Genomic DNA, 114590 nt, shown 5'->3' with positions numbered 1-114590 from the left:
GCTGACCGAGCTGCTCGGCGAGGCGGTGCCGGCCCTGCACCGCCTGCAGGAGCAGGGGAAGTGCCGCTTCCTCGGCATCACCGCCCTCGGCTCCACCCCGGCGCTGCGCCAGCTGCTCGAGACGGGGATCTTCGATACCGCCCAGATCCCCTTCAACCCGCTGAACCCCTCCTGGCTCGCCCCCCGGCCGGCGCGCCTGCCGGGACAGGATTTCGAGCGGCTGGGCGATCTGGCGGCGGCGCAGGGGGTGGGGCTGATCGGCATCCGCATCCTGGCCGCCGGCGCCCTCTCCGGCGAGGCAGGGCGCCATCCCGTGGCGATGCCCGAGGTCGCGCCCATCGCCTCCGCGGCCGATTACGCGACGGACCTGGCCCATGCCAGGGCCCTGCGGCCGCTGGTCGAGGAGGACCTGGCCACCTCGCTTGCCGAGCTCGCCATCCGCTATGCCATCACCCCCGCCGCCATGGGCACCGCCCTGATCGGCACCGCCTCGCAGGAGCAACTGGAGGTGGCCATCGCGGCGGCCGAGAAAGGTCCGTTGCCACCCCCCGTCCTGGAGCGGATCGCGGCCCTGCTGGCGTGAGCGGGCGTGGCGCCCCGGCCGCGGGGCAGCTGGCCGGCTTCGGCTACCTCACCGTGACCGCCACGGCCTGGGGCCTCAACTGGCCGGTCATGAAGCTGCTGATGCTCGACTGGCCGCCCTTCACCTTCCGGGTGCTGGCCGCGTCCGGCTCCGTGCTGCTGCTCTCGACCATCGCCCTGCTGCAGCGCGACGCGTTGCTGCCCCGCGCTGACCAATGGGGACGCCTCGTCGTGGCGGCGCTGCTGAACGTCACCTCCTGGCTGTTCTTCGCGCCGGTGGCGATCTTCTGGCTGGATGCCTCGGAGGCGGCGATCATCGCCTATACCATGCCGGTCTGGGCCACGATCCTCGCCTGGCCCTTCCTGGGCGAGCGCCCCGGCTGGCGGCGCCTGATGGGCCTTGCCCTTGGCCTGTCCGGCGTGACCCTGCTGATGGCCGGCCGCCTCGATCTCGGCGCCGGCCTGATGGCGGGCAAGCTGCCCGGCGTGCTGGCCATCCTGGCGACAGCGCTGCTCTTTGCCTGCGGCACGATCTGGACCAAGCGCTTCCCGCTCGCCATGGCGCCGGTCCCGCTCGTCGCCTGGCAATTGGCGATCGGCGTGCTGCCCGTGGCCGCGGTGGCGCTGGCTTTCGAGCAGGCGCATCCCGCACGGGTCGGTCCGCTCGGCTGGGCCTGCCTCGCCTATGCCTCGGTCATCGGCCAGTGCCTTGCCTATCTCGCCTGGTTCCGCGCCCTGAAGCGCCTGCCGGCCGGCACGGCGGCCATCGGCTCGCTCCTCGTCCCCGTGGTCGGCGTGCTCGGCAGCGCCGCCCTGCTCGGCGAGCCCTTCGGCCTGCGCCAGGTCGGTGCCCTGGCCCTGACGCTCGGTGGCGTAGCGCTCGCCTCGCGCGGCTAATAACGTACGAGATCGTACACAGCGAATATTGCAAGGATTGAAGACGTTGCCGTCACGCAGGCAACTCCGGACCCCGCCAGCCATTCCTTTCCACAGTCACGCCACCAAGGAGAGAACCGGATGGAAAACGAAATCCGCGAGATGCTGGTCGCCCAGCTGAAGGATATCTACAGCGCCGAGAAGCAGGGCGTCCGCAACATGCAGCGCATTGTCCGCAAGGTCACCGCGCCCGAGCTGCGCGAAGCGCTGACCATGCATGTCGAGCAGACCCAGTCCCAGATCGAGCGCGTCGAGCAGGCGCTCGATGAGATGGGTGCCCGTCCTGGCCGCAAGGTCTGCGAGGCGATGCGTGGCCTGGTCGAGGAGGCGCAGCACGAGCTCGAGGAGTACGAGAAGGGGCCGATCCTCGACATCGTCATCGTCGCCGCGACGCAGAAAATCGAGCACTACGAGATCGCCTCCTACGGCACCACGGCCTCGTTGGCCAAGGCGCTCGGCGAGCAGAAGATCGGCGACCTGCTCGGCCAGATCCTCGAGGAGGAGAAGCAGACCGACCTCAAGCTCACCGAGCTGACCCAGTCCGTGCTGATGGGCCAAGTGATGAGCGGCGAGGCGGCGGCGAACGACGCCAAGGCTGCGCCGAAGCGCAAGGCCTCCTGAACGGCCGGGGGGTAGCCGTGGCCCGGGGGTGATGTTATCTCATAACATCATGTCCTGGCCCGATCCCCTCGATCTGTCATCCGGTGCCGCCGCCCGCCTCGTGCTGGCGGCGGTTGTCGCGACCGGGCTCTGGCTGGCTGTCGCCTGGGCCATGGCCGCATGAGCCCCGCCGAGATCCGGATCGCCGACCTCACCGTCAGCCACCAGCGGCGCGCGGCGGTGCATCACCTGACCGGCCGCTTCGCCCCCGGCAGCCTCACCGCCATCGTCGGGCCGAACGGCGCCGGCAAGACCACGCTGCTGCGGGCGCTGGCCGGGTTGCACCGCCCCGATGAGGGCCGCATCGAGGGCGCCGCCGGCCAGGTCGCCCTGCTGCCGCAGCAATCCAGCCTCGACCGTGCCTTCCCGCTGACCTGCCTCGATGCCGTGCTCTTTGGCCTCTGGGCCGAGACGGGCGCCTTCCGCGCCATCGGCCGCGCAGGCCGGGCCCGTGCCGAGGCTGCGCTCGCCGCGGTCGGCCTGCAGGGCTTCGAGCGCCGCCCGGCGGGCAGCCTCTCCGCCGGCCAGTTCCAGCGCGTGCTCTTCGCCCGCCTGCTGCTGCAGGACGCGCCGGTGATCCTGCTCGACGAGCCTTTCAATGCCCTCGATGCCCGCACCTCGGCCGAGCTGCTGGCCGTGGTGAAGCGCTGGCATGGCGAGGGCCGCACCGTCATCGCCGTGCTGCACGATCTCGATCTGGTGCGCCGCGACTTCCCCGAGACGCTGCTGCTGGCGCGCGATTGCCTCGGCTGGGGCCCGACCGGCGAGGTGCTGACCGCCGCCAACCGCCTCCGCGCCCGCATGATGGCCGAGGCCTGGGCCGAGCAGGCGGAGGCCTGCGCCGCCTGATCCTGCAGCCCTTCCTCGATTACGGCTTTCTGCGCCGCGCCCTGGTCGGCTGCCTCGCCCTCTCGGTCGCGGCGCCGCCGCTCGGCCTGTTCCTCATGCTGCGGCGGATGAGCCTCACCGCCGATGTGCTGGCGCACGGCATCCTGCCCGGCGTTGCCGCCGGCTTCCTCATCGCCGGCCTGTCGCTGCCCGCCATGGCGACGGGCGGCCTCGTCGCCGGGCTGCTGGTTGCGGTCGGCGCCGGTGCCCTGTCGCGGATGACGGGCGGGCGGGAGGATGCCTCGCTCGCCGCCCTCTATCTCGTGGCGCTGGCCGCCGGCGTCGCCATGGTCTCGATGCGGGGCGGGGCGGTGGAACTCACCAACCTTCTCTTCGGCAGCGTGCTCGGCGTCGATGACGGGGCGCTGCTGCTGATGGCCGGCGCCGCGACGCTGACCCTCGCCGCCCTGGCCCTCGCCTGGCGCCCGCTGGTGCTGGAATGCTTCGACCCGGGCTTCGCCGCGGCCGTCGGTGCGCGCGGCGCCATCTGGCATCTCGGCTTCCTCAGCCTTGTCGTGCTGAACCTGCTGGCCGCCTTCCAGGCGCTCGGGACGCTGATGGCGGTCGGGCTGATGATGCTGCCGGCCATCGCCGCCCGGCACTGGTCACGGCGCCTCGGCGGGATGGCCTATGCCTCGGTGGCCATCGCCATGGCGGCGAGCGTCGCAGGTCTGTTGCTGTCCTACCACGCCGACCTCCCGGCCGGCCCCGCCGTGGTGCTCAGCGCCGGCCTCTTCTGGGCCGTCTCCGTGCTGGTCGGCCCTGTCGACGGGCTGGCGGCGCGCCTGCTCCGCCGCCGCCATCTGGCCGGTTAGAACAGTTCCCCAACGGAAACCGCTCCGGCCCGCTCTACTCGATATTGAGGATCCGGGCGAAGAGCCCGCGGCTGCGTAGCCGCCGCAGCCCCTGCTGCGCGGATTGCGCCTCCTTCTCGGCCCGCTCCGCCCGCTTCACCGCCTCGGCAAGCCGGTCTTCCAGCGCCGCCAGCTCGCCCTCGCGCTGGGTGAGGCGTGCCTGCACCTCCCGCAGCGCCGCCTCCGCCACCGCCACCTGAGCCGGGCCGAAGGCCTCCGCCGCATCCGCCCGCTGCCGCTCGCGCAGCAGCTGCTCCCGTAGTAGGGTCAGGGATTCGAGGAAGGCGGAAACCGGGTTCGGCTCGCTCGGCCGGAACAGGAGGGTGGCGCTGCGCAGGCCGCCGGCCTGCCGCACATGCGCCTTCAGCTTTGCCGCCCAGCCCGGTTCGCCCGCTGCGGTGGAGAGGCCGGCGGCCTCCGTCCCCGTTGGCTCGGCCTGCCCGGCCCAGGCAGTCAGCCTTCCGGCCCAGCCGGATGGTCCTCCGGCCGGGGTGGCCAGCCGGTCCGTCCCGCGTGCCAGTTCCAGCGCCTGATATCCGCCGTCCATGCTATCCCTCGGGCACGACTGATTGACACTTTCGTGATCAGTGTCGGGAAAGCAAGGATTTTTATCGGGCAGCCAGGGTGATGGGCCGCGGGGATGCACCTTGCTCGGCCAGAAGCCGCCCCACCCCGGCATGGACCTCGGCGAGGCTCAGCATCCGCCCCGTGCCGCGCTCGAAGAAGACGCCGCGATTGGCGGCGATGCTGTCGGAGCCCACGGCCTCCAGCGCCGGTCGCGCGGGTGCACGGTTGAGCTCCGCCAGGAAGCGCCGCGCTCCGGCGGGGCCCAGCAGATGGGTCACGTAGAGTTCGGCCGGACCAGCCGGGCGGCCGAGCATCGCCTGCAGCCCCGCCTGCTCCGCCGCCAGCCGCTCCGCCGCCATGATGGCCGAGAGGCGCGGGTCGAAGCGCCGGGCGAGGATGGCCCGTAGGTCGCGCGGGTGCCGCGTGGTGATCGCACCGGTCCGCGGGTTGGTTGACAGCAACGCTGCCTCGCGCGCCATCCCATGCCGCGGCCCGAAATCCCGCACCACTTCCAGCCAGGTCGCCTCGGTGAACTGCATCAGGCCACGGGCCGTGCTCTGCCGGTTGCCGGCACGATGGCTGAAGCGGCTCTCCTGCCAAGCGATTGCCCGCAGGAGCACTGGGTCGGTGCCGGTCGAGCGCGTGGCGGCAGCCAGCGCCGCGGCCACGCTTGGGCTGGGCTCGCCCTCCGCTACGGCCCGGGCTGCAGGCGCGGCCGCTGGGCGCGGCTTTGCCGCGGCGACGGTCCGCGGACGCGACCGCGCCGGGACCGAGGCCTGGCGGCGCGGGGCCTGGCGCAGCACGGGGGCTGCCTTTGCGGCGCTCCGTGCGGCGCTCGGCCGGTTGGGCTTCGCCTCGGCTGGGGCAGGGGCGGCGAAGGCAGCCGCCAGGGCGCAGGCGAGGGCGGCAAGGAATGGCCGCAGGCGGCGCTCGAGGGGGCGCCCAAGGGAACGCTCAGAGGGGCACGCAGAAGGGGACGGCGTGCCGCGGGGGGCGGCACGGGGGGCAGGGTCCAACAATTGATGATCTCCCCTGGGGGGTGGGAGCGATGCGGGTGTCGAGTGGGTCTTACGCTCGCGCCGCCGTTCCGTTGCATGGGCCGATGCCGTCCGGCTCCGCTTGTTGCCGCCGGAGCGCCCAGGGACGGGTAGGCGCGGCGTGGCACTCGCCCCTATGGTTCGCACCGCAAGAGGAGGCAGGCATGGCGATCCGGCGCTTGGCGGAGGAAGGGCGGCTCTCGGGCGCCGTGGTGCATGGGGGGCTGGTCTATCTGGCCGGGCAGGTCGCCGATGACCCGTCCCTTGATGCCGAGGGCCAGACCGCCGACATCCTGGCCCAGATCGACGCCCTGCTCGCCGAGGCCGGCACCGGCAAGTCCCGCCTGCTCAGCATCACCATCGTGCTGGCCGATATCCGCGATGCCGCGGCCATGAACCGCGCCTGGGACCGCTGGCTGGACCCGGCGGCCAAGCCGGCGCGGATGACCATCGAGGCCCCGCTGGTCGACCCCGCCTGGCGCGTCGAGATCACCGGCATCGCCGCCTTGCCTGATGCCTGAGCGGCAGCCGCGCGGCTATCTCGGCGCGATCGGCCTGTCGCTCGGGCTGATGCTGCTGGTGGCCGGCGGCGTGGCGGACCGGGGCGGCACCTTCCCGCTGGTGCTGCTCGGCACCTCGGCGCTCGCCATCGGTGCGCTCTACCGGCTCTTCCCGCATGGGCCGCATTTCGCCCTCGGCACCACCAATGCGCTGGCGATGTATGCCTGCCTCTATGTGGTGATCGGCCGCGCCGCCTTCCCCGATGCGCCGGACTGGGCCCGCGCCATCGGCTTCGTCCTGCCCATCGCCACCTTCGTCCTGGCCTGCTGGCTGCGCCGTGCCGATCTCAGCGCCTGGGCCCAGGAGGAGGAGGCGGCCGATCTCGCCCATCTCCCCAGCTTCGCCCGTTGGCTGGCGGTGATCGGGGTCGTTGGCGTCATCTCGCTCAGCCTGCCGGTGAACCGGCTGCCGGCAGCGGGGCAGGGCGCGGCGCTGATCGCCGCCATGGCCGCCATCGCCGCCGTGAGCGCCGTCACGGTCGGCGACGTGGTGCGCCTGCTGGTGGATATCGCGGTGATCTTCCGCGCCGTCACCCGGCGCCTTTCCCGCCTCGCCGTGCCGATCGCCGCCTATTCCAGCCTCTGGGCGCTGCTGACGGTGGTCTTCGGCTGCCTCTACCGTATCGCCGACGGGCTCTCCAAGGGCCCGCTCTTCACCAGCACGCATGGGTCCATCCGCATCGATTTCTCCGACGCCCTGCATTTCAGCGTGGTGACACTCTCGACCGTGGGCTATGGCGACATCATTCCGGCGGATGACGGCATCCGGCTGCTGGCCAGCATCCAGATGCTGCTGGCGCAACTGCTGCTGCTCTTCGGCTTCATCGAGATCATGCGCGGCAGCCGGGCCGGGATGCCGGAGGGCGCTCCGGCATCCAATCCCCCTTTGGCCCGCGAGGAGGCCACGCGCCGCGCCGTTGCCGGGGAGTAGGCATCGTTCCGCCGCAATCGGCTCCGCAATTGGGTATGTGGCCGGATGCGTCGACGGCGCGATCCGGGAAGGCCAGGGCCGAAACCGCCGCTCAGGGGAGCGGCGCTGCGGGCCAGGAAGGGAAGAGGACCGATGACAGAGGCCGAACGGGCCGCCTTCTGGCGCGGCAAGCGCGTGCTGGTGACCGGCGGGGCCGGCTTCCTCGGTAGCGCGCTCTGCCACGCGCTCTCGGCGCTCGGCGCGCGGGTGACCGCGCTCGACGCGATGTTTCCCGATGGCGGCGCCAACATGGCGAATCTCGAGGGCGCCGGCGTCCTGCTGGTGCGCGGCGACATCCGCGAGGTGGAACTCCATTCGCTCTGCCAGGATGTCGACGTGCTGTTCAACATGGCGGCGCAGACCAGCCATCTGGGCGGCCAGAAGGACCCCGTCGCCGACATCGCCATCAATGCCGTGGCCCAGGTGCGGCTGATCCAGGTGATGCGGGAGGCGGCGCCGAAGGCGACCGTCATCCATGCCTCCACCCGCCAATTCTACGGCCGCCCGCTGCACCTGCCGGTGGATGAGCTGCATCCGGTCAATCCGCCGGACGCCAATGGCGTCTCGAAATGGGCCGGCGAGCAGTACTGGCTGCTCGAGCAGCGCGTGCTCGGCCGCCCGGTCGTCTCGCTGCGCCTGACCAACTGCTACGGCCCGCGGCTGCGCATCCGCGACGCGCGCCAGACCTTCCTCGGCATCTGGATGCGCCAGGTGCTGAAGGATGAGGGGTTCGAGGTCTGGGGCGGCGAGCAGTTGCGCGACCTTACCTATGTCGACGACGTGGTGCGCGCCTTCCTGCTCTCGGCGGAATACGCGCCGCGGGAGGAGGTGGCGGGCCGGGTCTTCAATCTCGGCGGATCGCCCCCGGCCAGCCTGATCGAGCTGGCCGACCGGCTCATCGCCGCGAATGGCGGCCGTGGTCACTACGCCGTGAAATCCTTCCCGGCCGATCGCGCCCCCATCGACATCGGCAGCTACCACGCCGATGACCATGCCTTCCGCGCTGCTACCGGCTGGGCGCCGCTGATCGGGCTGGATGAGGGCCTGGCGCGTTCGCTCGACTGGTATCGCAGCCGGATGGCGGATTATAGCTGAGGACGCGGGCCGGTGCGGCCGTTGAGGCCGTGCCACGGGGCGCGGCTTCAGACAGTCTCCGAGGGTCCTAGGACGAGAACGAGATGAGCATGACCGTCATCCCGCAGGCCGATCCCGGCGCCGGCTACCGGGCCCAGCAGGCCGAGATCGATGCCGCGGTGGCACGGGCCCTCGCCTCCGGCTGGTATATCCTCGGCCGGGAGGGCGAGGCCTTCGAGCAGGAATTCGCCGCCTGGCTCGGCACCACCCGCGCGGTCGGCTGCGCCAATGGCACCGATGCCCTGGCGCTGATCCTGCGTGGCCTCGGCATCGGCGAGGGCTCGACCGTCGCCACCGTCTCGCATACTGCGGTGGCGACCGTGGCCGCGATCGAGATGGCCGGCGCCGTGCCGCTGCTGCTCGACATCGACCCCGACACCTACACCATGGACCCGGACGAGCTGGTCGCCGTGCTGGAGGACCCGCCGCCGGGCCTGCCGCCGATTCGCGCCGCCATTGCCGTGCATCTCTATGGCCAGGCCTGCGACCTCGACCCGATGCTGGCGGCCTGCCAGGCGGCGGGCGCCGCCCTGATCGAGGATTGCGCCCAGGCGCATGGCGCGATGCTGGGCGGCCGGAGGCTCGGCACGCTGGGCCAGGCCAGCGCCTTCTCGCTCTATCCCACCAAGAATCTCGGCGCGCTCGGCGACGGCGGCGTGCTGGCGACCGATGATTTCGAGCTGGCCGACCGTATCGCGGCGATCCGGCAATATGGCTGGAAGGAGCGCTACATCTCCTCGATGGTCGGCGTGAACAGCCGGCTCGACGAGGTGCAGGCCGCCATCCTGCGGGTGAAGCTGACCGCCCTCGATGCCGGCAACGAGCGCCGCCGCCAGATCGCCGCCGCCTATGACGCGGCGCTGGCCGGTGGCCCGCTGTCCCCGCCGGCGCGCCGGCCGGATGCCGAGCATGTCTTCCACCAGTATGTCCTTCGCGCCGGCGCCTGGGGCATGACGCGATCCGACGTTCAGGCGCGGCTGCGCAATGACGGCGTCGGCACGGGAATCCACTACCCCGTGCCGGTGCATCTGCAATCCGCCTATGCGGGCCGCGTCCCCCTCGGCCCCGCCGGCTGCGCCGAGACCGCCCGCGCCTCGCAGGAAGTGCTCAGCCTGCCGATGTACCCGGAGCTGACCGACGACCAGGTCGGCCATATCTGCTGGGCGCTGCGGAACCTGGCGGGGTAGGGGCCTCGGCCCCCGCCGATGGCAGCACCCCCGCGCCCTCGGGGGCGCTGCATTGGTGCCCCGGGGGTATTTGTTCGAAAACTGCACGGCCTTCCTGCGTTGCCGCCTCATCGGTAGCGAGTAGGGAGGCCCATGCAGCAGCGCTGGCCCGAGCGGCTCTGGATCGTCCGCCATGGCGAAAGCCGCGGCAATGTCGCGCGCGACGCCGCCCAGGCCGCGCGGTCGCATCGCATCGAGACCCTCGACCGAGATGTGGATGTCCCCCTCAGCGACCGCGGCGAGGCCCAGGCCCGGGCCCTTGGCCGCTGGTTCGCCGACCAGCCGGAGGCGGAGCGGCCCGAGGTGGTGCTGGCCTCACCCTATCGCCGCGCCCGGCAGACGGCCGTGCTGATGGGCACCCCGCCCGCCGACCTCATCTTCGATGAGCGGCTGCGGGAGAAGGAATTCGGCATCCTCGACCGGCTGACCCGCTATGGCATCGAGGCGGAGCATCCGCAGCAGGCCGAGCTGCGCCGGGCCCTCGGCAAATTCTACCACCGCCCGCCGGGTGGCGAGAGCTGGTGCGACGTCATCCTCCGCCTGCGCAGCGCCCTCGACACCATCTCGCTGCATTACGGCGGCGCGCGGGTCTTGATCGTCGCCCATCAGGTGGTGGTGCTCTGCCTCCGCTACCTGATCGAGGGCATGACGGAGGAGCAGATCCTCGCCATCGACCGTGAGGGCGACGTGGCGAATTGCAGCGTCACCGCCTATGCGCATGACCCCTCGGCCGGGCCGCGCGGCGGCCTCGTGCTGCAGCGCTACAATTTCGTCGCCCCCCTGCTGGAGGAAGGCGCCCCCGTCACCGCCGAACCCGACGCGCCGATGGCCGCTCGATGAGCGCGCCCATCCCGGTCACGCCGGAGCTGCTGCGCGAGCTGCCCCTGCCGAACCACCGCGAGGGCGAGGACAAGAACAGCCGCGGCCGCGTGCTGGTGATCGGCGGCAGCCGCGAGGTGCCGGGCGCGGCGCTGCTCGCCGGCATGGCGGCGCTGCGCGCGGGCGCGGGCAAGCTGCAGATCGCCGCCCCCGCCTCGCTCGCGGCGCATCTGGCGATCGCCATGCCGGAGGCCCGGGTCACCGGGTTGGACGAGACGGCGGAGGGTGGCCTCGCGCCGGAGGAGGCGGCCCGCCTCGCCGGCCGCTGCGCCGGCTGCGACGTCGTGGTGCTCGGCCCCGGCATGATGGACCCGCCCGCCACCGCCCAGCTCACCCGCCGGGTGCTGGAGGAAGCGGAGGGCAGCCCCGGCTTCGTCCTCGATGCCGGTGCATTGGCCGAACTGATGGACTGCCGCGCCGCGCTCCGCCGCCATGCCGGCCGGCTGGTGCTGACGCCGCATGCCGGCGAGATGGCCCGCATGCTCGGCCTTCCCGCCGAGCAGGTGGCGGCGGACCCGCTCGGCGTCGCGCGCCAGGCGGCGGCGGCGCTCGGCGCGGTGGTGGTGATGAAGGGCGGCCGGTCCTTCGTCGTTTCGCCCCAGGGCGAGGCCTGGTCCTGCGATCGGGGCAATATCGGCCTCGCCACTTCGGGCTCGGGCGACACGCTGGCCGGGATCATCGGCGCACTGGTCTCCCGCGGCGCGCCGCCGGTGACGGCGACGCTCTGGGGAGTCTTCCTGCATGCCGAGGCTGGCGACCGGCTCGCCCGCCGCATCGGCCCGCTCGGCTACCTGGCGCGGGAGATCCCGGGCGAGGTGCCCGCCATCATGGGCGAACTGGCCGGGTAGCCGGCGAAGGGCGCCCGCCTTTCGCCCCGTGGGGCGAGACGCGAGGGCGCCGTCGAAACTCGGGAAAGACTGGCCAGGGCCGCCTTCGCAGGTGCAACATCACGCCATGCCGGATATCGCCCCCGACCCCCTTCAGGAACTCCTCGCCCGCTTGCGGGACGGGAGGGCGGCGGCGGCGCAGGACCCCTTCGGCGACCCGGTGCTGCTGATCGCGCTCGCCATCAGCCGGCGGCTGGATGACGGGGCGCTCGACCTCGACCTGCTGTCCGACATGGTGCAGCGCCTGGCCGACATGGCGGCGAGCGAGCGGGCCGGGCGGATCGCCGCCTATCTCGGCCTGCCCGATGCGGTGCCCGACCTCGCGTCGCTCGCCGCCCGGCTGGTGCGGCCGGACCCGGATGACAGCCCGGTCCCCTTCGCCCAGTACCGGGCGCTGATGGAGACGCCGCGCTTCGCCGCCGTCTTCACCGCCCACCCCACCTTCTCCCTGCCGCCCGCGACCGGCGCGGCGCTGGCCGAGGCGGCGAGCGGCGCCAGCTTCCCCGCTGGCCTGCCGCACCGGCCGGGCGCGCCGACCCTGGCCGAGGAATTCCGCCAGGCCACGGCCGCCATCGCCCGTGGCCGCGACGCCATCGACGCGCTGACCGAGGTGCTGCTGCGCGCCGCCCAGGGCGTCTGGCCCGACCGCTGGGCAACGCTCGTCCCGCGCCCGATCCTGCTGGCGAGCTGGGTCGGCTACGACACCGACGGCCGCACCGATATCGGCTGGTGGGACACGCTGCGGCTGCGCCTCACCATGAAACGGCTGCAGCTCGAGCGACTGGCGAACCAGTTCGCCGCCCTCGGCGAATGCGCCGCCCCGCTCGCCGCCCGCACCGCGGAGGCGCTGGAGGCCGTCGGGGCGCAGCTTGCCGCCGTGCCCGAGCGGCCGGAGCCCGAGGCGGTGCAGGCCATGTCGCATCAGCTGATCGGGCGCCGTTCCGCGGCGATGACCGATCTCGCGCCGCTGATGGAGCTTTTCCCCGCCGCCCTCGCCGCCGCGCCGGATGATGCGGCGCGGCTCGGCCTCGCGGTCGCCCGCGCCGGCCTCGCGGCGCATGGGCTGGCCCTCGCCCATACCCATGTCCGGCTGAACGCGGCGCAGCTCCACAACGCGGTGCGCCAGCGCCTCGGCCTCGCCATCTCCTCCGAGGACATGGCGCAGCGCCGCGGCCTGCTCGCCGCCATCAACGAGGCGCTGGCGGAGGTCGCGCCGCTGCCGGTCGATTTCGGCGCGCTGCTGGCCGAGCAGGCCTCGGCCGCGCGGCTGATGCTGATCTGCGCCCAGATCGCCAAGCATGTCGACGGCTCGGCCCCGATCCGCTTCCTCATCGCCGAGACGGAGACGGGCTACACCCTGCTCGCCGCCCTCTGGCTGGCGCGGCGCTTCGGCGCCGACATGGCGGTCGAGCTCTCGCCCCTGTTCGAGACGGCGGAGGCGCTGGACCGTGGCGAGCGGGTGCTGGAGGAGGCGCTGCGCAGCCCGCACTACCGCGACTACCTGCGCGCCCATGGCCGGCTCTGCCTGCAATTCGGCTATTCGGACAGCGGCCGCTATGTCGGCCAGCTCGCCGGCAGCTACCTGGCCGAGCGCCTGAAGCTCCGCCTCGTCGAGCTGCTGCGCCGGCACAAGCTCGACGGCATCGAGGTGGTGCTGTTCGACACGCATGGCGAGAGCGTCGGCCGCGGCGGCCATCCGGGCAGCCTTGCCGACCGGCTCGCCTATCTCTCCCCGCCCCAGGCGCGCATGGCGCTCGACCGCGCCGGCCTCAAGCTGCGCGAGGAGACCGCCTTCCAGGGCGGCGACGGCTACCTGCTCTTCGGCACCCCGGCGCTCGCCCAGGCGACCATCGCCGGCATCGCCAGGCACGCCTTCGCCCCGCCCGGCAAGGTCTCCGACCCGGTCTATGCCGAGGCGGATTACGTCGCCGACTTCTTCGCCACCGTCCGGCGCGAGATGCAGGCGCTCGTCGCCGACCCCGGCTATGCCGCCCTGCTCGGCGCCTTCGGGCCGGGGCTGCTCGACCGCACCGGCTCCCGCCCCGCGGTGCGGCAGGCGGATGGCATGAGCGGGCCGGTCCGGATCAACCACCCCTCCCAGCTGCGCGCCATCCCGAACAACGCCATCCTCCAGCAGCTTGGCTGGATGGCGAATACGCTGCACGGGCTCGGCGCGGCCGCGACCGCCAACCCGGACGCCTTCACCGAGCTCCGCACGCACTCACCCCGCTTCGCACGCGCCCTGGCCATGGCGGCACGGGCGGCGGCCTGCTCGGATATCGGCGTGCTGCGCGCGGTGGTGGATACGCTCGACCCCGGCCCGTGGCTCGACCGCGCCGGTTTCACCCGCCGGCCGGGACGGCGGGAGGAGCTGCTCGGCGTCGCCACCGCCGTCGAGGCGCTCGATCTCGATGCCCCGGTCCGCCGGCTGTTCCGCCGGCTCCAGGCCGACCATCTGGCGCTCCGCCATGCCTGGCCGGACCTGCCACAGATGCCGGACCGGCTGGTGCTGCTGCATGCGCTGCGCCTGGCGCTCATCCACCGGATCTGGCTGCTGGCCGTGGTCGTGCCGGAATTCTCGCCGCGCCATGGCGCCACGCGCGAGGCGCTGGTGGCGCGCATCCTCCAGCTCGATGTCGAGCCGGCGCTGAAGCTGCTGGAGGAGGTCTTCCCCGCCGCGCCCGGCCCGGTGATCGGCCTCGAATTCGGCGAGCCGGCACCGCCGCGGGAGGGGCTGAGCTACGCCGCCGAGCACGCCGCCATCTTCGGACCCATGGCGAAGCTCTTCGCCCTGGTGCGCGAATGCGGCGCGGCCATCACCCATGAGGTCGGCGCCTTCGGGTGAGGGGACCCGGACGCTCTCCCTTCGCACGGGCCCACGGCAGCCGCTTCAGCATGTTGTTCGATCGGGCGAACACCTCCGATCCGGTGACGCCCCCTGCTCGGAGTTGGCTCTAACCCTGCGGGCCGTGCAGGGTCGCCAGCACCTCCAGCAGCCGGTCCGGGCCGATGGGCTTCTGCAGGATGGCCAGTGGCTGCATCGCCTCGCAGAGGGCGCGCGAGGTCGGGTCGCCCGAGCCGGCAGCCGCTCGGCAATGCCCTCGAATTCACCGCTCGGGCCAAGCCCCGCATGTCACCATCCGCTGCACCGATGGCGATGGCGGCACCGTCCGGCTCTGGGTCGAGGATCGCGGCATCGGCATCGCGTTGCAGGACCAGGACCGCATCTTCCGGCCCTTCGAGCGCCTGCATGGGCGGGAGGCCTGTCCCGGTAGCGGGGTGGCCTCGCCATCGTGCGCCGGGTGGCGGAGCGGCTGGGCGGGCGCTGCGGGGTGATCTCCACCCTCGGCGGGGGCAGCCGCTTCTGGCTGGAGCTGCCACGCCCGGCGGAGCCGGGCTGAGCGGCCTAGATCGGCGCGGCCTGCCGCAGCCGGGCGAGTGCCACCTCGATATCGCAGACCAGGCCCGTTTCCTTCCACTCGACGGCGATCCGGCCGCCCAGCTGGTCGCGCAGCGTGCCCGCCAGCACGCGCGAGCCGAAGCCGAGGCGGCGCGGCGGCCCCTCCAGCCTGGGGCCGCCCGTCTCCTGCCAGCGAAGCCGCAGCACGTCGCAACCCGTGTCCAACGACCAGGTGATGGCCAGCCGCCCCGTGGGTGCCGAGAGCGCCCCGTATTTGATGGCGTTGGTGGCCAATTCGTGGATGGCCATCGAGAAGGGCTGCGCCGCGCCGGGCGGGAGCACGAGGCGGGGCCCGTCCAGCCGGGCCTGCGGCCCGCTTGCCTCATGGCCGAGGAAGGCCGCCAACTCGCCCTCCAGCACCCGATGCAGGTCGGCGCCGGCCCAGCGATCGGCGGAGAGCAGGGTCTGGGCCCTGGCGAGGGCGGCGACGCGGCCCTCGATGGCACGGATGAAGCTTTCGGTATCCGGCGCCCGGGTCAGGCGCAGCGCCGCCTGCACCACCGCGAGCATGTTCTTGGCGCGGTGGTCCACCTCCCGCGTCAGCAGCGCCTGGCGCTCGGAGGCGAGCTTTTCCTGATGGACATCGACGATCACGATGAGGGCGGCCACCACCTCATTCGCCTCGCCATGGATCGGGATGCCGCTGACCCGGCGCCAATGCCCGCTCTGCCCGACTTCGCGGTGCAGGAAGTCGATATTGAGCGCGAGTTCACCCCGCAGGGCCCGCGCGCCGGGGAAATCCTCCGGTGCGATCATCCGCCCGTCGGGGTGCCAGCCAAGCCATTCGGTGCGCGCCAGAGGCTCGGTCGAGGGAATGCCGGCACGGGGCAGCAGGCGCTGGAATTCCGGGTTGCCGACGATGATGCGGCCGGACGGCGCGACGAGACCCGCCCCGATGGGCAGGTGGGCGACGACCGTCTCCATGCGGTGCGCCTGCTGCAGGGCGTATTGTACGCGCTCGCGCGCGGCCGCCTCGGCCTGCAGCCGTGCATTGGCCTCGGAGAGGGCGTGGGTGCGATCGGCCACGCGGGCCTCGAGCGCCTCGTTGACGCGGCGCAGCGCCGCCTCGGACTCCTTCAGCGCGGTGACGTCGACGGCCGTGCCGGTGTAGCAGATCGGCCGTCCCTCGGCCTGGGCGTAGCAATGGCCACGGACCATCACCCAGCGGATCGCGCCATCCGGATGGATGAGGCGGAATTCCTTCACATAGGAATCGACCGACTGCAGCGCCTTGGCGGTACCGGCCTCCACCGCCGCGCGATCCTCGGGGTGGATGTGCCGCATGATGGCCTCGAGCGGCATGCCCCCTGCCAGCGCGTCGGGATCGAGCCCGTAGAACCGGGCGAAACGCTTGTCCGCCGTGATGGTCCCGCTGGGCAGATCCCAGGTGAAGAAGCCGATGACCCCGGTCTCGAGCGCGGCCTCCTGCCGGTCGAGGCTGGCGCGCAGCCGTGCCTCGCTGCGGCGGATGCCTTCGAACATCCGCAGCCGTGCCACCGCCGAGGCAAGCAGGTTGGCGTAGCTGCGCAGGAAATCGACATCACCGCCGGTGAATTGGCGCGGCTCGCGGCTGTCGACCTGCAGCATGCCGAAGGGCGGGCTGCCACTGGCGCCGAGGATGGTGACATTGACGAGCGCCTTGACCCCATGATCGATCAGGAAAGCCGGGAGGCGGAAGCGGCGCTCCTTGGTGATGTCGGTGGAGATGACCGGCCCGGCGGCCTGGATGGAATAGGCCTCGGAGGTGCCGTCACGCAGGTGCAGCCGGCAATGGCCGACGACACCCGGCTGCCAGCCGATGCCGGCCCTGACCAGCAAGGTCTCGCCATCCGGCTGCAGCTCCACCACTTTCGCCAGTTCGGTGCCCATGGCCTCGCCGACCAGCCGGCAGGCCTCAGTGAGGATCTCATCCAGATCCTCCGACTTCAGGGCGAACTCCCCAAAGCGTGCGAGCACCGTCTGCTGCCGCAGCAGGGTCTGCTCCTGGGTATCCGGTACCATGCGGTTACTCAAGCGACACCCTCAAGCTTTCATCCCATCGCAGCAGCGCCAGCGTGCGGTCACATGCATGCATATCGCCGGAGCGCAGGATGCGTTCGCCTACAACAATCCTTCTCGCCGGAAGCTGAGATGCCGGCCCTTGCCGATGACCAGGTGATCATGGAGCTGGATGCCGAGCACGGCAGCGGCGGTCTTGACCTCCTGCGTCATCGCCAGGTCCTCTCGTGACGGGGTCGGGTCTCCCGATGGGTGGTTGTGGACGAGGATGAGCGCCGTGGCATGCAGGTCGAGTGCCCGCTTCACGACCTCGCGTGGATAGACCGGGGTATGGTTCACGGTGCCACGGGCCTGCGCCTCGTCGGCGATCAGCCGGTTGCGGGTATCGAGGAAGAGCACCCGGAACTGTTCGACCTTCTCATGCGCCAGCGCCGCCGTGAGGTACTCGATCAGCCGGTCCCACCGGTTGAGCACCGGCATGTCGATCACCTCGGCCCGGGCCAGGCGCAGCGCGGAAGCCTGCACCAGCTTCAGGGCGGCGACGCTGTGCGGTCCGAGGCCGCGCGTCGCCAGCAATTGGTCCTGCGGCGCCGCCAGCACGGCGCCGAAGCTGCCGAAGCGGTTGATCAGGGCCTTGGCCAGCGGCTTGGTGTCGCCCTTCGGCATCGCGAAGAAGAGCAGCATCTCCAGCAACTCGTAATCCGCCAGCGCATCGGCGCCGCGATCCAGCAGCTTGTCGCGCATCCGGGCGCGATGGCCATGCGGCCCGGTGCTCGGGAAAGGCAATTCGGCCGGGAGGCGGGCAGGCAGCGTGGGCGCCGCAGGCGGCTGGTCGAGCAGGCTGCCGGCCTCGGCGCCGCGGGCGAAGGCAGCCGGCGCCGTACTTTCACCGAAGCCTTGCGGCGACCGGGGGGCGGCCGCCATGGGCGCCGGCCCGGCCTGGCTTGCTTGTCGCTGCTTCCACCACCACACGGGCCCCGCCTCCTGCCGGACCCGCCGATCTTGCCCAAATTGATGCAAAAGTAAAACGATACCTCAGGCGGGATCGTGGCCGTGGCCGCTTCTGTCCTCGGCCTGGGCGAGGACGCGGGCGGCGGGCAACGTGACTTCGCAGGTGAGGCCGGGCTCGTCCCAGTGCTGGCGCACCGTGCCGCCCAGCTGGCGCGCAAGCGTTGCATTCAGCACCCGCGTGCCGAAGCCGCGCTCGAGCGGCGGCGCCTTCACCGGCGGGCCCCCGCGCTCCTGCCAGATAAGGCGGAACTGCCCGGCCGCGTCGTCGCCCGTGCCCGGCAGCACCTCCCAGCGGAGGGTGAGCCGGCCATCGGGCACCGACAGGGCGCCGTATTTGGTGGCGTTGGTCGCCAGCTCGTGCACCGCCATGGCCAGGGCCTGGACCGCATTCGCGCCGATCACCACGGACGGCCCCTCGAGCCGTGCCTGCGGCGTGCCGGTCCTGTCGAGGAAGGGGGACAGCTCCTCCCGCAGGAGGCTCGCCAGCTCCGCACCCTGCCACTGGGTCTGGGAGAGCAGGGCCAGGGCCTGGGCCAGGGCCGTGATCCGGCCCTCGACCAGGGTGATATAGGCGTCGAGGGTCGGGGCGCGGGTCAGGCGCAGGGCGGCGCGCGCCGTGGCGAGGGCGTTCTTGGCCCGGTGATCGACCTCGCGCATCAGCAGGTCGCGGCGCATCTCCGCCTCGCGCTGCTCGGAGATGTCCTGCACCAGCACGACCACCCGGCCGGGCTCGCCGGGCAGCGGGGCGGAGGAGATGCGCACGGGCAGGCGGGATCCGTCGGGGCGCAGGTAGTCCTTCTCGTAGGGCAGCCACCAGCCGCGCTCGCGGGCCTCGGCGATGGCGTCCTCGTCACGCTGCCGGAATTCCGCCGGCGTCGCCCGGCGCGGGTCCCATTGCCCGGCCTCGAACTGGACCCGGGTGCCGTTGGTCATCTCGAGGTGCCGGTCATTGGCGAGCAGCGTCTCGCCGGTCGCCAGGTCCAGCACCGACATGCCGACCGCGCGGCTTTCGAAGACGCCCCGGAACCGCGCCTCGGCCGCCTGGCGTGCCTCCGCCACCGCCCGGGCCGCGACCTCCCGCCGCAACGCCGCCTCCGCCGCCTGCGCCGCCCGGGCGCGGCGCAGCGCGAGCAGGGCAACGCCTGCGAGCGTCAGGGCCGCAGCCAGGGCGACCAGCCCATAGGCCCGGAGATTGGCGCGCCACCGGCCGAGCAGCGCCTCGGCATCGGCGCCGAAGCTGACATAGACGGGCCAGCGCCCGACCCGGCTGTAAGCGTAGATGCGCCGCCGCTCGTCGATGCTGGAGATCGCATCCACCAACCCCCGCTCCGGTTGGCGCTGGATGGCCTGGATGACCGGGCTTTCAGGGCCGAAACGGAGGGTCTGGCCGCTCGGCGGGTCGCGCGCGAGCAGCGCGCCATCGGCCCGGAACAGCCCGGCGGAATGACGGTAGGGTGGTGCTGCCTCGCGGAAGAAATGCTGGAAGTAATCGGGGCTGAGGGCGACATGCACCGTGCCGGCGAACCGCCCATCCGGCCCCTGGCGGCGGCGACTGATGGCGAAGGAGGCGATGGCCGTCGCCCGGCCGCTGAACGCGGTGCTGACATAGGTGCCGGCGCTGGCATTCTCCTTCTGGACCCGGAAGAAGTCGCGGTCGCGGATGGTGATCGAGCGGTCCCAGCCCTGGCTGCCGGCCAGGACATAGCCATCGGCATCCGCGACCCAGACCGAGACGAATTGCTCGAGCGGCCGCTTGATCGCCCGCAGGAAGTCGCTGGTCCCGGCGGCGGCGACCTGGGCGCCTTGCAGCCCCTCGATCCTGTCCTCCACGCGGTCGAGCAGCAGGTCCGCGGTGTCGAAGACCTTGGCGACATGCTCGTGCATGACGGCGGCGGTGCGCTCGACCGCCTCGGTCCCCTCGCGCAGCACCTCGCCCCGGTTCCACCAGGCGGCTGCCACGAAGACCATCGCCGGGACGATCACGGCGGCCGCGAGGATGACCTGCTGGAAGCGGGTGGCGGACAGCATCGTGCCGGGGTGGTCCTGCGGACGGTGGGTGCCGACGTGACGCGACCGATGGGCGCCGCCTTGCTCGCGAAATTGCGTGGAGAGCTGGTGTGCCGCAGCAGTTGGGGAGAAGGCAATGGGTGTTTCGCTGCGCGTATCCACCCCCGGCCTGTCTCAGGCCGCGGCCTCGGCCTCCGGATGGCCTGGCGCCGTCTCCCAGCCCGCTCCGGCGATGGTCACGATGCGGCGGCCGGTGAGGTCCGGCCGGGTGACGATGGCACCCTGCTCCTCGATGAATCCGAGCGCCCGCCGTGCCCGGCTGGCCGAGCGGGTCCCATAGGCGCGGGCGATGGCGGCATCCGACGGGCAGGGCGCACCGGTCAGCGCGGCCTGGGCCAGCAGCAGGAAGACGCCCTGGAGATCGTCCGGCAGCGTGGCGGCGCGGGCGGTGGCCTCGGCCCAGTCCGCGCTCTCCGCCACCTCGGCCGGCACGCCCGCCTTGGCGATGGCGAGCAGCCGGCGGAAGGCGACGAGGTCGGGCAGCTTGCTGCCGAGCTGCTCGATCCGGCAGCGCACGAGGAAGTCCTGGTAGAGCACCGGGACCGGGCGGTACCCGCTCTCGGGGTCGGCCAGCACCTGCCGCATCACCGCCTCCAGCCGGCGGCGCTGCGCGGCCTCGGCTTCCGGCGAGGGTGGCGGCAGGGCGGTGGGCGGCGGCGTGGGCCGCGCGGCGGCGAGCTGGGCGAGGATGTCGGGCGGCGGGGGCGGCGGGGTGCGGCGCGGCCGCGGGGCCTCCGGCGCGGGCGGCTGGAGGATGATGGCCCGTGCATCCTCGAGCGGCTGTGCCGGCAGCGGCGTCAGCTTCGGCGCCGCGCCACGCGACTCGGTCTGCACCGGGCCGATCCGCACCGGCAGCGGCCGGCGGGCCAGCGCCGGGCCGAGCGCCATGAAATGCCCCTGCCGCAGGTCGCGGAACATCTCCGCCTGGCGCTTCTCCATCCCCAGCAGGTCGGCGGCGCGGGCCATGTCGATATCGAGGAAGGTGCGGCCCATGAGGAAATTGCTGGCCTCGGCCGCGACGTTCTTGGCGAGCTTCGCCAGGCGCTGCGTCGCGATGATGCCGGCGAGGCCACGCTTCCGCCCACGGCACATCAGGTTGGTCATGGCCCCGAGCGAGACCTTGCGCGCCTCGTCCGCCACCTCGCCGGCGGCCATGGGGGCGAAGAGCTGCGCCTCGTCCACCACCACCAGCATCGGCGTCCAGTGGCTGCGGTCCACATCGAAGAGCCCGCCGAGGAAGGCGGCGGCGCGGCGCATCTGCCCCTCGGTATCGAGCCCCTCGAGGTCGAGCACGACGGAGACGCGGTGCTGGCGGATGCGCTCGGCGGCGAGCTGCAGCCCGGCCTCGGAATGGGCGGCCCCATCGATGACGAGATGGCCGTAGCGTTCGGCGAGGGTGACGAAATCCCCCTCCGGGTCGATCACCGCCTGCTGGACCCAGGCGGCGCTGCCCTCCAGCAGCCGCCGCAGCAAGTGGGACTTGCCGGAGCCGGAATTGCCCTGGACCAGCAGCCTTGTGGCCAGCAGTTCCTCGAGATCGAGCAGCGCAGGGGCGCCGCCATCCGTCTGGCCGAGATCGATGCTGACCGTCATGCCGGTGGTGGTAGCGCAGCGGCGCGGTTCCATAAACAGGGTCTTCATTCTTCCGGCCGCATGATCCGCCCGGGCCCGGCACCTCCCGGGCAGGAGAGGAAGGCGATGCAGGCAGGAACCGCCGAGGAGATGCTGGGGCTGCGCGCCGAAATGGGCGGGATGTTCGCCGAGCTTCGCGGCTTCATCGACCGGCGGATCGCCGAGCTGAGCGCCGAGGTGCATGCCACGGTGCAGCTGGTCGACTATTCCGAGGAGAACCTCTCGGGCCAGCTCACCCGGATCCATGAGCAGATCGCCGGCCTCGTTGCCATCCCGGCCGCCACCACGCGGAACAGCGGCGTCGAGCTGGAGGCCGTGGTGCAGGCGACCGAGGCGGCCGCCAACACCATCATGGAGGCGGCGGAGGCCATCCAGGCCTGGCTGGATGGCGACAAGCAGGATGCCGCCTCGCTCCGCCTCGTCTCCGAGAAGGTCAGTTCGATCTTCGAGGCCTGCAGCTTCCAGGACGTGACCGGCCAGCGCATCCGCCGGGCCATCCAGCACCTCCAGCAGGTCGAGCAGATGCTGGAGGGAATGATCCCGGGCGGGGCCGCGCCGGTCGAGACCGTCACGGTCACGGCGATGATGCATACCGTGGCGGCACCCGAGCAGGCCGGCCCCGACCTCGCCCAGGCCGAGATCGACCGGCTGCTGAACGGCTAGCGCCCCGCCACGCGCCCGGCCGCCCGTTCGGACAAGACCCGAACCTGCCGGTCATGCTCCATGGGAACCGCCTTCCGCATGACTGTAACGGGAGGCTGGGTTGCGCTGGATCAATTGGCTTTTTGCCGCGATGCGGACATATGGCGGGGGTATTCTCGAGATGCCGGACCTGATGGACACGCGCCGCGCCTTCCTCGCCCATTGCCAGGCGAACCTTGCTGCCCTCCGCCGTGAGGGCCGTTACCGCGAATTCGCCCATCTGGAGAAGCTCTCGGGCCGCTTCCCGCTCTACCGCTGGCACCGGCCGGACGGGGTGCGGGAGGTGACGGTCTGGTCCTCCAACGACTATCTCGGCATGGGCGCCCACCCGCAGGTGCTGGCCGCGGCGGCGCGGGCGGTCGAGGAGCACGGCGCCGGCGCCGGCGGCACCCGCAACATCTCCGGCACCTCGCCGCTGCATGTGGCGCTGGAGGCGGAGCTCGCCTCGCTGCACGGCAAGCCCGCCGCGCTGCTCTTCGGCAGCGGCTACATCGCCAACCAGGCCGGCATCGCCGCGGTGCTGGAGGCGCTGCCGGGCTTCATCGTCTTCTCGGATGCCAAGAACCACGCCTCGATGATCGCCGGCATGCGTGGCGCCAAGGGCGCCGGCCGGGTGATCTGGCGGCATAACGACCTCCAGGACCTGGAGGCGAAGCTGGCCGCCGCGCCCTCCGGGGCGCCCAAGCTGATCGCCTTCGAGAGCGTCTATTCCATGGATGGCGACATCGCCCCGATCGGCGCCATCTGCGACCTCGCCGAGCGCTACGGCGCCATGACCTATCTCGACGAGGTCCATGCCGTCGGCCTCTACGGCGCGACCGGCGGCGGCATCTCGGAGCGGGACGGCGTGGCCCACCGCGTCGACCTGATCGAGGGCACGCTCGCCAAGGGCTTCGGCGTCTTCGGCGGCTACATCGCCGGCGATGCCGACATGGTCGACTACATCCGCAGCACCGCGGGCGGGCTGATCTTCACCACCTCCCTGCCGCCCGCCGTGGCGGCAGCGGCGCTCGAGAGCGTGCGGGTGCTGAAGCGCCTGCCGGAGCGCCGCGTGGCGCTGGCCGAGCGGGCGGCGGCGCTGAAATCGGCGCTCGATGCCGCCGGCCTGCCGCGGCTCGACGGGCCGAGCCATATCGTCCCCGTCTGGGTCGGCGAGGCGGAGCTCTGCCGGCAGGTCGCCCGGCGCCTGCTCGAGGACCACGCCATCTACGCCACCCCGATCAACTACCCGACCGTCCCGCGCGGCACGGAACGGCTGCGCCTCTGCGCCACGCCCTTCCATACGGATGCGATGATCGCCGCCCTGGTCACCGCCCTGCAGGCCGTGCTGCCGACTGCCGCCATCCGCCAGGCGGCGGAATAGGCTCAGGCGGCCGGCGCCACGGCGCGGCCGGTGAAGGCGGGCCCTTCGATCTCTCGCGGGGCTATTCCGCGGTCGAGATCGAGGCCGGTCAGCCGCCAGTCATGCACGGGCAGGGGGAGGGGCCGCAGCAGCCGCTCGTGGAAGCGCCTCGGCCAGCGGACCCCGCCCAGGGTCACATGGTCCCAGGCATCCACCTCGGCCACCGCGCCGCGGGTCGAGCGGAGCCCTTCCAGCCCGAAGCGCACCCGCCGCATCAGCCGCTCCTCCCGGTCGATGAAGAGCAGCAGCCGCTCGGCGGGCGAGGCGCCGAGGCCGGGCACCATGCTGGCCCGCAGCAGGTCGCAGCGCCGGCGAATGCCGCCGACCTCCACCTCCTCCTCCCCGGCGAGTTCGAGGCGCGGCGCCTCCCGGCCCGGCCAGCCGCCGGCCAGCAGCATTGGGCCGAGCAGGAACAGCAGATAGCCGTCGGCGACCAGGGCGGCTGCCGCCTGGCGCTCGGCATCCTCCGACTCCACCCCGTTGAACCAGACGCGGACCGCGCCGGGCCGCCGCACCACCTGCTTGCTGCCCGCTGGCCCGGCATGGGCCTGCGCCACCAGCCCCTCCCGCGGCAGCAGCCTCTCCTCGGAGCCGCCACGGAAACCCTGATCGACCAGCACCGGCTGCAGCCGGCCGATGACCGGCGGCCATTCCCCCTCATAGCGAAGGGAGACATCCCGGATGCGCCGGAAGGTGCCCAGCCCATGCGCCTCGGCGCTCCCGGCCAGCAGCGCCGCCGCCCTGGATGGATGCCCCGGCGCGGCGGCCTCCGGCAACGGGTTGGCGCAGGCCGCCAGGGCAAGGGGCGCGAGAAGGGCGTGGCGACGGCTCGGCATCCTGGAATTCCCCTGGGCAATGGCCCTGCCGCGCAAAGGCTCAGGCCAGGAGCCGCCGCGCCCCGTCCCAGACCGCGCGGGCGATCTCCCCGGCCGGCTCGGCCCGGGCGAGGGCGGCCGACTGCCCGGCCCAGGCCTGGATACGGTCGATGTCGTTGCCCTTGGTGCCCAGCTCCCGCATCGGGCCGGTCAGGCCGCGCTGGACCGGGTAGGGGGCGGGCGGCGGCGCATCCGGCGCGGTGGCCGCCGCCACATAGGCGGTGGCGATGCTCCGCCCGGCGCGGCCGCTGAAGACGCGGCTCACCCGCGTCCCTTCGGGCGGCGTCGCGGCCAGGGCATCGGCCCAGGCCGGCGCGATCCTCGCCTCGGGCGCGCGGAGGAAGCCGGTGCCGATCTGCACCGCCGAGGCGCCGAGCGCGAGCGCCGCGGCCACGCCCCGCGCATCGGCGATGCCGCCCGTTGCCACCACGGGCAGGCGCACCGCATCCACCACGGCGGGCACCAGGGCGAGGAGGCCGACCATCCCTGCCTCGGCCGTCCCGGCATCGAAGCTGCCGCGATGGCCACCGGCCTCCGCCCCCTGCGCGACCAGGATGTCGGCCCCCGCCGCCTCGGCGGCCCGCGCTTCGGCCACGGTCGAGACCGTGGCCATCCAGGTGATGCCCCGCGCCTTCAGCCGCTCGACGAAGGGCGCGGGGAAAAGCCCCATGATGGAGGAGACCGCGGCCGGCGCCGCCTCGAGCAGCGCCTCGCATTGCGCGGCGAAGTCGGGCGGTGCGGCATCGGCGGCCTCGGGTGGCACCTCCGGCCCCCAGCCGCCGAGGAAGCGCCGGAGCGCCGCCTCGTGGGCCGGGTCGCGCCGCGGCGGCGGGTCGGGGATCCAGAGGTTCAGGTTGAAGGGGCCGTTCGTGGCGGCGCGCAGCTCCGCCGCCCAGGCGAGGATGGCGGCCGGCTGCATCAGCAGCGCGCCACAGGCCCCCATGCCCCCCGCATTGGCCACTGCGATGGAGAGCGCGGGCGGGCAGGCCCCGGCCATGGGGGCGAGCAGGATCGGCAGGCGCAGGCCGAAGCGGCTGCAAAAACCTGCGCTGCGGGCCAGGGCCGAGGTCATGGGGCGCCGCCCGGGACTATCCGCCCGCAAGGCTCCGCCGTTCCCGGCACCGCCAGGGTGGAGCCGACCATCATCGAGGCCTTGACCAAGGCCCGGCACGGCGGGCGCCCGAACGACGCCTGCATGGTCAGCTCTCCGCGACGGTGTTGGTGAGCGTGCCGATGCCGTCGATCTCGCAGCGGATCACGTCACCCGGCTTCAGCGTGCGCGGCGGCTGCATGGCATAGCCGACACCCTCCGGCGTGCCGGTGATGATCACGTCGCCCGGGCGCAGGGTGAAGCCGAGCGAGAGCTGGTGGATGATCTCGCGCACATCGAAGATCATCTTGGAGGTATGGCTGTCCTGCCGCTTCTCGCCGTTGACGAAGCAGCGGATGCCGGTGTTCAGCGCATCCAGCTCGTCGGCCGGGACGATCCAGGGCCCGAGCGGGCAGGAGCGGTCGAGCGACTTGCCCTTGAACCACTGGCCGTAGCGGCGCTGCAATTCGCGCCCCGTCACGTCATTGCCGATCGTCCAGCCGAAGACATGGGAGAGCGCATCCTCCCGGCTGATATTGGTGCCCTCGCGGCCGATGACGCAGGCGAGTTCCACCTCATAGTCCAGCCATTCGGTGACGCCGGTATGGGGCGGGATCGGTGCCTCGGGCGCGATCACCGTCTCCGGCGCCTTGGTGAAGAATTGCGGGAATTTCGGCAGCTCGGACTGGGTGATGCCGCGGGTGCGGTCGCCCTCGGCCACATGGTCCATGTAGTTGCGGCCGACGCAGAAGACATTGCGGCGCGGCCGGGGGACCGGCGCGAGCAGGGTATAGCTGCCGGCGGGCAGCACCCCGGCCGCGGGCGGGGCGGCGGCGAGGGCCCGTGCGGCGGCGAGCGCGCCGGGGCCGGCATCGATGAGCGACAGCATGTCGGCCGGCAGGCCGCCGGTCGCGGCCAGGTCGAGGATGCGGCCATCCTCCAGCACGGCGCCGAGGCGCGGACCCTTGGCATCGGAGAAGGTGGCAAGCCTGGTCATGGAGCGATTCCCCCGCATCATTGGCGCACCGGCAGGGGACCGCGAGACCGGTGCCGTGGCAAGCCCCTGCCATGCCACAAAAATTGTGCATTCGCAGAGATTTCAGCAACCTGAAGTTGGCAGGCTGTGGGCGCCACGATAGTGTCGTGGCCTGTGTAACCCCTGACCGAGAGCGGGCCGGTGCCGATGACGACCCTGCCCTCCCTGTTGCGAGCCAGCCTCCCGCGCCGCAAGGCGCTGGCCGGCCTGGTGGCCCTTGCCGCCACGCGCCCGGCCTGGGCCTCGGATCCTGGCCTGGCCTATCGTGCCGAATGGCAGGCCTTCCAGGACCGCTTCCTGATGCCGGAAGGCCGGGTGGCCGATAGCGGCAATGGCGGCGTCTCCCATTCCGAAGGGCAGGGCTGGGCGCTGCTCTTCGCGCTGCAGGCCGAGGACCGCCCCGCCTTCGAGCGCATCCTGGCCTGGACACGGCGCGTACTGCGCCGCCCGGGTGACAACCTGCATGCCTGGCGCTACCGGCCTGACGCGGCCTTGCCCGTGGATGACCCGAACAACGCGACGGATGGCGACATCTGCATCGCCTGGGCGCTGCTGGACGCCGGCGAGCGCTGGGGCGTGCCGGACTATACCGCGCTCGGCACTGCCATCACGCGGGACATCCTGCGCCTCCTGGTTCGCCGGGCCGGGCCCTTCAGCGTGCTGCTGCCCGGCGCACGGGGTTTCGAACAGGCCGACAGCACCGTTATCAACCCCTCCTATTACGTCTTTCCCGCATTCGCATCCCTGGCCCGGGCCGTGCCGGACCCGGCCTGGGTACGCGTGGCGGCGGATGGGCTCATGCTCCTCAGGGCCTGCCGCTTCGGGCGCTGGGGGCTGCCGCCGGACTGGCTGGTGCTGAGGAAGGCCGATGGCGGGCTGAGCCTCTCCAGCAATTGGCCGCCTCGCTTCTCCTTCGATGCCGTGCGGGTGCCGCTCTACCTCGCCTGGGCAGGCCTGCATGGCGAGCCGGCCCTGGCGCGTGTCCGCAATTTCTGGACCGATCCCGCGCATCTGTACGTGCCGGCCTGGACGGATCTCACCAATGACAGCCTGGCAAGCTACCCGGCCTCGCCGGGCGTGATGGCCATTGCCCGCCTCGTGGCCGGGCAGCGGATCGCCTCACCAATTTCCCATCCCCTGCTGCCCTCGGTGGCGCAATCACCGGATTATTACTCGGCGGCGCTCAGCCTCCTGGTGCGGGCCGCCTGGCGCTAAGCCGGGGTAATTCTGCATCAATCCTGACGAACCGTATAAAAACCTGTTCCGTTTTGCGTCACTTCACGGCATCTTGTTCTCAATGTGGGGAACCGGTTTGTGATGGGGCAGGATTCCGATGTGGTGCGCGTGGCGGCAGCCCTGAAGTCGCCCGGAATTCGCTATAGGAGCTTCGGTAATGAGCCGGTGCGCGGCACCGCTCACCCGCAAGCGGATGTCTCAAATTCATTCCCGCTGCTCGGCGCCGCGATAGAGGCTGCCGCGACCGAGGCACGATCCGTCCCAATGCCGGCCGAACCCTCGGCGCCCTTGGCGGGTGGCCCGCCGGCAAGCTTCATCCCGTTGCCCGCCGATTATGCCAGCCGCCCATCCCCCGGCCCGGTCGATCTGAGCTACCCCGTGCCCGCCCCCGCCCCCGCGCCGAGGCAGGCGGAGGCGGCGCCACGCCCCGCGCCCCCGCAGCCCGACCCATCCATCGCCGAGGCGGCGCCGCGGCCGGTGGCCTCCACGCCCCAACCGGTGCCGCCCCGCCTGCCAGCCGGATCGGCGGAGGCACACCAGCATCTCCTGCAGGCTCTCGCCCCCCCGGCTGTCCTGCCCGTGCCTGCCTTCCCGCCAGGCGCCCCGCCCCAGGCCACGGGCGGGACGCTGGCGGCCCTGCTTGGCGCCGCCGCCCAGGGTGTGCCGCAAGCGCCATGGCCAAGCCCCCTCCCGGATTCGGGCCTGTTGCCGGCCGCGCAGGTGACACTGCCGCTATCCGAGGTGATGCGGCTGGTCGCTACTGGCTCCCCGTCCGGCAAATCGCCCTTCGCCGCCTTCCGCATTGCGGGCGGGCGGGCGGGCCCGCAATAGCCCCGGGGAAACTCCCATGCCTCTGATCTGCGTCGCCGCGCCGAAGGGAGGCGTCGGCAAGACCACGCTCGCAGCCAACCTTGCCGAGGCGCTCCACCGGGCCGGGCGGTGCGTGCTGGCGATCGACTTCGATCCCCAGAATGCGCTCCGCCTGCATTTCGGCCTGCCGGTGCGCGATGGCGCGGGCTTCGTGACGGAATTGCCGCAGCGGCCGGACTGGCAGGAATTGGTGCGGCACACCGCCTGCGGCGTCGGGCTGCTGCCTCACGGGACGAACGACATCCACGCTGCGCTGCGCCTCAACGCCGCCCTCGAGCGGGAGCCGGAGCTGCTGCTCGCGCCGCTCCGCGCCATGCTGGCCGATCCGGCGCTGGTGGTGGTCGCCGATCTGCCACCGGGACCCTCTCACCCGCTGCACCTGCTGGCGCCGATCGCCGACCTCGTGGTGGCCGTGCTGCTGGCCGATGCGACCAGCGCCGCCCTGGTACCCGAGATCGATAGCGGCCGTTTCCTCGGCACCGGCACCATGGCCGCGCTCCATACTGGCCGGGTGCGGGTGGTGCTGAACCAGGTGGACCCGCAGTCCCGCCTCTCCCGCGCCGTGGCGGAGGCGCTGGCGCGGCATCTCGGCCCGCGCCTGCTCGGCGCCGTCTGCCGGGACGAGGCGGTGGCGGAGGCGCTGGCGGCGCAGCACCTGCTGCACGAGCTGGCGCCGGAAAGTGCTGCCGCGCTCGATATCGAGGAGATCGCGCAGGGGATCGCGGCGCTGCTGCCGGCCCCGGCAGAGGCGGCGGTGCCATGAGCGGGGCGCGCCAGGAGGGCCTGGCCCGGCTGCCCTTCATGCGCAGCCGCATCGGCGGATGGCTGGCCACGCTGCTCGGCCTCCTGGCGGCGGTGACGGTGATCGTCTCGCCGCTCGAGCCGGAGGACCAGGCCTATCTGGCGATCGGCGGCCTCGTGCTCTTTCTCGTCGCCAATGTCTTCCGCGGGCGGACGGTGACGCTGGCCCTCTCGGCGCTCTCCGCCATCGTCTCGCTGCGCTACATCTTCTGGCGGCTGAGCGACACGCTCGACTACACCAGCTTCTGGCAGACCTTCCTCGGCACCGGGCTGATACTGGCCGAGATCTATGCCGTGGCCGCGCTGATCCTCTCCTACTTCCAGACGCTCTGGCCGCTCGACCGGAAGCCGGTGCCGCTGCCGGAGGATGTCGCGCTCTGGCCCGTCGTCGATGTCTTCATCCCGACCTACAACGAGTCGCTGGAGGTGGTGAAGCCGACCATCTTCGCCGCCCTGGCGCTGGACTGGCCGCCCGAGAAGCTGCGTGTGCATGTGCTGGATGACGGGCGGCGCGACGAGTTCCGCCGCTTCGCCGCCGAGGTCGGGGCCAATTACATCACCCGCGCCGACAACGAGGGCGCCAAGGCAGGCAACATCAACCACGCGATGGGCGTCACCGATGGCGAGTACATCACCATCTTCGACTGCGACCACGTGCCGACGCGCGCCTTCCTGCAGCTGACGCTCGGCTGGCTGCTGCGCGACCGGGACCTCTGCATGGTGCAGACGCCGCACCACTTCTATTCGCCGGACCCCTTCGAGCGGAACCTCGTCACCGGCTCGCATGTGCCGAACGAGAACCTGCTCTTCTACGGCCTCATCCAGCAGGGCAACGACTTCTGGGGCGGCACCTTCTTCTGCGGCTCCTGCGCCGTGATCCGGCGCGAGGCGCTGGAGGAGATCGGCGGCGTCCCGACCGAGACGGTGACGGAGGACTGCCACGCCTCGCTGCGCATGCAGCGCCGCGGCTGGCGCACCGCCTATCTGCGCGTGCCCCTGGCCGCCGGCCTCGCGACCGAGCGGCTGATGCTGCATATCGGCCAGCGCATGCGCTGGGGGCGGGGGATGATCCAGATCCTCCGCCTCGAGAACCCGCTGACGGCGAGCGGCCTCGGGTGGTCGGAACGGCTTTGCTACTTCATGGCGATGTTCCACTTCCTCTTCCCGTTGCCGCGCTTCGTCTTCCTCACCGCGCCGCTGGCCTACCTGCTCGGCGGGCAGACCATCATCGCCGCCTCGCCGCTGGCGATCGTCGCCTATGCCGGGCCGCACATCATCCACTCCATCGTGACGGCGAGCCGCATCCAGGGCCGCGTCCGGCACTCCTTCTGGTCGGAGATCTACGAGGCGGTGCTCTCGGTCTATCTGCTGCCCGTCACCCTGGCGACGCTGCTCGATCCGCGGCGCGGGAAGTTCAACGTGACGGACAAGGGCGGCACGCTGGCCGACGGCTATTTCGACCTGCGCGCCGTCGGGCCGAACATGGTGCTGGCCTGCTTCCTCGCCACCGGCCTGGCGTTCGGCGTCTACGGGCTGCTGACCAATCCGCGACAGAGCCTCGAATTCCAGGCCTATACGCTGAACATCGTCTGGGCCTCGCTCTGCTTCATCACGGTGATGACCGGCCTCGCGGTGGGCCGGGAGCGGCGGCAGATGCGCGAGCGGGCGCGCATCAGCGCCGACATCGCGGCCACGATCCTGCTGCCCGACGGCCGGAGCGTGGAGGGCGACACGCGTGACCTCTCGCTCGGCGGCGCGGCCATCTATGCCGACCGGCCCGAGGGGATGCTGGACGATGCCGTCGTGACACTCGAGCTCAATTGCGGCGGTGAGGTCATCCCCTTGCCGGCCGAGGTGCTGCGCTGGTCCGCGGGTCGGCTGCAGGTGCGCTTCGTCCCGCAGGACCTGCGCGACGAGGGGCAGATCGTGCGCGCCGTGCTCGGCCGCGCCGATGCCTGGGTCGGCTGGGACGACACCCGCATCGACCGCCCGCTGCGCTCGCTGCGCGAGGTGCTGGTCAGCATCACCGGCCTGGTGCGCGGCGGCTCGCAATTCTCGCTGCGCCGGCGCCCTGCCGCACAGGTGGTGCGCCTCGCCCCTGCCATCGCCGAGCCGCAACGGCCGCCGGCACCGGGCCGGGCTGCGGCTCGCCAGATGCCACCACGCCGGGCCGCGGCCTGGCTGCTCGTCGCTCTCGGCCTCGGCGCGGCCGGCGCCGCCACGGCGCAGCCGCGCAGCCCGGGGCAGCCCGGTCCCGCCTTCGGCGCACCGCCCGCCTTCGCCCCGGCCCAGGCAGTGCCTGCCTTCGCCGCGCCCGGCGCCACGGACCCGACGCTCGGCACCCGCCGCATCAGCTACACGCTGCGCCAACTCGGCCTCCGCGCGCCGATGCAGCTGCGCGGCACCTCGGACCTGCAGGGCGTGCTCTTCGGCGTCCGCGGCGACGAGGTGGTGACGGATGCGAGGCTGGTGATGCAGGGCTCCACCTCGCCCGCGCTGATCCCCGAGCTGAGCCAGATCTCCGTCGCGCTGAACGAGCAGTTCGTCGGCGCCATCCAGCCGGACCGCAACCGGCCTTCCTACGGGCCACTCGAATTCCCGGTGAATCCGGTTTTCTTCGCCGACAACAACCGGCTGAATTTCCGCTTCTCCGGCCGCTACGCGGTGGAGTGCAACGACCCGCTCTCCGGCCTTCTCTGGGCGGTGGTCTCCGACACCTCGACCCTCAACCTCACCCTCGAGAAGCTGCCGCTGACGCGCGACCTGGCGCGCTTGCCCGAACCCTTCTTCGACCCCCGCCTGCTGCGCGAACAGCTGGTGCTGCCTGTGGTGCTGGCCGATGGCGCGGGCAATGACGCGCTGCGGGCGGCGGCCATCGCCTCCTCCTGGTTCGCGGTGCAGGCGGATTACCGGGGCGCGAAATTCCCGGTCTCCCCGGCGCCGCCGCCGCGCGGCCATGCGGTGGTGGTGGCGACCAGCGGCGATGTCATCCAGGGCCTGCCCCTGCCGCGCTTCGACGGCCCGACCGTCACGCTCATGCCCAACCCCAACGACCCCTTCGGCCTGCTGCTGGTGCTCGGCGGCCGGACCGGGGCGGAAGTCGTGGCCGCCGCTTCGGTGGTCGCGGTGGGGCGGGAGGCGCTCTCGGGCGAGCAGGCGATCGTGCAGCTGCCCGATGTGCCCGCGCGCCAGCCCTATGACGCGCCGCGCTGGATCCGCAGCAACCGCCCGGTGAAGCTCGGCGAGCTGGTGGACCCGACGGAGCTGCAGGTCTCGGGCTATTCACCCGGCGCCATCTCCATCCCCTTCCGCACCGCGCCGGACCTCTTCACCTGGCGCAACCAGCCGCTGCGGGCGGATATCCGCTTCCGTGCGCCGCCCGGCCCGATCGTGGACGTCGCCGTCTCCCGCATCGATGCCACGGTCAACGACCTCTACCTGAAGAGCTTCCCGCTGCGCGCCGCCGAGCCGGCCTGGCCGCTGTCGGCCATCGCGCGCCTGTTCGGCCAGGGGGGCGAGCGGTCCGAGGCGCGGGTCGGCATCCCGCCCTGGATCGTCTTCGGCCAGAACGAGCTGCAGCTGCGCTTCGACATGCGGCCGCTGTCGCGCGGCGATTGCGTCGCCGTCCCCGGCGATATCCGTGCCGGCATCGACCCCGACAGCACCATCGACCTCTCCTCGGCCTACCGCTTCACGCGGCTGCCGAACCTCGCCTATTTCGCCAGCTCCGGCTTCCCCTTCACCCGGCTCGCCGATCTCTCGACCACGGCGGCGGTGCTGCCGGACCGGCCGAGCACGGCGGAGCTCTCGGCCTTCCTCGGCCTGATCGGGCGGATCGCGGCACTGGTCGGCTACCCGGCGACCGGGCTGCAGATCGTCCGTCCCCAGGCGCTGGCCCAGGCGATGGAGAAGGACCTGATCGTCGTCGGCGCGCTCGGGCGCCAGCCGGCGCTCCAGCAGCTGCTGCAGGACGGGCCGCTGCATATCGAGGGCAACCGCCTTACCGTGGCCCTGCCGGACATGCTGGGCGGCTTCCGCCATATCTTCGGCGGCAGCCCGGGCGGGGCGGCGGAGCGTGCCTCGGCCCAGCTCTCGGCGCCGGGCGACGGGCTCGGTGCCGTCTTCGGCTTCGAATCCCCGCTGCGGGCGGGGCGCTCCGTCCTGGCGCTCACCGGCACCACGCCGGCCGCGCTCGAGGACATGGTGGCGGCCCTGCAGGACCCCGAGCAATTGCCGCGGGTCCAGGGCGACCTCGCGCTGCTGACCGCCGGCAAGGTGCAGGGCTACAGCCTCGGCCGGCGCTACACCCATGGCGTGCTGCCGCCCTGGCTCTGGCCGCAGATCTATCTCTCGACCAGTCCGGCGGCGCTGCTCGGCCTGCTCGCCATCGCCATGCTGCTGCTGGCCGCGCCGGTCTACTGGGTGCTGCGGCGGCGCGCGATCCGCCGCCTGCGCATGAGGACAAGCTGATGCTCCGCCGCGCGCATGTGATGGCCGCCGCGCTTGCCCTGCCGCAAGCGGCCTTGGCCCAGAATGGTGCGACGGTGCCGTCGCCCAGCACCGCCCAACCCGCGGCCGCTTCGGCCCAGGGCGGCCAGGACGGCGCCATCCACGCCCTGCTCGACCAGGCCAATTACTGGCGCCTGCAGAACCGGCCTGAGCTGGTGATACGCACGCTGGAGCGGCTGCTGGTAGTCGATCCGCGCAATGTCGAGGCGCTGGCCGGCGCCGCCCAGGCGCATGCCCAACTCGGCAACCGCCAGCCGGCCGAATCCTACCTCGCCCGGCTGCGCCAGGTGGCGCCGTCCGACCCGCGGCTCAGCGAAACCGACATCACGGTGCGCGCCGCGACCGTCGATATGGGAGCATTGACCGAGGCGCGGCGCCTTGCCCAGGCCGGGCGCACCGCCGAGGCGGTGCAGCGCTACCGCGAGCTGTTCCGCGGCGCCGCGCCGCCTGATGGCTATGCGCAGGAATACTACGCGACCCTCGCCGGCACCGAGCAGGGCTATGCCGAAGCCCGGGACGGGCTCGCCCGCCTTGCCGCCCGCGCGCCGAACGACACGCGGCTGCAGCTCGCCTATGCGCAGGTGCTGACCTACCGCGATGCGACGCGCAATGACGGCATCGGCCGGCTGCGCCAGCTCTCGGCCAACCCGGAAGTCGCCAATACCGCCACGGCCGCCTGGCGGCAGGCGCTGCTCTGGCAGGGGCCGAGCCGCGACATGGTGCCGGCGCTGCAGACCTTCCTCGAGCGCTTCCCGAATGACACGCAGATCGCCCAGAAGCTCACCGAGGCGCAGAACCCCCCGGTCGGCACGCCGGACGAGACCAGCCTCGCCCGCATCCGCGGCTTCGAGCTGCTGAATGCCGGCAAGCTGCGCGACGCACAGCGGGATTTCGAGGCGGCCGTTGCCCGCAACCCTGAGGATGCGGATGCCACCGGCGGGCTCGGCCTCGTGCGGCTGCGCGAGGGCCGCTACGGCGAGGCGCGCAGCCTGCTGGAACGCGCCATCCGCCTCGCCCCGGAGCGGCGGGACCAATGGCAGCGCGCATTGGACGGTGCGGGCTATGCGGCCGACCTCGCCACAGCGCGCAGCCAGTTGCAGGCAGGCAATCTCGATGCCGCGGAGCAGACGCTGCGCCGCGCCACCAGCCGCGGCGCCGGCGACCGCGCCGATGCCGATGCGCTGCTCGGCGACCTCGCCCTGCGCCGTGGCGACCTGGCGGGGGCGGAGGCGCGCTACCGCGCCGCGCTCGGCCGCCGCCCCAATCTCGGCGCCGCCGCCAGTGGGCTCTACGAGGTGCTGCAGCAGGGAGGCCGCTTCGCCGAAGCGGAGGAGCTGCAACGCCGTGCCAGCGGGCCGCTGGCCGGCGGCGACGCCATGGCCAGCCGGGCCAATGCCATCCGCACCGAGGCGCAGCGCAACCCGGACCCGGCCGCCGCCATCGCCATGCTGCGGCAGGCGCTCCAGGCCGACCCTTCCAGCCCCTGGATCCGGCTCGACCTCGCCCGCCTGCTGGCCCGGCAGGGCAGGGGGGCCGAAGCCCGCCAGCTCATCGATGGTGCCGTGGCCAGCGGCAATCCGGACGCCCTGCATGCCGCCTCGCTCTTCGCCGAGGAGGATGGCCGGCCGGGCGATGCGGCCGGCTATCTCAACCGCATCCCGGTGCGGCTGCGCAGCCCGGACATGAACCAGCTCCTCGCCCGCGCCCGGGTGGCGGAGGAGGTGCAGCGGGCGGCCAATCTCTGGCGCGGCGGCCAGCAGGCGCAGGGCCGTGCCCTGCTGCTCGGCATCGCCCGGCGGACCGACCCGGCAGGCAATAGCGGCCAGCTCGCCATCCGCAAGCTCGGCCAGCTCAACGATCCGGCCGGGGCGGCCGAGGCGGGGCGCGTGGCGCTCGCCGCCAATCCGCGCGCGGGCGCCACGGCACGGCTCGGCATCGCCGCGGCGCTGCTGGCCGCGGGGGCGGAGGCGGATGCCATCGCCCTGGCCCGCGCGGTCGAGGCGCTGCCCAACCTCACCGGCGAGGAACGGCGGCAGGCCGTGGCGTTGCAGGCCGGCCTCGCCATCCGCACCGCGGACCGGCTGAACGAACAGGGCGACCAGGCCGCCGCCTATGACGCGCTCTCGCCGATCCTGGCGCGGGACCCGACGAGCCCCTCGGCCAACCTGGCGCTCGCCCGCCTCTACCAGAACGCCAACCAGCCGCAGACGGCAGGACGCATCGCCGAGGGGGTCCTGCAGGCCGACCCGAGCAGCCTCGATGCGCGCTTCACCGCCATGGATGCCGCCGTCGGCGCCCGCGACTGGGCCCGGGCCGAGGCCCTGCTCGTCGAGGCGCGGGCGCTGAGCCCGGCCGATCCGCGCGTGCCGCTGATGGAAGCCCGGCTGGCCCGCGCCCTCGGGCAGAATGGCCGGGCGCTCCGGGCGCTGGAGATGGCGGCGGCGCAGCGCCAGGCGCAGCGCAACGCCCAGGGCGGCGATCCGGGTGCCGGCGGCGGCCCGCTGCTGGCCGAGGCCGGGCGCGACAACCCCTTCCGCCGCGGCGGCCTGCCGGGGACCGTCTCGCCGCTCTCCCCGGCCACCGACCCGCTCGATGCCGAGATCCAGCGGGAGCTCGGCGTGGTGCGCGAGGAGACTGCGGCGCGGCTGCAAGGCGGCGTCTCCTACCGTACCCGCTCCGGCACCAGCGGCCGCGACCGGCTGGAGGAGATCTCGGCCCCGCTCGAGGCCTCCATCGCCCCGAATGGCCGCATCACCGCGACGGTGACGCCGGTCAGCATCGCCAGCGGCAAGCTCAATGCCGACAATGTCGAGGGGCTGCGTGCCTATGGCACCAATGCCCTGGCGCCCGCCCTGCAGGGCACCACCCCCTCGGCGAGCCCGGCGGACCGGCAGCGGCTGACCGCGCGGGACACCACGGCGACCGGTGTCGGCCTCGGTCTCGGTTATGCACGCGAGAGCTTCCGGGCGGATGTCGGCACCTCGCCCATCGGCTTCCAGCAGCAGAACATCCTCGGCGGCGTCGAGATCGCCCCGGCGCTCAGCCCGACATTGCGGCTGCGGCTCACCGCCGAGCGGCGCTCGGTGACGGACAGCCTGCTGTCCTGGTCCGGCGCGCGGGACCCGGTCTCGGGCCGCAATTGGGGCGGCGTCGTGCGCACCGGCGGCCGGGCGCAGCTGGAATACGCCTCGGGGCCCATCGGCCTCTATGCGGGCGGCGGCTACTCGACCTTCACCGGCACGCAGGTGGCGCATAACAGCCGCATCGAGGCAGGGGCGGGGGCGTCCTACACCATCTGGCGGCGCCCGGGCGACGAGCTGCAGACCGGGCTCGACCTAGTCTACTTCTCCTATGACAACAACCAGCGCCTCTTCACCTATGGCAATGGCGGCTATTTCAGCCCGCAGAGCTATTTCGCGGCGAATGTCCCGGTCGATTGGCGCGGGCGCAATGGCGACCTGTCCTGGCGGCTCGGCGGCACCATCGGCTACCAGAGCTACCGCGAGGATGCCGCCCGCTACTTCCCGACCGATGCGGGGGCGCAGGCCCAGCTCGAATCGACCCTCGGGGGCGACCCGAGCGCCAAGGCCGCACAGGGGGCGCGCAACGCCTCCGGCATCATCGGCGGGGTGCGGGCCGATCTGGATTACGCGGTAACGCCGAATCTTCGCATCGGCGCCCTGCTGCGCTACGACCGTACCGCCAACTGGAACGAAGCGCGGGGCATGTTCTTCGCGCGCTACCGGTTCGACCAATAATGGACACACCCATCCCCAACCCGCCCACCGCCTTCCCGGAGGGGCCCCGCATGACAGCAGCCGAGCCGAACGCCCTCAGCTATCTCGCCCGCCGCGGCGTCGCGGCGCAATGGCGCGGCTTCCTGCGCGCCCTGGTCGAGACACTCGACGCCAATCTCGACGCCGCCTCGCGCGATGCGCTGCTGCGGGCGATCGGCGCCCGGTTCGGCACGTTGATGCCGCTGCCGGCTTGCGCCGGGCTCGCCGAGCTGGAAGCGCGGATCAACGAGGCGCTGGCCACGGCGGATTGGGGCTGGGCCGAGATCGCCCTCGACCCCAATGACCGCTCGCTGATGGTGACGCATTGCGCCGCGCCCGCCGTGGCGACCGGGGCAGACCCGTCGGGTGGCTGGGTCGGCGCGGTGCTGGAAGGGCTCTATGGCAGCTGGTTCGGCGCCCAGCCGGGGGCCGAGCCGAGCCTCGTGCCGCGGTGTACCGGCACGAAGCCCGGCATGATCACCCTGCGCTACGGGCGCGGCTAGAGCGGTTTCCGTTCGCACTGGCTCACGGACCCCGCTCTAGCTTGTTGTTCTGGCGAGCAAATTCTTCCGATCAGATGACTTCATCTGATCGGAATTTGCTCTAACCAACCGCGATATCCAGCCAGCCCCGCCCATCCATCCGGGCCGCATCGCCCGGGCGCAGCAGCACCGTCGTCGTCGCGCTCTCGACGATGGCGGGGCCGTCGATGCGCTGGTCCGGCGCCAGGGCGGCGAAATCCCAGACCGGCGCCTCCACCGCGCCACCCTCCAGCAGGATGCGGCGGCGGCCGATCGGCACGGCCGGCTGCGCGGCTTCGCGCCGGGCCGGCGGGTGGCCCGGCAGGCTGCCCACCACGGCGATGCGGGCATTCACCAGCACCACCTCCTCCTCCGGCAGGTCATAGGTGAAGAGCGCCCGGTGCCGCGCATGGAAGGCAGCACGCAGCTGCCCCGCGAGATCCGGCCCCGTCCAGTCGATGCCATCGAGCGGCACGGCGATCTCGAAGACCTGCTCGCCATAGCGCATATCGGCGCTGCGCCGCGCCGCGACCTCGCCCGCATACCAGCCGGCCATGCGGGCGCGGCCGTCGCGCTCCAGCGCATCGAACAGCGCCCGCGTCTCGGCATCGGCGGGGATCCCGCCCGCGCCGATGGCACTCTGCGCCAGCTCGTAGCGGAGGTCGGTGTGCAGCATGCCCCAGGCCGAGAGCCCGGCGGCAAACAGCGGCACCGTCGCGCGGGTGAGCCCAAGCTCCCGCGCCACCGCCGTTGCATGCAGGCCGGCGGCGCCGCCGAAGGCGAGCAGGGCGGAGCCGCGCGGATCGACGCCGCGCCGCACCGTCGCCACGCGGACGCCATCCGCCATGCGGGCATTCACCAGCGCATGGATGCCGGTGGCGCAGGCCTCCGGCGCGATGCCGAGCCGCGCGGCCAGCCGCGCCATCGCCGCCTCCGCCGCCGCCCGGTCGAGCCGGCTGGCGCCGCCGAGGAAGGCATCCGGGTCGAGATAGCCGAGCAGCAGGTTGGCATCCGTCACCGTGGGCTCGGTGCCGCCGCGGCCGTAGCAGGCGGGGCCCGGCATGGCGCCGGCCGATTGCGGCCCGACCTGCAGCGTGCCCCCCGCGCCGAGATGGGCGATGGATCCGCCGCCGGCGCCGAGCGTCACGATGTCGAGGCTCTCGAGTGCGATCCGCTCGCCACCCACCACGCGGCCCCGGCCGAGCGCCGCCTCGCCGCCGACGACGAGGGCGATGTCGGTCGAGGTGCCGCCCATGTCGAAGGTGACGAGGTCCTGCCCCATCCCCTGTCGCGCCAGGGCGACGGCCGCCGCGACACCGCCCGCCGGGCCCGACAGCGCCGTGCCGACCGCGAGCCGCGCCGCCTCCGCCACCGGCGCCACGCCGCCATGCGAGAGGATGACGAAGAGCGGCCCGCCGAACCCGGCCTCCGCCAGCCGCTCCTCCAGCCGCGCCAGGTAGCGGGAGACGACGGGGCCGACATAGGCATTCACCGCCGTCGTGCTGAAGCGCTCGAACTCCTTGATCTGCGGCAGCACATCGGCCGAGCAGGTGACGGTCGCGCCGGGCAGGGCGGCGACGAGGGCGGCGGCCGCCGCATGCTCATGCACCGGGTCGCGCCAGGCATGCAGGAAGCCGATCGCCACCGCCTCCGCCCCGGCTGCCTTCAGCCTGCCGATCGCGGCATCGAGCGAGGCACGGTCGAGCGGCACGGCGACGCTGCCATCCGCCCGCAGCCGCTCGCGGATGGGCAGGCGCCGGTGCCGCGGCACCAGCGGCGGGGGCGGCGGCAGGCGGAGGTCGTAGCGCTCCGGCTTCAGCCCCTCGCGCATCTCGATGACGTCGCGATGGCCCTCGGTCGTCAGCAGCCAGACCTCGGCGCCCTTCCGCTCCAGCAGGGCATTGGTGGCGACGGTGGTGCCGTGGACGATGCGCTCCGCCCCCGCCAGCAGCGCGCCGAGCGGCAGGCCGAGCGCCGTGGCAAGGTTGCGCAGCCCCTGGACGACGCCGAGGCTCTGGTCCTCCGGCGTGCTCGCGGCCTTGGCCAGCGTCTCCGTCCCGTCGGCGGCGATGCCCACCACATCGGTGAAGGTGCCGCCGACATCGATGCCGATGCGATAGCCGCTCATGGCACCAGCCCTTCCTGCTCGTCGCGTGCCCGCGCCGCCGGGTCCCGCCGGGCAGGGTCGCCCCAGCCGCCGCCGCCCCCGGCCTGCACCAGCAGCCGGTCGCCAGGCTCGATGCCGATGCCGACCTCCTTCGTCTTCAGGACCCGCTCCGTCCCATCGGCGCGGCGGAGGCGGTAGTGGTGCGGCGCCCCATCCCGGCCGCCGCACATCCCGGCCGCGCCATGCCGCGCCCCGTCGCCCGCCGTATTGGCGCGGCAGGGCCCGTCGCTCTCGACCAGCAGCGACAGCTCGCCACCGAGGCCGCCGCGATGCTGCCCCTCGCCGGCCGAGCCGGGGAGGAATTCATGCCGCTCGAACAGCAGCGGGAAGCGCGCCTCGGCCATCTCGACGCTGCCGAATTTGAGGCCGCCGGCGCTGTGCCACTCGCCGCTGGTGGACCAGCCATCGCCCCCGGCGCTGGCCCCGCCGCCCGGCCGGGCATGGAACAGGTGCCAGACGAAGCGCCGCTGCGGCCGCCGCGCATCCTGCCCGGTGATCGCCACGCGGAAGCGCCGCCCCCAGCCGCCCATCGCCCGTTCCGGGCAGCAATGCTGGAGGGCCCGGACGATCGACTCGACGATCTCGTTCGAGCAGTGCGAGGTGCAGAGCGTCACCGGCGCCCCCTCCCGCGCCCAGACCACCGTGCCCTCGCGGGCGATGACCTCGACGGGGCGGAAGGCACCGTCATTCTTCGCCACCTCGGGGTCGAGCAGGAAGGCAAACGCCATCGCGACGGCGCTGCGCATGTTGGGGTAGCTGGAATTGACGAAGCCGGTGGCCTGCTCGTCGCTCTCCGAGAGGTCCACGACCAGGCTCTCGCCGCGCTTGGTGACGCGGGCACGGATGGCGATGTCCTCCCGGCCGAAGCCGTCATCGTCGAGGAAGGCCTCGCCCAGCCAGCTCCCATCCGGCCAGGTGGCGAGGATGCGCCGCGCATGCGCCTCCGACAGGTCGAGGATGGCGCCGACCGCCGCCTCCATCCGCCCCGCGCCATGCGTCGCCAGCAGGGGCAGCAGACGCTGCTCGCCAAGCCGGGCGGCGCCGATCATCGCCATCAGGTCGCCGGTGAAGTCGCGCGGCAGGCGGGTATTGGTCGCCAGCATGCGGATGAGGTCATCCCGCAACCCGCCATCCTCGCCGAGGCGGATGGGCGGAATGCGGACACCCTCCTGCCAGATTTCCGTCGCCCCCGGGTTGTAACCACCATGGGTGGCCCCGCCGATATCGCTCTGATGTGCCCGCACCACGGACCAGAAACGAAGTGCGCCTTCAGCGAAGATGGGGATGATGATGGTCAGGTCGGGAAGGTGGCTGCCGCCGTGATAGGGGTCGTTCAGCAGGTAGGTGTCGCCCTCGCGCGGCGCCGGGAAGGCCTCGGCCACCGCACGGGCGGCCCAGGGCATGGCGCCGACATGGACGGGGATGTGGTCCGCCTGCGCCACCAGCCGGCACTGCGCGTCACACAGCGCGATCGAGAAGTCGCGCGAGGAGTTGAGGATCTGCGAGTAGGAGGTGCGCAGCATCGCCTCCCCCATCTCCTCGACGATGGCGCGCAGCCGGTTGTCGAGCACGGCGAGGGTAACGGGATCGAGCATGGGGGCGGGTTCGGCCATGCAGGGACGGTCCCCTGCCGGGGCAGGGCCCGTCAAGACGGGGTTCCCCGCCGGACAGTCCGTGATATGCCGGGCGCCCGATGAGCCTCTCGCCGCGCCTGCGGGCCCCCTTCGCCGCCATCGACCATGTCTTCGGCATCCTCGTCGTTCCGCTGGCGATGCTGCTGGCGGCCTTGCTGCTGCGGGCCCTCGGCTTCACCGTCGCGGTGATCGACACCGATGAGGGCCTGTACCTCGTGCAGGCCCAGTCCTGGCTGCGCGGGCACTGGCCGCTGGTCGAGGTCTGGGACATGCACCCGGTCGGCGCCCCGGCGATGTTCGCCGCGGCCATGGCGGTATTCGGCGAGAGCATCGCCACCATCCGCCTCCTCGGCTGCATCTGCGTCGCGCTGGCGGGGTGGGCCATCTATGGCGCCATGCGGGTCGCGGGCGGGCCGCGCGGCATCGGCCTCGCCGCAGGCTTCATCTATGTGGCGCACAGCCTGCGGATGGGCGGCCTCGCCACCAATACCGAGATCCTCTTCGCGCCCATGGTGACAGGCGCCATGGCGCTCGGCATCCGCGGCACGGCTGAGGCGCTGCGGCGTGGCCAGGGTCCCGGCTGGCCCTCGCTCATCGCCATGGGCCTGGCGATCGGCGCGGCCCTGTCGATCAAGCCGGTGATGGTGGTGGAGGGCTGCCTCGCCTTCGCCCTGCTGGTCTTTCCGGCCCTCTGGCGCCGCGTGCTGCCATGGGGGCGCGCGCTGGCGATGGCGGCCGCCTATGCCGGGCTCTGCGCGCTGCCCACCATTCTCTTCGGCCTGCTTTATTGGTCGAGGGGCGAGTTGCCGGCCTTCCTCGACGGCACCTTCCTCGCACCGCTGCGCTATGCCGGCGGGCGGCTCGGGCCGGTGGAATCCTTCCATCGCGTGCTGGTCGAGATCCTGACGTTGCTCTGGCCCTTCCTGCTCGCCGGCATCGCCCTGCTGCGCTGGCTGCCGCGGCCGGGCATCGCCGGCACGCTGGCGCGGATCGGGCTGATCTGGTTCCTCGCCGCCAGCCTCGGCGTCGCCTCGCCGGGCTACTTCTATCCGCACTACTTCCTGCTCTGGCTGCCCCCGCTCGCCATCCTGGCGACGCTCGGCTGCTGGTGGCTGGCGCGCTGGCTGCCGCCCCACCGGCGGGCCGCCGGCTTCGCCCTGCTGGTCGCGGTGGTGATGGTCGGCTCCTGGCGGGCCGATGCCACGGCGCGGGTCGATCGCGGCATCGGCTTGTTCGAGGCCGATCCGGTGATCGAGATCAGCCGCATGATCCGCGCCGAGCTGAAGCCGGGCGAGACCATCTTCGTCGCCAACTACCACCCCGTCATCTACGCACTGACTGACGCGGCGCTGCCGACCCGCTTCATCTTCCCCGCCCAGCTCACCGGCGAGTTCACCGAGGTCGCCGGCATCAACACCGATGACGAGGTGGCGCGCATCATGGCGAGCAGGCCGCGCTTCGTCGTCGTCGACCGCGGCTGGTGGCCGCGCCTGCGCGAGAGCGCCGCCGCCATCATCGCCGAGACGCTGGAAAGCGACTACCACCAGGTCGGCGAGGTGCCGGAGGAGCGCGGCCCGATCGAGCTCTGGGCGCCGAAATAGGGCCGGTGGGGTTGCAACCATCGCCTTCTGGCGCATGATCCCCGGCAAATCGACGGGGGAGAGAAGCATGGCCGAGTTGCGCATCCTGGCGGAGGGGCTGCGGTTCCCCGAAGGTCCGGTCGCCATGCCGGATGGCAGCATCATCCTGGTCGAGATCGCCTCCGGCCTCCTCACCCGCGTCGCCCCGGACGGGACGAAGAGCACCGTCGCCCGCCCCGGCGCCGGCCCTAACGGCATCGCCCTCGGCCCTGAGGGCAAGATCTACTGCTGCAACAACGGCGGCTTCGTCTGGCACGAGGAGCCGGGGTTCATCCGTCCCATCGGCCAGGCGCCCGACTACAGCGGCGGGCGGATCGAGGTGATCGACCCGGCCAGCGGCGAGGTGCGCATGCTCTATGACCGCTGCGGCGAGCACAGGCTCAAGGGCCCGAACGACATCGTCTTCGCCCCCGATGGCAGCCCCGGCGAGGGTGGCTTCTGGTTCAGCGACCTCGGCAAGGTCCGCGCCCGCGACCGCGACCATGGCGGCGTCTACTGGGCCGCCACGGATGGCTCGCGCATTGTCGAGGCCGCCTTCCCGATCTTCGGCGGCGCCAACGGCATCGCCCTCTCGCCCGATGGCCGCACCCTCTATGCCGCCGAGACCGAGACGGGCCGCCTCTGGGCCTGGGATGTCGAAGGCCCCGGCATCCTGCGGAAGGACCCCTGGCCCTCCTCCAATGGCGGCCGCGTGCTCTGCCAGTTCCCCGGCTACCGGCGCCTCGACAGCGTCGCCGCGACGGCGGCCGGCAATATCTGCGTCGCCACCCTGGTGAGCGGCGAGATCACCACCGTCTCGCCCAGCGGCGAGATCCTGCGCGTGGTGACGATGCCCGAGCCGATGCCGACCAATATCTGCTTCGGCGGCCCCGATCTCCGCACCGCCTACATCACCCTCTCGACGACGGGCAAGCTGGCGGCCATGGAGTGGGACGAGCCTGGCCTCAGGCTGACCCATAACTGAAGGATCGCAGGATGACGCTCTGGGTGCGCTACGCCCATGACGGCGTGGAGGGGTTCGGCACGCTGGAAGGCGAGGAGATCGCCGTCCATGCCGGCGAGTTCTTCGCCACGCCGGGCCCGACGGGCGAGCGGCTGCCGCGTGCCGCGGTGCGGCTGCTGCCGCCGGTGCGGCCCGGCGCCTTCATAGGGCTGTGGAACAACTTCCACGCGGCGGCGGCAAAGCAGGGCAATGCCATCCCGGAATTCCCGCTCTACTTCCTGAAGAACCCACGCTGCGTCATCGGCCCCGGCGAGGCGATCCGCCCGCCCGCCGCCTATGACGGCAAGGTGCTCTACGAGGGCGAACTCGGCATCGTCATCGGCCAGCGCGTCACCGCGGTGGACGAGGCGGCGGCCGAGGCGGCGATCTTCGGCTACACGGCGGTGAACGACGTGACGGCGCTCGACCTGCTGACCGCCGATGCCTCCTTCCCGCAATGGGCGCGGGCCAAGGGCTGCGACAGCTTCGGCCCCATCGGCCCGGCCATCGCCACCGGCTTCGACTGGCGCGCGGCGCGCGTCACCGTGGCGCTGAACGGGCGCGTGCGGCAGGACTATCCGCTCGAGGACATGATCCTGCCGCCGGCGCGCATCGTCTCCCTGGTCTCGCGCGAGATGACGCTGCATCCCGGCGACGTCATCGCCTGCGGCACCTCGCTCGGCGCGCTGCCGATGCGGCCGGGCATGCAGGTGGCGGTGACGATCGAGGGGATCGGGGTCCTGGAGAACCCCTACGCCCCATCATCATAGGCCGCTCAGTGCAGGATGGATTGCGCCGCGCGGCGGTAGCCCGCGCGCCGCTCCGGCGGTACCGGGTGGCGGCCGGCGACGCGCTCCAGCAGCATGCGCGCATCCTCGGTGAGGCCACCCTGCATGGCCGCGTCGAGGAAGAGCTGCTCCAGCACATCCTGCTGGGCGTGGCTGCCGCCGAGCGCATGCATCCCGCCGAGCGCTGGCCGCATCACCGCGACCGCGCCGGCGAAGTCGCCCCGCGCATGGCGCAGCACCGCCTCGCAGATCGGCAGGGCGTAGAGGCCGATGGTCGCCGCACTGCCGGCGCTGTTGCTGCGGCTGTGCTCGCGCAGCGCCGCCAGCATGCGCTCCGCGGCCTCGAAGCGGCCGGTCGAGGCCAGCGCCATCATCCAATGCGGCAGGGTGAAGCCCTGCTGGCAATCGCCGATCCGTGCCTCCGCCTTGTCGGCCAGCTCCACCCAGCGCGCACCGGCATCCACGCCCTGCAGCTTCAGCCGGAACAGCATGGAGATGGCGTTCTGCATGTCGATGGCGAGGTCCGGCATCACCTGCGTCACCGGGCTCTCCAGGTTGCGGAAGCGGCTGTCGTAGAGCGCCAGCACCTGCTCCGTCTCGCCGCGCTCCAGATGGAACAGGGCGCGGTGCCACCAGAGGTGATGGGTGAGGTTGTTGCCGCCCTCCCAGTGCTGCTCGAGCCCGCTGGTCCAGGCGATGCCCTCGCCACGGCGGCCCTGCATCTCCATCACATGGGCGACGGCATGGGTCGCCCAGAGATCGGCCGGGTTGATCCCGACCGCGGCGCGGCCCGCCGCCTCGGCGACCAGGTAGTTGCCGCATTCCTCATTGGCGAAGGCCTGGCAGGCAAGGACGTTGTGGTAGCCGGGCTGGTCGGCGCCCCAGCGCGGCAGCACGCCCTGCACCGCCGCCAGCATCATGTCCGGCCGGCCGCGCCAGAAGGCGTTGTAGTGATGCAGCCGCAGCGCCAGCAGGTCATGCGGGTTGTCGGCGAGGATGCCGGTCCAGGCGGCCAGGGCGCGAGGCATGTCATCCTCCGCCCAGGCGGCGAGTGCCGCCACATGCGCCTGCTCCCGCGCCGTGCCGAGGGCGGCGAGCGTGCCGGCCAGCGCCGCCGCCTCCCGCGCCGCCGGCACGAAGGCCGCGTTGCTGGCCAGCATGGCGAAGCTGCCCTTCAGCAGCACCAGCATCGGGCTTTCGGGGTCGAGCTGCAGCGCCGCCTTGAGCCGCTGGGAGGTATCGGCCCGGTAGAGCAGGAAGCCGTTGAGGCTATGGTCATAAGCTGCGGCCGCCTCGGCCGAGGCTGCGGTCAATGGCAGACCCTGGGCATCCTTTTGCATGCGGTTCCATTTCCTCAACCAGCGCGATGGGCCAGCCATAGCGTGAGCAGGCCGATCCCGGCCAGCAGATCATCCGTCTCCATCGCTTCCCGCGGGTTATGGCTGCCATTGCGGTTGCGGATGAGCAGCATCCCGGTCGGCACGCCGGCCGCGGCGAAGTTGTTGGCGTCATGGCTGCCCGGGCTGTTCAGCCGGGGCGGGGAGAGGCCCCGCTGGCTCGCCGCCGCCGCCAGTTCCGCCATGATGGCGGCGTCCATGGCGCCGGGCGCCGCGGCACTGCGCGGCCCGAGATCAATGGCGACGCCCCGCCGTGCCGCCACCGCCCCGACGATCCCTTGCAGCTTGGCCTCGAGCGCGGCGAGATGGGCCGGGTCATAGGCGCGGAGGTCGAGGCTCAGCTCGAACGCGCCGGGCACCACGGTCATCGCATGCCGCTCGGCCAGGGTGTGGAAGCGGCCGATGGTGACGGCCATGGGCCGCCGCGCCGCCTCCTCGTCGAGCCAGAGCCGCTCCAGCGCCAGGGCGAGGTCGGCCCCCGCCAGCGCCGCATCATGGCGGAAGCGGTGCGGCAGGCCGGTATGGGCATCCTCCCCGGTGATGCGGATATGCGGGTGCCGGACATTGCCTGGGTTGGCGAGGCAGATCGCCACCGGCTGCCCGGCCTCGACCAGCTGCGGCGCCTGCTCGATATGCAGCTCGAGATAGGCGCCGATCCGCTTCGGGTCGCGCAGCGGCGGGCCGAGCCGGGCCGGGTCGCCCCCGCAGGCGGCGATGCAGTCACGCAGGCTGCGGCCACCCCGCGCATGCGGCAGGTCGAGCGCCCCCGGCGGCAGGCGCCCGAGCAGGCCGCGGCTGCCGATCAGGCCGAGGCCGAACCACACCGCCTCCTCGCAGCGGAGCGCCACGACCTCGATCGGGGCACGCGGCCGGAAACCCTCCGCCTGCAGGGCGGCCACGGCCGCGAGCCCCGCCACCACCCCCGCCGCGCCGTCGAAATTCCCGCCCTGCACCACGCTGTCGAGATGCGAGCCGATGAGGATGGGCGGCGCCCCGGGGTCGCTGCCCGCCCAGCGCATGGTGAGGTTGGCGGCCGCATCCACCGTGCAGGAGAGGCCGAGGCCGCGTGCCGTCTCGGCCATCAGCGCCATGGCGGCATTCTCGCCCGGGCCGAAGGCCTCGCGGGTGATGCCGGGCGGGTCGGCGCCGATCTCGGCCAGCCGGTCCAGCAGCGGCTGGACTGGGCTCAAAGCCCGATCTCCGCCAGCACCGCCTCGGTATGCTCGCCGAGCGCCGGGGCCGGCACGCTCCAGGCGCCGAGCCCTGGCAGCTTCGGGAAGGGCAGGGTGCCGAGCCCGGGCTGCTCCAGCGGCACGGCGGCGCCGACCGCCTTCACATGCGCATCCTCCAGCCAGTCGAGCGGGGTATTCACCAGGTCGCAGAGCATCCGGGCGGCCTTGAAGCGCGTCGCCCAGTCGGCGGCGGTACGGCGGGTGAAGGCCTGGCGCAGCGGCGGCAGCAGCGCATCGCGGTGCTCGGCCCGCGCGGCGAAGCTGGCGAAGCGGGGGTCACGGGCGATCTCCGGCAGTTCGAGGATCTCGCACATGGTGACGAATTCCGGGTCGCGCAGCATCGCCACCATCACCCAGCGGCCATCGCTGCCCTGGTAGGTCCCCGAGGGGACATTGGCCAGCGGCGGCACCCGGCCGAGCAGCCCCTGCTCGGCGATGTTGAACCCCATCAGCGCCGCCGCCGACTGCATCAGCGAGACATCGAGCACCCGCCGCTGCGGCGGCGCCCCCGCCACCCGGTCCCGCGCCTGCTCGGCCAGCGCCGCCTGCACCGCGGCAAAGGCCGAGAGGCCGGTCACCATGTCGATCGTCATCAGGTTGCCGGTGCGGTGCGGCACGCCATCCATGCCCTGGTTCAGCGCCACCATGCCGGAATAGGCCTGGGCGACGCTGTCGGTGCAGGGCCGCTCCGAATTCGGCCCCTCCTGGCCGAAGCCGGAGATGGAGAGGAAGACGGCATCCGGCTTCCCCGCCTCCGGCACCACGCCGATCCGGCGGGCGACTCCGGGGCGGAAGGCCTCCAGCATCACATCGGCCCGCGCGGCCAGCGCGGCGAAGGCGGCGCGGCCTCGCTCGGCCTGGAGGTCGAGCACGATGCTGCGCTTGCCGCGGTTGAAGGTGACATGCATGGCGCTCTGCGTGCCCTCCCGCGTCGAGAGGCCGCGCGACCAGTCTCCCGCGGGCGGCTCCACCTTCACCACCTCGGCGCCGCAGGCGGCCAGCAGCGTGGCGCAATAGGGGCCGGCGATCCCCTGGCTCGCATCGAGCACGAACAGGCCCTTGTATGGCTGCATGGCGTTTCCTCCCGCGTCTGTCCCCCCTATCCTGCCTGTAACGAGGGATGAGGGAAGGGGAGGCGATGCCGGTCACGCGGAGGATGGCGCTCGGGATGCTCGGCGCGGGGGCCATGGCGCCCGCCAGGGGCCGGGCGGAGGATTGGCCCAGCCGGCCGGTCCGCTTCGTGGTGCCCTATCCGCCGGGCGGGCCGACCGACATCCTCGGCCGGGTGATCGTGACGCGCCTCGGGCAGGATCTCGGTCAGCCCATGGTGGTCGAGAACCGCGGCGGCGCCTCGGGCGTCATCGGCTCCGAGGTGGTGGCGCGGGCGGCGCCGGATGGCGCGACCTTCCTGATCAACGCCTCCATCCACCTGATCATCCCGCATCTGAACCCGTCCATGCCCTTCGACGCGGTGGCGGATTTCACCCCGGTGACGAATATCGCCATGGTGCCGCTGGTCGCCGTGGTGAACCCGAAGCTGCCGGTGCGGACCATCCCGGAGCTCATCGCCTATCTCAGGGCGAATCCGGGCCGCGTGTCCTACGCCTCCTCCGGCAACGGCTCGGCGCTGCACCTGGCCGGCGAGATGTTCAAGCTGATGACGGGGACGGAGATGGTCCATGTCCCCTATCGTGGTGCCGGGCCGGCGGTGCAGGACCTGATCGCGGGCAATATCCAGCTTATCTTCGACAGCATCCCGAGCAGCGCGGCCGCCGTGCGCTCCGGCCTGCTGCGGCCGCTGGCGGTGACGACGGCCCGGCGCGTCGCTGCCTATCCGGAGCTGCCGACCGTCGCCGAGGCCGGCGTGCCGGGCTTCGAGATCGCCACCTGGTACGCCGTCTGGGCCCCGCCCCGGACGCCGGCGCCCATCGTCCTCCGGCTGCAGCAGGCCGTCGCCGCCGCCGTGCAGGTGCCGGAGGTGCGCGAGCGGCTGGGGGTGCTCGGCGCCGACCCGGTGGCGGACAGCCCGGAGGATTTCGCCGCCTTCTGTCGGCAGGAATATGCCCGCTGGGGCAAGCTGGTCCGCGAAGCCAATGTGAGGCTCGACTGATGCGTGCCGTCCTCTGCGAATCCTGGCGTGAATTCGACGAGCTCGAGCTGAAGGAGGTGCCCCCGCCGCCGATGCGGCCGGGCGGCGTCCGCATCCGCGTCGAGGCGGCCGGCGTCTCCTTCGCCACCCAGCTGGTGGTGGCCGGCAAGTACCAGCGCAAGCCGCCGCTGCCCTTCACCCCGGGCACCGAGGTCGCCGGCACGGTGATCGAGAGCGCGCCGGACGTGGCGGACCCGCTGCCGCCCGGCACCCGCGTCTTCGCCGTGCTCGACTGGGGCGGGATGGCCGAGGAGGCGGTGGCGGATGCCATCCATGTCGTCGCCATCCCCGACGGGCTGCCGCTGGAGCCGGCCGTCGCCATGCCGATCAGCTACCCGACCGCGGCCGCGGCGCTGATGTGGCGCGCCCGGCTGGCGCCCGGCCAGTGGGTGCTGGTGCATGGCGCCTCGGCCGGGGTCGGCCTTGCCGGGGTGGAGGTGGCGCGCGCCCTCGGCGCCCGGGTCATCGCCCGTTGCGGCGCCGCCAAGCGGGGCGTGCCGCTGGCCCGCGGCGCCGATGTGGTGCTCGACAGCGCCGAGCCCTTCCGCGACGCGGTGCGCGAGGCGACCGGCGGCGCCGGCGTCGCCGCCGTGCTCGACACGCTGGGCGGCCCGGTCTTCGACGAGGGGCTCCGCTGCCTCGGCGACGGCGGCACGCTGGTGACCATCGGCTTCGCCGCCGGCGGCATCCCGCAGCTGCCGGTGAATCTCCTCCTGCTCAAGAACATCGCCGTGGCCGGGCTGAACTGGGGCAGCTATGTCGGCTGGTCCCCCGGCGACAACCGCCAGCTCCATGCGCCGCGTGCCCGGGCGCTCTGGGCGCAGCTGGTGCAGTGGTGGGCCGACGGCGCGCTCCGCCCCGAGGTCCATGCCGGCTTCCCGCTGGCCCAATTCCGCGAGGCGATGGCCGAGGTGAGCGGCCGCCGCGCCAGCGGCCGGGTGGTGCTACGCCCCCACGAGGCGTAGCCTCGCTGGATGACCGAGACCAGCGCGCCCAGGCCCGATCCGCGCCTCACCGCCGCCATCGTCGCCAGCGCGCTCTTCATGCAGAATCTCGACAGCGCCGCGGTGACCACGGCGCTGCCCGCCATGGCGGCCGATATGGGGGTGGAGCCGGCGCGCCTCGGCGTCGCCATCACCGCCTATCTGGTGTCGCTCACGGTCTTCATCCCCGTCTCCGGCTGGGTCGCCGACCGGTTCGGGGCGAAGCGCGTCTTCATGGTGGCGATCGCCATCTTCACCCTGGCCTCCATCCTGTGCGGCCGCGCGACGGGCGTGCCGGAGATGATCGCCGCCCGCGTCTTCCAGGGCTTCGGCGGCGCGATGATGGTGCCTGTCGCCCGCCTCCTCCTGCTGCGGCAGGTCCGCAAGGAGGAGATGCTGAGCGCCATGACCTGGCTGACCATGCCGGCCATGATCGGCCCGATCAGCGGCCCGCCGCTCGGCGGCTTCCTGACCGATGCCTTCGGCTGGCAGTCGGTCTTCCTCATCAACGTCCCGATCGGCCTGCTCGGCCTCACCCTCGTCGCCTGGAAGATCGAGGACATCCCCCCCGGCGACCCCGGCCCGCCCGACGTCGTCGGTCTCGTCCTGATCGGCCTGGCGCTCGCCCTCTTCATGTTCGGCCTCGAGACCATCGGCCGCGGCGTCGTCACCGCGGGCATCGCCGAGGCGGCGCTGGTCCTCGGCCTGATGTTCGGCTGGGCCGCCATCCGCCACTGCCTCCGGGCGCGGCGCCCGGCCCTCGACCTTTCCTTGCTGCGGATCACCACCTTCAACCAGGGCACGCTGGCCGGCAGCCTGTTCCGCATCGGCGCCGGGGCGACGCCCTTCCTCGTGCCGATGCTGCTGCAGGTGGGCTTCGGCAAGACCGCCTCCGCCGCCGGCCTCGTCTCCTTCGCGACCGCCCTCGGTGCGCTGGTGATGAAGCCCCTGGCGCGGCCCATCCTCCGCCGCTTCGGCTTCCGCAGCGTGCTGATCGGCACCTCGGCGCTGGCGGCGGCCGGCGTCGCGGTGGCGGCGCTCTTCACCCCCTCCTGGCCGCTCTCGGCGATCTTCCTGCTGCTGGCGGTGGGCGGGCTGTTCCGCAGCCTGCAATTCACCGCGCTGAACACCCTCTCCTTCGCCGATATCCCCGCCCACCGGCTCTCGGCGGCGACGAGCTTCTCCGGCACGGTGCAGCAGCTGGCGCCGGCCCTCGGCGTGGTGCTGGCGACGACCAGCCTCGAGGTCAGCAAGTCGCTCGCCGGCCACCATGTGGCGGAGGTGCCGGATTTCGCCGCTGCCTTCGTCGTCGCGGCGCTGGTGGTGCTCGCCTCCTGCCCCTTCTTCCTGCGCCTGGCGCCGGATGCGGGGGAGGAGGTCAGCGGCCATGTCCGCCTGGCCGCCAAACGCGCCCCGGCGGAGTAACGCGTGATCGCCGCAGGTTGGAACGGCCGGAGGCGTGAATCACGCGGTCCCACAAGAGCCTGGAGCGTGATCCGTGGTCACGCTCCAGGCGTCCGGGTCAGTCCACGATGAACAGCTTCGCCCCAGTGCGGGTGGAGGAGCGGTGCGGCGAATCGCCGGAATCGGAGACCTCGTAGCCCATTCCCGGACGGAGGGTGAAGCGCCGCCCGTCCTTCAGCTCGGTCTCCAACTCGCCCTCCAGCACGTAGAGGACATGGCCGCGGTCGCACCAGTGGTCGGCGAGGTAGCCCGGCGTGTACTCGACCTGCCGCACCCGCAGGTCGCCGATGGCGAGCGTCCGCCAGATGGCCTCGCCGGTCTCGCCCCGGTGGCGGGTCTCCGCCACGGCCGACCAGTCGGTGACGGTGAAGGGAAGGGTGGGGATCTTCATTCCGCGGGCGCCGCTGCGATGGGTGCCTGCCGCCACTTGAAGGTCAGGCGACGCGCCAGCCCATCGAAGCCGAGATAGAGCACGGGGGTGACGAAGAGGGTGAGGACCTGCGAGACCGCGAGGCCGCCGACGACGGCAAGGCCGAGCGGCTGCCGCAGCTCCGCCGCCGCGCCCCAGCCGGCGGCGATCGGCACCGCGCCGGCGCCGGCGGCCAGCGTCGTCATCAGGATCGGCCGGAAGCGCACCAGGCAGGCCTCCCGCACCGCGGAGAAGGCCGGCTCGCCCGCCCGCTGGCGTTGCAGGGCCACGTCGACGATCATGATGGCGTTCTTCTTCACCAGGCCGATCAGCAGCAGCACGCCGATGACGGCGATGACCGAAAGGTCGAGCCCGAAGGCATAGAGCGTCAGGAACGCCCCGAGCGCCGCCGCCGGCAGGCCGGAGAGGATGGTCAGTGGGTGGATCAGGCTCTCATACAGCACGCCGAGCACCAGATAGACGATGGCGATGGCCGCCAGCACCAGCGCGCCCTGGCCGGCCAGCGCCTCCTGGAAGACCTGCGCCGCGCCGCTGAAGCCGGTGACGATGGTGGGCGGCATGCCGAGCTCCCGCTCCGCCGAGCGGATGGCGTTCACCGCATCGCCCAGCGCCACGCCGGGTGGCGTGTTGAAGCCGATGACCACCGCCGGCAGCTGCCCCTGATGCGAGACATTCAGCGGCCCCGACTTCCGCTCGATGCTGGCCACCGCCGAGAGCGGCACCAGCCGCCCGGTATTCGAGCGGATATGGAGCTTGGCGAGCCCCGTCTCGTCCCGCTGGTCCTCCGGCAGGGCTTCGAGGATGACCTGATAGGCATTGGCCTGCCCATAGAGCGTCGAGATCTGCCGCGCCCCGAAGGCCGAGAACAGCGCCTGCCGCACCGCATCCACCGAGACGCCGAGCGAGGTCGCCCGGTCCCGGTTGACGTTCACCTGCACCACCGGGCTGTCGATCTGCAGGTCGGTGTTCACGTCCTGCAGCTGCGGGATCTTGAGCAGCTGCTGCTCCATCCGCTGCGCCCAGTCATAGAGCTCGTCGAGCCTGAGGCCCTGCAGCGAGTAGAGGTAGAGCGTCCGCGTCTGCCGCGAGCCGAAATTGAGGTTCTGGATCGGCTGGACGAAGACGCGCAGCCCTGGGATCTGGCCCGTCTCCCGCCGGAGCTGCTGGATGACCTGGACGATGCCCGGCCGCTCGTCGGCCGGCTTCAGCTCGACGAAGAGCCGCCCCTGGTTGATCGAGATGGAGCCCCCGGCCGCGCCGATATTCGAGACGACATTGGCGACCGCCGGGTTCTCGCGGAGCTTGCGCGAGAGCTCGTTCTGCCGCTCCACCATCGCGGCAAAGGAGGCGCCGCGCGGCCCCTCCGTGTTGATCGCCAGCAGCCCGGTATCCTCGATCGGGAAGAAGCCCTTCGGGATCACCACCGCCATGTAGCCCGCCGCCCCGAGCGAGGCGAAGAAGGCGAGCCAGACGAGGAAGCGGAAGCGCAGCGCGAAATCGAGCAGGACGGCATAGCCGCGCTCGACCCCGCCCACCAACCGCTCCAGCACCCGCTCGACGAGGCCGGGCCGGCCATGCGCCGGCAGCCGCGAGGCCATCAGCGGCGTCAGCGTCAGCGAGACGATGCAGGAGGCGATGACCGCGAGCGAGACCGTGGCGGCAAAGGCATTGAACACCCGCCCCACCACGCCCCCCATCAGCAGGATCGGCAGGAAGACCGCCACCAGCGAGAGGGTGATCGAGAGCACGGTGAAGCCGATCTCCCGCGAGCCCTTGATGGCGGCCGGGATGGGCGCCATCCCCTCCTCGATATGGCGCATGATCGCCTCGAGCACGACGATCGCATCGTCCACCACCAGCCCGACCGCGATGGTCAGCCCCAGCAGCGTCACGTTGTCGATGCCGTAGCCCATCACATACATCAGCCCGAAGGCGACGCAGAGGCTGATCGGCACCGCGACGGTCGGGATCAGCGTGGCGCTGAGCTTGCGGAGGAAGATGAAGCAGACCAGCACCACCAGCCCGATGGCGATGGCGAGGCTCTCCTGCACGTCATGCACCGCCGCCCGGATCGACTTCGAGCGATCCAGCATGATGTTGATCTTCGCCCCCGGCGGCAGCGCCGCCTCCAGCGCCGGCAGGCTGGCCTTCACCCCGTCCACGACATCGACCGTGTTGGCATCCGGCTGGCGCAGCACGGCCAGCACCAGCGCCCGCTCGTCGTTGCGCCAGGCGGCGATGCGGTTGTTGGCCACGCCATCGGCGACCGAGGCGATCTCGCTCAGCCGCACCGGCGAGTTGGGCCGGCCGGCGACGACGAGGTTGCCGAAGGCCGCGGCATCCTGCGGCTGGTCGTTGGCGCGCAGCGTCAGCTGCTGCCGCTCGCCATTCATCAGCCCGACCGGCGTCGCCGAATTCGCCTGGGCGATCGCCTGCTGCATCGTGTCGAAGGCGAGGCCCATGGCCGCGATCCGGTCCGGGTCCAGCCGGACGCGCACGGCATAGAGCTGCTCGCCATAGGTCTGCACCTGCGCCACGCCCGGCACGCGGGACAGCGCCGGGCTGATGATCGTGCTGACGAGGTCGTTCAGGTAGTACAGGGGCTTGTCGCCGCCCGAGACGGTCAGCAGCACCACCGGCGCATCGGCCGGGTTCACCTTGCGGTAGTTGGGCGGCACCAGCATGTCGACCGGCAGCCGCCGCTGGGCACGGGTGAGGGCCGCCTGCACATCCTGCGCCGCAGCGTCGATGTTCTTCGACAGCACGAACTGCACGGTGATCTGCGAGGTGTCCTGCCCGTTGATCGAGCTCATCGAATCGACGCCGGCGATGGTCGACAACTCGCGTTCGATCGGCAGCGCCACGCTGGTCGCCATCGTCTCCGGGCTGGCGCCGGGGAAATTGGCGAAGATGGTGATGACGGGGAAATCCACCCGCGGCACGGCGGCGACCGGCAGGCGCGTATAGGCGATGATGCCGGCGATGATGGCGGCCAGCGAGAGCAGCCCGGTCATCACCGGGCGGCGGATGCAGAGTTCGGAGATGTTCATCCTGGCCGATGCCCCTGCCGCTTCACTGGACGCTGGAGACGCGTTGCGGCGCCGGGCCGCGCTCCACGGCGCGGGTGCCCTCGGTGACGCGCTGCGCCCCATCGACGATCACCTTCTCGCCCGCCTGCAGCTCGCCGGTGACGACGGCGCGGTCCCCGGCCAGCCGCACCAGCTCCACGTCGCGGCGCCGGGCCGTGTTGTCGGGGGCGAGGACGAAGACGAAGCGGCCGGTCTGCCCGGTCTGCACCGCCGGGCCCGCCACCGTGATGGCACCCTCCTGCACCCGGGGCGCGATCTTCACCTGCACGTATTGCCCGGGCCAGAGCCGGAATTCCGGATTGGGGAAGCGGGCCTTCAGCAGGATCGTGCCGGTCGTCGTATCGACCGCGCTGTCGATGAAGACCAGGGTGCCCTCGGCCGGCGCCTCGCTGTCGCCATCGGCGCGGGCGGTGACCTTGGGCGGCTCGCGGTACATGGCGGCCCGCACCTCGGGCAGCCAGCGCTCGGGAATGGCGAATTGCACCAGGATGGGGTCCATCTGGGTCAGCGTCGTAATTGCCGTGTTCTCCGCCTGGCGGACGAAATTGCCGGCGCGAAGCGGGATGGCACCGAGCCGCCCATCCATCTCCGCATAGATCGTTGCATATTCGATGCCGAGCCGGGTCTGCTGGATCAGCGCCTCGGTGGCCTTGGCATTGGCCGCCGCGGCCAGCGCATCGGCCTGGGCCTGCTCGAAGCGCTGCTGCGAGGCGAAGCTCTCGCCCCGCAGCGACTGGTAGCGCACCGCATCCGCCTGGGTCCGCGCCATCTGCGCCCGGTTGCTGGCCAGCTGCGCCTCCTGCTGGGCCAGCAGCGCCTGGGCGAGGCGGGCGTCGAGGGTGAAGAGCGGCTGGCCCCGGCGGACCATCTGCCCCTCCGTCACATGCACCCGCTCGATCTGCCCATCGACGCGGGTGCGGATGGTGACGACGGATTCCGAGGCGATGATGCCATTGGCCAGGATCTCGATCGGCACCGGGCCGACCTGCACCGCATCCGTGGTGACCGGCACGCCGCCGCCGGCCTGCTGCGACCGGGCGGAGGCCACCGGCAGCAAGGCCAGGAACGCTACGAAGGCGAGGCGTCGCAGTCGCGGCAGGTGGCGTCGCGTCATTCGTCCCGTTCCCCAGGGCCGCAGGCGCGGCCGTCAGCCGGTCAGCCAAGGGTGCTGGCGGCCCTTGCTATACGCCGGATCGCCGCCGACCCCACGATCCATAGACAGAAAATGAATGTTCTGCCGTGTTGATCAAGGCGTCTTAGTTTTTATGCAACGAGCATGCCATTGGCCGGGCGCGAGACGCAATCCGCAACGGTTTCACGTTTCTTCACGGCGTGATCCAATCGGCAGGGCGGCTGTGCCATTCTCGGCACCGCTTCGACTATCGGGGGCCTTCTGCGGCATGCGCCTGCTTCTCGTCTTGCTCGGCCTGTTGTGCTGCGCCCCGGCGGTGCGGGCCCAGGGTTTCGACCTGCCCGGCCTCTCGGCCGATGCCGACGCCTGGCAGCGCGAGCTGAATCGCCGCTTCCCGGCCGGGGCAACGCCGCAGCAGCGCATGGCGGCCGAGCAGCGCGCCGCCCAGGCCGAACGGGCCGGGAATTGGGCGGCTGCCGCCCAGGCCTGGGAAGACCGCGTGGCAGGTGGCGACCCGCGGCCGGAACACTGGCTCGCCCTGGCCCGCGCCCAGCTGCAGAAGGCACCGCCCGACGCCAACCGCGCCCTCCAGGCCGCCTGGCTGAATTTCCAGGTGGTCGCGGCCGGGGAGCCGGAGATTCCGGCACTCCTGCTCATGGCCGAAGCCTTGCAGCGGCTCGACCGGCCGGCCCAGCAGATCCAGGCACTGAACGCCGTGCTCGAGCGGGCGCCGGGCAATCCACGCTACGGGCAGATGCTGGCCGATGCCCGCCGCGCCGCCGGCCTGCTCATCGCCCGCATCAATACCGAGCCGGAGGCGGAGCCGGCCCGCGCCTGCCTCGCCTTCACCGTTCCCCCCGCCCGCCGCACCGACTGGCAGCCGGGGGACTGGGTGCGGACCGAGCCCGCCATCCAGGGCCTCTCGGTGACGCGGGAGGGCGACCAGCTCTGCATCGCCGGCCTGCCCAACGGCGCCACCACCCGCCTGCTGCTCCGCGCCGGCCTGCCCGGCGAGGACGGCCAGCGGCTGAACCGCGACGCCCAGCTCCGCATCGCCATGCCCAACCGGGCGGCCAGCATCGTCTTCGATTCCAGCGGCTTCCTGCTGCCGCGCGGCCAGGCACCCAGGATCGGCTTCGCCACCATGAACCTCTCGGCGCTCAACCTCCGCGTCGTGCGGGTGACGGAGCGCAACCTCGTCCCCTTCGGCCGCAACTGGAGCCCGGGCACCGCCCTCGACAGCTGGACAGCGGATGAGGTGCCCGAGACCTGGGGCCGCACCGTCTGGGAGGGCCGGATCGACCTGCCCCGCTTCGAGGCCAACCGCCTCCAGCGCCAGGTCATCCCCCTGCCGGAGGCGCTGCGGGCCGCCGGGCCCGGCCTCTACGCCCTTGTCGTGAAGCCGGCCGATGGCACCCGTGCCCGCGTGGCCGGGCTGCCGATCATGGTGACGGATCTCGGCATCACCGCCTGGCGCAGCCCGCAGGGGCTGGCGGCGCAGGTGAGGGGCCTCGGCGCCGGCCAGCCCCGACCGGGCACGCAGGTACGGCTGCTGGCCACCAACAACGATATCCTCGCCGAGGCGGAGACCGGGCCGGACGGGCTCGTCCGCTTCGCCGCGCCCCTGCTGCGCGGCGGGGGGGCGATGGCGCCCAAGGCGTTGCAGGCCTCGCTCGGCGACGACCTGGTGCAGCTCGACCTCGAGAGCGCGGCCTTCGACCTCTCCGACCGCGGCGCGACGGGCGCCGCGCATCCCGGCGCCATCGACGCCTTCGCCTGGCTCGACCGCGGCATCTACCGCCCCGGCGAGACGGTGCATGCGGCAGCGCTGATCCGCGACGGCGGCGGTGCCCCGCTCGACATCCCGGCGCGCTTCCGCCTCCGCCGGCCCAACGGCAGCGTCTATGCCGAGGCGGTGCCGGCCCGCACGCCGGGCGCCGCCATCCTCTGGCCGATCCCGCTCGGCAGCAGCGCCCCGGCCGGCGCCTGGACGCTCGAAGTGCTGGCCGACCCGAACGACCCGCCGGTCGGCCGCGTGGAATTCCGCGTCGACGCCTTCGTCCCCGAGCGGCTGGAGGTGAAGGCCGGCCCCGCGCCCGGACCGCTGGTGCCCGGCCAGGCACTCGACCTGCCGGTCCAGGCCCGGTTCCTCTACGGCGCCCCCGCCGCAGGCCTGACCGGCAGCGCCGAATTGCGGCTGGAGGCGCTGCGCTCGCCCTTCCCGCAATACAGGGACACCCTCTTCGGCCTGGTGGACGAGCAATTCGCCCCCGACCTCATCCCCTTCGAGATCGAGGCGCTGGACGACCAGGGCGCCGGCAGCCTCACCCTCGCCCTGCCGCGTGCGCCCGACACCACGCGCCCGCTGCGGGCCGAGCTCTCCATCGCCATCGACGAGCCGGGCGGCCGGTCCTCCCGCACCTCGCTCACCCTGCCGGTGCGGACCGGCGGGCGGATGATCGGGGTCAGGCCGCTTTTCCCCGACCTCGCCATCGATGCCGGGGCGGAGGCAGGCTTCGAGATCATCGCCCTCGACCCGGATGCGCGGCCCGTCGCCGCCCGCCTCCGCGCCCGGCTGGTGCGGGAGAGGCCCGACTGGCGCATCGTCAGCCGCGGCGGCATGGCCCGCTACGAGACCGTCTGGCGCGACGAGGCGGTGGACAGCACCGACCTCGCCGTGACCGCGGCCGGGCCCGCCCGCTTCGCCCGCCGCCTGCCTTTCGGCCGCTACCGGCTGGAAGTGTCGGAGCCGGGCGGCATGGCCATCACCTCCATCCGCTTCCGCTCAGGCTGGGCCGGGGGCGAGACGCCGGAGGTGCCGGACAAGGTCGATGTCGCCGCCGACCGCCGCGCCTATGCGCCGGGCGAGACAGCGCGCCTCCGCATCACCCCGCCCTTCTCCGGCCCCGCCAGCCTCGCCGTGCTGACCGACCGGCTGGTCTCGCTCCGCGAGATCCAGGTCGCCGAGGGCGGGACGGAGGTGGAGGTGCCGGTCGAGGCCGTCTGGGGCGCCGGCGCCTATGTCGCCGTCACCGCCTTCCGTCCGGGCGAGACGCGCCAGGGCCATCCCGGCCGCGCCCTCGGCCTTGCCTGGGTGCAGGTCGATCCCGGCTCCCGCCGCATCGAGGTCTCGATCGGCGCGCCGGAGCGGATCACGCCCCGGCAGAGCCTCGCCGTGCCGATCCGGCTGGCCAATGCGGGGGAGGGCGCCACCCTGACCCTCGCCGCCGTGGATGAGGGCATCCTCCGCCTGACGCGCTTCGAGAGCCCGGACCCGGTGCCGCATGTCATGGGCCGCCGCCGCCTCGCCGTCGATATCCGTGACGATTACGGCCGCCTCATCCCGCCGCCCGAGGGCGAGCTCGCCCTCCTCCGCCAGGGCGGCGACGAATTCTCGGCCGGCGCCATCGAGATCCCGCAACGCACGGTCGCCCTCTTCTCGGGCCCCGTCGCCGTGGCGCCGGACGGCACCGCGACCGTGACGCTCGACATCCCCGACTTCGCCGGGGAGCTGCGGCTGATGGCCGTCGCCTGGGCCGGCAACCGCATCGGCGCCGCCAGCAAGCCGCTGACGGTGCGGGACCCGGTGATCGCCGAGGCGCTGCTGCCGCGCTTCCTCGCCCCCGGCGACGAGGCGCGGCTGCCCATGCTGCTCAGCAACCTCGACCTGCCGGAGGGCGAGATCACCGCCACCCTCTCCGCCGAGGGCGCCATCGCCCTGGCGGGACCGGACAGGCTCTCGGCTCGCCTCGCGCCCAATGCCCGCGCGCTCCCCACCAGCACGCTGCGCGCCACCGCAGCGGGCCAGGGGGTGCTCCGGCTGACCGTCGCCGGGCCGGGCGGCTTCACCGCCAACCGGGAGTCGCGCATCACCATCCGCTCCTCCCGCCCCGTCACCACCGAGGTCGTGGCGCAGGAGGTCCCGGCCGGGCAGGAACGCCCGCTGGCGGTCGCCGCCGATCGCTGGCTCGCCGGCACCTGGCGCGCCGCGGCCAGCTTCGGCGGCCCGACGCGCTACGATGCGGGCGGCATGCTGAAGCTGCTGGAGAGCTACCCCTTCGCCTGCCTGGAGCAATCCTCCTCCCAGCTCCTCGCCTTCGCCGCTGGCGGCGCCGATGGGCTGGCAGGCGATGAGCGCGCCGCCCGCCTCCAGCGCGCCGTCGAATGGGTGCTCAACAAGCAGCGTTTCGATGGCGGCTTCGGCCTCTGGTCCGCCCAGGGCGAGATCCAGTACTGGACCGGCGCCTATGCGACGGAGGCCCTGCTGCGTGCCCGCGCCGCCGGCGCCACGGTGCCCGAGGCGGCGCTCGAGGATGCGCTGAAGGCCATCGCCGAGCAGGCCGAGGATGTCTCGGCCGATAATCCGGAGGAGCGCGCGGCCCAGGCCTACCGCCTCCATGTCCTGTCGCTCGCTGGCCGCCCCCGCCTCGGCGCGGCGCGGCGTCTGCTGGAGGATCTCGACCAGCTGCCGACCCCGCTCGCCAAGGCCCAGCTCGGCGCCGCCTTCGCCCGGGCCGGCGACCGGCCGCGCGCCGAGGCCGCCTTCGCCGCAGCGCTGGCCGCCCCGGCCCGCCGCCCCTGGCTCTACGACTACGGCAGCGCCGCCCGCGACGCGCTGGCCGTCGCCGCCCTGCTGAAGGAGAGCGGGGTGCTGCCCGACCGGCTCGCCACGGCGCAGGCGGGTCTGCCCGGCCCCGACTTCACCCCGCAATCGGCGAATACCCAGGAACAGGCCTGGGGCGTCACCGCCGCCTCGGCGCTCGGGCGTGACGGGCGGCCGGTGCGCGTCGCGGTGAACGGCACGCCGCAGGCGCCGGCACCGCTCCTCGCCGTCGCGCTCCAGGCGCCGGGCGTGGTGCGGAACCTCTCCGACACGCCGGTCTGGGCCAGCCTCTCCATCACCGGCATCCCGGCCCAGCCGGCACCCGCCGGGCGCGCGGGGATGCGCATCGCCCGCCGCTTCCTCGACCTCGCCGGCCAGCCGCTCAATCTCGACACGCTGAAGCAGAACACCGTCTTCGTCCTGCTGCTGGAAGGCCGGGCCGAGACGCGGGAGGCGCATCGCGCCATCCTCCAGCAGGGCCTGCCGGCGGGCTGGGAGATCGTCGGCCGCCTCTCGGCCGGCGAGGTGGCGGGCATGCCCTGGCTCGGCACCCTGACCGAGACCGCGGCGACCCCCGCCCTCGACGACCGCCTCGCCGCCGCGCTCGACCTGACGCCGGAGGCGCCCGACTTCCGCATCGCCATCCGCCTCCGCGCCGTCACCGCCGGGCGGTTCGAGCTGCCCGGCGCGCAGGTCGAGGACATGTACCGGCCGCAGGTCTTCGCCCGGCAGAATACCGGGCGGATCACGGTGCTGCCGGCCGACTGATGCGGCGCTGGCTCCCCGCGCTGGCGCTGCTGGCCGGGGCGGGCTGGGTGCTCGACCGCGCCTTCCCGCCCGACCTCTCGCGGCTGCAGGCGGTGGGGCAGGAGGTGCTGGCCCGCGACGGCCGGACGCTGGCCACCCTCCCGGCCCCGGGCGGGGTCTGGCGTCTGGCCACCACCACCGCCGATGTGCCGCCGCATCTGATCGACCTGCTGGTCACCGCCGAGGACCGCCGCTTCCGCTGGCATCCGGGCGTCGATCCCCTGGCGCTCGGCCGTGCCGCCCTGCAATGGGCCCTCGCCGGCCGGGTGCTCTCCGGCGGCTCGACGCTCACCATGCAGGCGGCCAGGCTGCTGGAGCCGCGGCCGCGCACGATCCGCAGCAAGGCGATCGAGGTCCTCCGCGCCCTGCAGCTGGAGGCGCGCTACTCGAAGGACGAGATCCTCGGCCTCTGGCTGACCCTGGCGCCGATGGGCGGCAATATCGAAGGGGTACGGGCCGGCTCGCTCGCCTGGTTCGGCCGACCCTCCCTGCGGCTCGACCCGGCCGAGGCGGCGCTGCTCGTGGCCATTCCCCGGCGCCCCGAGGCACTCCGGCCCGACCGCCATCCGTGGCGCGCCCGCCTCGCCCGCAACGCCCTGCTGACCGCGCGCGCCGCCGGTGCCCCCGGCATCACCCCGGCCGATACCGACTACGCGCTGACCGCTCCGGTGCCCGCCGCCCGCCAGCCCATGCCGCGCCTCGCCCCGCATCTGGCGCGGGAGCTGGCCCGCCATGCGTCCGGCCCGCGCCTCCCGAGCACGCTCGACCTCGCCCTGCAGCGCGCGGTGGAGGAGGTCGCCGCCACGGCGCTTGCCGGCCTGCCGGAGCGCGCCTCGCTCGCCATCCTCGTCGCCGACCACCAGGCCCATGAGATCCGCGCGCTGCATGGCGGCGCCTTCGGGGCGGAGGGCAGAGCAGGCGCCCTCGACCTGACGCGGGCCATCCGCTCGCCCGGCTCGGCGCTGAAGCCGATGCTCTATGCGCTGGCCTTCGAGGCCGGCATCGCGGCGCCCGATACGCTGCTGGCCGACCTGCCGCGCCGATTCGGCAGCTATGCGCCGGAGAATTTCGACGGTGGCTTCGCCGGCCGCGTCACCGTCGCCGATGCGCTGCGGCATTCGCTGAACCTCCCCGCCGTCGCCCTCCTGGCGGAGCTTGGCCCGCTGCGCTTCGCCTCCGCCCTGAAGGCGGGCGGGGCGCTGCCAAGGCTGCCGGCCGGGGCGGACCCCTCGCTGCCGCTGGCGCTCGGCGGCCTCGGCGTCACCCTGCGGGAGATGGCCGGGCTCTACGCCATGCTCGGCGGCGGGGGGCAGGCGGTGCCGCTCCGCCTCCAGCCCGGCCGCGATCCGGCGCCCCGCCGCGTCCTCGACCCCCGCGCCGCCGGCCTCGCCGCCGCCATCCTGGTCAACCCCTTCCCCGGTGGCGGGCCGCAGGGCATCGCCTGGAAGACGGGGACGAGCTGGGGCGGGCGGGATGCCTGGGCGATGGGCCTCGATGCCCGCCATGTCGCCGGCATCTGGGTCGGCCGGCCGGATGGCACGCCGCTGCCCGGCGCCACCGGCGCCCGCACCGCGCTGCCCCTGCTCGCCCGCGTCTTCGAGCGCCTGCCGCCCAATCCCCGCCCGGGCCTGCCCGTCCGTGCCGCCGCGCCGCCGATGGCGGAGGCGCTGGACCGCCTGCGCCTCTCCTTCCCGCCGCCCGGCGCCGTGCTGGAGGAAGGGGAGGGCCATGTCACCCTCCGCGCCTCGGGCGGCCGCCGCCCCTTGACCTTCCTCGTCGATGGCCGCCCTCTGCCCGCCGAGCCGGCCAAGCGGGAGGCCGCCTGGGTCCCCACGGGGCCGGGTTTCTACCGCGTGACGGTGCTGGATGCGGCCGGTGCCGCGGCACGGGCGGAGGTCAGGGTGCGATGACGACGCTCTTCATCGATGGTGATGCCTGCCCGGTGCGGGAGGAGGCCTTCCGCGTCGCCACGCGGCTCGGCCTGCCGGTGAAGGTGGTGGCCAATGGCAGCCGCCCGATCCGCCCGCCCGGCCTGCCGAATGTGGAGATGATCCTGGTCGCCGAGGGCGCCGACGCGGCCGATGACTGGATCGCCGAGCGCGCCACCCGGGGCGATGTCTGCATCACCGCCGACATCCCGCTGGCCTCGCGCTGCCTGGCGCGGGGCGCGCGGGCGCTCTCCTTCAAGGGCCGCCCCTGGACCACCGACAATATCGGCGGGGCGCTGGTCGGCCGCACCATCTCCCAGGGGATGCGCGACATGGGCCAGATGACCGGTGGCCCGGCGCCGCTGACCAAGGCCGATCGCTCCCGCTTCCTGGCCGCGCTGGATGCCGAGATCGCCGCCGCCCGGCGCGATGCCGCTACGCCGCCGCCACGGGCCTGGATCCCCTTCGAGTAGCCCGCGGCCTCACCGCGTCCGCCGCGTCTCGTCCTCGACATGCGGCGCGGGGACGGACGCGCCGGGCGCGAGCTGGCGCGACAGGTCGTTCAGCTCCTGCAGCTGGCGCCGGTCCCGCTCGGCGGCCGGGCTGTCGGGCGGCGGGCGGACCTGGCGCTCCACCTCGCCGGAGGGGAATTGCCGGCCGCCGAGGCTCGGCACCCGGTCCGGCGGCACCCGCGACGGCTCCTGCGCCGCCAGCGGCCCGGCGAGGAGTGTGAGACCAAGGAGGAGGACATGGCGCATCGGGCAGCTCCTTTCCCCCAGCCCAACGCTCCGTCCGGGGCAGCGTTCAGGAGCAGCCCTGCCGGTCCAGCCTCTCCCGCGCCAGCCGCACCGAGAAGCCCGCGCGGTCGAGGCCCCGGCGGATGCGTTCGACCTCTGCCGCGCCCTCGTTCTCCTCGGCAAGCCTGGCGGCCTCCCCCAGATGCTCGGCGGCTTGGCGGCAGCCGCAGCCGGCGAGATGCCGCGAGGCTTCCGCCAATTGCCCGGCCGCCTGCCGCGCCGCCTCGCGCCCAGCGAGGAGGGAGGTGGCCGTGGCGCCCGCCCGCAGCGGCGCCTCCGCCCCCCGCATCGCCTCGAGCCCGAGGCCCATCCCGCAGCCGCTGCGCTGGGCCGCGGCCGGCACCGCCGCCAGCAGCAGGATGAGCAGCGGGATCATGGCCGCCAGCCGCAGGTGGCCAGCGCCTCCCGCATATGCGGCGGCGGTGGCGCGGTGGCGCTGACGGGCGGGTCGAGCGGCAGGGCGATGGCGCGGGCGAGAAGGTGCATCCGCCCCTCGCCGCCGCCATAGCGGGCATCACCGAGGATGGGGCAGCCGAGATGGGCGCAATGCACCCGGATCTGATGGGTCCGCCCGGTGCGGGGGCGGAGCTCCAGCCAGGCAAGGCCCGGCCCCCGGCCAAGCACGCGCCAGCGCGTCCGGGCAGGCTGGCCGGCAGGGTCGACCGCCATCCACCAGCCCTCGCGCGCCGTGCTGCGCTTCAGCAGGGGCGCATCCACCGTGCCCGAATCGGCTGCCGGGCCGCCGCGCACCACGGCCCAGTAGGTCTTCGCCGCCCGTCCTTCGGCGAACAGGGCGCCGAGCGCCGCCAGCGCCGGCTTGGTGCGGCCGAGCACGAGGCAGCCGGCCGTATCCTGGTCCAGCCGGTGCGCCGGCTGCGGCAGGCGCCGCTTGCCGAAGGCCAGCGCCGGCAGCCAGTCCTCGATCGAGGCGCCACCCCGTGGCCCGGCATGCACCGGCAGCCCGGCCGGCTTGTCGAGAATCAGCACGGCCTCGTCCCGGTGGAGCAGCCGCTCCGCCGGGTCGGTCCGGCCAGGCCCTGAATCTGGCGCCACTCCACACCTCGATCACTCGCGGCGGCAGCATAGGCGGTTCGGACGCGGCCGCCCTATGGCCCGTTCGAGCCGTCGGGCTCATCCTCGGTTGGCAATTCGCAGCGGTTGTGGATGTGGGTCGCCGCGACGGCGGCATGGCCCATGGCAACGACGATCTGGTCGAGCCCGCGGACGATGGCCCCGGCCGCGTAGAGGCCCCGGACGGTCGTCTGGTTGTGCTCGTCCACCAGCAGCGCCCCGGACGGGTCCTGCTCCGCGCCCAGCGAGGCCGCGAGGTCCGTGCGGTAGCGCAGGCCGAGGGCCGAATAGAGGATATCGAAGCGGTGCTCCGTCCCGTCGCCGGTCTGCATCGCGGCGATCCGCCCATCCCGGATATCCAGCGCCGCGACCGGCGACTCGACGACCCGGATGCCGTGCTGCGCGGCCTTCTCGCGCTGCCCTTCATCGAGCGCGAGCCTCTGCCCGAGCGTCAGCAGCGTGACATCGTCGGAATAGGTGCGGGCGATGAAGACGGCCTCGCCCAGCCCGCGGTCGCCATGCCCGATCACCGCGATCCGGTGGTCCCGCGCCTCGTAGCCGTCGCAGATCGGGCAGTAGCGCACCAGGCCGCGCTGCACGGCATCGGGCAGGTCCGGCAGGTCTGGCTCGATATCGACGGCGCCGGTGGCGAGCAGGACGCGCCGGGCGCGGATGCGGCTCGTGCCGCCGGCGTCATCCTGGACCGTGGCGATGAAGGCCTCGGGCGTCTTCTCCAGCCGCGTCACGCTGCCGGCGCGGATGCCGATGCCGAGGCGCCCCGCATGCTCGCGCTGGCGCGCCAGGATCTCGCTGCCGCTGATGCCATCGGCGAAGAAGGGGATGTTGTGGCTCACCGGTATCCAGGCGGCCCGTGGGGCATTGCCGTCCACCAGCGCGAAGCGCCGCCGGAAGCGGGCGAGGTAGAGCGCGGCGGTCAGCCCCGCGGGGCCGCCGCCCACGATGAGGCAATCAAGCTTGTTCTCGGCATCCATCGCCGTCATCCCATTCCGCGTCAGCCCATGCCGCAGCGCAACGCGCGAACCCGGGAAAGATCGCAACCCCAGCCGAGAACGGCCGCCTGACCGCCGAGTTAGGGCATGGTCACCGAAGTCTGGAACGGCCGGCACCACCGGCGAGGAGCAGTATGAGCATGGCCCAGGAACTTCCCGATCAGCCCGGAGGGCCGCAGCTGCGGACCATCGCCATGCCGCGCGACGCCAATGCGGGCGGCGACATCTTCGGTGGCTGGACCCTGTCGCAGATGGACCTGGCCGGTGGCGGCTTCGCGGCGGAGCGGGCCCAGGGGCGGGTGGCGACCGTCGGCATCGAGGCGATGCGGTTCCTGCGGCCGGTCTCGGTCGGCGACGAAGTCAGCTGCTACTGCTCGCTGGACCATGCCGGCGAGACCTCCGTCGCGGTGAAGGTCGAAACCTGGGCCCGGGGGCGCGGCCAGGGGCGCCGTCCCGAGAAGGTCACCGAAGGCGTCTTCACCTTCGTCGCCATCGATGACGAAGGCCATCCGCGGGCGATACCCAAGGAGGAGGATGAAGGGAGGGGCTGAGCCCCGCCCTTCAATGGCTGCCGGGGCTTATACGCGCCCGTGGCAGTGCTTGTACTTCTTGCCGCTGCCGCAGGGGCAGGGCGAGTTGCGCGGCGTACGGTCCCAGGTCGCCTGATCCGACGGGTTGACGCCCTCGGCCACCGGCGGCGGGGCCAGCAGCGGCGCCGGCTCGAAGCCACCGCCCGCCAGCGCCATCTCGCCCATCGCCGGCTCGGGGTGGCGCATGTCCATCACCCGCACCGGCTCCGGCATCGGTGGCGGCGCGTTCGGCTGCAGCTCTAGCCGCATCAGCACGCTCGTCACCCGCTCGCGCATGTCGGCGAGCATGGCGTTGAAGAGGGCGAAGGCCTCCGACTTGTACTCGTTGAGCGGGTCGCGCTGCCCATAGGCCCTGAGGCCGATGCCCTGGCGCAGGTGGTCGAGCGCCAGCAGGTGCTCCTTCCACACCGCATCGAAGATCTGCAGCAGCAGCGACTTCTCGACGACGCGCATCAGGTCGGGGCCGATATTCGCGGCCTTAGCGGCATAGTGCTGCTCCGCCGCCGCCTCGATCCGCTCGCGCACCTGCGTCTCGTCGATGCCCTCCTCCTTGGCCCAGGCGACGACCGGCAGGTCGAGGCCGAGCTGGTCGCGCACCTTCTCCTCGAGCCCGGCGACGTCCCACTGCTCGGGATAGGCATTCTCCGGGATGGCGGCCGAGACCATCGCCTCGATGCATTCGCGCCGCATCTCGGCGACGGTCTCCGCCACCTCCGGCGCCTGCATGAAGGCGCGGCGCTGGGCATAGACCTCGCGCCGCTGGTCGTTCATCACGTCGTCGTATTTGAGCAGGTTCTTGCGCGTGTCGAAGTTGCGCGCCTCGACCTTCTTCTGCGCCTTCTCGAGCGCCTTGTTGATCCAGGGGTGGACGATCGCCTCGCCATCCTTGAGGCCGAGCTTCTGCAGCATCCCGCCCATGCGGTCGCTGCCGAAGATGCGCATCAGGTCGTCCTCCAGCGAGAGGAAGAAGTGGCTCGCCCCCGGATCGCCCTGCCGCCCCGAGCGGCCGCGCAGCTGGTTGTCGATGCGCCGGCTCTCATGCCGCTCCGTGCCGATGACGAAGAGCCCGCCCGCCGCCTTCGCCTTGGCCCGCGCCTCCTCGACCTCGGCCTTGTGCCGCGCCAGCGCCGCCTCGTACTCCGGCCCCTCGGACGCGCCCGTCTCCTGCCGCGCCAGCATTTCCGCATTGCCGCCGAGCTGGATGTCCGTCCCGCGCCCCGCCATGTTGGTGGCGATGGTGACGGCCCCCGGCCTTCCGGCCTGGGCGATGATCGTCGCCTCCTGCTCGTGGTAGCGCGCGTTCAGCACGTTGTGCGGGATGCCCCGCTTCTTCAGCAGCGCGTCGATCAGCTCCGACTTCTCGATGCTCGTGGTGCCGACCAGGCAGGGCTGGCCGCGCGTCCGCGCCTCGTCGATCAGCTTGATGACGGCCTCGTACTTCTCGCTGGCCGAGCGGTAGACCTCGTCGTCGCTATCCTTCCGCGCGACGGGCACGTTGGTCGGGATCTCGACCACCTCCAGCTTGTAGATCTCGGCGAACTCGTCGGCCTCGGTCGCGGCCGTGCCGGTCATGCCGGAGAGCTTCGGGTAGAGGCGGAAGTAGTTCTGGAAGGTGATGGAGGCGAGGGTCTGGTTCTCCGGCTGGACGGTGACGTGCTCCTTCGCCTCCAGCGCCTGGTGCAGCCCGTCGGAGTAGCGCCGCCCCTCCATCATGCGGCCGGTGAACTCGTCGATGATGACGACCTTGTCGTCTCGCACGATGTAGTCCACGTCCCGCGCGAAGAGTACATGCGCCCGCAGCGACTGGTTCACGTGATGGACCAGCGTGACGTTGTGGAAGTCGTAGAGGTTGCCCTCCTCGAGCATCCCCGCCTCGCGCAGCATCTGCTCGACGCGCTCGGAACCGTCATCGGTGAGGTTGGCGGTGCGCTGCTTCTCGTCCTTGTCGAAGGTGGTGGTGTCCTCGACCAGCCGCTTCACCACCTCGTCCACCCGGCGGTAGAGGTCGGAGCTGTCCTCCGACGGCCCGCTGATGATGAGCGGCGTCCGCGCCTCGTCGATCAGGATGCTGTCGACCTCGTCGACGATCGCGTAGTTGAAGTCGCGCTGGACCATCTCCTCCAGCCGGTACTTCATGTTGTCGCGCAGGTAGTCGAAGCCGAATTCGTTGTTGGTGCCGTAGGTCACGTCCGCGGCATAGGCGGCGCGGCGCTCCTCGTCGTTCAGCCCATGGACGATGACACCGGTCGAGAGGCCAAGGAAGCGGTACAGCCGCCCCATCCACTCGCTGTCGCGCTTCGCCAGGTAGTCGTTCACGGTGACGACATGGACGCCCTTCCCGGTCAGGGCGTTCAGGTAGACGGGCAGGGTGCCGACCAGGGTCTTGCCCTCGCCGGTCTTCATCTCGGCGATCTTGCCCTCGTGCAGCACCATGCCGCCGATCAGCTGCACGTCGAAGTGGCGGAGGCCGAGGACGCGCCGCGCCGCCTCCCGCACCGTGGCGAAGGCCTCGGGCAGCAGCGCGTCGAGATCCTCGCCCTTGGCGAGGCGGGCGCGGAACTCGGCGGTCTTGCCCTGGAGGGCCTCGTCCGACAGGGCGGCGAGGCTCGGCTCCAGCGCATTGACCTCCGGCACTCGGGCCTGGAGGCGCTTCAGCGCCCGGTCATTGGTTGTGCCGAACAGGGCGCGGGCGATGCGGGCGAACATGCGAACCTGGCTTCTCCGGGATTGCGCGGGGGTGGCCGCGCGGGCCTCGGCAGTCGAGTGGCACCGAGGGCCGCCGGGATGGGGCCGAAGCCGTGGCTTCGGGCAGCGTCCTCAACCGACCTCGGGGCACGACCCGGGACGCGACCCTGGGGGCGCGGAACAGATAGGCAAGGGCTGGCCGCAGGTCAACGCTCGCGCGCTTGCCCCCCCTTGCCGCATCCGGCATTGTCCGGCGCCTTTCCGGAGCCCCCCGCCCGCATGTCATTCCGCCCCTTGTTTCTGGCTGCCCTCCTCCTGCCCGTCAGCGCCCTGGCCCAACCGGCGCCGCAGGCGGAGGATCCGGTCCTCGCCCGGGTGGATGGCACGCCGGTCCGCCTCTCGGATGTGATGGCCACCGCCCAGGACGTGCTGCCGCCCGAGATGCGCAACATGCCCGGCCCGGCGCTGATGCAGATGCTGCCCCCCGAGGTGGCCCGCCAGCTGCTGGACCGCGCCGTCACCGAGCGGGTGCTGACCAACGCCGCCCGCGCCGCCGGCCTCGACAAGGACGCGGAGGTGCAGCGCCGCATCCAGCGCGCCGAGGAGCAGGAGCTGCAGCAGGCCTATCTCTCCCGCGAGGTCGGCTCGGGCGTCACCGATGCCACGGTCCGCGCCCGCTACGACCAGGAGGCCGGCCGCCGCCAGGGCGAGGAGGAGGTGCATGCCCGCCACATCCTCGTCCAGAGCGAGGCGGAGGCGAAGGCGGTGCTGGCCGAGCTCACCGGCGGCGCCGATTTCGCCGATCTCGCCAAGCGCCGCTCCCGCGATCCGGGCGCCCAGAACGGCGGCGACCTCGGCTTCTTCAAGCGCGGCGACATGGTGCCGGAATTCGCCGAGGCCGCCTTCGCCCTCCAGCCCGGCCAGACCAGCGCCGCCCCGGTCCGCAGCCCCTTCGGCTGGCACGTCATCAAGGTGGAGGAGCGCCGCTCCGCCCCGGTGCCGGGCTTCGAGGAGAGCCGCGCCCAGCTTCGCCAGAAGATGCTGGAGGAGCAGGTGCAGCAGGTGGTCGCCCGCGCCCGCGACGCCGCCAAGGTGGAGCGGCTGGACCAGCCCGCCCCCTCCATGCTGGACAATGCGGCCCCGCCGGCGGCGAGCCCGCCGGCCGGCACCCGCCCCGCCGCCCCGCAACCGCAACGCCGCTGAAGAAGAGCCCAAGACCATGGCCGGCCCGCTGCCCGTCTCCCCGCTTGCCCAACCGATGCCGGAGGTGCCGCCGATCGCCGGCGTCACCCTCGGCGTCATCGAGGCGGGCATCCGCTACAAGGGCCGGGCCGACCTCACCATGCTGGAATTCGCCCCCGGCACCACCGTCGCGGGCGTCTTCACCCGCAACAAATGCCCGGGCGCGCCGGTCGACTGGTGCCGCGCCGCGCTGAAGGGTGGCAAGGCACGGGCGCTGGTGGTGAATGCCGGCAACGCCAATGTCTTCACCGGCAAGGCGGGCCGCGAGGCCACCGCCGCCACGGCCGAGGCGGCGGCGAAGCTCGTGGGCTGCAAGCCGCGCGAGGTCTTCCTCGCCAGCACCGGCGTCATCGGCGAGACCCTGCCGCATGAGCGGCTGACCGCCGCCCTGCCGGCGCTGCATGCCGCGCTCGCCCCGGACCGCTGGGCGGATGCCGCACGGGGCATCATGACCACCGACACCTTCCCCAAGGCCGCGGTCCGCACCGCGACCATCGGCGATGCGACGGTGACGATCGCCGGCATCGCCAAGGGCAGCGGCATGATCGCCCCCGACATGGCGACCATGCTGAGCTTCCTCGCCACCGACGCGAAAATCCCGGCCGCCGCCCTGCAGGAGATGCTCTCCAAGGGCTCGGCGCGGTCCTTCAACTGCATCACGGTCGACAGCGACACCTCGACCAGCGACAGCGTCATCCTCTTCGCCACCGGCCAGGCCAAGCACCCCCGCGTGCCGGCCGAGGGCGGCGCCATCCTCCGCGACTTCGCCCGCGCGCTGGACGAGCTGCTGCTGGACCTCGCCCTGCAGGTGGTGCGGGACGGGGAGGGGGCGCAGAAGCTCATCCGCATCGACGTTACCGGGGCGGCCAGCGCGAAATCCGCCCATCGCATCGCCATGGCCATCGCCAACTCGCCCCTGGTGAAGACCGCCATCGCCGGCGAGGACGCCAATTGGGGCCGCATCGTCATGGCCGTCGGCAAGTCCGGCGAGCAGGCCGACCGCGACAAGCTCGGCATCGCCGTCGGCGGCACCTGGATGGCGCGGGAGGGCGGCGTCGTCCCCGGCTATGACGAGGCGCCGGTCGTCGCCCACATGAAGGGCCGTGAGGTCGAGATCACCGTCGATATCGGCCTCGGCCGCGGCAAGGCGCGGGTTTGGACCTGCGACCTCACCCACGGCTACATCGACATCAACGGCTCCTACCGGAGCTGATGCGAGGGGCTGGCGGCTACTCCGCCGCCAGCGCCCGCCCCTCCAGCTCCGCCCAGGCCGCGTCCAGCCCGGCCTTGAACCGCCCGCACATCTCGCGGATCTCCTCGGCGGTGATGATGAGCGGCGGGGTGAAGGCGATGCGGTCGCCGATGGCGCGGACGATGAGCCCCGCCGCCTGGCAGCGCTCCTGCACCAGCAGCCCGACCTTGGCGGCAGGCGGAAAGGGGGCCTTCGTCGCCTTGTCCGCCACCAGCTCCACCCCCGCGATCAGCCCAACGCCCCGGACATCGCCCACCAACGGATGGTCGCGCAGCGCCTCCAGCCCCTCGAGGAAGGCGGGCGAGACGGCGCGGACATGGCCGAGGATGTCCCGCTCCTCATAGATCGCCAGCGTCTCGAGGCCGACGGCGCAGGCCACCGGATGCCCGCCATAGGTGAAGCCATGGCCGAAGCTGCCATGCTTCCTGCTGCCCGCCATCAGCGCCGCATGGATCGGGTCGGAGATCAGCAGCGCCGAGAGGGGCTGGTAGCTGGCCGTCAGCTGCTTGGCGCAGACCAGCATGTCCGGCCGCATGCCATAGGTCTCGGAGCCCCAGAGATTGCCGGTGCGGCCGAAGCCGCAGATCACCTCATCGGCGACGAGCAGGATGTCATGCCGCTTCAGGATGGGCTGGATGAGGTCGAAATAGCCGCGCGGCGGGGTGATGGCGCCGCCGCCGCCCTGCACCGGCTCGGCGAACAGGGCGGCGATGGTGTCCGCCCCCTCGCGCTCGATCAGCGCCTCCAGCTCCTCCGCCATCCGGGCGCTGAACTGCTCCTCCGTCTCGCCCTCCTGGCCGAAGCGGTAGTAATTGGGATTCGAGATGTGGAAGAAGCGGTCGCCCAGCGGCAGGTCGAAATCCGCCTGCATATGCGGCTGGCCCGACAGCGAGGCGGTCGCCACCGTATTGCCGTGATAGCCGCGCACCCGGCCGATCAGCTTCTTCTTCTGCGGCTTGCCGCGGATGTTGTTGTAGTACCAGATCAGCTTGATCGCGGCGTCATTGGCCTCGGAGCCGCTGCACTGGAACAGCACATGGCCGAGTCCCTCGGGCGCGATGGCGGCCAGCTTCTCGGCCAGCCGCACGCTCGGCTCATGCCCCTTCTGGAAGAAGGTGTGGTAGTAGGGCAGGGCCAGCATCTGCTTGTAGGCCGCCTCCGCCAGCCGCCGTTCGGAGAAGCCGAGCGAGGCGCACCAGAGCCCGGCCATCGCCTCGATATACTCCCGCCCCTCGGTATCGGTGACGCGGACGCCATTGCCGCTGGCGATGAGGATGGCGCCCTCCTGCTCATGCGCGCCGAGATCGGTCTGCTGATGGACGAGATGCGCCAGGTCGGCGGCGTGCAGGCTGTTCGGGCGCATGGCCAGGGCTCCTTGCGGCGGATGCCGCATGCTCCGGCTGCCGGCGGGATCTGGCAAGGCCGTCCCGGCCCTTTTCCTTGCCTTCAGGGGCTGGCCTTGATACTAGGAATACCGGCCTAGGAACGGGCCTGCCTGCCTGGCTCCATCAACCCTGAAATTCCTCAAATTCCGGCCAGGAATTCAGCAATAACAATGGTCTGACTTCCAGACATTGAGGCGGTTTGAGCCAAATTTAAGTGGCTTGAGCGGCGATCCGCCCCACCTCCGCCAGCACCGCGCTCCGCTCCGCCTCCGACCCACGCGCCCCCAGCAGATAGGCAGCGATGAGGATCGGCGCCCGGCCCGGCGGCCAGGCCACGGCGACGTCGTTGGTCGGGATGTCCGGCTCCGGCCCGGTGCCGGTCTTGTCGCCGACGCGCCACCCGGCCGGCAGCCCGGCCCGCAGCCGCCTGTCCCCGGTCCGGCAGGCGACCAGCCAGGCCGCCAGCTGCTCCCGCGAGGCGGGCCGCAGCGCATCACCGAGCAGCAATGCCCGCATCAGCCCGATCATGGCGAGCGGTGTCGTGGTGTCCCGCTCATCCCCCGGCGGGACGAGATTCAGCTCCGGCTCCCGCCGGTCCATCCGGGTGACGGGGTCGCCGAGGCCCCGCATCCAGGCGGTCAGCCCCGCCGGCCCGCCGAAGCTGTCGAGCATCAGGTTCCCGGCGGTGTTGTCGCTGAGCGTCACCGCCGCATCGCAGATCGCGCCCATCGTCATCCCGCCCGCCTCCGCCCCTGGTCCTGTCACCGGCGAGTAGGGCACCAGCGCCTCCGGCCCATAGGCGACTCGGCGGTCGAGCCGCTCCTCGCCCCGGTCCACCCGCGCCAGCACCAGGCCGGCGGCGAGGAATTTGAAGGTGCTGCAGAGCGGGAACCGCTCCTCCCCGCGATGGGCAAGCGCCCTCCCGGTGCCGGTATCGAGGATGGCGACGCCGAGCCGCCCGCCCTGCCGGGATTCCAGCGCCGCCAGCGCGTCGGCGGCGCGGGCCGGCATGGCCGCCAGCGCGGCGCCGGCGGCGAGTAGGAGCCTGCGCTTCAACGGCTGTTCTCCCGCCCGAAGCGGCGCTCGAAGGCGGCGATCTCCTCCTCATGCGAGAGGGTCAGGCCGATCTCGTCCAGCCCCTCCAGCAGGCAATGCTTGGCGAAGGGATCGACCTCGAAGCCATGCACCGTGCCATCGGGGAAGGTCACGGTCTGCGCCGCGAGATCGACCGAGACCCGCGCCCCGGGCGCCGCCTCGATCTGCCCGGTCAGCGCCGCCACCGCCTCGGCCGGCAGGACCACCGGCAGCAGCCCGTTCTTCATGCCGTTGTTGCGGAAGATGTCGCCGAAGCTCGGGGCGATGGCGCAGCGGAAGCCGGCATCGAACAGCGCCCAGACCGCGCTCTCCCGCGAGGAGCCGCAGGCGAAATTCCGCCCCGCGACGATGATCCGCGCGGGCCGGTAGGCCTCCTGGTTCAGCGGGAATTCCGGGTTGGCCTCCTCGCTGCCCGGCAGGCGGCGGGCATCGTGGAACAGGAAGGCGCTGTGATCGACCTCCCTCGGGCGGGAGAGGAAGCGGCCGGGAATGATCTGGTCGGTATCGATATTCGGCCGCGCCAGCGGCACGGCGACCGATTCCAGACGGTTGAAGGCTTCCATCCTAGATCGTCTCCGCCATCAGCCGGCGCACATCGGTGAAATGGCCGGAGACCGCCGCCGCCGCCGCCATCGCCGGGCTGACCAGATGGGTCCGCGCCCCCGGGCCCTGCCGCCCCATGAAATTCCGGTTGCTCGTGGAGGCGACGCGGGTTCCGGGCGCCGCGGTGTCGCCGTTCACGCCGAGGCACATGGAGCAGCCCGGCTCCCGCCAGGCGAATCCGGCGGCACGGAAGACCTCGTGCAACCCCTCCGCCTCGGCCTGGCGCTTCACCGGCTCGCTGCCGGGAACCACCCAGGCCTCCACCCCCTCGGCCACCTTGCGGCCGCGGGCGACGGCAGCGGCGGCCCGCAGGTCCTCGATCCGGGAGTTGGTGCAGGAGCCGATGAAGACGCGGTCCACCGGCAGCCCGTCGAGCCGCGTGCCCGGCGTCAGGCCCATGTAGTCGAGCATGCGGGCCATCATCTCGCGCCGCTCCGCATCGGCGCCGGCCTCCGGCCCCGGCACCACGCCGCCGATCGGCAGCGCATCCTCCGGGCTGTTGCCCCAGGTCACCATGGGCTCGATCGCGCCCCCATCCAGCGTGACCTCGGCATCGAAGGGGGCGCCAGGGTCGCTCGGCAGGGCGCGCCAGCGCTCCACCGCCGCCTCCCAGTCCTCGGGCGCGTAGGTGCGGCCGGCGAGATAGGCGAAGGTCGTCTCGTCCGGCGCCACCATGCCCGCCCGGCCGCCTGCCTCGATCGACATGTTGCAGAGGGTCAGCCGCCCCTCCATCGAGAGGCCGGTGATGGCGCTGCCGGCATACTCGATCACATGCCCGGTCGCCCCCGCCGCCCCGATCTCGGCAATGATGGCGAGGATGACGTCCTTTGCCGAAACCCCGGGGCCGAGTTGCCCCTCGACCGTGATCCGCATGGTCTTCGGCTTGCGCTGCCAGAGCGTCTGGGTCGCCAGCACATGCGCCACCTCGGTGCTGCCGATGCCGAAGGCCAGCGCCCCGAGCGCCCCATGGGTGCTGGTATGGCTGTCGCCGCAGACCATCACCATCCCCGGCTGGGAGAGGCCGGTCTCCGGCCCGATCACATGGACGATGCCCTGGTTCGGGTCGCCCAGGCCGAAATTGCGGATGCCGTGCTCGGCGGTGTTCTGGGCCAGCTTCTCGACAAGTTCGCGGTGGCGCGGGTCGCGCATGTCCTCGAGCCGGCGGCTGTCGGTCGGGACGTAGTGGTCGGGCACGGTGAAGATCCGGTCCGGCGCCCGTGGCTTCAGCCCACGCTTGCGCAGCACGTCGAAGGCCACCGCCCCGCCGTCATGCATCAGGTGGCGGTCGACATAGAGCAGGGTCTGGCCATCCTCGCGCTCCAGCACGCGATGCCGGTCCCAGATCTTCTCGAACATTGTCCTCGGCGCGTCGGACATGCGTTTCCTCCCTGGCCATCGGCCTTGGGCGATCCTGCGACCGGGGAGGGATGCGGTCCAGTGGGGGCAGCCACGCCCAGGCACCGCTTTCCCTCACCCCTGATCCTGGCCATGCTCGATGGAAACCCCATCTTTGGGGAGGGGAACACCAGGAATGCCCGCCATGACCAAGCAGGCTGCCGGCTGGACCAGGCCCGAGTTCCGCTCGCTCACCCTTGTCTCGGGCGCGCATCTGGTCAGCCATGTCCACCAGCTCGTCCTGCCGCCGCTCTTCCCGCTGCTGCGGGACAGGCTGGACGTCTCCTTCGTCGAGCTGGCCCTGGCGCTGACGCTCTACAACATCGTCTCCGGCGTGACCCAGGCGCCGCTCGGCTATGCGGTGGACCGCTACGGCTCCCGCCGGGTGCTGGTGGCGGGGCTCTGCCTCGGCGCCTTCGCGCTCGGCCTGCTGGCCATGGCGCCGAGCTACCCGGTGCTGCTGGCCTCCGCCGCGCTGCTCGGCCTCGCCAATGCCGTCTACCACCCGGCGGATTACGAGATCCTCGGCCGCACCATCGGCGAGGAGCGGATCGGCCGCGCCTTCTCCATCCATACCTTCTCCGGCTATCTCGGCGGCGCCATGGCTCCGGCGCTGATGCTCGGCCTGTCGAGCCTCGCCGGACTCGAGGCAGCCCTCGGCGCGGCCGGCGCCATGGCGCTGGTGGCCGCCCTGCCGCTGGCCTTCGCCAGGGATGGCGCCACGGCCGCCCGTCCGGCCGCCGCGAAAGCCGCCGCCGCGCCAGCCGAATCGGTGCTGACCCCGGCAGTCATCATGCTGACGGTCTTCTTCACCCTGCTCGCCCTCTCGCTCGGCGGGGTGCAGAATTTCTCCGTGGTGGCGCTGGTCAACGGCCGGGGCGTCGATTTCGCCGTGGCGAACGTGGCGCTCAGCGCCTTCCTGCTGCTGAGCGCCTTCGGCGTGCTGGTGGGCGGCATCATCGCCGACCGCACCAGCCGGCATGGCGACGTGGCCGCCCTCGGCTTCGGCCTGACGGGTGCGCTGATCGGCCTGGTCGGGCTGGTGCCGCTCGGGCCGGTGGTGCTGGTGGGCGTGATGGGGCTGGCCGGCTTCCTCTCCGGCATGATCATGCCCTCGCGGGACATGCTGGTGCGGGCCGCGGCCCCACCCGGCGCGGTCGGCCGCGTCTTCGGCATCGTCACTACGGGCTTCAACATCGGCGGCGCCGTTGGGCCGATGATCTATGGCGCGCTGATGGACCATGGGCGGCCGCTGCTGGTCTTCGCCGCTTCGGTCTGCTTCATCCTGGCGACCATGGCGATGGCCTTCGTCGGCGAACGCCGCTTCAAGCGACCGGTGGCCGCCGTCGAGTGACGCGTGGCGCCATGGGAGGATCAGAACGAATGAGCAGGCTTGTTTCATTGACCCGGCGCGGGGCGCTTGGGGCCGGCGCCGCCTTGCTGGCCGCGCCATTGGCCGCCCCCCTGGCCCGGGCAGCGGGCTATCCGGACCGGCCCATCCGCATCGTCGTGCCCTATACGCCGGGCGGGACCACCGATGTCGCCGCCCGCTTCGTGGCGGAGCCGCTGTCCAAGGTGCTTGGCCAGCCCGTCGTGGTGGAGAACCGGCCGGGCGCCAACAGCATCGTCGGCGCCGGCGCGGTCGCCGCCAGCCCGCCGGATGGCTATACCTTTGCCGTCGTGATCGGCGCCCATGCCGCCAATGCCACGCTCTACAAGGGCAAGCTGCCCTTCGACCCGGTGACGAGCTTCGCCCCCGTCTCCCTGATGATGCTGGCGCCTCTGGTCATGGGGGCCAATGCCAAGCTGCCCTTCACCGACCTGCCGGGGATGCTGGCCTATGCCAAGGCACGGCCGGGCGCCCTCAATTACGGCTCGAGCGGGATCGGTGCCGCGGCGCATCTGACCATGGAGGACCTGCAGGTCCGCACCGGCATCCGCATGGTGCATGTGCCCTATCGCGGCACCGCGCCGGCGCTGCAGGACCTGATCTCCGGCAATATCGGCGTGATGTTCGACAGCTATTCCTCGCTGCGGGCGCAATTCGAAAGCGGGTCCGTACGCCCGATCGGCTTCGCCAGCGCCACGCGGCCGGCCTGGGCGCCGAATATCCCGACCCTGGCCGAGGGAGGGCTGCCGGATTTCACCTCGAGCACCTGGTGCCTGCTGCTCGCCCCGGCCAATACGCCGCGCGACATCGTCGAGCGCGTCTCGGCCGAGGTGGCGAAGATCGTGAAGGACCCGGCGGCGGCGGAACGGCTGCGCAGCCTCGGCTTCGATGCCGTCGGCAGCAGCCCGGAGGAGGCCGGGACCTTCCTGCGAGGCGAGGTGGCGCGTTGGGCCGGGGTCATCACCGCGGCCAACGTCACCGTGGAATAGCCTATTTCCCGGTGAATTCCGGGCGACGGCGGCCGAGGAAGGCCGCGACGCCCTCGGCGAAATCGGCGGTGCCGGCGGAGGCGAGGAAGGCTTCCTCCTCCGCGGCAAGCTGGGTCGAGAGATCCCGGCCGGGCGCGGACCGGAACAGCGCCTTGGCCCGGCCAAAGGCAGCCGTCGGCCCGCTGGCGAGTTGCTGGGCCAGCGCCTCGGTCGCCGCCTCCAGCTCGGCCGCCGGAACCACCCGGTTCACCAGCCCGGCCGCCAGTGCCGCCCGCCCGTCCAGCTCATCGCCGAGCAGCGCCAGCCCCATGGCCCCGCGCAGCCCGAGCAGCCGCGGCAGCACCCAACTGCCACCGCAATCCGGCACCGTGCCGAGCTTCAGGTAGCCGAGGGCGAAGCGCGCATCCTCCGCCGCGATCACGAGATCGGCGCCGAGGGCCAGGGAAAGCCCGCCCCCCGCCGCCGCGCCCTGTACGCTGGCGAGCACGGGGACGGGGAGGGCGGCGAGCCCGGCCACCGCCTCATGCATTGGCCCGAGGATATGGCGGATCTCGGCCAGCGCCTGCGGCCCCTGGAAGGCGGCGATGTCGCCGCCCGCCATGAAGGCCCGGCCGGCCCCGCAGAGCACGACGCAGCGGAGGTCGGGGTCCTGCGCCAGCGCGTCCACCGCCTCGCGCAGGCAGGCGGCCATGGCGGAATCGATGGCGTTCAGCCGCTCCGGCCGGTTGAAGCGGAGGCGGGTGATGGCGCCGGAGCGCTCGACGAGGAGGGGGTTCGACATGGCATGAGCCTGCCCCGGGCTGGCGGACAATGGAAGCCGCCAGCCCGGCCTGGCGCTACTGCGCCAGGAAGGCCCGCGCCCTATCGAGGTCCGGCGAGGGGCTTTCGGCTCGTGCCGAAATCTCCAGCAACAGGCCATAATGCCGCCTTGCTGCCTCGCGGTCCCCCGCCTGCTCCGCCGCCCTGGCCGCACCGTTCACGGCCCGGAAGCGTCGCGGCTCGGTCTGCTGCACCGCCTCGAACTCGCGCTGCGCCTCGGCCGGGCGCTGCATCAGCAGCAGCATCTCGGCCAGTTGCTCCCGTGCCGGCATCAGCGGCCCCGGCGTGACCGGATGCTTCTCGGTGCGGCCTTCGCGGTCGGCCGCCTCCTGCAGCATGACGAGGCCCTGGTCGCGCTGGCCGCGGCTGAAGGCCACCCAGCCCTCGGCGGCAACGCGATGGATATCCACCTGCTCCTGCCAATAGGCATCGCGTCCCTGCAGCGCGCCGGCCGCTGCCTTGAGGGCGTCCAGGTCCGCCATGGCCGCGTCCGGGCGGCCGGCGCGGGCGGCACCGAAGGCCCGGGCGAAATGGGTCGTGGCATCGACATAAGGCACGCCGAAACGGCGCGTCTCAAGCGTGGCCGCGGCCTCCCAGTCGCCGCGTTCCAGGGCGAGCCGGGCCGGCATGGCCGTCAGCGCGAAGCCGCCGAGCGGGCGGTCCGGTGTCCAGGTGTCGAGCCGCCGCAGCTCGGCCACCACCCGCTGCGCTGCCCGGGGCTGGCCGGTCTGGAGATAGCCATAGACCATGTAGTCCAGGGCGTGAATCTCATCAAAGATTTCCTCCCGCAGCCGCGCCGTCTGGGCGGAGCGGCGGTTGGTCTCGATCGAGTCCTCCCAGCGGCCGACGCGGGTGAAGATGTGCGAGGGCATGTGCAGCGCATGCGGCGCATCGGCGGCCAGGGCGGCGTAGCGTTCCGCTGCGGCGACGCCGCGGCTGGCCAGGGCCGGCGCGTCGTAGGTGTGGATCAGGTAGTGCACCACGCCGGGATGCCTCGGCTGCCGGGCGAGTTCCTGTTCCAGGATGGCCGCCGCGCGCAACTGGCGGGCATAGGTCTTGTCGGTCGGCGATGCCGCCATGTTCAGGGCAAGCGCGTACTGGATGGCCACCTCGGGATCATCCGGGAAGCGCTCGTGCAATTGCGCCATGGCCTGCTCGTACTGCCCGATACGGGCGCGGTGGCCGGGACCGTCATCGCCGGCGAAGAGTTGCAGCAGGGCGGCAATGAGGCCCGCCTCCCGCTCGGATTTGGCACCGATGCGCTGAGCCTGCTCCAGGTCGGCGCGTCCCGCCCGCAGATTGGCGGCGACCGGTGGGCTGAAGGGGTTGTTCAGCATGGTGAGGGCGCGACCCCAATGGGCCATGGCGCAATCCGGATCCTGGCGCAGCACCTGGTCGAAGCCCTGGCGGGCAGCCTGGTACCAGAAGGAATGCTGCAGCTTGATCGCCTCATCGAAACCGGCCTGGACGGCCGGCGCGCAACTGACCGGGAAGTGTAATTCGCCCAGCGTCGCCGGCGCGGGCGTGGCTCCGGCATGGCTGTGATCGTGCGGCTGGGCCGCGGCCGCCAGGGGCGACAGGGCGAAACCGCTCAGCAGGGCAAGGCGTGCAGCGAGGCGACGTGACATGTCTTCCTCCCCTCTTGCTTGGCGGCGGAACGCAGTGTCCTGCCTCCACCGTGGGGGAATCCATAATCCTGGCGCCGGAGCCTCCGTTAGCGAAATCCGGAGACCGGCATCACGTCCGCGTGGCATGGCCGCAGCCCTGCCCCGGCATAGAAAAAGGCCGGCGAGGTTTCCCCCGCCGGCCCTTGTCGTCCTGCCCGAGGGCCGGAGGGCTTACTCCTCGCCTGCCATCTCGCGGCGGCGGCGGATGGCCGCACCGAGGATGTCGCCCAGCGAGGCGCCGCTGTCGGTCGAGCCGTACTCCTTCATCGCCTCGCGCTCCTCCTCGATCTCCTTGCCCTTGATGGTCAGGGCGAGGCGACGGGCGGCGCGGTCCACGGCGGTGACCTTGGCATCGACCTTCTCGCCCACGGCGAACTTGTCGGGGCGCTGGTCGCCGCGGTCACGCGCCAGCTCGGCGCGGCGGATGAAGCCGGTGAGGACATCCTCGACCCGGACCTCGATGCCGTTGGCCTGCACCTGCGTGACGATGCAGGTAACGACGTCGCCCTTGCGGACGCGGTCCAAGACCTCGGCGGCCGGGTCAGCCTCGAGCTGCTTCACGCCGAGGGAGATGCGCTCCTTCTCGACATCCACATCGAGCACCTTGGCCTTGATGACCGTGCCCTTCTCGAACTTGGCCATCGCCGCCTCGCCGGCTTCCTCCCAGGAGAGGTCGGACATGTGGACCATGCCGTCGATCTCCGGGCCGATGCCGATGAACAGGCCGAACTCGGTGATGTTGCGGATCTCGCCCTCGACCACGGAGCCCGGCGGATGGGCCTCGAGGAACAGCTCCCACGGGTTGCCCTGGGCCTGCTTCAGGCCGAGCGAGATGCGGCGCTTCGGCTCGTCCACGTCGAGGATCATCACGTCCACTTCCTGCGAGGTGGCGACGATCTTGCCCGGATGGACGTTCTTCTTCGTCCAGGACATCTCGCTGACATGCACGAGGCCCTCGACGCCCGGCTCCAGCTCCACGAAGGCGCCGTAGTCGGTGATGTTGGTCACGCGGCCGCTGAACTTGGCGTTCACCGGGTACTTGATGGCGACGCCATCCCACGGATCGGCCATCAGCTGCTTCATGCCGAGGCTGATGCGCTGGGTCTCGCTGTTGAAGCGGATGACCTGCACCTTCACCGGCTGGCCGATGGTCAGCGCCTCGGACGGATGGTTGATCCGGCGCCAGGCGATGTCGGTGACGTGCAGCAGGCCGTCCACGCCGCCGAGATCCACGAACGCACCGTAGTCGGTGATGTTCTTGACCACGCCGTCGAGGATCATGCCCTCCTTCAGGCCCTGGATCAGCTCGCTGCGCTGCTCCGCACGGGTCTCCTCGAGGACAGCGCGGCGGCTGACCACGATGTTGCCGCGGGCGCGGTCCATCTTGAGGATCTGGAAGGGCTGCGGGCTGCCCATGAGCGGCCCGACATCGCGCACCGGGCGGATATCGACCTGGGAGCCGGGGAGGAAGGCCACGGCGCCGCCGAGATCGACGGTGAAGCCGCCCTTGACGCGCCCGAAGATCACGCCGTTGACGCGCTGGTTGGCCTGGTAGGCCTTCTCCAGATTGGTCCAGGCCTCCTCGCGGCGCGCCTTCTCACGGGAGAGGACGATGGAGCCGTCCCGGTCCTCGTAGCGCTCCACGAAGAGCTCGATCACGTCGCCGGCCTGCACTTCCGGCTTCTGCCCCTGCGGGGCGAATTCCTTGAGGGGGACGCGCCCCTCGCTCTTCAGCCCGACATCGACGACGGCGAAGTCGTCATCGATGCGGATGACGCGCCCGGAGACGACCGAGCCGGCGAAGCCGGTATCGGGGCCCAGGGTCTCGTCGAGCATTGCGGCAAAGTCTTCGATCCCCGCGCTCGGCGCGAGGGTGGTGGCGGATGCCATGCGGTCTGTCTGTCCCGAACTGCCCACAAGCTGCGGGCGGTGGTCCTGCGCCCCCGGCGATCCGCCGGACACGGCTTGATCGGGCGCCGGCCGCCCTAGCTGGACGGATGACGGCGCCTGTCGACCCTTTGCCTTGGGCGGCGTATCGGCCCGCCCGGTCCCGGCCCTTGGGTTATTGGGCCGCCTCACGTTGCCGTGATGGTGATCCCTCAACCGCAGGCGCCGCGGCCCTTACGGGCACGCGGACAGGGTTTGGCTAGGCTTCCGCCGGAATGGCGTCAAGAAAATTCAGCCGGTCGCGCACCATCTCCAACGCCCGCGCGAAAGCCGCCTCGGCATCAAGCGCAGTGGTGTCGAGAAGCAGTGCATCCTCGGCCGGCTTCAGGGGGGCGACCGGGCGATTGGCATCCTGGGCATCCCGGTCGCGAATCTCGGCGGCAACCTGGGCCTGGTCCGCCGCCACGCCGCGCGCCTGCAACTCCAGCCAGCGGCGCCGGGCACGCTCCTCCGGGCTGGCGGTGACGAAAAGCTTCACCGGCGCGGCCGGAAAGACCACCGTGCCGATGTCGCGCCCGTCCAGCACCGCGCCGTGGCGGCGGCCGAATTCCCGCTGCCACTCCAGCAGCGCCGCCCGCACCGCCGGGATGGCGGCGACGGTGCTCGCGGCCATGTCGGCCGCTGGCCCGCGCAGGTCGCCGCGGTCCAGATCCTCAGGCCGCAGCGCCGCCGCCGCCTCGGCCGCGATCGCCGCGTCATGCGGGTCCGCCCCGCGATCCAGCACGCGCCGGCCCGTTGCCCGGTAGAGCAGGCCCGTATCGAGATAGGGCAGGCCGAGCGCGGCCGCGAGCCGCCGGGCGAGCGTGCCCTTGCCGGCCGCGGCCGGCCCGTCGACCGCGATGACGAGGGCGCCGATCATGCCGCGACGATCGCCTCGCCGCCCGCCGCGCGGTTCATCAGCGCGGCGAAGCCGGGGAAGCTGGTCTCGATGAAGCCGGCATCATCCACGGCGACGGGGTTCCTCGCGGCAAGCCCCATCACCAGCGCGCTCATCGCCAGGCGATGATCCATATGGGTGGCGACCGTCCCGCCGCCGGGGATGGCGCCCCCGGTGCCCTGCACCAGCAGGTCGTCGCCCTCGATCCGGGCCTCGATTCCGTTCGCCGCGAGCAGCGCCGCCGTCGCGGCCAGCCGGTCGCTCTCCTTCACCCGCAGCTCGGCAAGGCCCCGCATGCGGGTGATGCCCTTGGCGGCGGCGGCGGCCACGGCGAGGATCGGGTATTCGTCGATCATCGAGGGAGCCCGTTCCGGTGGAACCTCCACCGCGTGGAGGGGGCCATGGGTCACGACCAGGTCGCCGACCGGCTCGCCGCCTTCCACCCGCGCATTCTCGACCCGCAGCTCCGCCCCCATCTCCCGCAATGTGGCGAAGAGCCCCGTCCGCAGCGGGTTGAGTCCGATATTAGCCAGGGTGAGGTGAGACCCCGGCACCAGCAGCGCCGCCACCAGCGGGAAGGCGGCCGAGGAGGGGTCGCCCGGAACGAGGATGGGCGCGGCCCGCAGCTCCGGCTGGCCCTCCAGCTCGATCACGCGCCCCTCGCCGGTATCCTCCACCCGCACCGTTGCGCCGAAATGGCGCAGCATGTTTTCCGTATGATCCCGCGTCGGCTCCGGCTCCACCACACGGGTGGTGCCGCGGGCGCAGAGCCCGGCCAGCAGGCAGGCCGACTTCACCTGGGCGGAGGCGACCGGCAGCCGGTAATCGAGTGGCAGGGGGTCGATCGCGCCGCGCACGGCGAGCGGCAACCGACCGCCTTCCCGCGTCCAGAAACTGGCGCCGATGGCGGAAAGTGGCCCGGTGACGCGCAGCATGGGCCGGCGGCGCAGCGAGGCATCGCCCGTCATCACCGAGAAGATCGGGTGGCCGGCCAGAAGGCCGCAAAGCAGCCGGGCCGCGGTGCCGCTATTGCCCATGTCGAGGATATCGGCCGGCTCGACCAGCCCACCGATGCCCCGCCCGGCCACGCTCCAGCTGCCGGGGCCGCGTTGGTCCACCCTGGCGCCGAGCGCCCGCATGGCGGCGGCGGTGCGGAGCACATCCTCGCCTTCCAGCAGGCCCTCGATCTCCGTCGTGCCGATGGCCAGCGCCCCGAACATCAGGGCGCGATGGCTGATCGACTTGTCTCCCGGCACGCGATGGGTGCCGGAAAGCGGCGCGGCGGGAGCGCCGGCGCGGAGCGGCCGGAGAGGAGCATCGTGGGGCATGGCCCCGCGCGTTTGACATGCCCCGGCCCCGCGTGGCAATGCGCTGGACCCTTTTTGGCCGCCCGCCGCAGCCCTCCCACCCAATCTGCGCGCCGGCGGCCTCGAACACGAGGCAGATCTCCATGGCCAAGCCCGAACTGGGCCTCAAACGTGTCTGCGTCGCCTGCGGCACGAAATTCTACGACCTGACGCGTGCGCCCGCCATCTGCCCCAAATGTGGCACGGAGCAACCGGCTGAGCAGCCGCGGCTGCGTCGTACTGCTGGCAGCCTGCCGGTTGACGACAAGCTGAAGAAGCGCGCCGTGGTGCCTGATGCCGAGGCCGATGATGTCGAGCTGGAGGATGTCGAGGCCGATGAGACGGTCGAGGACGCCGAGGAACTCGACGACGAGGCGGATGCCATCGGCGAGGAGATCGAGGTCGAAGGCGATCGCGACGAGGAAAGCTGATCCCGGGCCGGGCGGCGTGGCCTGATGGCACCGCCGCCCGCCCTGCTGCTGACCCGGCTGATGCTGCGGGACTTCCGCAGCTACCCGGCGCTGACCACCGTCTTCCGGTCCCGGATCGTGGTGGTCTCGGGCGAGAATGGTGTCGGCAAGACCAATCTCCTGGAGGCGATCAGCCTGCTCGGCCCTGGCCGTGGGCTGCGTGGCGCCCGCATGGCGGATTGCGCCCGGCAGGAGGGAGAGGGGCCGCGCCCCTGGGCGGTCGCCGGCCGCTTCGACAGCACCGCCTTCCAGGAATTCGATATCGGCACCGGCACGCCGGAAGGTGGCCCGATCGAGCGCCGGGTCTTCCGCCTCGATGGCGCCCCGGTCCGCAACCAGGCCGAACTCGCGGAGCGGGTGGCCCTGGTCTGGCTCACGCCGCAGATGGACCGGCTGTTCCAGGACGGTGCCGGGGATCGCCGCCGATTCCTTGACCGGCTGGTTTGGGCGCTGGAGCCCCACCATGCCCGGGAGGTCGCCGCCTACGAGAACGCCATGGCCCAGCGCAACCGCCTGCTGGCCCAGGAGCGGCGTGGAGAGGGGCGGGTGGACCCCGCCTGGCTCTCGGCCCTCGAGGACGCCATGGCGCGGCATGGCGTCGCCGCCGCGGCTGCCCGGCGTGACCTCGTGGCCCGGCTGAACGGGGCGCTTTCGGGCGGCATCACCGGCACCTTCCCGGCCGCCCGGCTCGACCTGCAATGTTCGGCCGCCACGGCACTGGATGCCGCCCCGGCGCTGGCGGTGGAGGATGGGCTGCGCGCCACCTGGGCGGCCAGCCGGGGCCGCGATGCCGCGGCCGGCGCTACGCTGGAGGGGCCGCACCGCGCCGATCTGCTCTTCACCCATGGGCCGAAGAACCTGCCGGCCGCGCTCTGCTCCACCGGTGAGCAGAAGGCCCTGCTGATCGCCGTGGTGCTGGCCCATGCCGGGCTGATCGCCGCGGCCCGTGGCTTCGCCCCCCTGCTGCTGCTGGATGAGGTGGCGGCCCATCTCGACGCCCCGCGGCGGGAGGCACTCTTTGCCGCCCTGGCAGCCCTGCCGGCCCAGGCCTTCCTCACCGGCACCGATGCCGGCATCTTCGCTCCCCTTCACGGCACCGCGCAGGGCTTCCGGGCATCCCCTGGGGGACTCGTTCCGGATAACGATTTACCCGTGTCGTAAGCGCAGGGAATCCCTATATAGAGTGCTGTTCCCATAGCGATGACCCGAGGAGCTTGCCGCCGGCATGAACGATGACGCCGTGCGCGCCGAATCCACCCCGACCGGAGCGTCGGGCGCCGATTACAACAGCGCATCCATCACTGTCCTGAAGGGACTCGAGGCCGTCCGCAAGCGGCCGGGCATGTATATCGGCGACACCGATGACGGCTCGGGCCTGCACCACATGGCTTTCGAGATCATCGACAATGCCGTGGACGAGGCGCAGGCCGGCTATGCCACCCGCGTCGAGGTCACGTTGAACGGCGACGGCAGCGTCACCGTGCGCGACGACGGCCGCGGTATCCCGGTCGACATGCATGAGGAGGAGGGGGTCTCCGCCGCCGAGGTGGTGCTGACCCGCCTGCATGCCGGCGGCAAGTTCAACCAGAACTCCTACAAGGTCTCCGGCGGCCTGCACGGTGTCGGCGCCGCGGTGGTCAACGCCCTGTCCGAATGGATGGAGGTGAAGATCTGGCGCAACGGGATCGAGCACTTCATCCGTTTCGAGCATGGCGACACGACCGAGCCGCTGCGCATCATCGGCGCCTCGCCGGAGCGCACCGGCACCGAGGTCACCTTCAAGCCCTCGAACGGCACCTTCACCAAGGTGGAGTACGATTTCGCCGTGCTGGAACGGCGGCTGCGGGAGCTCGCCTTCCTGAATTCCGGCCTCGCCATCGCGCTGAAGGATGACCGGCACGTCCCGGCGCAGGAGATCTTCTTCCAGTTCCGCGGCGGCCTCACCGCCTTCGTCGAATGGCTCGACCAGGGGAAGGAGCCGCTGTTCCGCCCGCCCATCGCCGCCATCAGCAAGGAGAGCGAGGGCATCCGCGTCGAGCTGGCGATGTGGTGGAACAACTCGCCGCGCGAGGTGGCGCTCTGCTTCACCAACAACATCCCGCAGCGCGACGGCGGCACGCACCAGGCGGGATTCCGCCAGGCGCTGACCCGCGTCGTGATGAAGTATGCCGAGGAGCTAGCGAAGAAGGAGAAGGTCGAGCTCATCGGCGACGACATGCGGGAGGGGCTGACCGCGGTCATCTCGGTGAAGGTGCCCGACCCGAAATTCTCCTCCCAGACCAAAGACAAGCTGGTCTCCTCCGAGGTCCAGCCGGTGGTGCAGGTGGCCGTCGCCGATGCGCTCTCCCACTGGTTCGAAACGCATCCGAAGGAGGCGAAGTCCGTCCTCGAGCAGGTCGTGCTCTCGGCCGCGGCGCGCAAGGCGGCGCAGCTGGCGCGCGACAAGGTCGGCCGCAAGAACGCCCTCGAATTCAGCACGCTGCCCGGCAAGCTCGCCGACTGCCAGGAGCGGGACCCGAGCAAGTGCGAGCTCTTCCTCGTCGAGGGCGACAGCGCGGGCGGTTCGGCCAAGCAGGGGCGCAACCGCGCCTATCAGGCGATCCTGCCGCTCAAGGGCAAGATCCTCAATGTCGAGCGGGCGCGGATGGACAAGATGCTGTCCTCGGCCGAGATCGGCACGCTCATCACCGCGCTCGGCACCGGCATCGGCCCGGGCGAGCCGGCCAAGGGCGGGTTCGACCCGAACAAGCTGCGCTACCACCGCATCGTCATCATGACGGATGCCGACGTGGACGGCAGCCATATCCGCACCCTGCTGCTGACCTTCTTCTTCCGGCAGATGCCGGAGCTGCTGGAGCGCGGCCATCTCTACATCGCCCAGCCGCCGCTCTACCGGGCCAAGCGCGGCAATGACGAGCGCTACCTGAAGGACGACCGCGCGCTCGAGGACTACCTGCTGGAGAAGGCGCTGAACGGCGCCACGCTGCGGCTGGCCGATGGGCGCGAACTTGCCGGGCCGGAGCTGCGGGCCGAGATGGAGGTGCTGCGTCAGGTGGCGAGCCGCGTGCGCCGCCTCGCCGCCCATGTGCCGAGCGAGATCGTCGAGCAGGCCGCCGTTGCCGGCGCGCTGACGCTGGAGCCGGAGCGGGCTCTGGCGGCGGCGCAGGTGCTGGCGGCTCGGCTCGACGCGCTGGCTTCGCCGAGCGAGCGCGGCTGGAAGGCGACGGCCGATGCGGGCGGGCTCATCCTCTCGCGCATCGTCCGCGGCGTCACCGAGCGCCATGCGCTGAATCCGACCGCGCTGCGCAGCGCCGAGGCGCGCTGGCTCGATGAGCGGCGCGAGACCCTCGCGCGCGAATTCGGCGGCGAGGCGGTGATGCAACTCGACAGCACCAGCGCCGCCGTCCAGGGGCCAGTGATGGCCTTCGAGCGAATCCTCCAGCAAGGCCGCAAGGGGCTGACGATCCAGCGCTTCAAGGGCCTCGGCGAGATGAACCCCGAGCAGCTCTGGAAGACGACGCTCGATCCGGCGGTCCGCACATTGCTGCGGGTGAAGGTCGACAGCATGGAGGAGGCGGAGAAGGCCTTCTCGACCCTGATGGGCGATGTTGTCGAGCCGCGTCGGGAGTTCATCGTCGACAATGCGCTGAAGGTGGCAAATCTCGACGTGTAGCGGATTGCCCATGCCGGCACCGAACAGGCGCCGGTTCCTTGGGCTTCCTGCCCAATCGGTGGGCGGACAGGGTAGAGGGGCCTAGATCAAGTCCCGGTCTGCCCTGGTCACGAACTTGCATAGCCTTCCCGGCTGACCGAAAGCTGGGAGACCTTCATGACTTCGACTTTCAGGCGCCGTGGCTTGCTGAGTGGCGCCGGTGCCGTTCTCGCCGCAGGCGCTCTGCCCTTCGACCTGGCCATGGCCCAGGCGGCCGGCGGCACGCTCCGCGTCGGAATGACCGCCGCCGCCGTGCCCCTGACCAACGGCGTGCCGGACCAGGGTGCCGAAGGCCACCGCTTCATGGGCGTCACTCTCTACGACCAGCTGATCCACTGGGATTTGTCGAAATCCGACGCCCCGGCCACGCTGGTGCCGGGCCTCGCCACGGAGTGGCGGGCCGATCCCGCCAATCCGAAGCGCTGGACGTTTACGCTCCGCCAGGGCGTGAAATTCCATGACGGCAAGCCGCTCACCGCTCAGGACGTCGTCTTTTCCTTCGACCGCGTGCTGAAGAGCGACGCGCCGCATTTCGACCAGCGCGCCGCCGCCTTCGGCCGCGTCCGCATCCCGACCGTGGTGAGCTGGGAGGCCGTGGACGAACGCACCTTCGCCCTCGAGACCCGGACCGTCGACAGCACCCTGCCTTACGGAGCGAGCTGGATCGGCATCGTCCATCAGGCTGCCTGGGAGGCTGCCGGCCGCAATTGGGATGCCTACATGGCCAAGGCGGTCGGCACTGGCCCCTGGAAGCTCGAGAGCTTCAACATCCGTGAGCGCGCCGTGCTCGTGCGGAATGCCGAGTATTGGGACGCGAAGCGGGTGCCGAAATGCGAGCGCCTGGTCCTGCTGCCGCTGGCCGAGCCGAATACCCGCGTCGCCGCCCTCCGCTCCAACCAAGTCGATTGGATCGAGGCGCCGCCGCCCGATGCCGTGCCGAGCCTGAAGCAGGCGGGCTTCAACATCGTCACCAACCAGTACCCGCATAACTGGACCTGGCAGTTGGCGACCGCCGAGGGCTCGCCCTGGCGTGACCTGCGGGTGCGCCGCGCCGCCAACCTCGCCATCGACCGCGCGGCGATGAAGGGCATGCTCGGCGGGCTGATGGATGAAGGCGCCGGTCTGCTGCCGCTCGGCCATCCGTGGAACAGCGTGCCGAAATTCAAATGGTCCTATGATCTGGCGGCTGCCAAGAAGCTGATGGCGGAGGCCGGCTTCTCGCCGCGCAACCCGCTGCGGACCAAGATCGGCATCTCGACCAGCGGCTCCGGCCAGATGCAGCCGATGGCGATGAACGAGGCCCTGCAGCAGATGCTGAAGGAGATCGGCATCGAGATCGAGTTCGAGGTCTTCGAATGGAACACCCTGCTGACCATCTGGCGGGATGGCTGGAAGGCGCCTTCGAATCGCGGCATCACCGGGATCAACATCTCCTTCACCGCGATCGATCCGTTCACGGCGATGATCCGCTTCCTCCGCTCCGACCTGACGCCGCCGGCGGGGAATAACTGGGGCGGCTTCGCCAGCCCGGATTATGACGCGCTGATCGGCAAGATCCTCGCCGAATTCGACCCTGCGGCGCAGGACCGGCTGGTCGGCGAGTTGCATGCGAAGATCGTCGACGACGCGCTCTTCCTCTTCGTCGCGCATGACCTGAACCCGCGCGCGATGAACCGGCGGGTGCAGGGCTTCGTCCAGGCCCGCTCCTGGTTCCAGGACCTGACGCCGGTGCGCGTCACCGGCTGACCGCGTCGCGCCTGATCGGCATTCCCCGGAATGTTGGTCAGGCGCCTTCGGCGGTCAGTCGATGGACAGGTTCAGGTGGGCGACCATCCGCTGCTCATACTGCGCCCGTTCCACCGCGAAGGCCGTGTAGTCCCGAGGGCCGAGATACTCGTTCGGCAGGTCGTTCCGATTCATGAATTCCTGGACCCGGGGATGGGACTGCGTGCCCCGGAAGAGCTGGTGCAGCCTCTCCACGATCGCCGGATCCATGCCTTTCGGCCCGGCGATGCCGTAGGGCGAGGTGACCGACATGCCGTAGCCGAGATCGAGCAGGGTGGGCACCTCGGGGAAGCTCTTGAGCCGCTCGCGTGTCCAGACCGCGAGCAGCTTCATCTGCCCGGCCTCGACATTAGGCTGCCAGGAGTTGGAGTTGGCGATGCAGTCGATCTGCCGCGCCAGCAGTGAGGTGATGTTCTCCGCGGTGCCGCGGAACGGCACATGGACCATCTTCACGCCCTCCTTCTCGCACAACTCCTCCATCGCCAGGTGGTTGGAGGTGGCGATGCCGGAGGTGCCGTAGGTGAGCTCGCCGGGCCGCTTGCGGGCCGCGGCCCAGAGATCGGCCAGGCTGTTCCAGCCCGAGGCCGGATGCACGACATGGCCGAAGACGAAGCCGGTCTGCTGCATGATGTAGGTGAAATCATTCACCGGATCCCAGCTTGGCCGCTTGGTCAGGAAGGGGTGCCGGATCACCGAGAGATGGTGGTGCGCGATGGTGTAGCCATCCGGCCGCGCCTGGGTGAGCAGCGCCTGGGCCGCCAGGGTGCCACGCGCCCCGGCGCGGTTCTCGATGATGAGGGGCTGGCCGGTCTCCTGCTGGAACAGCTCCGCCTGGAGGCGCATGAAGCCATCCAGCGTACCGCCCGGCGCCCATGGAATGAGGAAGCGAACCGGCCGGTCGGGGAACCTCGTTTGTCCGATCGCCGGGCAGGCCAGAGCTGTCGTCGCCAGCGTGGCGCTGAGTATGGTTCGGCGGGAAATTACGATCGACATGGGGCCCTCCCGGCTGCGCGCTTTCTGCACGGTTGGACGACACTTCACCCTGCGCGGCGGGGCCAGGCAATATCTTGTCGACATGGAGGGGTTGGGGAGGCGACAAACCCCTGCCCGTGGACGGGGCGCCTGGTTGAGGCTCCGCCCCGGTCAGGAAGCGCCAAGCGTCCTGGCGCTTCCGTGCCTCCATCGGGTCCGGTCCGGCTAAACCGTGCCGCCATCCACCACGAAATGCTGGGCGGTCACCATGCGGCTGTCATCGGCCGCCAGCCAGAGCACCATGCGGGCGATGTCGGGCGGGTAGAGCCGCTCCTTCAGGCATTGCCGATCCATGTTGTCGGCTTCGCTCTCCGGGGTCGCCCATTTCTCCAACTGCCGCTCGGTGAAGATCCAGCCGGGCACCACCTCGTTCACCCGGACACGGTTGGGGCCGAGGTCGCGCGCCAGGCCGCGGGTCAGGCCGCGGATCGCCGCCTTGGCGGTGGTGTAAGCCGGCATCCCGCCCTGCGCCTTCATCCAGGAGACGCTGCCAAGGTTGATGATGGAGCCCTGTCCCGCCTCGATCATCATCGGCGCCACGGCCTGGGCGCAGAAGAAGTGGTGGCGCAGATTCGTCTGCATCCGCTCATCCCAATACTCCGGCTCGACCGTCTCCCAGCCATGCCGGTCATCCCGTGCCGCGTTGTTCACCAGCACGGTGACGAGGCCGAGCCGTGCCCTGACCTCGGCGATCGATCTCCGGAGCGCGGCGATGTCGCGCAGGTCGCAGGGCAGGAAGAGGCTGCCCGTGCGCTCCGCCACCTTCGGCCCACCCTCCCGGTCGAAATCGAGAAAGGCGACCCGGGCACCCTGGGCAGCGAAGTGCTCCACCATGCTGGCGCCGATGCCGCTCGCCCCGCCGGTGATCAGCACCACCCGGTCCTTGAGGCTGGGGTACTGGGCGAAGGCGTCAGTGCTGCTCATCGCGGGCGCTCCGTAGGTGATGCGGTCTGAACCGCCTATCCTCGCCTGGGTTTCAGCCCGTGACCGCCGGCAGGACCGGCTGCGCATCCAGCCAGGTCGAGTACCAGGACAGGCCGAAATGCAGATGCGGCCCGGTGACCCGGCCAGTGGCACCGACCGCGCCGATCCGCTGGCCTACCCCGATCCGCTCGCCTTCCGCGACGGTCTGCTCCGACATATGGGCGTAGAGGCTGTTGACCCCGTGCCCATGGTCGATGACGACGAGGCGGCCGAAGAAGAAGAAATCTGCTGCGAGCACCACCTGGCCCGGGGCGATGCTGCGGATCGGGGTCCCGGTCGGGGCGGCGATGTCGAAGCCGAAATGGGGCTGGCGCGGCTCTCCGTTCAGGATGCGCTGGCTGCCGAAGACGCCGCTGATTCGGCCATGGGCGGGCAGCAGGAAATCCGTCGCGAAGTCAACCCGTGCGCTGTCGGTGGCGCGGGCCGCGGCGAGCCGTTCCCGCTCGGCGGTGATGCGGCGGAGCGCCTCCGGATCCGGGGTCACCTGGGCCGGGGGAAGGCCGGTGATACGCTGCACCGGCCAGTCCCGCCGGGCGATGGTGAGGCGCTGCTGGTCGGTCCGGCCACCCGGCGCGGTGAGGGTCAGCACTGCCTCGGCCGCATGGTCCCGCCCGAAGCCGAAGACGTATTCGCCGCCCGGTCCGACCCGCAGCGCCCTGCCGTCGAGGGCCAGCCGTGTCCCCGGCGTCACCCGGCCGCGGACGAGGCCACCCTGCACCAGGCCTTCGGGGGGCAGAGCCAAGGCCGGTCCGGCCAGCAACAGGGATGGGAGGGCCAGGGCAGCGCGTCGGCCAATCACAGCAGGGTCTCCTGCGTCGGCTCGTCGCGTGGCCGCCGCTTTGGCGCCGGCTTCGTCCCATCCGCCGTGGCCTGTGCCTCGCCATCGGCGAAGGTGAGCACGAGCCGCCCGCCAGGTGGCACGCTCGCTGCGCTGGTGATCGGGGCGCCTTCGGCATCCCGGACCAGGGCGAAGCCGCGCGAGAGCACCGCCTGGAAGGAGACGCTGTCGAGCCGCGCCACCAGCCCTTCCAGCCGCAGCCGCTTCTCCCGCAGCAGCGACTCGACGGGGCCGGTGCTGAAGCGGGCGAGGGGAGGGGCGGCGTGGCCGCGCGCCTCGATCCGCTGCCAAGCCGCCCGGCCACGGGCCTGCAACAGGGCAAGCATCGCCCGGCGGGCCGCGATGCCCTCGCGCGGATGCGGCAGGCGAGGCGCCAGCCGGCCGAGTTCACCCCGCTTCCGTTGGACGAGGCCAGGGAGGGCGAGGGTGAGGCGTTCGCCCCGGTCCTCCAGGCGCTGGCGCATGGCGCCAAGGATGTTCGGCAGGTCCGGCAGGCCGCGCTCCGCCACCATCAGCCGGCGCCGGGCCCGCTCGATCAGGGCACGGCCGAGCTGGAGCAGCCGTGCCTCGGTCTGGGCCAGGTCGGCGAGGAGGTCGGTGCGGGCAGGGATCGCCATCTCGGCCGCCGCGGTCGGGGTCGGGGCGCGGCGGTCGGAGGCGAAGTCGATCAGCGTGGTGTCCGTCTCATGCCCGACGGCGCTGATGAGGGGAATCGGGCTCTCGGCCGCGGCGCGGACCACGATCTCCTCGTTGAAGGCCATCAGGTCCTCGAGGCTGCCGCCGCCGCGGGCGACGATGATGACGTCCGGGCGCATCGCCCCCTGCAGCCGGCCGAAGCCGCGGATGGCGGCGGCAATCTGCTCGGCGGCGCCCTGGCCCTGGACGGCGACCGGCCAGAGCAGGATGCGGCGGGGGAAGCGCCGGGCGATGGTGGTGCGGATGTCCTGGATGACGGCGCCGCGCTCGCTCGTCACCACGCCGATGGTAGCCGGCAGCATGGGCAGGCGTCGCTTGCGCCCGGCATCGAACAGGCCTTCCTCCAGCAGCCGCTTCCGCAGCATCTCGATGCGGGCGAGGAGGGCGCCCTCGCCGGCGAATTCCAGCCGGTCGATGACGAGCTGGTATTTCGAGCGGTCGGCATAGGTGCCGATGCGGCCGGTGGCGATGACCTCGATGCCATTCTCCGGCTTCACCGCGAGCCGCCCGACCGAGGTCTTCCAGATCACCGATTCCAGCTTCGCTGCCTCGTCCTTCAGCGAGAGGTAGATATGGCCGGAGGGGTAGCGCTTCAGCTCGGTTATCTCGCCCCGGACGCGGACGCGGCCGAAACTCTCCTCCAGCGTCCGCTTGATGGCCCCGGCGATCTCGGAGACGGCGAATTCGGGGATGTTGGCCCGGGGGGCGGGTGTGTCCATGCGGCCACCTTATGCTAGAGGCGCCGCAGTTTGGAGGGTTGGCGATGAAGGTCCTGGTGGTCGGTGGCGGCGGGCGGGAACATGCGCTGTGCTGGGCCATGGCCCGGTCGCCGCTGCTGACCAGGCTGTTCTGCGCTCCGGGCAATGCCGGCATCGCCGCCGTGGCCGAGTGCCTGCCGATCGGGGCAGAGGACGTGCCAGCGCTGGTCGGCTTCGCCCGCGCCGAGACGGTCGATTTCATGGTGGTCGGGCCGGAGGCGCCGCTGACCCTCGGCCTCGCCGATGCCTGCGCCGCGGCCGGGATCAAGGTGTTCGGCCCGAGCCAGGCTGCCGCGGCGCTCGAGGGGTCCAAGACCTTCACCAAGCAGGTGGCCGATGCGGGGGGTGTGCCGACCGCCGCCTGGGCCCGCTTCGAGGAGGCTGAGGCCGCCCGCGCCTATATTCGCGCCCAGGGTGCACCGATCGTGGTCAAGGCCGATGGCCTCGCCGCCGGGAAGGGCGTGGTCGTTGCCGCGACCGTCAGCGAAGCCGAGGCGGCGATCGCCGACATCATGGAGAGCCGCGTGCACGGAGCGGCCGGGGCCAGCGTGGTGGTGGAGGAATGCCTGGTCGGCCAGGAGATCTCCTTCTTCGCCCTGTGCGACGGCGAGACGGCGCTGCCCCTCGGCGCGGCGCAGGATCATAAGCGGGTCGGCGATGGCGATACCGGGCCGAATACCGGCGGCATGGGCGCCTATTCCCCGCCACCCGCCTTCACCCCGGCGCTGCAGGCGGAGGTGATGGACCGCATCATTCGCCCGAGCCTGGCCGTCATGGCCCGCCGTGGGACGCCGTTCCGCGGCGTGCTCTTTGCCGGGCTGATGCTGACGGAGGCGGGGCCGAAGCTGATCGAGTTCAATGTCCGCTTCGGTGATCCGGAATGCCAGGCGCTGATGGTGCGGCTGCGCTCCGACCTGCTGGCGGCACTGCTGGCGGCGGCGGAAGGGCGGCTGGGCGAGGTCACGTTGGACTGGGATCCGCGGCCGAGCCTCACGGTGGTGATGGCGGCGGAGGGTTATCCTGGCGCCTACCGAAAGGGCACGAGGATCCGCGGGCTCGACCGGGCAGCGGCGGTGCCTGGGGTACAGGTCTTCCATGCGGGCACGGTGGCGGGGCCCGATGGCGCCGTGCTGGCGAATGGCGGCAGGGTCCTTGGCGTCACCGCGGTCGGCGAGACGCTGCATGCCGCCCGCGACGCCGCCTATCGCGCCGTCGATGCCATCGATTGGCCCGAAGGCTTCTGCCGCCGCGACATCGCCTTCCGTGCTCTTTAAGGCGGGGTTCCAAAGCCTCGTCAGCCATCTGTGAGGGGAGCGACGCTCCCCTCGGCCTACGCCGTCGCCGGCTTCGCCTCTCCTCGCCATTGCAGCGCCAGCAGCACCGCCCCCAGCACGACGCCGATCCAATGCGGTGCCGGGACCGCATTGCCAAAGGCGGCCTCGATCAGTGCGGGGAAGATCATCAGGACGCCAGCGATGGCGAAGCCGATGCGCTCCCACCCCGCCATGGCCCGGCGGGCGAAGCCCTGGCAGGCGGCCGAGAGCGCCGCCAGCCCGGCCGCGGCGAGGAAGACCTGCAGGACCACATCGCCCCAACCCATCCCCGGCTTGAAGGCCAGCAGCAGGCCCACGCCATCTGGGTCGGTGACGAAGACGAAGGGCAGGACGAAGGCAGGCAGGGTGTATTTCCAGGCCTGCAGCGTCGTCCGGTAGGGACCCGCTCCGGTGATTGCCGCGGCGGCGAAGGGCGAGAGGGCGGTCGGCGGCGAGACCTCGGAGAGCACGGCGTAGTAGAAGACGAACATATGCGCCGCATAGTCCGGCACGCCGAGCTTGATAAGCGCCGGCGCCGCGACCACCGCGCAAATGATGTAGCTGGCCGTCACCGGCACGGCGAGGCCGACGATCCAGACGATCAGCGCGGTGTAGAGCGCGGTGACGACGAGGTTGCCGCCTGCGGCCTGGATGGCGATCTCGCTGAATTTCAGCCCGAGCCCGGTCAGGGTGATGACGCCGACGATGATGCCCGCGCAGGCGCAGGTGGCGGCGATGCCGACCGACTGCACGGCGCCCGAGGCCAGCGCCTCCACCAGCTTGCGTGGCCAGAGCGCACTCTCCCGCCGCAGGAAGGAAAGCAGCACGGCGACCACCATGGCGTAGAGCACGGAGAGCGTCGGCGAGTAGCCGAGCACCATGAAGACGACGATCGCCAGCAGCGAGGTGAAGTGAAAGCCGTATTTCTTGGTCAGCGCCCAGGGGCTCTCGACCGGGATCACTTCCCGCTCAGTACCGGCCTTGGCGTGCTGAGCGCCGATGCGGCGCTGGTCGAGCTCCACCATGAAGAGAAGGGAGGCGTAGTAGAGCACGGTCGGCACCGCCGCCATGCGCAGCACCTCAAGATAGCCAATCTTGAGGTATTCGGCGATCAGGAAGGCAGCCGCGCCCAGCACGGGCGGGGAGATGATGGCCCCAAGCCCGCCGGCCGCCAGCAGTCCGCCGGCATCATCCGGCCTGTAGCCGACGCGCCGCATCATCGGCCAGGCGACGGTACCAAGCGTCACCGTCGTCGCCACGCCGGAGCCGGACGGCCCGCCCAGCAGGAAGGAGGAGAGCACCACCGTCCGCCCCGCCGAGGTTGCCTTGCCGCCGGTGGCCGAGAAGGAGAAATCGACGAAGAATTTCCCCGCGCCGCTGAGCTGCAGGATCGCGCCATAGATGGTGAAGAGGATGATGAGGCTGGCCGAGACATCGACCGCCGTACCGAAGATGCCGTCGAGGGTGATGGTAAGGTGCGGGATCAGCCGCTCCGTCCCATAGCCCTGGTGACGCCAGGGTGGCGGCAGCAGGTTGCCGAAGAAGGCATAGAGCATGAACAGCCCGGCGACGACCGGCATCACCCAGCCGGTGGCCCGCCGTGTGACCTCCAGCACCAGCACGACGAGGATCCAGCCGATGACGAGGTCCATCGGCTCGGGGAAGACATAGCGGTCCAGCAGGTCGTCGCCGCCGGCGATCAGGTACCAGGTGACATAGATGCCGGCGGCGAGCAGCGCCCAGTCCCAGGGCATGAAGCGGTGCCGGAAGCGCCGGGCCACCGGGAAGAGCAGGAAGCCCAGCGCCATGGCGAAACCGACATGGACGAAGCGCAGCGTCGTCGTCGGCACGATGTCCCAGGCGGCCCAGAGATGGAACAGCGCCATGGCGAGCGCCACCCCGGTGCCGACCCAGCCGAGCCAGCCGGAGAAGCGGTTCTGCGCGCCTTCCTCTTCCTCGATCAGGGCCTCGAGGCGGGCGGCGGTCTGGTCGTCGAGCGCGCCGGGCGGGATTTCGGGCGGAAGATTGGCACTCATTCTCGGACGGGCTCCTGCCGGCACCGGGGGATGCGGCCGCCCCCCTTTCGGTCCTCATCTACCCGGCGGCGCAGGCTTCGCCCATACCCTACAAAATTGTCACTGGGGGACTTTGATCGCCGGCGGATTTCCTGCGTCTATGGGACGCGCAAGCGAGGGATGCCCCCCATGGCCGTGACCGAGACCCAACCTGCCCCGATGAGCCTGACCGGCCGCTTCCCGCTTGTCCGGATGATGGCGCGCGGCTGGTGGATGTTCATGCTGCGCGGCGTCTTCGCCATCCTGTTCGGCCTGGTGGCCTTCCTGGTGCCGGGCCTCGGTCTCGCCCTTATCCTCGGCTGCCTCGCCGCGTGGATGGCGCTGGACGGGGTCGGCACGCTGTATCAGGCGGTGCGCGGTCCGCCGGAGCGGCATGGCGCCTGGTTCTGGATCGATGGCATCCTTTCCCTGGTCGCTGCCGCGGCGCTGCTGCTGGCCCCCGTCGCCTCCGCCATCGGTCTGGTCTTCCTGGTCGCGGCCTGGTCCGTGGTCGTCGGCGTGATCCGGCTGGTGATGGCCTTCCGCCTCGGCAGCGTGCTGATGGGGCTGTTCGGGGCCATCTCGGTCTTCATCGGCGCCTGGATGATCTCGGCGCCCGGGCCGGGGCTGCTCGCGCTGATCTGGCTGGTCGGCATCCAGGCGGTGGCAACGGGCACGGTGCTGCTCGGCCTCGGCTGGCGCCTGCGCCGCATCGCCCATGACCCGCACGGGCCGGATATGGGGCGGGGCTGATCCCGCCCCGCACCATCACGCTTCCAGGTCGGCGTCCCAGTAGAGGAAGTCCTGCCAGGTTCGATGCAGCTTCTCGCGCGGTGCCTGGCGCTTGGCGGCCTCATCGATCTGGTGGGGCGTCGGCTCGATCGGTGCGCAGCGCAGCCGCAGCCCGCTTTCGCGCAGTGACCGGCTGCCCTTGAACAGATTGTCCCGCTGGCAGCAGGTGACGACATTGGTCCAGGAGGAGACGCCGCCTTTGCTGCGCGGCACCACATGATCGAAGGTCAGGTCCTTCGCCGGCAGGGTCTCGCCGCAATACTGGCAGCTGAACCGATCCCGCAGGAAGACGTGGTAGCGGGTGAAGGCCACCTTGCGTCGCCTGTGGAAGCGCTTCAGCGCGACGACCGAGGGGATGGCGAAGGATCGGCTCGCCGAATGCGCTTCGATCTCATAATCGACGATACGGGTGACGCGGTCCTGCAGCACCGCGACCAGCGCGTCCTGCCAGGACCAGACGGATAGGGGGCCCCAGCTGAGCGGCTGCATATCCGCGTTCAGCACCAGAGTCTGGAGGCTGGAGACATGGGTCATGCCCGCCCCCCGCCCCGGCGTCCCGAACCACTGTGAAGGCTAGTGCCGTCAGGCAAGCGCCGCTCCCTGTTCGGGGCGGGGCCAACCAGCCATGGGGCCTGTCACGGCGGAAAGGCCCCATATTCTGTGGCGCCGCCGATCTACACCCGCATTCTTGCCTGTATGGTTGACGCGGTGCAACAGGCAGCCGGTTTTCTTTCATGCGCCTGTCATGGGGCGAAGGCGCGGGAGAGCGTCCGCGCCCCGGCCTCAATGCCCACGGCATCGATCGCATGCGGCAGGCCAGGGCGATAAATGGCCTCGACCGGGACACCGGCTGCCCGCAGTGCCGCTTCCGCCGCGCGGCTGGCGCCGACCGGGACGATGTCGTCCGCCTCGCCATGCACCAGCAGCACCGGGGGCTTGCCGGCGAGCGCAGCCGCCAGCGACTCGGCACCGAGCAGCACGCCGGAATAGGCGAGGATGGCAGCCGGAGGTGGGCGCCGGCGGAGGCCGAGCTGCATGGCCATCATCGCCCCCTGGCTGAACCCGGCCAGCGCCAGCGCCTCGCCGGGCAGGCCGAATCGGCCAAGCTCCGCCTCAATCAGCGGCTCGAGCGTCTCAGCTGCGCGCTGCGCCCCCGCCGCCATCACGGCCGGTGTCCGGTCCTGCAGGCTGAACCATTGCCGGCCATAGGGGGCTATGTCGCAGGCGTCCGGCGCATCCGGGGCGATGAAGGCTGCTTCGGGCAGGACCGAAGCCCAGTCCGGAGCGAGTTCGATCAGATCCTGGCCATCCGCGCCCAGCCCGTGCAGCAGCACGACCAGCTGCCGCGCCCGGCCCGGTTGCGCACCGAATCGAGGTCCCATGAGGCCTGCCATCGCCGCTTGCTCCCTTGCTGCCACACCCGCTACCCGGCAGGGCCATGCCTGTCATCACCCGCTTCGCGCCAAGCCCGACCGGATTGCTGCATCTCGGCCATGCCCATTCCGCTCTCGCGGCCTGGGGCGCAGCGCGCCGGGTGGGCGGGCGGTTCCTGCTGCGGATCGAGGATATCGACGGCACCCGCTGCCGGCCGGAATTCACCGCGGCGATCCTTGAAGATCTCGCCTGGCTGGGCCTCGACTGGGACGGCGATGTGCGTGTCCAGTCCGTGCACATGCCCGAATACCGTGCGGCCCTGGCGCGGCTGTCGGCACGGGGCCTGCTCTATCCCTGCTTCTGCACCCGGGCGGAGATCGCCCGCGAGATCGCCGCCGCCGGCCAAGCGCCGCATGGCCCGGATGGCCCGCTCTACCCCGGTACCTGCCGCCGCCTTGCACCCGAAATCCGCGCCGCCAGGATCGCAGCCGCGGAGCCCTATGCCCTTCGGCTCGACATGGCGGCCGCGCTCGCCCTGGCCCCGGCCGATCTCTCCTTCGAGGAGGTGGGAGAGGGGCGCCTCCGCTGCGACCCGGCCCAGTTCGGCGATGCGGTCCTGGCGCGGAAGGAGGTCCCGGCCAGCTACCATCTCTGCGTGACGCATGACGATGCGCTGCAGGGGGTTACCCTGGTCACCCGGGGGGTGGACCTGAAGCCGGCCACGCATCTGCACCGGCTGCTCCAGGTGCTGATGGGCTGGCCCGAGCCGCGCTATGCCCATCACCCGCTGCTGACGGACGCCAGCGGCCGGCGCCTGGCGAAGCGGGATGGCGCCCCGAGCCTCCGTGCCCTGCGTGAGAGGGGCCTCAGCCCGGCCGAGGTGCGTACCCTGGCCGGTTTCGCCGCTCCGTGACACGATGACCGCCATGGATGCCGTGCCGCCGCCTGAAGACCCGCCTCTCGCCGAACCCGCCTACCGGGTCTTCGACCGTGCCGCCTGGGCAGCGCTGCGCGCCAGCACGCCGCTCTCGCTGACGCGCGCCGATATCGGTGCCCTGCGCGGGCTGAACGAGACCGTCTCACTGGCCGATGTGCAGGAAATCTACCTGCCGCTCTCGCGCCTGCTGAACCTCCAGGTCCGGGCTGCCCGGCGGCTGGCCATGGCACAGGATGCCTTCCTCGGCCATCAGGCGGCGCCACCGCCCTATATCATCGGCATCGCCGGCAGCGTCGCTGTGGGGAAAAGCACCCTGGCCCGCGTGCTGCGCGCCATCCTTGCCCGTTGGCCGGACCATCCGCGGGTGGAGTTGGTGACGACCGATGGCTTCCTCCATCCGACCAAGGTGCTGGAGGAGCGCGGCCTGATGCGCCGCAAGGGATTCCCCGAGAGCTACGACCTGAAGCGCATGCTCGGCTTCCTCAACGCCCTGAAGGCCGGCGAGGCGGAGGTGGCGGCGCCGGTCTATTCGCACCTGAAATACGACATCATCCCCGGCCAGATGCAGGTGCTGCGCCGGCCCGATATCGTCATCTTCGAGGGGCTGAACGTGCTGCAGCACGCGGCCGGTGCCCCCGTCGTCGCCTCCGACTTCTTCGATTTCTCGGTCTATCTCGATGCCGCCATCAGCGAGATCGAGGCCTGGTACATCGAGCGCTTCCTGTTGCTGCAGAAGATCGCCTTCCCCAACCCCGACAGCTATTTCCACCACTACCGCGACCTGCCGCTCGAGGAGGCGAAGGCGGTGGCGCGGGGCATCTGGACCAGCATCAACCTGCCGAACCTGCAGCAGAACATCCAGCCGACCCGCCATCGCGCGCGGCTGGTCCTGCGAAAGGGCAGGGATCATGCCATCGAGCAGGTCTGGCTACGGCGAATGTAGCCCCTGCCGTTCCCCACGCCGCTTGAGCCAGTGCGCCGCGCCCATCAGTGCCGCGGTCAGCACCACGGTGAGGGTCGAGACCGCGGCGATGGTTGGGTCGATCGCATAGCGCAGGTCGTCCCACATCCGCCGCGGCAGGGTCACCGCCCCCGATCCCGAGATGAAGAGGGAGACGATCAGCTCATCGAAGGAGGTAATGAAGGCGAAGAGGGCGCCCACCAGCACGCCCGGCCGGATCAGCGGCAGGGTCACCTGACGGAAGGTGCCAAGCGGGGTCGCGCCCAAGCTGAGGGCGGCCTGTTCCAGCCGTGGGTCGAGCCCGGCGAGGCTGGCGCTTACGCTGGTCACGACAAAGGGTACGGCGAGGCAGCTATGTGCCAGCACCAGCCCAAGCGGTGAGCCGACCAGCCCATAGCGCGAATAGGCGTAATAGACGCCGATGGCGACCACGATCCCCGGCACGATCAGCGGCGACAGGATCAGCCCGGTCGCCGCCACGCGCAGGCCACGCGGCAGGCGAGCCAAGCCCAGCGCCGCCAGCGTGCCGAGTACCGTCGATACCACGACCACCGCAGCGGCGACGGCGATGCTCAGCCAGGTCGCATCCAGCCAGTCGCGCGAGCCGAGATAGGCCCGGTACCAGCGGAGCCCGAACTCCGGCGGCGGGAAGGTCAGGTATGTTGCCGAGGAGAAGGAGACGATGCCGACAAGCAGGATCGGCGCCGCGAGAAAGATCAGCAGCAGCGTCAGCACGCCGCCGCCAAGGATGCGGAGGCCCTTCACCGTGCGCTCATCCGGAAGGCGGTACCGACGCCGAAGGCGCGCTGGAAGATGGCGATGATCACCAGCGCGGTCGCCAGCAGCACCGCTGAGAGGGTGGCGGCATAGGCCCAGTCGAGCTGCTCCACCCGCTGGGCGATGAGCATGGAGAGGGTCATGTCGCGCGGGCCGCCGACCAGGGCAGGCGTGATGTAGAAGCCGAGCGACAGCACGAAGACGAGCAGGATGCCCGCCATCACCCCCGGCATCGAGAGCGGCAGGGTGACTTGCCGGAATACGGCCCATGGACCGGCCCCGAGCCCCGCAGCCGCGCGCGCCAGCGACGGGTCGATCTGCCGCAGCGCATTGGCGATCGGCAGGATCATGTAGGGCAGCAGGATATGAACCATTGCAATATGGACGGCGAGCGGCGTGTTGAGGATCCGCAGCGGCCGGTCGAGCATGCCCATGGCCAGCAACGCCTCGTTCACCAGCCCGTGCCGCCCGAGCAGCACCATCCACGCATAGGAACGGACCAGCACACTGGTCCAGAAAGGCAGCAGGACGATGATGAGGAGCAGCGGCAGAAGCGTCCTGGCGCGCGCCAAGCCCATCGCCACCGGATAGCCGAGCACCAGCGTGCCGGCCGTCACCACCAGCGTCGTCCAGAGCGTGTTGGTGAAGATGCGGTGGAAGACCTCGTCGCCCGCCAGTTCGGCGTAATGCGCCAGCGTCGGCGCCGGCTCCAGCAGGCTGCGCGACAGCATGGCAAGGACCGGCAGCGCATAGAGCGCCAGCATGAAGAGCACCAGCGGCGCGACCAGCAGCAGCGGGACCAGCCGCCGCCAATTCATCCCGGCAGTGCGGCCGGGCGCCAGCAGGGCAGGAGCGATGGCCTCAGACAAGGATCGTATCCGCGACCGACCAGGCGACCTCCGCCGTCTCTCCCGCCACCCGCCGGCGCGTGGCGGCACTCGACGGCTCCTTCAGCACCAGCGACGTGCCGTCCCCGGTGCGGAGCACATAACGGCATCGTTCGCCGACGAACACCGCCTCCGTCACCGTCACAGCCAAGCGGTTGGCCGGCGGTGGGGCCGGCCAGCCGCCATCGACGAAGCGGAGCCGTTCGGGCCGTGCCGCCAGGGTCACGCTCTCGCCCGGGGCAGGGTTGGTGGTGCAGGTGGCGCGGACCAGGCTACCCGCGCATTCGGCGACGACATGGCCTTCCTCGCGTCCACGCACGGTCGCGGGGAGGAAGTTGCTCTCGCCGATGAAGGCGGCGACGAAGCGATTCTCCGGCCGGTCATACAGCTCCTCCGGCGGACCGATCTGGGCGACGCGCCCCTCATGCATGACCGCGATTCGGTCCGACATGGTCAGCGCCTCCTCCTGGTCATGGGTAACGTAGATGAAGGTGATGCCCAGATCGGCATGCAGGCGCCGCATCTCGAGCTGCAGGCTCTCGCGCAGCTGCTTGTCGAGCGCACCGAGCGGCTCGTCCATCAGGAGCAGGCGGGGCTTGAAGACGATGGCGCGTGCGAGGGCGACGCGCTGCTGCTGGCCGCCCGAGAGCTGCCGCGGCTGCCGTGTGCCATAACCGGGCAGGCGCACCAGCTCCAGCGCCTCCTCCACCAGCCGGGCGCGCTCGGCCTTCGCCACGCCGCGCTGCTTCAGCGGGAAGCCGATATTCTCGGCCACCGTCAGATGCGGGAAGAGGGCGTAGTTCTGGAACACCATGCCGATATTCCGCCGGTGGGCCGGCAACGCGACGACGGAGCGGCCATCGATCGCAATGTCGCCGGCGCTCGGCGTCTCGAAGCCGGCGATCATCATCAGCGTGGTGGTCTTGCCGGAGCCGCTCGGCCCCAGCAGCGTCAGGAATTCGCCGGAGCGGATATCGATGGAGACGCCGCGCACCGCGCCGAATCCCTCGTAGCGCTTCTCGAGGCTGTTCAGCGCGACCGAAGCGCCGCGCCCGGCCAGTGTCATCCCGCCGTCCATCAGGTGAGCAGCCAACGGTTGAACCGGGCCGTCACGGCATCCCGATTCTCTACCCACCAGTCGTAATTGTAGGTCAGCAGCTGGGAGCGGATGGCGGGCGCGCTCGGCAGCACCTCCTGCCGTGCCGGGGAGAGGTACTCGTTCGCACCGTCATTCACCGAGCCATACGGGATCAGCATCGAGAGCCGCGCCTGTGGGATCGCCATGGTCGAGTAGGCGATGAATTTCATCGCCTGCGCCCGGTTGCGCGAACCCTTGGGGATGGCCCAGCAGTCGCGCTTCAGCAGGCCCTGGCTCCAGCTCACCGCGGCGGGCACGCCGGCCTGCTGGAGCGCCGCCATGCGGCCGTTCCAGACGCTCGTCATCACCACTTCGCGGTCGGTCAGCAGCTGCACCGGCACCGCGCCGGTTTCCCACCACTTCACGACATCACGCTTGATCTTGGTGTAGCTGGCGAAGGCCTTGTCGAGGTCCATCGGATAGACCTGCTCGGGCGGTACGCCTGCTGCCATCAGGGCGAATTCCAGCTCCGGCTGGTTGCCGCTGCCGGCGCCGAGCAGGGCGCGGTCGCCGGGGAATTTCTTGGTGTCCCAGAAATCCGCCCAGCCTTTCGGCACGGCGCCGCGGAAGGCATCGGTGCGGTAGGCGAGCACCTGCGCCCAGACCAGCATCTCAAGCCCGTATTCGAAGCGGAAAGCCGCGGGCACGCCGGCGTCGATGATGTCGTAGTCGATCTTCTCGAAATAGTCGCCGCGCTTCTGCAGGTTCATCACCGAGCCGCGGCTGACCTGGGCGAGATCCCATTCCACGTTGCCGGTCTCGACCATCGCCTTGATCTTGGTGATGTCGGAACCGGCGAAGTCGCGCACCCTGATGCCCGACAGTTTCTCGAAGGGTTCGAAATAGGCCCGCTTCTGCACCTCCTGCATGGTGCCCCCGAAGGTGGCGACGCGGATCTCGCCGCTGCCCTTCAGGCTGTCTGGAATTGAGGTCACCTCCGGCAATGTCTCGGCGCTGCCGCGGCCGGGCAGCAGGGCAGGGGCCGCGAGCAGCCCGAACAGGATGCGGCGGGAAAGGGATGGGTGGCTCATGCGTCCGGCTCGCCTCTGCTGGGGGGTTCAGTATTCGAGAAGGTTGTCGCGGAACTGCGCATGCGCGTAGGCGCGCCGCACCAAGCCGCGGTCTTGCAGAGCGGGCACCAGCCCGTCCTCGATCTCGGCGAGCGTCCGCCGCTGGACATTCGGCATGGAGAAGAGGAAGCCGTCGCCACCGACCTCCTCCATTACCTCGCCCATGCGGGCGGCGACCTGGTCCGGCGTGCCGCAGAGCTCGACCGAGAGGTCGGTCGCGTTGTAGTCCGCCATGGCCTCGCGGATGCTGCGTCCAGCCGCCTTCTTGCGGAACTGGTCGAGATTCTGCTGGTGGCCGTTGGTGGTGACGTCATCCGGCAAGGGCTTGTCGAGATCGAAGCGGCCGAAATCGATATTCGTCACCTTGCCGAAATGCGCGAGGCGTTGCACCAGTGTCTCGTCCGCGCGGGCCTTGCGCCGCGCCTTCCGCTCCAGCGCTTCCTCCATCGTCTCGCCGATGATCGGGTTGATGAGGTAGAGCACCTTGCAGTGGTCCGGGTCACGCCCACAGGCCGTCATCATCCGGCGGATGTCGTCGCGATAGGCGCGCATCGCCTCGATGCCCTTGGCATTGACGACGATGGTGTCCGCATGTGCTGCGGCGAAGCGCCGGCCACGCGGCGAGCCGCCGGCCTGGGCGATCACCGGCTGGCCCTGTGGCGCCGGGCCCGAATTCAATGGGCCGCGCGTCTTGAAGAACCTGCCTTCAAAATGGACGCCGTGGACCTTGGTGTGGTCGACCAGTGTGCCGCCCTGCCGGTCGGCGATGATCGCCCCCGGCTCCCAGGAGGACCAGAGCTGCTTCACGGCGTCGAGATACTCGTCCGCCATGTCGTAGCGCAGGTCGTGCTCGGGCATGCCGTTCATGCCGAAATTCATGGCGGCGACGTCGGAGCTGCCCGTGACCGCATTCCAGCCGATGCGCCCGGCCGAGACCTGGTCGAGCGTCGCCACCAGCCGCGCCAGCAGGTAGGGCGGGTAGGCAAAGGTGCCGAAGGTGGGCACGATGCCAATGCGTGATGTCACCTGCGTCATCAGCGCCGCTACCACCGAGGGGTCCTGCCGAGGCACCGAGAGGCCGTTCTTCAGGTAGACTTCGGTCGAGCCGTTGAAGCTTTCTCCAACATAGGAACTGTCCTCGAGCAGGATGTAGTCGAAGCAGGCCCGCTCCAGGCTGCGTGCCATGTCGAGGAAAAGCGTCGGCTGCATCCAGCTGGTGCCGATATGTCCGGTCCAGGGCTCGCCCCAGGCCTGAACGCTCGACCCCTGGAGGAACCAGGCAAGGTGGAAAGGCTTCGGCATCCTGTGCTCCGCCGCGGCTTGGCCAGCGAGGCGCCGACCTGACCGGAACGGCTAGCAATCCGCGTGCCAGCTTTCTCGCCGATTTCGTTCCGCCAGCCATGACGGCACCAGTTCGGATGTCCTGCGTTTTATCCGCAACTCGCCAACCCCGGCGACAACGGCAGGACTGACACCATGGCAACGATGGCTATAGAGACCGACGTGCCCTTCCACGAAAGCTTCGACAACCGCGAAGGCGCGCTCAAGGACAATTGGGGGGTGGACTATTCCGTCCCCGGCCAGGTGACCCTGACCGGCAATGCCGGGCTGATGGAGCCGGCCGAGGCCATCACCTCCGGCCATGGCTACGGCACCTACACGGTGACGGCGAAGCTCGACGGCAATTGGCCCGGTTCTGCGATTATCCTGTGGCCTGGCGACAACAACTGGCCGGGCCAGGAGATCAACCTCGCCGAGATCGCGCCGGATGGCAGTGGCCGCCAGTATGGGACGCTGCACTGGAACAACAATGGCGAGGACGCCATTGCCGTGCGCTACCATGAGGGCGTGGAGGGCGGCGTCTTCCACGACTATCAGCTGGTCTGGGAGCCAGGGCAGATCACCTGGAAGGTCGACGGGCAGGTCACCGCCATCGCCACCGACCATGTGCCGGTCGACTACGACAATGGCGGCATGAACAACGTCATCGGCCTGCTGAACAACAGCCCGGCCACCACGCTGACGGTGACGGAGGTGGACTATGTGCCGCTCGGCTGGACCGACCCCTCGGTGGTCGCTCCGCCTGCGGTGCCCGAGCCCTTGCCAGCCCCGGCGCCGGAGCCCGTTCCGACACCTGTTGTCGAGGTCCCGGTCACGGAGGCCCCGGCACCAGTCGCTGAGGCACCGGTGGATTGGTATGCGCTGGCCGCGATCGCCACGGCGAATTACGAGGCGACCGGCTACTGGTTCTACTAGGCAGCACTGCGCCATGATTCCGAGCAGGCTGCATGGGCTGATCGACTATGGCGTGGCAGCCATGCTGGGTGGGCTTGCCGCATCCAGCGGGGTGCCGCCCCGGGTCCGGGGCCTGCTCGGAGCTGCCGGTGCCTATCACACGGCCTATTCGCTGATGACGGATTACGAGGCGGGGCTCAGGCCCCGCCTCACCATGCGCCAGCATCTTGGCCTCGACGCGCTGGGCGGGGCAGCGCTGGTCGGTGCCGGGCTCGCCATGCGGGACGAGCCGGGGGAGGCACGGGCCCTGCTCATTGGCCTTGGCCTTGCCGAACTCGCCGTCGTGGCGCTCAGCGATGACCGCGCGGCGAGCGGCCCTCGCCTGCTCGCCACCGAGGCACCGGCGGGCTATCCGCCTTATGACCGCCCGAAGCCCGTCACTGCCGATGTCCAGGTTGTCGACAGCCTCCTGCCGGGCCCGCTCGGCAGCCAGCTTCCGGTGCGGATGACGGTGCTCCGCCTGCCCGATGGCGGGCTGCTGCTGCACTCGCCAACGCGGTTCTCATCGCAACTCGCGGAGGCGCTGGCCCGGCTCGGGCCGATCCGTCATCTGGTCGCGCCCAACATCGCCCACTGGACCTTCCTCCGGGACTGGCAGCGTGCCTTCCCTGAGGCGGTGACCTGGGCCGCACCCGGCCTCCGCCAGCGTCGCCAGGTGCGGCGCAGCCGGCTGCGCCTGGACCATGACCTGGGCGCGGTGGCGCCCACTGCTTGGGGAGGTGTCATCACGCTCGCCACCGTGCCTGGCGGGCTGGGCTTCCACGAGGTCGCGCTGTTCCATGAGCCGAGCCGGACCCTGGTCCTGACCGATCTCGTGCTCAATCTCGAGGCGCCACGCCTGCCGGCGCTGATGCGGCCCATCGTCCGCCTCTTCGGCAGCCTTGCCCCGGATGGCATGCCGCCGCCCTATCTGCGCGCCGTCATCCGCTGGCGCCTCCGGGCGGCGAGGCAGGCTGCGGAACGGCTGCTCGCGCTGCAGCCTGATCGGGTCATCTTCGCCCATGGCCTCTGGTTCGAGCGGGATGGCACGGCAGCACTCCGCCACTCGCTGCGCTGGCTGCTCGACTGAAGCAGGCGGCCCATCACGCGGCCATGTTGTCCAGCAGGCGGATGCTGCCAAGCCGGGCCGCTGCGATCAGCCGGCCAGGTGGCGCCGGAACTTCGAGCAGCGTCTCCGGCTCCACCAGGGCCAGGTAGTCGAGCGTGAAGCCGGAGGCGGTGAGGCCGGCACGCGCCGTCGCCAACGCGGCGGCGGGCGAGGTGCCTCGCGCCATTGCCTCGATCGCGGCCCGCATCGCCCCGGGCAGCGCTGCGGCACGGGCCCGCGCCTCCGGATCGAGGTAGCGGTTGCGGGAGGACATGGCGAGGCCATCCGCCTCCCGTAGCGTGGGGCAGCCGAGGATCCGGAGGGGCATGTCGAGGTCCCGCGCCATCCGCCGGATCACCTGCAACTGCTGCCAGTCCTTCTCCCCGAACAGCGCCACGCTGGCGCCCGTCTGCAGGAAGAGCTTGGCGCAGACCGTAGCGACACCGCGGAAATGGCCGGGCCGGGCGGTACCCTCCCAGCCTTGCGCCGGCCCTTCCACGATGATCGTGCTGGCCTGTCCCGGCGGATACATCGTCTCGACGCTGGGCAGCCAGGCGAGGTCGCAGCCAGCCTCCGCCAGCATCGCCAGATCCGCCTCCTCCTGGCGCGGGTAGCGGTCGAAGTCCTCGCCGGGCAGGAATTGCAGCGGATTGACGAAGATCGAGGCGGCCACCACGCCGCCGGGCCCGACTTCGCGCCGGGCTGCCGCGATCAGCGAGAGATGCCCGGCATGCAGCGCCCCCATGGTCGGCACCAGAGCGACGGGGCCCAGGCTTGCCAGCTCGGCGCGGAGGGTCGGCAGGTCTCGGAGAATGCGCATGGTGGCATCTGGCCCCGAAGCGCGGCGCATCGCAACCCGCCTCCTGCGCAACCTAGGTGGACTCGCGCGGAGCAGGGCGGCATGGTCCGCCGCCTCATGTCGCACACCCTCATCCGCCTGCTGCCCGGCCGTGACCGCCGGGTGAAATCCGGCCATCCCTGGGCCTTCTCCAACGAGATCGCCATGACGCCGGCGGCCAAGGCGTTGCCGCCAGGCGCCGTCGTGCGGCTGGAGGGTGATGACGGCCAGCGCCATGGCACCTGGCTGTTCAACCCGCACAGCCTGATCGCCGCCCGAAGGTTGGACCGGGACCCGGAGGCGCCGGTCGATGTCGCCTGGCTACGGGCCCGGCTGGGCGCCGCACTGGCGCTGCGCGAACGCCTATTCGACGCGCCGCATTACCGGCTGGTCCATGCCGAGGCGGATGGTCTGCCCGGCCTCGTCATCGACCGCTATGGCGATGCGCTGGCGCTCCAGGCCAATACCGCCGGAATGGAGACGCTGACGCCGGCCCTCATCGAGGTCCTGCAGGGGCTGGTCGGCCCGCGCCTCATCGTCGCCCGCAACGATGCCTCGGTGCGAAGCCTCGAGGGCCTGCCGCAGGAGACACGGCTGCTGCTCGGCGAGCCGGGGCCTGTGCATGCCGAGGAGGGCGGCCTCCGCTTCACCGTCGACCTGCTGGGCGGCCAGAAGACCGGCTGGTTCTTCGACCAGCGAGAGCACCGCGCCCGCGTCGCCCGCCTCGCCACGGGCGGGACGATGCTGGACGCCTTCTGTCATACCGGCGGCTTCGGCCTCAGCGCCGCGGCGGCGGGTGCCGCGCAGGTGACGCTGCTGGATCGCAGCGCCCATGCCCTCGACCTCGCCATGGCGAGCGCGGCGGAGAATGGCCTCGCCAACCGTGTCACCGCCGAGCGGGGCGAGGCGATGGAGGCGCTGGAGCGGATGGGCCAGTCCGGCGCCCGCTTCGACATGGTCGTCGCCGACCCGCCAGCCTTCGCCAAGACCCGTAAGGACCAGCCCGCGGCGCTGAGGGCCTATGGCAAGCTGGCCCGGATGGCGGCCACTCTGGTCGCGCCGGGCGGCTTCCTCTTCATCGCCAGTTGCAGCCACCATGTGGCGCCGGGCGAGTTCGCCGATGCGGTGATCTGGGGCATCGGCCGCACCCGGCGGGAGGGGCGGTTGCTCTTCCAGGGCGGGGCGGGGCCGGACCATCCGGTGCATCCGCTGCTGCCGGAGAGCGCCTATCTCAAGGCCATGCTCTTCCATCTCGCATGACCTCCCCGCTCGTCGCCGCCTATCGCCGCAGCACCTATGAGGCCGCGGGCGCCGCCGCCCGCATCGGCCGGCGCAGCGCCGCGGTCGATGCGCTGCTCGCCCGCCTCGGGGTGTGGGAGGGCGGTTTCGTCACCGCCTGGAATCCCTATAGCCGCCCGATGCCGCGGGGCTGGAACGACCGCATGCTGGCCCGGCTGCGCGAGACGGCGCGCCGCCTACCGCTGGTGGAGGGTAAGGGCGGCGCCAAGGGCTGGCAGGAGCGGCATCTGCTGGTCGGCGGCGATCCGCGCCGCATTGCCGTGCTGGCGCATCGCTTCCGCCAGGTGGCGATCGTCGCGGTGCGGCGTGGGCAGGCGGCGCGGCTTGTGATGCTCCGGCCTCAGTGTCCATCCGGGAACAGATCGAGTGATTTGAATCGGTTGTGATTGGCTCCCGGCGGCGATTGCCGGAAGAAGAGTGTGCATGTGGACGTCCGAGAACCGGTCGAAATACGACCGCAGCAAGCTGCGCTACCCGAGTGATCTGAGCGACGAAGAGTGGTCGATTGTCGGCTCACTGATCCCGGACGCGAAGGGCGGCGGTAACAAGCGGACGATCGACGTGCGCGCGATGCTCGATGGGGTGATGTACATCCTGTCCACCGGCTGCCAGTGGGCGGCGTTGCCAAAGGACCTGCCGCCGCGGAGCACGGTGAACGACTACCTGCGGCGCTGGGACGAGGACCGGACGCTCGATCGCATCCACCATGCTCTCTACGTTCTGTGCCGGGAGCAGGCCGGGC

91 protein-coding genes and 1 pseudogene (1 of these 92 running past the window's edge) are annotated in these 114590 nt (G+C 71.6%); 48 read left to right on the top strand and 44 right to left on the bottom strand.

Translation table 11 applies throughout. The features are described 5' to 3' along the window. The 5 genes from BLR02_RS13445 to BLR02_RS13425 form a co-directional block, all read left to right on the top strand. Positions 1–583: the 3' portion of an aldo/keto reductase gene (locus tag BLR02_RS13445; RefSeq protein WP_090663555.1), read on the top strand. Its footprint begins 383 nt before the window's first position; the window shows 583 of its 966 coding nt (coding positions 384–966); its start codon lies beyond the left edge, outside the window; its stop codon occupies positions 581–583. Beyond that, positions 580–1479, top strand: a complete 900-nt coding sequence (locus BLR02_RS13440; RefSeq protein WP_218127937.1) for a DMT family transporter — start codon at positions 580–582, stop codon at positions 1477–1479. The genes BLR02_RS13445 and BLR02_RS13440 overlap by 4 nt, the downstream gene beginning before the upstream one ends. 120 nt (positions 1480–1599) lie before the next feature. Next, positions 1600–2139 carry a ferritin-like domain-containing protein gene (locus tag BLR02_RS13435; protein ID WP_090565548.1) on the top strand — a complete coding sequence of 180 codons (540 nt, stop codon included), beginning with the start codon at positions 1600–1602 and terminating at the stop codon, positions 2137–2139. Between the two features lie 159 nt (positions 2140–2298). Then, on the top strand, positions 2299–3027 hold the full coding sequence (locus tag BLR02_RS13430; protein ID WP_090663554.1) for a metal ABC transporter ATP-binding protein: 729 nt from the start codon (positions 2299–2301) through the stop codon (positions 3025–3027). After that, positions 3027–3881, top strand: coding sequence for a metal ABC transporter permease (locus BLR02_RS13425; protein ID WP_090663621.1), 855 nt, complete (start codon positions 3027–3029; stop codon positions 3879–3881). Before BLR02_RS13430 ends, BLR02_RS13425 begins: the two co-directional genes overlap by 1 nt. A 34-nt stretch (positions 3882–3915) precedes the next feature. Here the strand turns inward: BLR02_RS13425 and BLR02_RS13420 are convergent, their stop codons facing one another. Both BLR02_RS13420 and BLR02_RS13415 read right to left on the bottom strand, forming a co-directional pair. Beyond that, on the bottom strand, positions 3916–4467 hold the full coding sequence (locus tag BLR02_RS13420) for a hypothetical protein (protein WP_090663553.1): 552 nt from the start codon (positions 4465–4467) through the stop codon (positions 3916–3918). A 61-nt stretch (positions 4468–4528) separates the two neighbouring features. Beyond that, positions 4529–5290: a transglycosylase SLT domain-containing protein gene (locus tag BLR02_RS13415; RefSeq protein ID WP_176849556.1), complete on the bottom strand. Its 762-nt coding sequence runs from the start codon at positions 5288–5290 to the stop codon at positions 4529–4531. 398 nt (positions 5291–5688) lie between these two features. Between BLR02_RS13415 and BLR02_RS13410 the strand changes: the two genes are divergently transcribed. The 8 genes and pseudogenes from BLR02_RS13410 to BLR02_RS28630 all read left to right on the top strand — a co-directional run bounded on the left by BLR02_RS13410 (position 5689) and on the right by BLR02_RS28630 (position 14581). Continuing rightward, the gene (locus BLR02_RS13410) at positions 5689–6045 is read left to right on the top strand and encodes a RidA family protein (protein ID WP_090663551.1); all 357 of its coding nucleotides are present in this window, start codon (positions 5689–5691) and stop codon (positions 6043–6045) included. After that, a complete protein-coding gene (locus BLR02_RS13405) occupies positions 6038–7015 on the top strand; it encodes a potassium channel family protein (RefSeq protein WP_090663550.1) in 978 nt (325 codons plus the stop codon). The genes BLR02_RS13410 and BLR02_RS13405 overlap by 8 nt, the downstream gene beginning before the upstream one ends. Before the next feature lie 132 nt (positions 7016–7147). After that, positions 7148–8149 carry an NAD-dependent epimerase/dehydratase family protein gene (locus BLR02_RS13400; RefSeq protein ID WP_090565534.1) on the top strand — a complete coding sequence of 334 codons (1002 nt, stop codon included), beginning with the start codon at positions 7148–7150 and terminating at the stop codon, positions 8147–8149. An 83-nt stretch (positions 8150–8232) separates the two neighbouring features. Further along, positions 8233–9375, top strand: a complete 1143-nt coding sequence (locus tag BLR02_RS13395) for a DegT/DnrJ/EryC1/StrS family aminotransferase (RefSeq protein WP_090565533.1) — start codon at positions 8233–8235, stop codon at positions 9373–9375. 132 nt (positions 9376–9507) lie between these two features. Next, on the top strand, positions 9508–10254 hold the full coding sequence (locus tag BLR02_RS13390; protein WP_090663549.1) for a histidine phosphatase family protein: 747 nt from the start codon (positions 9508–9510) through the stop codon (positions 10252–10254). Beyond that, a complete protein-coding gene (locus BLR02_RS13385) occupies positions 10251–11141 on the top strand; it encodes an NAD(P)H-hydrate dehydratase (RefSeq protein ID WP_090565528.1) in 891 nt (296 codons plus the stop codon). The genes BLR02_RS13390 and BLR02_RS13385 overlap by 4 nt, the downstream gene beginning before the upstream one ends. A 106-nt stretch (positions 11142–11247) precedes the next feature. Further along, positions 11248–14025 carry a phosphoenolpyruvate carboxylase gene (locus BLR02_RS13380; RefSeq protein WP_090663548.1) on the top strand — a complete coding sequence of 926 codons (2778 nt, stop codon included), beginning with the start codon at positions 11248–11250 and terminating at the stop codon, positions 14023–14025. A gap of 164 nt (positions 14026–14189) precedes the next feature. Beyond that, positions 14190–14581 (top strand): annotated as a pseudogene (locus tag BLR02_RS28630) (sensor histidine kinase). 5 nt (positions 14582–14586) lie between these two features. Here BLR02_RS28630 and BLR02_RS13375 read toward each other — a convergent pair. The 4 genes from BLR02_RS13375 to BLR02_RS13360 all read right to left on the bottom strand — a co-directional run bounded on the left by BLR02_RS13375 (position 14587) and on the right by BLR02_RS13360 (position 21309). Next, positions 14587–16641: an HWE histidine kinase domain-containing protein gene (locus tag BLR02_RS13375; protein ID WP_090663547.1), complete on the bottom strand. Its 2055-nt coding sequence runs from the start codon at positions 16639–16641 to the stop codon at positions 14587–14589. Positions 16642–16740: 99 nt separating this feature from the next. Beyond that, positions 16741–17562, bottom strand: coding sequence for a RadC family protein (gene radC, locus BLR02_RS13370; RefSeq protein ID WP_090663546.1), 822 nt, complete (start codon positions 17560–17562; stop codon positions 16741–16743). 111 nt (positions 17563–17673) lie between these two features. Then, positions 17674–19677, bottom strand: a complete 2004-nt coding sequence (locus BLR02_RS13365; RefSeq protein WP_090663545.1) for an HWE histidine kinase domain-containing protein — start codon at positions 19675–19677, stop codon at positions 17674–17676. A gap of 153 nt (positions 19678–19830) precedes the next feature. Continuing rightward, a complete protein-coding gene (locus BLR02_RS13360; RefSeq protein ID WP_090663620.1) occupies positions 19831–21309 on the bottom strand; it encodes an ATP-binding protein in 1479 nt (492 codons plus the stop codon). 105 nt (positions 21310–21414) lie between these two features. Here BLR02_RS13360 and BLR02_RS13355 point away from each other — a divergent pair, with 105 nt between their 5' ends. Both BLR02_RS13355 and hemA read left to right on the top strand, forming a co-directional pair. Beyond that, positions 21415–22011, top strand: a complete 597-nt coding sequence (locus tag BLR02_RS13355) for a hypothetical protein (protein ID WP_090663544.1) — start codon at positions 21415–21417, stop codon at positions 22009–22011. A 160-nt stretch (positions 22012–22171) separates the two neighbouring features. Then, positions 22172–23413: a 5-aminolevulinate synthase gene (gene hemA / locus BLR02_RS13350; RefSeq protein ID WP_408735517.1), complete on the top strand. Its 1242-nt coding sequence runs from the start codon at positions 22172–22174 to the stop codon at positions 23411–23413. Positions 23414–23415: 2 nt separating this feature from the next. On the opposite strand, the gene BLR02_RS13345 is transcribed toward hemA, so the two are convergent. The 3 genes from BLR02_RS13345 to BLR02_RS13335 form a co-directional block, all read right to left on the bottom strand. Further along, complete coding sequence (locus BLR02_RS13345) at positions 23416–24288, bottom strand: hypothetical protein (protein WP_090663543.1); 873 nt, start codon at positions 24286–24288, stop codon at positions 23416–23418. A gap of 40 nt (positions 24289–24328) precedes the next feature. Next, a complete protein-coding gene (locus BLR02_RS13340; RefSeq protein ID WP_090663542.1) occupies positions 24329–25399 on the bottom strand; it encodes an NAD(P)H-dependent flavin oxidoreductase in 1071 nt (356 codons plus the stop codon). 127 nt (positions 25400–25526) lie between these two features. Further along, a complete protein-coding gene (locus BLR02_RS13335; RefSeq protein WP_090663541.1) occupies positions 25527–26414 on the bottom strand; it encodes a fumarylacetoacetate hydrolase family protein in 888 nt (295 codons plus the stop codon). Between the two features lie 186 nt (positions 26415–26600). Here BLR02_RS13335 and BLR02_RS13330 point away from each other — a divergent pair, with 186 nt between their 5' ends. From BLR02_RS13330 to bcsD, 6 genes are all read left to right on the top strand, one after another. Beyond that, positions 26601–27668 carry a glycosyl hydrolase family 8 gene (locus BLR02_RS13330; RefSeq protein WP_090565511.1) on the top strand — a complete coding sequence of 356 codons (1068 nt, stop codon included), beginning with the start codon at positions 26601–26603 and terminating at the stop codon, positions 27666–27668. Between the two features lie 285 nt (positions 27669–27953). Beyond that, positions 27954–28520 carry a hypothetical protein gene (locus BLR02_RS13325; RefSeq protein ID WP_090663540.1) on the top strand — a complete coding sequence of 189 codons (567 nt, stop codon included), beginning with the start codon at positions 27954–27956 and terminating at the stop codon, positions 28518–28520. Positions 28521–28536: 16 nt separating this feature from the next. Beyond that, positions 28537–29322, top strand: a complete 786-nt coding sequence (bcsQ, locus tag BLR02_RS13320; protein ID WP_090663539.1) for a cellulose biosynthesis protein BcsQ — start codon at positions 28537–28539, stop codon at positions 29320–29322. Further along, positions 29319–33830, top strand: a complete 4512-nt coding sequence (gene bcsA, locus BLR02_RS13315; protein ID WP_090663538.1) for a UDP-forming cellulose synthase catalytic subunit — start codon at positions 29319–29321, stop codon at positions 33828–33830. The genes bcsQ and bcsA overlap by 4 nt, the downstream gene beginning before the upstream one ends. Then, complete coding sequence (locus BLR02_RS13310) at positions 33830–37627, top strand: cellulose biosynthesis protein BcsC (RefSeq protein ID WP_090663537.1); 3798 nt, start codon at positions 33830–33832, stop codon at positions 37625–37627. The genes bcsA and BLR02_RS13310 overlap by 1 nt, the downstream gene beginning before the upstream one ends. 50 nt (positions 37628–37677) lie before the next feature. Continuing rightward, positions 37678–38148 carry a cellulose biosynthesis protein BcsD gene (gene bcsD, locus BLR02_RS13305; protein WP_176849554.1) on the top strand — a complete coding sequence of 157 codons (471 nt, stop codon included), beginning with the start codon at positions 37678–37680 and terminating at the stop codon, positions 38146–38148. 100 nt (positions 38149–38248) lie between these two features. Here bcsD and BLR02_RS13300 read toward each other — a convergent pair whose 3' ends face one another. Together BLR02_RS13300 and BLR02_RS13295 are read right to left on the bottom strand one after the other, a co-directional pair. Beyond that, positions 38249–40294 (bottom strand): hydantoinase/oxoprolinase family protein, encoded by a 2046-nt coding sequence (locus BLR02_RS13300; protein WP_090663536.1) that lies wholly within the window; start codon positions 40292–40294, stop codon positions 38249–38251. Beyond that, complete coding sequence (locus tag BLR02_RS13295; protein WP_245704766.1) at positions 40291–41946, bottom strand: hydantoinase B/oxoprolinase family protein; 1656 nt, start codon at positions 41944–41946, stop codon at positions 40291–40293. The genes BLR02_RS13300 and BLR02_RS13295 overlap by 4 nt, the downstream gene beginning before the upstream one ends. 80 nt (positions 41947–42026) lie before the next feature. On the opposite strand from BLR02_RS13295, the gene BLR02_RS13290 reads away from it, so the two are divergent. The 3 genes from BLR02_RS13290 (at position 42027) to BLR02_RS13280 (ending at position 45359) form a co-directional block, all read left to right on the top strand. Further along, a complete protein-coding gene (locus tag BLR02_RS13290; RefSeq protein ID WP_090565497.1) occupies positions 42027–43568 on the top strand; it encodes a glycosyltransferase family 39 protein in 1542 nt (513 codons plus the stop codon). Between the two features lie 67 nt (positions 43569–43635). Then, positions 43636–44571 carry an SMP-30/gluconolactonase/LRE family protein gene (locus tag BLR02_RS13285; protein WP_090565495.1) on the top strand — a complete coding sequence of 312 codons (936 nt, stop codon included), beginning with the start codon at positions 43636–43638 and terminating at the stop codon, positions 44569–44571. An 11-nt stretch (positions 44572–44582) separates the two neighbouring features. Then, complete coding sequence (locus BLR02_RS13280; RefSeq protein WP_090663535.1) at positions 44583–45359, top strand: fumarylacetoacetate hydrolase family protein; 777 nt, start codon at positions 44583–44585, stop codon at positions 45357–45359. Between the two features lie 5 nt (positions 45360–45364). Here the strand turns inward: BLR02_RS13280 and BLR02_RS13275 are convergent, their stop codons facing one another. The 3 genes from BLR02_RS13275 to BLR02_RS13265 are packed head-to-tail and all read right to left on the bottom strand — an operon-like array spanning position 45365 to position 49079. Continuing rightward, complete coding sequence (locus tag BLR02_RS13275) at positions 45365–46717, bottom strand: tetratricopeptide repeat protein (protein ID WP_090663534.1); 1353 nt, start codon at positions 46715–46717, stop codon at positions 45365–45367. A gap of 14 nt (positions 46718–46731) precedes the next feature. Continuing rightward, positions 46732–47964 (bottom strand): hydantoinase/carbamoylase family amidase, encoded by a 1233-nt coding sequence (locus BLR02_RS13270; protein ID WP_090663533.1) that lies wholly within the window; start codon positions 47962–47964, stop codon positions 46732–46734. Continuing rightward, positions 47961–49079 carry a CaiB/BaiF CoA transferase family protein gene (locus tag BLR02_RS13265; RefSeq protein ID WP_090663532.1) on the bottom strand — a complete coding sequence of 373 codons (1119 nt, stop codon included), beginning with the start codon at positions 49077–49079 and terminating at the stop codon, positions 47961–47963. The genes BLR02_RS13270 and BLR02_RS13265 overlap by 4 nt, the downstream gene beginning before the upstream one ends. Positions 49080–49126: 47 nt before the next feature. Here BLR02_RS13265 and BLR02_RS13260 point away from each other — a divergent pair, with 47 nt between their 5' ends. Genes BLR02_RS13260 through BLR02_RS13250 form a run of 3 tightly spaced genes read left to right on the top strand, consistent with a single transcriptional unit; the run spans position 49127 to position 52563 of the window. After that, positions 49127–50116 carry a Bug family tripartite tricarboxylate transporter substrate binding protein gene (locus BLR02_RS13260; protein WP_245704765.1) on the top strand — a complete coding sequence of 330 codons (990 nt, stop codon included), beginning with the start codon at positions 49127–49129 and terminating at the stop codon, positions 50114–50116. Beyond that, the gene (locus BLR02_RS13255; RefSeq protein ID WP_090565485.1) at positions 50116–51120 is read left to right on the top strand and encodes an NADPH:quinone oxidoreductase family protein; all 1005 of its coding nucleotides are present in this window, start codon (positions 50116–50118) and stop codon (positions 51118–51120) included. The genes BLR02_RS13260 and BLR02_RS13255 overlap by 1 nt, the downstream gene beginning before the upstream one ends. A gap of 9 nt (positions 51121–51129) precedes the next feature. Then, a complete protein-coding gene (locus BLR02_RS13250; protein WP_090663531.1) occupies positions 51130–52563 on the top strand; it encodes a DHA2 family efflux MFS transporter permease subunit in 1434 nt (477 codons plus the stop codon). Between the two features lie 97 nt (positions 52564–52660). On the opposite strand, the gene BLR02_RS13245 is transcribed toward BLR02_RS13250, so the two are convergent. From BLR02_RS13245 to BLR02_RS13235, 3 genes are read right to left on the bottom strand one after another with little or no spacing between them, the layout of a single operon-like run. Further along, complete coding sequence (locus tag BLR02_RS13245) at positions 52661–52993, bottom strand: DHCW motif cupin fold protein (RefSeq protein ID WP_090663530.1); 333 nt, start codon at positions 52991–52993, stop codon at positions 52661–52663. Next, positions 52990–56082, bottom strand: a complete 3093-nt coding sequence (locus BLR02_RS13240; RefSeq protein ID WP_090663529.1) for an efflux RND transporter permease subunit — start codon at positions 56080–56082, stop codon at positions 52990–52992. Before BLR02_RS13240 ends, BLR02_RS13245 begins: the two co-directional genes overlap by 4 nt. 22 nt (positions 56083–56104) lie before the next feature. Then, positions 56105–57235, bottom strand: coding sequence for an efflux RND transporter periplasmic adaptor subunit (locus BLR02_RS13235; protein WP_090565477.1), 1131 nt, complete (start codon positions 57233–57235; stop codon positions 56105–56107). Positions 57236–57521: 286 nt separating this feature from the next. Here BLR02_RS13235 and BLR02_RS13230 point away from each other — a divergent pair, with 286 nt between their 5' ends. From BLR02_RS13230 to BLR02_RS13220, 3 genes are read left to right on the top strand one after another with little or no spacing between them, the layout of a single operon-like run. Beyond that, positions 57522–62624, top strand: a complete 5103-nt coding sequence (locus BLR02_RS13230; RefSeq protein WP_090663528.1) for an alpha-2-macroglobulin family protein — start codon at positions 57522–57524, stop codon at positions 62622–62624. Then, positions 62624–64573 (top strand): penicillin-binding protein 1C, encoded by a 1950-nt coding sequence (pbpC, locus tag BLR02_RS13225; protein ID WP_090663527.1) that lies wholly within the window; start codon positions 62624–62626, stop codon positions 64571–64573. Before BLR02_RS13230 ends, pbpC begins: the two co-directional genes overlap by 1 nt. Beyond that, on the top strand, positions 64570–65064 hold the full coding sequence (locus BLR02_RS13220; protein WP_090663526.1) for a YaiI/YqxD family protein: 495 nt from the start codon (positions 64570–64572) through the stop codon (positions 65062–65064). Before pbpC ends, BLR02_RS13220 begins: the two co-directional genes overlap by 4 nt. Before the next feature lie 9 nt (positions 65065–65073). Here the strand turns inward: BLR02_RS13220 and BLR02_RS13215 are convergent, their stop codons facing one another. The 4 genes from BLR02_RS13215 to BLR02_RS13200 are packed head-to-tail and all read right to left on the bottom strand — an operon-like array spanning position 65074 to position 67451. Further along, positions 65074–65349 (bottom strand): hypothetical protein, encoded by a 276-nt coding sequence (locus BLR02_RS13215; RefSeq protein ID WP_090565469.1) that lies wholly within the window; start codon positions 65347–65349, stop codon positions 65074–65076. A gap of 46 nt (positions 65350–65395) precedes the next feature. Next, positions 65396–65764 carry a hypothetical protein gene (locus BLR02_RS13210; RefSeq protein ID WP_090565467.1) on the bottom strand — a complete coding sequence of 123 codons (369 nt, stop codon included), beginning with the start codon at positions 65762–65764 and terminating at the stop codon, positions 65396–65398. Further along, positions 65761–66441, bottom strand: coding sequence for an RluA family pseudouridine synthase (locus tag BLR02_RS13205; RefSeq protein ID WP_245704764.1), 681 nt, complete (start codon positions 66439–66441; stop codon positions 65761–65763). Before BLR02_RS13205 ends, BLR02_RS13210 begins: the two co-directional genes overlap by 4 nt. A gap of 53 nt (positions 66442–66494) precedes the next feature. Next, a complete protein-coding gene (locus BLR02_RS13200) occupies positions 66495–67451 on the bottom strand; it encodes an NAD(P)/FAD-dependent oxidoreductase (protein ID WP_245704763.1) in 957 nt (318 codons plus the stop codon). Between the two features lie 158 nt (positions 67452–67609). Between BLR02_RS13200 and BLR02_RS13195 the strand changes: the two genes are divergently transcribed. Beyond that, the gene (locus BLR02_RS13195) at positions 67610–68020 is read left to right on the top strand and encodes an acyl-CoA thioesterase (protein WP_090565706.1); all 411 of its coding nucleotides are present in this window, start codon (positions 67610–67612) and stop codon (positions 68018–68020) included. A 27-nt stretch (positions 68021–68047) separates the two neighbouring features. Here the strand turns inward: BLR02_RS13195 and secA are convergent, their stop codons facing one another. Further along, positions 68048–70765, bottom strand: coding sequence for a preprotein translocase subunit SecA (gene secA / locus BLR02_RS13190; RefSeq protein ID WP_090663524.1), 2718 nt, complete (start codon positions 70763–70765; stop codon positions 68048–68050). A gap of 258 nt (positions 70766–71023) precedes the next feature. On the opposite strand from secA, the gene BLR02_RS13185 reads away from it, so the two are divergent. Then, complete coding sequence (locus BLR02_RS13185; RefSeq protein ID WP_090663523.1) at positions 71024–71947, top strand: peptidylprolyl isomerase; 924 nt, start codon at positions 71024–71026, stop codon at positions 71945–71947. A 16-nt stretch (positions 71948–71963) separates the two neighbouring features. Beyond that, complete coding sequence (argJ, locus tag BLR02_RS13180; protein ID WP_090663615.1) at positions 71964–73199, top strand: bifunctional glutamate N-acetyltransferase/amino-acid acetyltransferase ArgJ; 1236 nt, start codon at positions 71964–71966, stop codon at positions 73197–73199. A gap of 16 nt (positions 73200–73215) precedes the next feature. On the opposite strand, the gene BLR02_RS13175 is transcribed toward argJ, so the two are convergent. The 4 genes from BLR02_RS13175 to leuC all read right to left on the bottom strand — a co-directional run bounded on the left by BLR02_RS13175 (position 73216) and on the right by leuC (position 77698). After that, positions 73216–74601, bottom strand: a complete 1386-nt coding sequence (locus BLR02_RS13175; protein ID WP_090663522.1) for an aminotransferase — start codon at positions 74599–74601, stop codon at positions 73216–73218. A 232-nt stretch (positions 74602–74833) separates the two neighbouring features. After that, positions 74834–75679 carry a class A beta-lactamase gene (gene bla, locus BLR02_RS13170; RefSeq protein WP_245704762.1) on the bottom strand — a complete coding sequence of 282 codons (846 nt, stop codon included), beginning with the start codon at positions 75677–75679 and terminating at the stop codon, positions 74834–74836. Continuing rightward, positions 75676–76281, bottom strand: a complete 606-nt coding sequence (gene leuD / locus BLR02_RS13165; RefSeq protein WP_090663521.1) for a 3-isopropylmalate dehydratase small subunit — start codon at positions 76279–76281, stop codon at positions 75676–75678. The genes bla and leuD overlap by 4 nt, the downstream gene beginning before the upstream one ends. A gap of 1 nt (position 76282) precedes the next feature. Continuing rightward, positions 76283–77698 (bottom strand): 3-isopropylmalate dehydratase large subunit, encoded by a 1416-nt coding sequence (leuC, locus tag BLR02_RS13160; protein WP_090663520.1) that lies wholly within the window; start codon positions 77696–77698, stop codon positions 76283–76285. Between the two features lie 163 nt (positions 77699–77861). Between leuC and BLR02_RS13155 the strand changes: the two genes are divergently transcribed. Both BLR02_RS13155 and BLR02_RS13150 read left to right on the top strand, forming a co-directional pair. Continuing rightward, a complete protein-coding gene (locus tag BLR02_RS13155) occupies positions 77862–79070 on the top strand; it encodes an MFS transporter (protein WP_218127457.1) in 1209 nt (402 codons plus the stop codon). Between the two features lie 29 nt (positions 79071–79099). After that, on the top strand, positions 79100–80095 hold the full coding sequence (locus tag BLR02_RS13150; protein WP_218127935.1) for a tripartite tricarboxylate transporter substrate binding protein: 996 nt from the start codon (positions 79100–79102) through the stop codon (positions 80093–80095). Between the two features lies 1 nt (position 80096). Here the strand turns inward: BLR02_RS13150 and BLR02_RS13145 are convergent, their stop codons facing one another. The 5 genes from BLR02_RS13145 to aroA all read right to left on the bottom strand — a co-directional run bounded on the left by BLR02_RS13145 (position 80097) and on the right by aroA (position 86733). Continuing rightward, positions 80097–80876 carry an enoyl-CoA hydratase/isomerase family protein gene (locus BLR02_RS13145; RefSeq protein WP_090565451.1) on the bottom strand — a complete coding sequence of 260 codons (780 nt, stop codon included), beginning with the start codon at positions 80874–80876 and terminating at the stop codon, positions 80097–80099. A gap of 55 nt (positions 80877–80931) precedes the next feature. Further along, entirely contained in the window at positions 80932–82542 is a 1611-nt protein-coding gene (locus tag BLR02_RS13140) for a tetratricopeptide repeat protein (protein ID WP_090663518.1), read from the bottom strand. A 210-nt stretch (positions 82543–82752) separates the two neighbouring features. Then, positions 82753–84471, bottom strand: coding sequence for a 30S ribosomal protein S1 (gene rpsA / locus BLR02_RS13135; RefSeq protein ID WP_090663517.1), 1719 nt, complete (start codon positions 84469–84471; stop codon positions 82753–82755). A gap of 256 nt (positions 84472–84727) precedes the next feature. Beyond that, complete coding sequence (gene cmk / locus BLR02_RS13130; RefSeq protein WP_090663516.1) at positions 84728–85387, bottom strand: (d)CMP kinase; 660 nt, start codon at positions 85385–85387, stop codon at positions 84728–84730. After that, entirely contained in the window at positions 85384–86733 is a 1350-nt protein-coding gene (gene aroA, locus BLR02_RS13125; RefSeq protein WP_090663515.1) for a 3-phosphoshikimate 1-carboxyvinyltransferase, read from the bottom strand. Before aroA ends, cmk begins: the two co-directional genes overlap by 4 nt. A 122-nt stretch (positions 86734–86855) precedes the next feature. Between aroA and BLR02_RS13120 the strand changes: the two genes are divergently transcribed. The 4 genes from BLR02_RS13120 to BLR02_RS13105 all read left to right on the top strand — a co-directional run bounded on the left by BLR02_RS13120 (position 86856) and on the right by BLR02_RS13105 (position 92679). Then, positions 86856–87182: a TIGR02300 family protein gene (locus BLR02_RS13120; protein WP_090565440.1), complete on the top strand. Its 327-nt coding sequence runs from the start codon at positions 86856–86858 to the stop codon at positions 87180–87182. Between the two features lie 24 nt (positions 87183–87206). After that, positions 87207–88382 (top strand): DNA replication/repair protein RecF, encoded by a 1176-nt coding sequence (gene recF, locus BLR02_RS13115; RefSeq protein WP_090565438.1) that lies wholly within the window; start codon positions 87207–87209, stop codon positions 88380–88382. 64 nt (positions 88383–88446) lie between these two features. After that, on the top strand, positions 88447–90894 hold the full coding sequence (gene gyrB / locus BLR02_RS13110) for a DNA topoisomerase (ATP-hydrolyzing) subunit B (RefSeq protein ID WP_090663514.1): 2448 nt from the start codon (positions 88447–88449) through the stop codon (positions 90892–90894). A gap of 156 nt (positions 90895–91050) precedes the next feature. Then, complete coding sequence (locus BLR02_RS13105; RefSeq protein ID WP_090565070.1) at positions 91051–92679, top strand: ABC transporter substrate-binding protein; 1629 nt, start codon at positions 91051–91053, stop codon at positions 92677–92679. A gap of 54 nt (positions 92680–92733) precedes the next feature. Here BLR02_RS13105 and BLR02_RS13100 read toward each other — a convergent pair whose 3' ends face one another. The 4 genes from BLR02_RS13100 to xseA form a co-directional block, all read right to left on the bottom strand. Next, positions 92734–93711, bottom strand: a complete 978-nt coding sequence (locus tag BLR02_RS13100) for a Bug family tripartite tricarboxylate transporter substrate binding protein (RefSeq protein WP_090565073.1) — start codon at positions 93709–93711, stop codon at positions 92734–92736. A gap of 204 nt (positions 93712–93915) precedes the next feature. Then, positions 93916–94674, bottom strand: a complete 759-nt coding sequence (locus BLR02_RS13095; protein ID WP_090663513.1) for an SDR family NAD(P)-dependent oxidoreductase — start codon at positions 94672–94674, stop codon at positions 93916–93918. 52 nt (positions 94675–94726) lie between these two features. Further along, a complete protein-coding gene (locus BLR02_RS13090) occupies positions 94727–95533 on the bottom strand; it encodes a M23 family metallopeptidase (protein ID WP_090663512.1) in 807 nt (268 codons plus the stop codon). Then, positions 95530–96987 carry an exodeoxyribonuclease VII large subunit gene (gene xseA / locus BLR02_RS13085; RefSeq protein WP_090663511.1) on the bottom strand — a complete coding sequence of 486 codons (1458 nt, stop codon included), beginning with the start codon at positions 96985–96987 and terminating at the stop codon, positions 95530–95532. The genes BLR02_RS13090 and xseA overlap by 4 nt, the downstream gene beginning before the upstream one ends. Positions 96988–97031: 44 nt before the next feature. Between xseA and purD the strand changes: the two genes are divergently transcribed. After that, positions 97032–98300, top strand: coding sequence for a phosphoribosylamine--glycine ligase (purD, locus tag BLR02_RS13080; protein ID WP_090663510.1), 1269 nt, complete (start codon positions 97032–97034; stop codon positions 98298–98300). Between the two features lie 56 nt (positions 98301–98356). Here the strand turns inward: purD and BLR02_RS13075 are convergent, their stop codons facing one another. Then, positions 98357–100375 carry a TRAP transporter permease gene (locus tag BLR02_RS13075; RefSeq protein ID WP_090663509.1) on the bottom strand — a complete coding sequence of 673 codons (2019 nt, stop codon included), beginning with the start codon at positions 100373–100375 and terminating at the stop codon, positions 98357–98359. A 168-nt stretch (positions 100376–100543) separates the two neighbouring features. On the opposite strand from BLR02_RS13075, the gene BLR02_RS13070 reads away from it, so the two are divergent. Next, positions 100544–101146, top strand: coding sequence for an HdeD family acid-resistance protein (locus tag BLR02_RS13070; protein WP_090565084.1), 603 nt, complete (start codon positions 100544–100546; stop codon positions 101144–101146). Between the two features lie 15 nt (positions 101147–101161). Here BLR02_RS13070 and BLR02_RS13065 read toward each other — a convergent pair whose 3' ends face one another. Both BLR02_RS13065 and BLR02_RS13060 read right to left on the bottom strand, forming a co-directional pair. Continuing rightward, positions 101162–101719 (bottom strand): HNH endonuclease, encoded by a 558-nt coding sequence (locus BLR02_RS13065; RefSeq protein WP_090565086.1) that lies wholly within the window; start codon positions 101717–101719, stop codon positions 101162–101164. A 209-nt stretch (positions 101720–101928) separates the two neighbouring features. Next, positions 101929–102579: an alpha/beta hydrolase gene (locus BLR02_RS13060; protein WP_090663507.1), complete on the bottom strand. Its 651-nt coding sequence runs from the start codon at positions 102577–102579 to the stop codon at positions 101929–101931. A 44-nt stretch (positions 102580–102623) separates the two neighbouring features. Here BLR02_RS13060 and gluQRS point away from each other — a divergent pair, with 44 nt between their 5' ends. Together gluQRS and coaA are read left to right on the top strand one after the other, a co-directional pair. Further along, positions 102624–103472 carry a tRNA glutamyl-Q(34) synthetase GluQRS gene (gluQRS, locus tag BLR02_RS13055; protein ID WP_090663506.1) on the top strand — a complete coding sequence of 283 codons (849 nt, stop codon included), beginning with the start codon at positions 102624–102626 and terminating at the stop codon, positions 103470–103472. A gap of 4 nt (positions 103473–103476) precedes the next feature. Next, positions 103477–104439: a type I pantothenate kinase gene (coaA, locus tag BLR02_RS13050; protein WP_090565092.1), complete on the top strand. Its 963-nt coding sequence runs from the start codon at positions 103477–103479 to the stop codon at positions 104437–104439. Here coaA and BLR02_RS13045 read toward each other — a convergent pair. The 5 genes from BLR02_RS13045 to BLR02_RS13025 are packed head-to-tail and all read right to left on the bottom strand — an operon-like array spanning position 104425 to position 109631. Then, positions 104425–105222, bottom strand: coding sequence for an ABC transporter permease (locus tag BLR02_RS13045; protein WP_090663505.1), 798 nt, complete (start codon positions 105220–105222; stop codon positions 104425–104427). The two genes, coaA and BLR02_RS13045, sit on opposite strands and share 15 nt — an antisense overlap. Next, positions 105219–106103, bottom strand: a complete 885-nt coding sequence (locus tag BLR02_RS13040; protein WP_245704761.1) for an ABC transporter permease — start codon at positions 106101–106103, stop codon at positions 105219–105221. Before BLR02_RS13040 ends, BLR02_RS13045 begins: the two co-directional genes overlap by 4 nt. Beyond that, positions 106096–107187: an ABC transporter ATP-binding protein gene (locus BLR02_RS13035; RefSeq protein ID WP_090663613.1), complete on the bottom strand. Its 1092-nt coding sequence runs from the start codon at positions 107185–107187 to the stop codon at positions 106096–106098. The genes BLR02_RS13040 and BLR02_RS13035 overlap by 8 nt, the downstream gene beginning before the upstream one ends. An 11-nt stretch (positions 107188–107198) precedes the next feature. Beyond that, positions 107199–108290, bottom strand: a complete 1092-nt coding sequence (locus BLR02_RS13030; protein ID WP_090565095.1) for an ABC transporter substrate-binding protein — start codon at positions 108288–108290, stop codon at positions 107199–107201. Positions 108291–108317: 27 nt separating this feature from the next. Continuing rightward, positions 108318–109631, bottom strand: a complete 1314-nt coding sequence (locus BLR02_RS13025; RefSeq protein WP_090565097.1) for an NtaA/DmoA family FMN-dependent monooxygenase — start codon at positions 109629–109631, stop codon at positions 108318–108320. 183 nt (positions 109632–109814) lie between these two features. On the opposite strand from BLR02_RS13025, the gene BLR02_RS13020 reads away from it, so the two are divergent. Then, the gene (locus BLR02_RS13020) at positions 109815–110585 is read left to right on the top strand and encodes a family 16 glycosylhydrolase (RefSeq protein ID WP_176849553.1); all 771 of its coding nucleotides are present in this window, start codon (positions 109815–109817) and stop codon (positions 110583–110585) included. A 13-nt stretch (positions 110586–110598) separates the two neighbouring features. Beyond that, entirely contained in the window at positions 110599–111693 is a 1095-nt protein-coding gene (locus tag BLR02_RS13015) for a DUF4336 domain-containing protein (protein ID WP_218127934.1), read from the top strand. Positions 111694–111706: 13 nt separating this feature from the next. Here BLR02_RS13015 and panC read toward each other — a convergent pair whose 3' ends face one another. Further along, entirely contained in the window at positions 111707–112531 is an 825-nt protein-coding gene (gene panC, locus BLR02_RS13010; RefSeq protein WP_090663611.1) for a pantoate--beta-alanine ligase, read from the bottom strand. 81 nt (positions 112532–112612) lie between these two features. Here panC and BLR02_RS13005 point away from each other — a divergent pair, with 81 nt between their 5' ends. The 3 genes from BLR02_RS13005 to BLR02_RS12995 all read left to right on the top strand — a co-directional run. Continuing rightward, complete coding sequence (locus BLR02_RS13005; protein ID WP_090663504.1) at positions 112613–113809, top strand: class I SAM-dependent rRNA methyltransferase; 1197 nt, start codon at positions 112613–112615, stop codon at positions 113807–113809. Then, the gene (locus BLR02_RS13000) at positions 113806–114234 is read left to right on the top strand and encodes a DUF3293 domain-containing protein (protein WP_090663503.1); all 429 of its coding nucleotides are present in this window, start codon (positions 113806–113808) and stop codon (positions 114232–114234) included. The genes BLR02_RS13005 and BLR02_RS13000 overlap by 4 nt, the downstream gene beginning before the upstream one ends. A 37-nt stretch (positions 114235–114271) precedes the next feature. Then, positions 114272–114590: transposase (locus BLR02_RS12995; RefSeq protein WP_143018127.1), on the top strand; the 319-nt coding region annotated here is incomplete at its 3' end.

Source organism: Belnapia rosea (genome assembly GCF_900101615.1).
Taxonomy (GTDB): Bacteria; Pseudomonadota; Alphaproteobacteria; order Acetobacterales; family Acetobacteraceae; genus Belnapia; species Belnapia rosea.
This window is presented reverse-complemented; position numbering and strand designations above follow the sequence as displayed.

Bases quoted from the DNA above. Each gene is read 5' to 3' on its own strand.
- BLR02_RS13435 (WP_090565548.1), top strand. From the start codon at position 1,600: ATGGAAAACGAAATCCGCGAGATGCTGGTCGCCCAGCTGAAGGATATC.
- BLR02_RS13430 (WP_090663554.1), top strand. From the start codon at position 2,299: ATGAGCCCCGCCGAGATCCGGATCGCCGACCTCACCGTCAGCCACCAG.
- BLR02_RS13420 (WP_090663553.1), bottom strand. From the start codon at position 4,467: ATGGACGGCGGATATCAGGCGCTGGAACTGGCACGCGGGACGGACCGG.
- BLR02_RS13410 (WP_090663551.1), top strand. From the start codon at position 5,689: ATGGCGATCCGGCGCTTGGCGGAGGAAGGGCGGCTCTCGGGCGCCGTG.
- BLR02_RS13405 (WP_090663550.1), top strand. From the start codon at position 6,038: ATGCCTGAGCGGCAGCCGCGCGGCTATCTCGGCGCGATCGGCCTGTCG.
- BLR02_RS13400 (WP_090565534.1), top strand. From the start codon at position 7,148: ATGACAGAGGCCGAACGGGCCGCCTTCTGGCGCGGCAAGCGCGTGCTG.
- BLR02_RS13395 (WP_090565533.1), top strand. From the start codon at position 8,233: ATGAGCATGACCGTCATCCCGCAGGCCGATCCCGGCGCCGGCTACCGG.
- BLR02_RS13390 (WP_090663549.1), top strand. From the start codon at position 9,508: ATGCAGCAGCGCTGGCCCGAGCGGCTCTGGATCGTCCGCCATGGCGAA.
- BLR02_RS13385 (WP_090565528.1), top strand. From the start codon at position 10,251: ATGAGCGCGCCCATCCCGGTCACGCCGGAGCTGCTGCGCGAGCTGCCC.
- BLR02_RS13380 (WP_090663548.1), top strand. From the start codon at position 11,248: ATGCCGGATATCGCCCCCGACCCCCTTCAGGAACTCCTCGCCCGCTTG.
- BLR02_RS13375 (WP_090663547.1), bottom strand. From the start codon at position 16,641: ATGGTACCGGATACCCAGGAGCAGACCCTGCTGCGGCAGCAGACGGTG.
- radC (WP_090663546.1), bottom strand. From the start codon at position 17,562: ATGGCGGCCGCCCCCCGGTCGCCGCAAGGCTTCGGTGAAAGTACGGCG.
- BLR02_RS13365 (WP_090663545.1), bottom strand. From the start codon at position 19,677: ATGCTGTCCGCCACCCGCTTCCAGCAGGTCATCCTCGCGGCCGCCGTG.
- BLR02_RS13360 (WP_090663620.1), bottom strand. From the start codon at position 21,309: ATGACGGTCAGCATCGATCTCGGCCAGACGGATGGCGGCGCCCCTGCG.
- BLR02_RS13355 (WP_090663544.1), top strand. From the start codon at position 21,415: ATGCAGGCAGGAACCGCCGAGGAGATGCTGGGGCTGCGCGCCGAAATG.
- hemA (WP_408735517.1), top strand. From the start codon at position 22,172: ATGCCGGACCTGATGGACACGCGCCGCGCCTTCCTCGCCCATTGCCAG.
- BLR02_RS13345 (WP_090663543.1), bottom strand. From the start codon at position 24,288: ATGCCGAGCCGTCGCCACGCCCTTCTCGCGCCCCTTGCCCTGGCGGCC.
- BLR02_RS13340 (WP_090663542.1), bottom strand. From the start codon at position 25,399: ATGACCTCGGCCCTGGCCCGCAGCGCAGGTTTTTGCAGCCGCTTCGGC.
- BLR02_RS13335 (WP_090663541.1), bottom strand. From the start codon at position 26,414: ATGACCAGGCTTGCCACCTTCTCCGATGCCAAGGGTCCGCGCCTCGGC.
- BLR02_RS13330 (WP_090565511.1), top strand. From the start codon at position 26,601: ATGACGACCCTGCCCTCCCTGTTGCGAGCCAGCCTCCCGCGCCGCAAG.
- BLR02_RS13325 (WP_090663540.1), top strand. From the start codon at position 27,954: ATGCCGGCCGAACCCTCGGCGCCCTTGGCGGGTGGCCCGCCGGCAAGC.
- bcsQ (WP_090663539.1), top strand. From the start codon at position 28,537: ATGCCTCTGATCTGCGTCGCCGCGCCGAAGGGAGGCGTCGGCAAGACC.
- bcsA (WP_090663538.1), top strand. From the start codon at position 29,319: ATGAGCGGGGCGCGCCAGGAGGGCCTGGCCCGGCTGCCCTTCATGCGC.
- BLR02_RS13310 (WP_090663537.1), top strand. From the start codon at position 33,830: ATGCTCCGCCGCGCGCATGTGATGGCCGCCGCGCTTGCCCTGCCGCAA.
- bcsD (WP_176849554.1), top strand. From the start codon at position 37,678: ATGACAGCAGCCGAGCCGAACGCCCTCAGCTATCTCGCCCGCCGCGGC.
- BLR02_RS13300 (WP_090663536.1), bottom strand. From the start codon at position 40,294: ATGAGCGGCTATCGCATCGGCATCGATGTCGGCGGCACCTTCACCGAT.
- BLR02_RS13295 (WP_245704766.1), bottom strand. From the start codon at position 41,946: ATGGCCGAACCCGCCCCCATGCTCGATCCCGTTACCCTCGCCGTGCTC.
- BLR02_RS13290 (WP_090565497.1), top strand. From the start codon at position 42,027: ATGAGCCTCTCGCCGCGCCTGCGGGCCCCCTTCGCCGCCATCGACCAT.
- BLR02_RS13285 (WP_090565495.1), top strand. From the start codon at position 43,636: ATGGCCGAGTTGCGCATCCTGGCGGAGGGGCTGCGGTTCCCCGAAGGT.
- BLR02_RS13280 (WP_090663535.1), top strand. From the start codon at position 44,583: ATGACGCTCTGGGTGCGCTACGCCCATGACGGCGTGGAGGGGTTCGGC.
- BLR02_RS13275 (WP_090663534.1), bottom strand. From the start codon at position 46,717: ATGCAAAAGGATGCCCAGGGTCTGCCATTGACCGCAGCCTCGGCCGAG.
- BLR02_RS13265 (WP_090663532.1), bottom strand. From the start codon at position 49,079: ATGCAGCCATACAAGGGCCTGTTCGTGCTCGATGCGAGCCAGGGGATC.
- BLR02_RS13260 (WP_245704765.1), top strand. From the start codon at position 49,127: ATGAGGGAAGGGGAGGCGATGCCGGTCACGCGGAGGATGGCGCTCGGG.
- BLR02_RS13255 (WP_090565485.1), top strand. From the start codon at position 50,116: ATGCGTGCCGTCCTCTGCGAATCCTGGCGTGAATTCGACGAGCTCGAG.
- BLR02_RS13250 (WP_090663531.1), top strand. From the start codon at position 51,130: ATGACCGAGACCAGCGCGCCCAGGCCCGATCCGCGCCTCACCGCCGCC.
- BLR02_RS13245 (WP_090663530.1), bottom strand. From the start codon at position 52,993: ATGAAGATCCCCACCCTTCCCTTCACCGTCACCGACTGGTCGGCCGTG.
- BLR02_RS13240 (WP_090663529.1), bottom strand. From the start codon at position 56,082: ATGAACATCTCCGAACTCTGCATCCGCCGCCCGGTGATGACCGGGCTG.
- BLR02_RS13235 (WP_090565477.1), bottom strand. From the start codon at position 57,235: ATGACGCGACGCCACCTGCCGCGACTGCGACGCCTCGCCTTCGTAGCG.
- BLR02_RS13230 (WP_090663528.1), top strand. From the start codon at position 57,522: ATGCGCCTGCTTCTCGTCTTGCTCGGCCTGTTGTGCTGCGCCCCGGCG.
- pbpC (WP_090663527.1), top strand. From the start codon at position 62,624: ATGCGGCGCTGGCTCCCCGCGCTGGCGCTGCTGGCCGGGGCGGGCTGG.
- BLR02_RS13220 (WP_090663526.1), top strand. From the start codon at position 64,570: ATGACGACGCTCTTCATCGATGGTGATGCCTGCCCGGTGCGGGAGGAG.
- BLR02_RS13215 (WP_090565469.1), bottom strand. From the start codon at position 65,349: ATGCGCCATGTCCTCCTCCTTGGTCTCACACTCCTCGCCGGGCCGCTG.
- BLR02_RS13210 (WP_090565467.1), bottom strand. From the start codon at position 65,764: ATGATCCCGCTGCTCATCCTGCTGCTGGCGGCGGTGCCGGCCGCGGCC.
- BLR02_RS13200 (WP_245704763.1), bottom strand. From the start codon at position 67,451: ATGGATGCCGAGAACAAGCTTGATTGCCTCATCGTGGGCGGCGGCCCC.
- BLR02_RS13195 (WP_090565706.1), top strand. From the start codon at position 67,610: ATGGCCCAGGAACTTCCCGATCAGCCCGGAGGGCCGCAGCTGCGGACC.
- secA (WP_090663524.1), bottom strand. From the start codon at position 70,765: ATGTTCGCCCGCATCGCCCGCGCCCTGTTCGGCACAACCAATGACCGG.
- BLR02_RS13185 (WP_090663523.1), top strand. From the start codon at position 71,024: ATGTCATTCCGCCCCTTGTTTCTGGCTGCCCTCCTCCTGCCCGTCAGC.
- argJ (WP_090663615.1), top strand. From the start codon at position 71,964: ATGGCCGGCCCGCTGCCCGTCTCCCCGCTTGCCCAACCGATGCCGGAG.
- BLR02_RS13175 (WP_090663522.1), bottom strand. From the start codon at position 74,601: ATGCGCCCGAACAGCCTGCACGCCGCCGACCTGGCGCATCTCGTCCAT.
- leuD (WP_090663521.1), bottom strand. From the start codon at position 76,281: ATGGAAGCCTTCAACCGTCTGGAATCGGTCGCCGTGCCGCTGGCGCGG.
- leuC (WP_090663520.1), bottom strand. From the start codon at position 77,698: ATGTCCGACGCGCCGAGGACAATGTTCGAGAAGATCTGGGACCGGCAT.
- BLR02_RS13155 (WP_218127457.1), top strand. From the start codon at position 77,862: ATGACCAAGCAGGCTGCCGGCTGGACCAGGCCCGAGTTCCGCTCGCTC.
- BLR02_RS13150 (WP_218127935.1), top strand. From the start codon at position 79,100: ATGAGCAGGCTTGTTTCATTGACCCGGCGCGGGGCGCTTGGGGCCGGC.
- BLR02_RS13145 (WP_090565451.1), bottom strand. From the start codon at position 80,876: ATGTCGAACCCCCTCCTCGTCGAGCGCTCCGGCGCCATCACCCGCCTC.
- BLR02_RS13140 (WP_090663518.1), bottom strand. From the start codon at position 82,542: ATGTCACGTCGCCTCGCTGCACGCCTTGCCCTGCTGAGCGGTTTCGCC.
- rpsA (WP_090663517.1), bottom strand. From the start codon at position 84,471: ATGGCATCCGCCACCACCCTCGCGCCGAGCGCGGGGATCGAAGACTTT.
- cmk (WP_090663516.1), bottom strand. From the start codon at position 85,387: ATGATCGGCGCCCTCGTCATCGCGGTCGACGGGCCGGCCGCGGCCGGC.
- aroA (WP_090663515.1), bottom strand. From the start codon at position 86,733: ATGCCCCACGATGCTCCTCTCCGGCCGCTCCGCGCCGGCGCTCCCGCC.
- BLR02_RS13120 (WP_090565440.1), top strand. From the start codon at position 86,856: ATGGCCAAGCCCGAACTGGGCCTCAAACGTGTCTGCGTCGCCTGCGGC.
- recF (WP_090565438.1), top strand. From the start codon at position 87,207: ATGGCACCGCCGCCCGCCCTGCTGCTGACCCGGCTGATGCTGCGGGAC.
- gyrB (WP_090663514.1), top strand. From the start codon at position 88,447: ATGAACGATGACGCCGTGCGCGCCGAATCCACCCCGACCGGAGCGTCG.
- BLR02_RS13105 (WP_090565070.1), top strand. From the start codon at position 91,051: ATGACTTCGACTTTCAGGCGCCGTGGCTTGCTGAGTGGCGCCGGTGCC.
- BLR02_RS13100 (WP_090565073.1), bottom strand. From the start codon at position 93,711: ATGTCGATCGTAATTTCCCGCCGAACCATACTCAGCGCCACGCTGGCG.
- BLR02_RS13095 (WP_090663513.1), bottom strand. From the start codon at position 94,674: ATGAGCAGCACTGACGCCTTCGCCCAGTACCCCAGCCTCAAGGACCGG.
- xseA (WP_090663511.1), bottom strand. From the start codon at position 96,987: ATGGACACACCCGCCCCCCGGGCCAACATCCCCGAATTCGCCGTCTCC.
- purD (WP_090663510.1), top strand. From the start codon at position 97,032: ATGAAGGTCCTGGTGGTCGGTGGCGGCGGGCGGGAACATGCGCTGTGC.
- BLR02_RS13075 (WP_090663509.1), bottom strand. From the start codon at position 100,375: ATGAGTGCCAATCTTCCGCCCGAAATCCCGCCCGGCGCGCTCGACGAC.
- BLR02_RS13070 (WP_090565084.1), top strand. From the start codon at position 100,544: ATGGCCGTGACCGAGACCCAACCTGCCCCGATGAGCCTGACCGGCCGC.
- BLR02_RS13065 (WP_090565086.1), bottom strand. From the start codon at position 101,719: ATGACCCATGTCTCCAGCCTCCAGACTCTGGTGCTGAACGCGGATATG.
- BLR02_RS13060 (WP_090663507.1), bottom strand. From the start codon at position 102,579: ATGGCAGGCCTCATGGGACCTCGATTCGGTGCGCAACCGGGCCGGGCG.
- gluQRS (WP_090663506.1), top strand. From the start codon at position 102,624: ATGCCTGTCATCACCCGCTTCGCGCCAAGCCCGACCGGATTGCTGCAT.
- coaA (WP_090565092.1), top strand. From the start codon at position 103,477: ATGACCGCCATGGATGCCGTGCCGCCGCCTGAAGACCCGCCTCTCGCC.
- BLR02_RS13035 (WP_090663613.1), bottom strand. From the start codon at position 107,187: ATGACACTGGCCGGGCGCGGCGCTTCGGTCGCGCTGAACAGCCTCGAG.
- BLR02_RS13030 (WP_090565095.1), bottom strand. From the start codon at position 108,290: ATGAGCCACCCATCCCTTTCCCGCCGCATCCTGTTCGGGCTGCTCGCG.
- BLR02_RS13025 (WP_090565097.1), bottom strand. From the start codon at position 109,631: ATGCCGAAGCCTTTCCACCTTGCCTGGTTCCTCCAGGGGTCGAGCGTT.
- BLR02_RS13020 (WP_176849553.1), top strand. From the start codon at position 109,815: ATGGCTATAGAGACCGACGTGCCCTTCCACGAAAGCTTCGACAACCGC.
- BLR02_RS13015 (WP_218127934.1), top strand. From the start codon at position 110,599: ATGATTCCGAGCAGGCTGCATGGGCTGATCGACTATGGCGTGGCAGCC.
- panC (WP_090663611.1), bottom strand. From the start codon at position 112,531: ATGCGCATTCTCCGAGACCTGCCGACCCTCCGCGCCGAGCTGGCAAGC.
- BLR02_RS13005 (WP_090663504.1), top strand. From the start codon at position 112,613: ATGGTCCGCCGCCTCATGTCGCACACCCTCATCCGCCTGCTGCCCGGC.
- BLR02_RS13000 (WP_090663503.1), top strand. From the start codon at position 113,806: ATGACCTCCCCGCTCGTCGCCGCCTATCGCCGCAGCACCTATGAGGCC.